The 105,468-nt window shown below is 44.7% G+C and carries 69 protein-coding genes, 1 other RNA gene and 1 riboswitch; of the genes, 50 read left to right on the forward strand and 20 right to left on the reverse strand.

Annotation, left to right across the window (positions count from 1 at the left end):
* The first annotated feature begins 343 nt into the window (after window positions 1-343).
* Window positions 344-435, forward strand: a riboswitch (TPP riboswitch).
* The 3 genes from thiM (at window position 424) to MAF46_RS05675 (ending at window position 5,420) form a co-directional block, all read left to right on the forward strand.
* A complete protein-coding gene (gene thiM / locus MAF46_RS05665) occupies window positions 424-1,941 on the forward strand; it encodes a hydroxyethylthiazole kinase (protein WP_060785707.1) in 1,518 nt (505 codons plus the stop codon). It overlaps the preceding riboswitch by 12 nt.
* A gap of 5 nt (window positions 1,942-1,946) precedes the next feature.
* Complete coding sequence (locus MAF46_RS05670) at window positions 1,947-3,650, forward strand: bifunctional hydroxymethylpyrimidine kinase/phosphomethylpyrimidine kinase (protein ID WP_081090807.1); 1,704 nt, start codon at window positions 1,947-1,949, stop codon at window positions 3,648-3,650.
* A 438-nt stretch (window positions 3,651-4,088) separates the two neighbouring features.
* Window positions 4,089-5,420, forward strand: a complete 1,332-nt coding sequence (locus MAF46_RS05675; RefSeq protein ID WP_230953882.1) for an ATP-binding protein — start codon at window positions 4,089-4,091, stop codon at window positions 5,418-5,420.
* A gap of 181 nt (window positions 5,421-5,601) precedes the next feature.
* Here MAF46_RS05675 and MAF46_RS05680 read toward each other — a convergent pair whose 3' ends face one another.
* From MAF46_RS05680 to MAF46_RS05695, 4 genes are all read right to left on the reverse strand, one after another.
* Window positions 5,602-5,970 carry a hypothetical protein gene (locus MAF46_RS05680; RefSeq protein WP_060785709.1) on the reverse strand — a complete coding sequence of 123 codons (369 nt, stop codon included), beginning with the start codon at window positions 5,968-5,970 and terminating at the stop codon, window positions 5,602-5,604.
* A gap of 161 nt (window positions 5,971-6,131) precedes the next feature.
* On the reverse strand, window positions 6,132-7,292 hold the full coding sequence (locus MAF46_RS05685) for a hypothetical protein (protein WP_060785710.1): 1,161 nt from the start codon (window positions 7,290-7,292) through the stop codon (window positions 6,132-6,134).
* On the reverse strand, window positions 7,289-7,960 hold the full coding sequence (locus tag MAF46_RS05690; protein ID WP_004131325.1) for a response regulator transcription factor: 672 nt from the start codon (window positions 7,958-7,960) through the stop codon (window positions 7,289-7,291). Before MAF46_RS05690 ends, MAF46_RS05685 begins: the two co-directional genes overlap by 4 nt.
* A 257-nt stretch (window positions 7,961-8,217) precedes the next feature.
* Window positions 8,218-9,480, reverse strand: coding sequence for an MFS transporter (locus tag MAF46_RS05695; protein WP_032815641.1), 1,263 nt, complete (start codon window positions 9,478-9,480; stop codon window positions 8,218-8,220).
* 290 nt (window positions 9,481-9,770) lie between these two features.
* On the opposite strand from MAF46_RS05695, the gene MAF46_RS05700 reads away from it, so the two are divergent.
* From MAF46_RS05700 to MAF46_RS05725, 6 genes are all read left to right on the forward strand, one after another.
* A complete protein-coding gene (locus MAF46_RS05700) occupies window positions 9,771-9,896 on the forward strand; it encodes a hypothetical protein (RefSeq protein ID WP_004131337.1) in 126 nt (41 codons plus the stop codon).
* A 207-nt stretch (window positions 9,897-10,103) separates the two neighbouring features.
* Complete coding sequence (locus MAF46_RS05705) at window positions 10,104-11,375, forward strand: ABC transporter substrate-binding protein (protein WP_004131339.1); 1,272 nt, start codon at window positions 10,104-10,106, stop codon at window positions 11,373-11,375.
* An 84-nt stretch (window positions 11,376-11,459) separates the two neighbouring features.
* Window positions 11,460-12,365 (forward strand): carbohydrate ABC transporter permease, encoded by a 906-nt coding sequence (locus tag MAF46_RS05710; protein WP_004118115.1) that lies wholly within the window; start codon window positions 11,460-11,462, stop codon window positions 12,363-12,365.
* On the forward strand, window positions 12,365-13,186 hold the full coding sequence (locus MAF46_RS05715) for a carbohydrate ABC transporter permease (protein ID WP_004112888.1): 822 nt from the start codon (window positions 12,365-12,367) through the stop codon (window positions 13,184-13,186). Before MAF46_RS05710 ends, MAF46_RS05715 begins: the two co-directional genes overlap by 1 nt.
* A gap of 32 nt (window positions 13,187-13,218) precedes the next feature.
* On the forward strand, window positions 13,219-14,598 hold the full coding sequence (locus MAF46_RS05720; RefSeq protein ID WP_060785711.1) for a glycoside hydrolase family 13 protein: 1,380 nt from the start codon (window positions 13,219-13,221) through the stop codon (window positions 14,596-14,598).
* A gap of 29 nt (window positions 14,599-14,627) precedes the next feature.
* Window positions 14,628-15,683 (forward strand): LacI family DNA-binding transcriptional regulator, encoded by a 1,056-nt coding sequence (locus MAF46_RS05725; RefSeq protein ID WP_004133320.1) that lies wholly within the window; start codon window positions 14,628-14,630, stop codon window positions 15,681-15,683.
* A gap of 145 nt (window positions 15,684-15,828) precedes the next feature.
* Here MAF46_RS05725 and MAF46_RS05730 read toward each other — a convergent pair whose 3' ends face one another.
* Window positions 15,829-17,358 carry an aminotransferase class I/II-fold pyridoxal phosphate-dependent enzyme gene (locus MAF46_RS05730; RefSeq protein ID WP_081090809.1) on the reverse strand — a complete coding sequence of 510 codons (1,530 nt, stop codon included), beginning with the start codon at window positions 17,356-17,358 and terminating at the stop codon, window positions 15,829-15,831.
* A 297-nt stretch (window positions 17,359-17,655) separates the two neighbouring features.
* Here MAF46_RS05730 and MAF46_RS05735 point away from each other — a divergent pair, with 297 nt between their 5' ends.
* The gene (locus tag MAF46_RS05735) at window positions 17,656-17,922 is read left to right on the forward strand and encodes a hypothetical protein (RefSeq protein WP_016839851.1); all 267 of its coding nucleotides are present in this window, start codon (window positions 17,656-17,658) and stop codon (window positions 17,920-17,922) included.
* 56 nt (window positions 17,923-17,978) lie between these two features.
* On the opposite strand, the gene MAF46_RS05740 is transcribed toward MAF46_RS05735, so the two are convergent.
* A complete protein-coding gene (locus MAF46_RS05740) occupies window positions 17,979-18,815 on the reverse strand; it encodes a nitroreductase family protein (RefSeq protein WP_004131346.1) in 837 nt (278 codons plus the stop codon).
* Window positions 18,816-18,985: 170 nt separating this feature from the next.
* Between MAF46_RS05740 and MAF46_RS05745 the strand changes: the two genes are divergently transcribed.
* Complete coding sequence (locus MAF46_RS05745; RefSeq protein WP_080573948.1) at window positions 18,986-19,771, forward strand: histidine phosphatase family protein; 786 nt, start codon at window positions 18,986-18,988, stop codon at window positions 19,769-19,771.
* A gap of 152 nt (window positions 19,772-19,923) precedes the next feature.
* Window positions 19,924-21,267, forward strand: a complete 1,344-nt coding sequence (locus tag MAF46_RS05750) for an ABC transporter substrate-binding protein (protein ID WP_004131351.1) — start codon at window positions 19,924-19,926, stop codon at window positions 21,265-21,267.
* 298 nt (window positions 21,268-21,565) lie between these two features.
* Here MAF46_RS05750 and MAF46_RS05755 read toward each other — a convergent pair whose 3' ends face one another.
* The gene (locus tag MAF46_RS05755) at window positions 21,566-22,585 is read right to left on the reverse strand and encodes a LacI family DNA-binding transcriptional regulator (protein WP_004133324.1); all 1,020 of its coding nucleotides are present in this window, start codon (window positions 22,583-22,585) and stop codon (window positions 21,566-21,568) included.
* Between the two features lie 344 nt (window positions 22,586-22,929).
* Between MAF46_RS05755 and MAF46_RS05760 the strand changes: the two genes are divergently transcribed.
* From MAF46_RS05760 to MAF46_RS05770, 3 genes are all read left to right on the forward strand, one after another.
* Window positions 22,930-23,784, forward strand: coding sequence for a carbohydrate ABC transporter permease (locus tag MAF46_RS05760; RefSeq protein WP_004131357.1), 855 nt, complete (start codon window positions 22,930-22,932; stop codon window positions 23,782-23,784).
* Window positions 23,781-24,614 carry a carbohydrate ABC transporter permease gene (locus MAF46_RS05765; RefSeq protein ID WP_004131359.1) on the forward strand — a complete coding sequence of 278 codons (834 nt, stop codon included), beginning with the start codon at window positions 23,781-23,783 and terminating at the stop codon, window positions 24,612-24,614. Before MAF46_RS05760 ends, MAF46_RS05765 begins: the two co-directional genes overlap by 4 nt.
* Window positions 24,615-24,775: 161 nt before the next feature.
* Window positions 24,776-25,390, forward strand: a complete 615-nt coding sequence (locus tag MAF46_RS05770; RefSeq protein ID WP_004131361.1) for a DUF624 domain-containing protein — start codon at window positions 24,776-24,778, stop codon at window positions 25,388-25,390.
* A 216-nt stretch (window positions 25,391-25,606) separates the two neighbouring features.
* Here the strand turns inward: MAF46_RS05770 and malQ are convergent, their stop codons facing one another.
* The 6 genes from malQ to MAF46_RS05800 form a co-directional block, all read right to left on the reverse strand.
* Window positions 25,607-27,871: a 4-alpha-glucanotransferase gene (gene malQ, locus MAF46_RS05775; protein ID WP_060785712.1), complete on the reverse strand. Its 2,265-nt coding sequence runs from the start codon at window positions 27,869-27,871 to the stop codon at window positions 25,607-25,609.
* A gap of 279 nt (window positions 27,872-28,150) precedes the next feature.
* Window positions 28,151-30,148 carry a hypothetical protein gene (locus tag MAF46_RS05780; protein WP_275883747.1) on the reverse strand — a complete coding sequence of 666 codons (1,998 nt, stop codon included), beginning with the start codon at window positions 30,146-30,148 and terminating at the stop codon, window positions 28,151-28,153.
* A 425-nt stretch (window positions 30,149-30,573) separates the two neighbouring features.
* Entirely contained in the window at window positions 30,574-32,571 is a 1,998-nt protein-coding gene (gene pulA, locus MAF46_RS05785) for a type I pullulanase (protein WP_060785714.1), read from the reverse strand.
* A 113-nt stretch (window positions 32,572-32,684) separates the two neighbouring features.
* A complete protein-coding gene (locus MAF46_RS05790; RefSeq protein ID WP_060785715.1) occupies window positions 32,685-33,620 on the reverse strand; it encodes a sugar ABC transporter permease in 936 nt (311 codons plus the stop codon).
* The gene (locus tag MAF46_RS05795) at window positions 33,617-35,014 is read right to left on the reverse strand and encodes a carbohydrate ABC transporter permease (RefSeq protein ID WP_060785716.1); all 1,398 of its coding nucleotides are present in this window, start codon (window positions 35,012-35,014) and stop codon (window positions 33,617-33,619) included. Before MAF46_RS05795 ends, MAF46_RS05790 begins: the two co-directional genes overlap by 4 nt.
* Before the next feature lie 149 nt (window positions 35,015-35,163).
* Entirely contained in the window at window positions 35,164-36,393 is a 1,230-nt protein-coding gene (locus MAF46_RS05800) for an extracellular solute-binding protein (RefSeq protein ID WP_060785717.1), read from the reverse strand.
* Window positions 36,394-37,024: 631 nt separating this feature from the next.
* Between MAF46_RS05800 and MAF46_RS05805 the strand changes: the two genes are divergently transcribed.
* The 9 genes from MAF46_RS05805 (at window position 37,025) to MAF46_RS05845 (ending at window position 57,400) form a co-directional block, all read left to right on the forward strand.
* Window positions 37,025-38,740 (forward strand): alpha-amylase family glycosyl hydrolase, encoded by a 1,716-nt coding sequence (locus tag MAF46_RS05805; protein WP_060785718.1) that lies wholly within the window; start codon window positions 37,025-37,027, stop codon window positions 38,738-38,740.
* 307 nt (window positions 38,741-39,047) lie between these two features.
* Window positions 39,048-39,821 (forward strand): TraX family protein, encoded by a 774-nt coding sequence (locus tag MAF46_RS05810; protein WP_060785719.1) that lies wholly within the window; start codon window positions 39,048-39,050, stop codon window positions 39,819-39,821.
* A 269-nt stretch (window positions 39,822-40,090) separates the two neighbouring features.
* The gene (locus MAF46_RS05815) at window positions 40,091-42,883 is read left to right on the forward strand and encodes a glycoside hydrolase family 31 protein (protein ID WP_060785721.1); all 2,793 of its coding nucleotides are present in this window, start codon (window positions 40,091-40,093) and stop codon (window positions 42,881-42,883) included.
* Between the two features lie 874 nt (window positions 42,884-43,757).
* Window positions 43,758-50,945, forward strand: coding sequence for an FIVAR domain-containing protein (locus MAF46_RS05820; protein ID WP_060785723.1), 7,188 nt, complete (start codon window positions 43,758-43,760; stop codon window positions 50,943-50,945).
* A gap of 774 nt (window positions 50,946-51,719) precedes the next feature.
* Complete coding sequence (gene dnaK, locus MAF46_RS05825) at window positions 51,720-53,618, forward strand: molecular chaperone DnaK (RefSeq protein ID WP_020757717.1); 1,899 nt, start codon at window positions 51,720-51,722, stop codon at window positions 53,616-53,618.
* A complete protein-coding gene (grpE, locus tag MAF46_RS05830; protein WP_060785724.1) occupies window positions 53,618-54,460 on the forward strand; it encodes a nucleotide exchange factor GrpE in 843 nt (280 codons plus the stop codon). The genes dnaK and grpE overlap by 1 nt, the downstream gene beginning before the upstream one ends.
* 224 nt (window positions 54,461-54,684) lie before the next feature.
* Complete coding sequence (locus MAF46_RS05835; protein ID WP_060785725.1) at window positions 54,685-55,728, forward strand: DnaJ C-terminal domain-containing protein; 1,044 nt, start codon at window positions 54,685-54,687, stop codon at window positions 55,726-55,728.
* Window positions 55,729-55,798: 70 nt separating this feature from the next.
* Entirely contained in the window at window positions 55,799-56,407 is a 609-nt protein-coding gene (locus tag MAF46_RS05840) for a heat shock protein transcriptional repressor HspR (RefSeq protein ID WP_004133347.1), read from the forward strand.
* A gap of 300 nt (window positions 56,408-56,707) precedes the next feature.
* A complete protein-coding gene (locus MAF46_RS05845) occupies window positions 56,708-57,400 on the forward strand; it encodes an HAD family hydrolase (RefSeq protein WP_032843127.1) in 693 nt (230 codons plus the stop codon).
* 76 nt (window positions 57,401-57,476) lie between these two features.
* Here MAF46_RS05845 and MAF46_RS05850 read toward each other — a convergent pair whose 3' ends face one another.
* Complete coding sequence (locus tag MAF46_RS05850; protein WP_060785726.1) at window positions 57,477-59,840, reverse strand: transglycosylase domain-containing protein; 2,364 nt, start codon at window positions 59,838-59,840, stop codon at window positions 57,477-57,479.
* 206 nt (window positions 59,841-60,046) lie between these two features.
* Between MAF46_RS05850 and MAF46_RS05855 the strand changes: the two genes are divergently transcribed.
* The 12 genes from MAF46_RS05855 to MAF46_RS05910 all read left to right on the forward strand — a co-directional run bounded on the left by MAF46_RS05855 (window position 60,047) and on the right by MAF46_RS05910 (window position 78,144).
* Complete coding sequence (locus tag MAF46_RS05855; RefSeq protein WP_060785727.1) at window positions 60,047-61,189, forward strand: inositol-3-phosphate synthase; 1,143 nt, start codon at window positions 60,047-60,049, stop codon at window positions 61,187-61,189.
* A 179-nt stretch (window positions 61,190-61,368) separates the two neighbouring features.
* Window positions 61,369-61,465, forward strand: an RNA gene (gene ffs, locus MAF46_RS05860) — signal recognition particle sRNA small type.
* Between the two features lie 759 nt (window positions 61,466-62,224).
* Window positions 62,225-63,397 carry a hypothetical protein gene (locus MAF46_RS05865; RefSeq protein ID WP_230953883.1) on the forward strand — a complete coding sequence of 391 codons (1,173 nt, stop codon included), beginning with the start codon at window positions 62,225-62,227 and terminating at the stop codon, window positions 63,395-63,397.
* Window positions 63,398-63,878: 481 nt separating this feature from the next.
* Window positions 63,879-65,600: a CAP domain-containing protein gene (locus tag MAF46_RS05870; RefSeq protein WP_060785728.1), complete on the forward strand. Its 1,722-nt coding sequence runs from the start codon at window positions 63,879-63,881 to the stop codon at window positions 65,598-65,600.
* A 182-nt stretch (window positions 65,601-65,782) separates the two neighbouring features.
* Window positions 65,783-67,549 (forward strand): hypothetical protein, encoded by a 1,767-nt coding sequence (locus MAF46_RS05875; RefSeq protein ID WP_060785729.1) that lies wholly within the window; start codon window positions 65,783-65,785, stop codon window positions 67,547-67,549.
* A gap of 247 nt (window positions 67,550-67,796) precedes the next feature.
* Window positions 67,797-68,909, forward strand: a complete 1,113-nt coding sequence (locus tag MAF46_RS05880; protein ID WP_032839596.1) for a phosphatase PAP2 family protein — start codon at window positions 67,797-67,799, stop codon at window positions 68,907-68,909.
* Window positions 68,910-69,123: 214 nt separating this feature from the next.
* On the forward strand, window positions 69,124-72,006 hold the full coding sequence (topA, locus tag MAF46_RS05885) for a type I DNA topoisomerase (protein WP_060785730.1): 2,883 nt from the start codon (window positions 69,124-69,126) through the stop codon (window positions 72,004-72,006).
* 21 nt (window positions 72,007-72,027) lie between these two features.
* Window positions 72,028-72,762 (forward strand): dTMP kinase, encoded by a 735-nt coding sequence (gene tmk / locus MAF46_RS05890; protein WP_060785731.1) that lies wholly within the window; start codon window positions 72,028-72,030, stop codon window positions 72,760-72,762.
* A gap of 18 nt (window positions 72,763-72,780) precedes the next feature.
* Window positions 72,781-73,971, forward strand: coding sequence for a DNA polymerase III subunit delta' (locus MAF46_RS05895; protein WP_060785732.1), 1,191 nt, complete (start codon window positions 72,781-72,783; stop codon window positions 73,969-73,971).
* A gap of 46 nt (window positions 73,972-74,017) precedes the next feature.
* Window positions 74,018-74,569 (forward strand): YbhB/YbcL family Raf kinase inhibitor-like protein, encoded by a 552-nt coding sequence (locus MAF46_RS05900; RefSeq protein ID WP_020757447.1) that lies wholly within the window; start codon window positions 74,018-74,020, stop codon window positions 74,567-74,569.
* 196 nt (window positions 74,570-74,765) lie between these two features.
* Complete coding sequence (locus MAF46_RS05905) at window positions 74,766-76,373, forward strand: C69 family dipeptidase (RefSeq protein ID WP_060785733.1); 1,608 nt, start codon at window positions 74,766-74,768, stop codon at window positions 76,371-76,373.
* A gap of 253 nt (window positions 76,374-76,626) precedes the next feature.
* Window positions 76,627-78,144 carry a formate--tetrahydrofolate ligase gene (locus tag MAF46_RS05910; protein ID WP_060785734.1) on the forward strand — a complete coding sequence of 506 codons (1,518 nt, stop codon included), beginning with the start codon at window positions 76,627-76,629 and terminating at the stop codon, window positions 78,142-78,144.
* Between the two features lie 161 nt (window positions 78,145-78,305).
* Here the strand turns inward: MAF46_RS05910 and MAF46_RS05915 are convergent, their stop codons facing one another.
* Window positions 78,306-79,148, reverse strand: coding sequence for an alpha/beta hydrolase (locus MAF46_RS05915; RefSeq protein ID WP_004574550.1), 843 nt, complete (start codon window positions 79,146-79,148; stop codon window positions 78,306-78,308).
* Window positions 79,149-79,333: 185 nt separating this feature from the next.
* On the opposite strand from MAF46_RS05915, the gene rsmI reads away from it, so the two are divergent.
* Complete coding sequence (gene rsmI / locus MAF46_RS05920) at window positions 79,334-80,239, forward strand: 16S rRNA (cytidine(1402)-2'-O)-methyltransferase (RefSeq protein WP_060785735.1); 906 nt, start codon at window positions 79,334-79,336, stop codon at window positions 80,237-80,239.
* 88 nt (window positions 80,240-80,327) lie between these two features.
* Here the strand turns inward: rsmI and MAF46_RS05925 are convergent, their stop codons facing one another.
* Together MAF46_RS05925 and MAF46_RS05930 are read right to left on the reverse strand one after the other, a co-directional pair.
* Window positions 80,328-80,606, reverse strand: a complete 279-nt coding sequence (locus MAF46_RS05925) for a variant leucine-rich repeat-containing protein (protein WP_060785736.1) — start codon at window positions 80,604-80,606, stop codon at window positions 80,328-80,330.
* Entirely contained in the window at window positions 80,596-81,357 is a 762-nt protein-coding gene (locus MAF46_RS05930; RefSeq protein WP_060785737.1) for a hypothetical protein, read from the reverse strand. Before MAF46_RS05930 ends, MAF46_RS05925 begins: the two co-directional genes overlap by 11 nt.
* A 423-nt stretch (window positions 81,358-81,780) precedes the next feature.
* Here MAF46_RS05930 and metG point away from each other — a divergent pair, with 423 nt between their 5' ends.
* Window positions 81,781-83,646: a methionine--tRNA ligase gene (metG, locus tag MAF46_RS05935; protein WP_060785738.1), complete on the forward strand. Its 1,866-nt coding sequence runs from the start codon at window positions 81,781-81,783 to the stop codon at window positions 83,644-83,646.
* 926 nt (window positions 83,647-84,572) lie between these two features.
* On the opposite strand, the gene MAF46_RS05940 is transcribed toward metG, so the two are convergent.
* Window positions 84,573-86,027: a C1 family peptidase gene (locus tag MAF46_RS05940; RefSeq protein WP_004132190.1), complete on the reverse strand. Its 1,455-nt coding sequence runs from the start codon at window positions 86,025-86,027 to the stop codon at window positions 84,573-84,575.
* A gap of 464 nt (window positions 86,028-86,491) precedes the next feature.
* Here MAF46_RS05940 and MAF46_RS05945 point away from each other — a divergent pair, with 464 nt between their 5' ends.
* The 9 genes from MAF46_RS05945 to MAF46_RS05985 all read left to right on the forward strand — a co-directional run bounded on the left by MAF46_RS05945 (window position 86,492) and on the right by MAF46_RS05985 (window position 101,183).
* Window positions 86,492-87,475, forward strand: a complete 984-nt coding sequence (locus tag MAF46_RS05945) for an ABC transporter permease (protein WP_032815600.1) — start codon at window positions 86,492-86,494, stop codon at window positions 87,473-87,475.
* Window positions 87,476-87,501: 26 nt separating this feature from the next.
* Window positions 87,502-88,449, forward strand: a complete 948-nt coding sequence (locus MAF46_RS05950) for an ABC transporter permease (RefSeq protein WP_004132192.1) — start codon at window positions 87,502-87,504, stop codon at window positions 88,447-88,449.
* Window positions 88,450-88,469: 20 nt separating this feature from the next.
* Window positions 88,470-90,365, forward strand: a complete 1,896-nt coding sequence (locus MAF46_RS05955; protein ID WP_004132193.1) for an ABC transporter ATP-binding protein — start codon at window positions 88,470-88,472, stop codon at window positions 90,363-90,365.
* Window positions 90,366-90,690: 325 nt separating this feature from the next.
* Window positions 90,691-92,439, forward strand: a complete 1,749-nt coding sequence (locus MAF46_RS05960) for an ABC transporter family substrate-binding protein (protein WP_060785488.1) — start codon at window positions 90,691-90,693, stop codon at window positions 92,437-92,439.
* A gap of 253 nt (window positions 92,440-92,692) precedes the next feature.
* Window positions 92,693-94,519, forward strand: a complete 1,827-nt coding sequence (locus tag MAF46_RS05965) for an ABC transporter ATP-binding protein (protein ID WP_060785489.1) — start codon at window positions 92,693-92,695, stop codon at window positions 94,517-94,519.
* A gap of 1 nt (window position 94,520) precedes the next feature.
* The gene (locus tag MAF46_RS05970) at window positions 94,521-96,317 is read left to right on the forward strand and encodes an ABC transporter ATP-binding protein (protein ID WP_060785490.1); all 1,797 of its coding nucleotides are present in this window, start codon (window positions 94,521-94,523) and stop codon (window positions 96,315-96,317) included.
* A 134-nt stretch (window positions 96,318-96,451) separates the two neighbouring features.
* Complete coding sequence (locus MAF46_RS05975) at window positions 96,452-97,432, forward strand: TatD family hydrolase (protein WP_060785491.1); 981 nt, start codon at window positions 96,452-96,454, stop codon at window positions 97,430-97,432.
* Window positions 97,433-97,629: 197 nt separating this feature from the next.
* The gene (locus MAF46_RS05980; RefSeq protein ID WP_060785492.1) at window positions 97,630-100,155 is read left to right on the forward strand and encodes a KUP/HAK/KT family potassium transporter; all 2,526 of its coding nucleotides are present in this window, start codon (window positions 97,630-97,632) and stop codon (window positions 100,153-100,155) included.
* Window positions 100,156-100,286: 131 nt separating this feature from the next.
* A complete protein-coding gene (locus tag MAF46_RS05985; RefSeq protein WP_060785493.1) occupies window positions 100,287-101,183 on the forward strand; it encodes an HD domain-containing protein in 897 nt (298 codons plus the stop codon).
* Between the two features lie 43 nt (window positions 101,184-101,226).
* On the opposite strand, the gene MAF46_RS05990 is transcribed toward MAF46_RS05985, so the two are convergent.
* Window positions 101,227-101,967 (reverse strand): FadR/GntR family transcriptional regulator, encoded by a 741-nt coding sequence (locus tag MAF46_RS05990; RefSeq protein WP_060785494.1) that lies wholly within the window; start codon window positions 101,965-101,967, stop codon window positions 101,227-101,229.
* Window positions 101,968-102,128: 161 nt separating this feature from the next.
* On the opposite strand from MAF46_RS05990, the gene MAF46_RS05995 reads away from it, so the two are divergent.
* The 3 genes from MAF46_RS05995 to gnd all read left to right on the forward strand — a co-directional run bounded on the left by MAF46_RS05995 (window position 102,129) and on the right by gnd (window position 105,151).
* The gene (locus tag MAF46_RS05995) at window positions 102,129-102,656 is read left to right on the forward strand and encodes a gluconokinase (RefSeq protein WP_004132207.1); all 528 of its coding nucleotides are present in this window, start codon (window positions 102,129-102,131) and stop codon (window positions 102,654-102,656) included.
* A 181-nt stretch (window positions 102,657-102,837) separates the two neighbouring features.
* Window positions 102,838-104,178 (forward strand): GntP family permease, encoded by a 1,341-nt coding sequence (locus tag MAF46_RS06000; RefSeq protein WP_060785495.1) that lies wholly within the window; start codon window positions 102,838-102,840, stop codon window positions 104,176-104,178.
* A 97-nt stretch (window positions 104,179-104,275) separates the two neighbouring features.
* Window positions 104,276-105,151, forward strand: coding sequence for a phosphogluconate dehydrogenase (NAD(+)-dependent, decarboxylating) (gnd, locus tag MAF46_RS06005; protein ID WP_020759227.1), 876 nt, complete (start codon window positions 104,276-104,278; stop codon window positions 105,149-105,151).
* Window positions 105,152-105,229: 78 nt separating this feature from the next.
* Here the strand turns inward: gnd and MAF46_RS06010 are convergent.
* A partial coding sequence (locus tag MAF46_RS06010) for a hypothetical protein (protein WP_275883748.1) occupies window positions 105,230-105,468 on the reverse strand: 239 nt, incomplete at its 5' end.

Below are 105,468 nucleotides of genomic sequence, written 5' to 3' on the forward strand. Positions count from 1 at the left end.
CTAGCGGGGAGTTTCAACTCCCCGCTTTTTTTTTAATGCTTAACACGCTCGTATTCTTGTAGTGCGATTGTACTTGATTTACGTCGTGTCGTTATACAAACGCACTACATGGAAGGTCCTCGTTCGCGCGTTACAGCGCGCTATTCCTCACGGCTATTAGTAGCCGCTCGGCTGATTTGGCATGTAAAGTCCACTGGACTTTACATGCCAAATCACGCTTTGAAGGAGCTTGAAATGCGTTATGCAATTTCAAGCTCAGTCAAAGCGCCTCTCGCGCTACGCTCTAAGCGAAAAGGTATGTCGTCGCGCGCGTAAATAACGTCATAACGAACATATATAGTCAAATATGGGTTCGGGGTGCGCGAAAGCGCTGAGATTATACCCGTTGAACCTGATCTAGTTAGTACTAGCGAAGGGAAAATCATGACTACTGTGTCGTGCTCTAAAAATAGTGAATTCTCAACTAATGCTCGTTGCAAGCAATTCGTTCAAGATGTACGTGAATGCATCGAAGCTTTACGCGCAAAAAATCCGCTAACACATTGCGTAACGAATAATGTTGTTCAAGAAATAACTGCAAACGTTCTGCTAGCTGCTGGAGCATCGCCAGCAATGGTCGTAGATGCAGAAGAAGCTGAAGTATTTGCTCAAATCGCATCTGGTGTATTAGTAAACATTGGAACCTACAGGCCAGTAGACAAAGAATCTATGGATGCTGCAATTCGCGGAGCTGTAAAATCACACACTCCATGGGTTCTTGACCCAGTTGCAGTTGGCGGTTTAGCTCCACGCACGCAATACGCGCGCGAAATCGTTAAAAGTCATCCTACTGTAATTCGTGCAAACGCTTCCGAAATCTTAGGCTTAGCTGGAGAAGAAAGCGGCGGTAAAGGCGTAGACGCTGGAGACTCCGTTGATTCAGCAGTTGCAGCTGCTAAGAAGCTAGTTAAACTTTATGGCTCGGTAGTGGCTATTTCTGGCGAAAAAGACGCTATTTATGGTCACGGATGCTCGGCACGAGTTTCTGGCGGCCACGAAATAATGACGAAAGTAGTCGGCACGGGCTGCTCTCTTGGCGCATTGGTGGCAGCATACGTTGGAGCAAATCGAAATCGACCTTTTGCAGCAACAGTTGCCGCTCACGTGCACGCTGCTGCAGCAGGAACTTGGGCAGCGCAACGCTCAACATCGCCAGGTACATTTAGAACATTATGGATGGATGCGCTTATGGATTTGAGCGCAGACGAGATGCTGAAACTAGCGAATATTGAATTTGAACTCGACCCTGTTGATTGGTCTTTATACTTTATAACAGACCCAAAGATGAGCAATCGAGCCGAAGAAGATATTGCAGTTGATTGCGTTAAAGGCGGAGCAAGCGTAGTTCAATTGCGCGATAAGTACGCAAATAGCGAAACTTTTAATAATAAAGCTCAAAGCTTGCGAGACAAAATGCTTGCTAATGGTTGCGGAGACGTGCCGATTTTTGTTGATGATCGTATAGATTGCGCTAAAAGCTTAGGATTCAACTTGCATGTTGGTCAAACAGATACGCCTTATATTGAAGCGCGTAAGTCTATTCCTGCAGAGTGGATGGTTGGGCTTTCTATAGAAAAGTTAGAACAGTTAGATTACGTTTATAACGAATGTGCTAAAGAAAATGTGGCATTGCCTGATGTTATTGGAATAGGTCCGATTTGGCCTACTGCCACTAAGCCAGACGCTGCTCCTGCTTTAGGTGTTGAAGGAGTAGAAAAGATTGCTAAACGCGCTAAAGAACTCGGCATTAGTACGCTCGGAATTGGCGGCGTTAACGAAAATACGGTATTCCCTATTAAAAGCACTTCAATAGATGGTTTATGCGTAGTATCTGCTCTAATGCTTGCGCAAGATCCTTGCGAAGAAGCACATAAATTACGCGATGCTATTACAAAGGAATAAAAATAATGAATAATCAATTTTCGCAAGAGACTTCGCAAGCGACTTCACAATCAATTTCGCAATTATATGATTCAAGTCTAAGGCCATCTTCTTTGCCATCTTTAGAAGACCCGATTATTCCACGCGTACTAAGCATTGCTGGAACTGATCCAACAGGCGGAGCTGGAATCCAAGCTGATCTAAAGTCAATTACAGCGTCTCATGGATTTGGAATGTGTGTAACAACTAATTTGGTTGCTCAAAACACTTGCGGTGTGCGCGAAGTTTATACTCCTCCAACCGACTTTTTGCAAGCGCAACTAGAAGCAGTATTTGATGACGTAACTGTTGATGCTGTAAAAATCGGCATGCTTGGAGACAAGTCATATATTAGTCTAGTTCAAAATTGGCTTAAAAATCATCCTGTTCCTGTTGTTGTGTTAGATCCAGTGATGGTAGCAACTTCGGGAGATAGGCTGCTTGAAAAGTCTGCAGAAGATGCGATGCGCGAGTTTGCGCCTCTTGCGGATGTTATTACGCCAAACATACCTGAACTCGCAGTATTATGCGATAAACAGCCTGCATCTAATTTTGAAGAAGCTTATGCTCAAGCAAGCGAGTGGAGTGCAAAAAACAATACTATTGTTATTGTTAAAGGCGGCCACTTAACAAGCGAAGATGCTGGAAATACTGTTGTGTTCCCAGATGGTCACAGAGTGCACGTTCCTTGCCCTAGAGTTGATACAACAACAACGCATGGCACTGGCTGCTCGTTATCTTCCTCGCTCGCTACGCGCATAGGATTGGCGTTGCGCGAAGGAAAGCAACTAAGCGATTACAGTACTGTAGCGAATGCTTTAGCATGGTCATCAAGATGGCTTAATGAGGCTATTGCTTGCGGTAAAGATTTGCATGTTGGCAAAGGTCATGGGCCTGTAAATCATGCGGCTCGTAATTATCGTTTGGAATTAGATTCTTCGTCAACTCCTTGGGAGCATATGCAAACTAATGGCTTAGACGGATTAACTCCACAAAGCGTAGTCGTAAAAGCTCATAGCAAGGCTAGAAAGCCAAATGTGGAGCCGTGTGGTCCTTGGACTCAAGCGTTATGGGATGCTAGCGCAGATGTTGATAACAACATTATGAAAATGCCATTTATTAAGGCTTTAGGCAATGGAACGCTTGACTCTGACTTGTTTGCTTTCTACATAAGTCAAGATTCCGAATACTTGAAGCGTTATTCGCGCGCGCTAGCTGCTGTTGGAGCTAAAACGCCAGATAATGAGGCTAGAGTGCATTGGGCTACGGGCGCAGCTATGTGCATAGAAGCGGAATCGCAGTTGCACAGAGATTGGCTTGGAAGCAGAAATATAAGCATTGATGCGTCTTGCTCGCCAGTAACATTAGCTTACGTAAATCACTTACTTGCTTCTACAATGGCAGAAGACTACGTGATTGGAGCTGCGTCCATATTGCCATGCTATTGGCTTTATGAAGAAGTGGGGCAGATTTTAGTCAAAAATAATACTCCTGGAAACCCATATCATGATTGGATTTCAATGTATTCTTCTCATGATTTTGAGTCAGGTGTAAGAATGGCAGTCAAATTTGTTGAGAGAGCTTTTGAAGAAGCTGGACCAAAGGCTAGAATTCTTGCTGCTCAAGCATATATGACTTCATGCATTTACGAGTATGAATTCTTTAATCAAGCTCATAGAGCATTGAGGTAGATGGTTTGATAGCTTGATAGCTTGATAACTTGATAGCGCTGATGCGTTGACTTTGTCTTTATTAACAAAATCTAGAAGATTTGAAGACGCGTCAAAGCATCAGCGCATTTTTGTAATACGCATGTCTATTACTGATCTATGTCTGTTATTGTTGATTTTCTGAGTAGCGCAAATGCACAGTCGACTTGCTTAAGACCTAAATTTGCTTAAAACTTAAATCGTGAGTAGTAAAAAGTTGCCTAAATTCGCTAGTCATATTTTCCTATCTGCATATTTTCTTATTTCTATCTCCCTATCTGCCTATCTTGCAAAACTCAAAGTACTTTGGAAAATATCAAATAGAATTGCCAAATATGCCATATTTTCACTAATTCTATCTTGCAAAACCCAAAGTACTTTGCTAAATTGAAGATAGAAGTGGATGGAAAGGGAATGCGAATGATTTTCAATCGTCAAAGGTACATAAAGAAACTTAACCAGCTTAGTTGGAATGGCCTGGTTAAAATCATTACTGGTGTGCGTCGCGCGGGAAAATCGTTCATTCTTAACGAGCTGTTCTATAATTCTCTTATTTCTCAAGGTGTTTTGCAGAATAATATTATTCGGTTTGCATTTGATGCAGACGAAGATATTGATCGTCTTGAGTCATTCGCAAATGGCGAGCCAGTAAAAATCGCAGATAAAAAACTTGGTTACATTATCAATGCTAAAGTGTTCCGTCGCTACATTGCGTCGCAAATAAATGATAGTGATAAGTTTTACATTTTCCTCGATGAAGTGCAATTGCTTGACAATTTTGTTGGCACACTTAACAGTTACTTAAGGCATGCAAATTTAGACATATATGTTACTGGATCTAACTCCCGTTTTCTTTCATCAGACATTGTTACTGAATTTAAGGGGAGAAGCACAGAAGTTCACGTGCAACCTCTTACTTTTGCCGAATACATGGAAAGTTCTAGCAAAACGGTTTCGGAATCTTGGGCAGATTACATTGTTACTGGCGGAATACCGCTTGTAGCTAGAATGCAAAATGTTGAGGAACAAATAAAATATCTTGAAAATCTTGTTAAAGAAACTTATTTGAAAGATGTAGTTCAACGAAACGGCGTGCGAAAAGAGCAGGCTCTTTCTGAAACCTTGCAAGTAATAGCTTCGTCAATAGGCGCTCCTGTTAACCCAAGAAAACTTTCTAACACGTTTATTAGCCACGGATATGGAGAAATTACTTCAGAAACTGTTAGTCGTTTCATAGACTACTACAGTGATGCTTTTCTTGTAAGCAAAGCTCAAAAGTACAATATTAAGGGCAAAAAATACATTGATTCCTTGTTCAAAATCTACTTTGAAGACATTGGTGTACGCAACGCTTTACTTAATTTTAGGCAAATCGAAGAGTCGCATATTATGGAAAATGTTATATACAACGAGTTAAGATATCGCGGATATAACGTGGATATTGGCGAAATGAATATTGCTGAAAATACTGGTCGAAAAGATAAAAATAACCATGATATTTATTCGCAAAAATCTTTGGAAATAGATTTTATTGCTACTTTGGGAAGTGAAAAATATTATATACAATCTGCGCTCGCTATGACGACGGAAGAAAAATCATTGCAAGAAAAGCGCTCGCTTTACTATATTGATAATTCTTTCAAAAAGATAGTAGTTACGAAAAATGGGTTGCATGTTACAAGAGATAATCGTGGAGTAATCACCATGGACCTATTTGATTTTTTGCTTAACGAAGATAGCCTTAAGCGGTGATTTAATGCAATGCGGCTGGGGCTATGCACAAGCAAGTTGCTCAGTAGTGTATAAACTCTATGCAAAACAAATCATTAACAGATAAATAATCAAAGGCCAAGTCGTAGGATACATGGCTACAACTTGACCTTTGAAAATTGCGATATGTTTTTAAGTTAAAATCGCAGTCTAATGCTTTTACTTATTTTTTGGCTATGCCAAGAGCTTTTGAACTTTCATCCTTGTCAAGGCCTATAAATAAAAGCACGATTATGCCAATAATCAGCGGAACATAACCGTATCCAGATCCGTGGATCATGCCGAATATTTCCATAAGTCCATTTGCTATTACAGCTAGTGAGGATACGATAAAATATAGTTGCGCGCACCACGGTTTTTTAATGAGAAATATGGTTGCAAGACCAAATAATCCAGCGATAATTTGAGGCACTCCCCATAGATAATCATTACGCATTACAATCAGCGCAATTCCGCTAGCAAGAAATACGCCATTGGCTATTGTCCAAAATACGGACGGAATTTGTGCTTTTGTATCTTCTAAATTACTCATATTCTTCTCCTTCTAATACAAGAAAATAATTGTGTATATAAAACCTTTACAATTTATAAATTAATGTCGCGCTAAAAGGTAAACAATATCTTGTATATGAAAACCTTTACAAATAATTACTAATTAAAACTACTCAAGATTCATTAATCTTTTAAACTGAATCAGTAAAGTATACTATTTATACGGTTATGTTCATTTTTGAAAGGGATAACTGCATTACATTCCCAATACTTGCCAAAGGCTCGAAAATAAAGTGAACCGCCTAAATGCTTTAGGGTATCGCGATGAAGCAGAAGCCCTTTTTGAGATACTGCGCGAATCACATCTTTACTTTTCTTGCCCAAAAATCGAACATTGAACTGTTTTATAACAATTTGTTTTTCGCGTATCGAAATTCTGATGTAATAAACTAAAGAAGCATATTTTCGAATGTTCAAATATAGTTCTTCGATTAATTCAATAACTTCACAGATGATTTCATCGCTAATGTCTTCAGGAATATCGTTACTAGATATATTGCATATGGATCTTCCTTTTAATCCACATGATTCATTGATTGAGTCGTTCATTTGTAGCGTATCTTCAATGCGCTGAATGAACTCGCTTCGAGCATCATGCTTAGCAGTATTTCCACGTAGAATGTCGATAATATTATGACCTTCTTCAAAAGCCTGATCTGCCAAATCATTTATTTCTTCAATAGCTTCTCGTTGCTTTTTAGAAATAGACTTGTCAAGTAATGCTATTTTACTTTGTAGTGCAATATCTGCAATCTTATTAGTTAATTTATCGTGCATTCGCACAGCCAAATTAAGATTATTAATTGTTTGCCTATCTTTTTCATAAAGAACCATTTTTTGGTGATAAATGCGCAAAATAATACCAGTGCAAACGCAAAATATATTTATTAAAAGGTAAGCAATAAGATACTTGAAAGACAAAGTTGATAGGTATCGGTATGCAACGTAGTGTAATGCATCTATTACTAAGAATAAAGGTAGTGTAAATTGAATCGGATATAAATATGAAATAAAAACAAATGATATGATGAGCCCGAAAGTTACTGGTGGGAGATTCAGACTAGGAATAACAAGAATGCTGAGGTGCACAAAAATATAGCACATGCTCATAAAATGCGGGAGCAAGCAAAGGAACAGATTCATAGCAGCAAGAATCATGTAAACTATAACAAGTTGTATTGTGCCATTGTCGCTATTTGAGTAAATATATGCATCCATTGCGCTCGACAAACATCCCAATAGTAAAAATGTTTTATTGTCAATAAGCTTTTCTCGCAAACGACGCATTAAGAAAATAATCATTGTGTATCATTTCCTAAATATTCATCATGCAGCCATGTGGTAATAAGTTGTGAACGATTCGTCACATTCAACTTTTTGAACACGCGACGAAGGATAGTTTCCACAGTACAAGTTTCAACAAATAAACGTTTAGCGATTTGCGCATTGGTCATGCCTTTACTGCACAACTTTACAATTTCAGTCTCATGATCCGTTAAAGCAAGGCGTCCCTTTTTTGGCTTATTTTGCAAACGTTGAAATGCTGTCATCGTGTCGTCAAAATGAAGATCGCCTATTATTTGCGGCTTGAACGCGCCTTGGATAATACTGCTAAGCATAGCGCAAATAGTTTCTGGGTGGTTTTTCCCAACAATGCCTTGCGCGCCTGCTGCCGATGCTTTTAATGCATAATCGTTGATAGGAAATGAAGTTATAGCAATTATTATTGGGAGCGAGTGTCTTCTTCGCAATTCGTATAATATTTTAATTCCCGAAACCCCAGACATATACATGTCAATTAGCAGCACGTCTGGGCATCGATTTTGACAAAACTGAATTGCTTGATCGGCACATGTTGACAACCAGCAAATATTGCAGGACGGAACAACCTGTTCAATATATGTTTTTAGGCCGTGTAGACAAAAACAATCATCATCAACAATGCCAACAGTAATATGCTTTGCTATCATATTGCTCCTTTAGAAAAGCATTATTTAAGTAATAATAATACTTGAATTTGTATGATGAATATCTTGTCTAGGAAAACCTTTACAAAGGGAATCTTATAAAGGCAGGCGCTGAGAGCTTACGGGGGTTACTCCGCAGCGAATAAGTTCGCTTAAAGCTTAGTGATTCAAAGCAATGTGGTTGAGGCTTGGCAATGGCTGAGTGAATAATGCCGTGTGCATTTGTATAGCTTTATTGCGCTTTCGCGCTAAATAGCTTGTTATATGCTTCTTTTTACCCATGTTGATGGTGTCCAATAATCTTTGGTAAGCATTGATGGGTATGTTTGTTTACGAGCTTGAATAATCCATAAGGCTATACCTGTTGAAACAAGTATTACGCCAGAAGCAATCATTATGAATAATGATGAATTTAGATTTCCCCATGCTAGTACGCTTGCATACCCTACGATAATGCCGCATTGCTCCATAATGGAAGTAAAAGTAGTAGTCGCGCCGAGAATGCGTGTTGGTATGCCGTCGAGAAGAGCTGTTTGCCCATAGACAATAGTGGCGTCAAAAATAATACCTGCAATGAAAGCAGAGCAAAGAAAAAGAGCAATCCAATTATTAAGCGCGAAAATAAGTAAAGGAATAGAAAGGAATCCAGGTAATAAAATAGAGTATAAAATCTCATAATGAAGCACAATATATTTGCATAATACTGAACCTACAATCATGCCAATGTTAAATATGCTGACTATTGATCCCCACGTGGATGCCGAATGAAAAAGTGTGAGACAATGGTGTGCTCCCATTAGTCTGAATGCGGCAAGCCATGATCCAGATTGTAATGCTGATACTACTCCTAAGACTATTAACCATGGTGTAGATTTCATATAGTGTAGAGAAGCTGCAAAACCAGCAGTTTTATTGCTTCCTGTCTTCGTATTGTTTGCGCTATTTTGTGCTTGCTGGTTTAGATTAACTAACAGCAGAGGTAGCGCCGCTAGTATCATCACAATAGCAATGCTCGTAAAGAAAATGAGCGGATTGCATATATCAACAAATATGCCAGTGATTGCAGGTGCAGCAAGCCTGCTGAGATTAATCCACATACGCATGCTTGCTAAAAATTTGGTTTTTTCGCCAGTCGGTACGCTATACGCCATCAATACTTTTTGATTAGGTGAAGAAAATGCAGTAAAGAATCCGAATATTATGCCGAGTAGCGTAACCGTAATAGCAATAAGATTATGCTGTGCTACTAAAGCGAAACCATATCCAGTACACAACAAGGCAAAGCAGAACGTTAGCGCTATAAACAATCTAGTTGGTGGATATTTATCTGCGATAATGCCGCCAAGCGGTGCTGCTATGCAGGTCATAAGTGCTACCGATACCGCGTTAAGTGCTGCGTGAGATAAGTCGACATGCATTAAAAGATATAGACTCACGCCAAATCTACAGCTTGTTAAAAGAAAAGCATTAAGCGATAAAACGGCAATAATAAGAGTTGTGCGAATTCGTGCCGAAGCGTTCATTTCCTTCTCTTTTTTCTTTCATGTTATGAATGTCTTTCATATTCTGAATAATATATGCCTTTTGATATACACCTTTTTCTGGACTGTGAGTGAAATGAGTGTTATAGGCAGGGGTTGCGGCTACTGGCGATAGTAGGAGAGGAAGTTAGAGAGTTTGCCCATTGCATCGCGAAGCGTTTGCAAGCGCGGCAAGTAGATAACGTGTAATTATTTTAAGGGATTGACGTTTGTTTAACAATGTAGTAAATTGATTTACAAGAGTTTAGCATTGCAGTTCAAAGGAGACTGAAATGGAAAGAATACCTAAAGGTAAAAAGTTCCAATTTAAGGCATTGCTTGATGACAAACAGTGGGTATTTAAAGATAATGTCTTCGGAGTTGGAGGGGAGGAGGTAGAAACAAGCGTGCATTTTTGATTTGGTGTCTTTGTGAACATGACATGTAGATTTATATGAGCCAGTGTTTGCGGCAATTAAAAAACTGTTTGCTTGTTATGTAGTCATACAACAAAGAATAAAAAAATTACTAGTTTGTTTTCTGATGCTTTAGAGAATAGTTCGTCACCCATTTTCTAAATGCAAAATGAGTGCAAGTTAACATATGCAGATAAAAAGAAGGTTACAATGAAGAAACTTACAAAAATATGTGCATTAATCGGTGCTGCTGCAATGATTATTAGCGCAGGTGCGTGTGGTAGTGCAAAATCATCCGACGCTAATGGCTCAACACAGCTTACCATTTGGCATTATTGGGATGGCGCTAATGCCGATACCTTTGATGCAATGGTGAAGGATTTTAATGCTTCGCATAAAAATATTAAGATTAAGACTGCGAGCGTTCCGAATTCTGATTTTATGACGAAGCTTCGTGCATCGGCTTCGTCGAAGAGTTTGCCAGATATTTCTATAAGTGATTTGGTATGGGTGCCACAGATTGCAAAAATGGGCAATTTGACTGATCTTTCTAAGGTTATCAGCTCGAAAACGCTCGATGATGTGACTCCTGCATTGATTGACTATGGTCATATTGACGGCAAACAAGTTTCTGTGCCAGTTACTGCCAATAATCTTGCGTACATGTACAACAAGGACGTTTATAAAGCAGCTGGGTTAGATCCTAACAAACCACCACAAACATGGGATGAGTTGAAGAAAGTTGCCGAGACAATCAAGGAAAAGACAGGCAAGCCAGGGTATGATTTGCTTACTCAAGCAGGAGATAACGGCGAAGGTTTAACTTGGAACTTCCAGGTCAACTTGTGGCAAGCTGGCGGCGAATTCTTGACGAAGGATAATTCTAAGGCTGCATTCAATACGCCAGAAGGCAAGAAGGCTATGAACTTCTGGATGGATCTTATAAAGAGCGGCGTGAGCCCATATGCTAAGTGGGGCGAATTTGAAAAGGGCAAGGGTGGTTCTGCTCAGGAAGGTAGCTGGATGGTTGGCATCTGGGCGCCAGATCCACCATTTGATTTCGGTGTAGCGAAAGCTCCTCATCCAAAGGATGGCAAGGAAGCGACTAATCTCGGTGGTGAACAAGCAATCGTCTTCCATAATTCTGACGCTCGTGCCAAGGCTGCTGGCGAATTCTTGAACTGGTTCTTGCAGCCAGAACAGGTGATCAAGTGGTCGCAAAAGACTGGCATGCTTCCTGTAACGAAGAGTGTTGCAAAGTCTGATAAGTATTTGGATTGGGTTAAGAAGGAACAGCCTCGTTTAATTCCGTTTGTGGAACAAATGGAGATTGCTCATACGCGTCCAAATACGCCATTGTATCCAAAGATTTCCTTTGAATTTGCAAAGGCTGTGGAGAAGGCTTTCGCTGGAGAGCAGAGTGTTGACGAAGCGCTTGCGAATGCTGAAAAGGCAGTAAACGACGTGATTGCCAAAGGCTGATTGCATAAATACTGTGCCGATAGCTGGGTCAAAGGAAATGAAGTTGACTCAGCTATCGGAGTTCTTTGCATCAAGGAGTATGTAATGAAAAAACGTCATTTTCTCAAGTCTGCGCACAGGCACTACCAGAAAGATCAAGTAATATGTGCTGCGGTATTCTTGTTGCCAGCAGTGCTTATTATTGGTGGTTTCGTGCTGTACCCTGTGTTGTCTGCTGTATATATTTCACTAACATCGTGGGATGGGTTCTCTCCAGAAAAGAAATTTATTGGCTTGGGAAACTATGTTCGTCTTTTCCAAGATCCTGAGTTTTTCAACAGCTTAATGGTAACGGTTATTTATGCTGCTGGTGTATGTGTATTAAGTGTGCTGACTGGATTGTTGCTCGCGCTTTTGCTTGATGCGCCTATACGAGGTAGGAGTATTTATCGTAGTATTTACTTCCTTCCAGTGGTTACATCTTCTGTGGCTGCAGCCATTGTGTGGAAATATATGCTCGATCCTTCTGGATTCGTGAACAGTGTGTTGATGAAATTCAATATACACGGACCAGATTGGTTACAAAATCGTTGGCTTGCGCTTATTGCATTAATTCTTTTGACCGTGTGGAAAAATATTGGTTTTAACGCTATTTTGTATTTAACTGCGTTACAAGCATTGCCAAAAAGCGTGTATGAAGCGGCTGCATTAGATGGAGCTACTGGGTGGCAAAAATTATGGAAGATTACTTTCCCATTGCTGTCTCCAATGACGTTTTTTGTAGTAGTTCAGGCATTAGTAACGAGCTTCCAATCCTTCGACCTTGCATACATGCTCACTGGTGGCGGTCCTCGCGGAGGTACGGAAGTGCTTGGCATGATGATGTATCGTGATGCGTTCAAGCTCGGTGATTTTGGTTATGGAACAGCAATAGCGTTCATTACGCTTGCGCTAGTGCTAGGCGTGACGATGATTCAATGGAAAGTTTCTGGAGCACAAGGAGAAGAATAATGAAATCATCATTATGGTCGCGTTTGGCGCGTCATGCGATTCTGATTTTAGGTTCAGCAACAGTAATCATTCCATTTTTGTGGATGTTCACTACTTCTTTGCAAATGCGTGCTGAAACATACACGAATACTTCAATTTTTCCTACATCATGGCATTGGGAAAACTATATTCATGCGTGGCAAGCGGCGCCGTTTGCGCAATATTATTGGAATACGCTATTGATGACGGTAGGAATTGTTGTAGGACATTTAATATTTGATGCCTTTGCCGCCTACGCTTTTGCGCGATTAGAATTTCCTTTGAAGAAAACAATATTCATTCTGCTGCTTTCTGCATTGATGATTCCTAATTTTGTGATTGTTATTCCGTCTTATGAGATAGTCGCTAATTTGGGATGGGTCGATACGCTGTATGCTTTGATTGTTCCTAGACTTGCAGATGTGTTTGGCATTATTTTACTTCGCCAATATTTTGCAACAATTCCTCGAGAGCTTGATGAGGCAGCGCGCATTGACGGTTGTGGCAGGTTTGGAATATTCTTCAAAGTAATCGTTCCATTGTCGTCTCCAGCGTTTGCGACGCTTGGTATTTTTAGTTTTCTCTTTGCGTGGAATGATTTCCTTTGGCCATTATTGGTTACGAATACGGATGAAACTCGTACAATTCAGATTGGTTTAGCATCCTTCGTAGGGCGTTACGGAACCTCTTGGAATTATTTGATGGCAGGAACTTTGACTGCAACAATACCAAGTATTATTGTGTTCCTTTTCTTCCAACGTGCGCTTGTTAGAGGAATTGCCAATACTGGTATGAAAGATTAGAAATTGTAGAAAAATTAAGGATGGGGTTTATTATGTCTATACCACAGTGGTTACCTGATGCAAGATTTTATCAGATTTTTCCTGATCGTTTCTATCGTTGTGAAGGCTACGGTATGCTAACTGAAGGTCATGTGCCGCTTGACTCATGGGATGCTGAGCCTACGCGTGAGAATTTCTTAGGTGGTAATATTGCTGGAATTACAGAAAAACTTGATTATATTCATGATTTAGGTTGCAATGCGCTCTATTTGAATCCAATTTTTTCTGCTGCAACAAATCATCGTTATGATGCAAACGATTATTTTAAAATCGATCCACTTTTAGGAACTCTTGAAGATTTCCATACATTGGTAGATGAAGCGCATAAGCGGAATATACGTATAGTACTAGATGCAGTTTTAAATCATTGTGGTAAAACTCATTGGATGTTTCAAGATGTTGTTAAAAATGAAGAGAATTCAGAATATGTTAATTATTTTTCAGTGAAAAACTTTCCAGTTAAGTCATTGCCTGTACCTAATTATAAAACCTGTTCTGGTTGTGAATATCTACCGAAGTGGAATGTGTTTAATCCAAAGGTGCGTGAGCATCATTTTAATGTTGCGAGATATTGGATTGATCAAGGTATCGACGGTTATCGTCTTGACGTTCCATATTTTATTTATCCAGAATTTTGGCAGGATTTTAGGCAAGTTGTTAAAGCAAAAAATTCAGAATTATGTTTGATAGCTGAAGAATGGAGAGACCCCGCTCAATGGCTGCAAGGAGACACTACCGATAGCACAATGAATTATACTCTGCGTGATTTAGTTTTAGGTTTTACTGCAACGAAGCGGTTCAATGCATACGATTTTGTTAACGGTATTAACCGTTTGCAGGAGCGCATACCGTATGGATATCACCATGGGATGATGAATTTGTTGGGTAGTCACGATACTGAGCGTGTTTTAACTGCGCATCAAAATAATACTAAGGATTGCATAGCTGCCTACTGTTGCATGTTTGCCTGCGAAGGTGCTCCGATGATTTATTACGGTGATGAACTTGGTATGGTTGGCGATAATGATCCTGGGTGCCGTTCTGGTATGCAGTGGGATAGTCTTGATACAAATGCTGAAATATTCCGTACAATTGTTCAATTAAATGCATTGCGGCGTGATCATATTGCGTTGCGAAGGGGTACGCAAAGTTGTTACGCTGTTGATGAAGATACTGTCATTATTTCGCGAGATCATAAGGAAGAATCTCTTTTGATGATTATTTCACGTAGTAATTTATTAGAGTATAATTCATCGAAGCTACCTCAACAATTGCAAAATCATAATTGGCGAATTATAAATGGTGTAACTGTTGGAGATAGTTGGCGCCCTAATAAAGATAATTCTATGATCGTATTGCAGGCTCAACAGTAAAAATAATGTAGAAGTAAGAAGTGTGAAGCATGGGAAAGAAAATTACAATGCAGGATATTGCTGATGCAGCGCGTGTCTCTAAATCTGCTGTCTCCTTTGCGTATAATACTCCTGATCGCTTATCGTCAGAAACTGTAGAACACATATTTTCAGTTGCAAAGGAACTAGGATATGTGCGTAATCCTGTTGCTTATATGCTGAGAACTCAAAAGACAAATAGTTTGGGATTGTTACTACCGCAGCAATTAGGGCGAGTGCTAGAAAATCCATACTATTCGGAATTTATTCAGGGTATTGGGCAAATCTGTGAGCGAGAGGGATTGACGCTTCTTTTAGTGCCTCCACTTCGTAATTCTATGTTAAAAGCAATTCCTTATGCTGCCGTTGACGGTTTTATAGTAACTGGTTTAGAAGAAGATCGTGGTGAAGTTGAAGCTCTTATGCAGCAAGGAAAGCCATTTGTGATTGTTGACAGTGAAGTACATAGCCAGGCTCCGAGTATCAATATTGATGAGTCGCGCGCTATGAAAGAATTAACTGGGCATCTTATTTCATTGGGTCATCGCAATTTTGTGGTGATTTCTCCAGAATCAGGCAATGATGATGGGTATCTTTCTTGGCATGGAACAATTCGTCGCCGTATTGATGGTGTGATTTCTGCTTTAGAAGAGAATGGAATAGCTCCACTGGTCGATAAGAAAAATGTTATTGAAGTGCCATGTACTCGTACTGGAGGAGAAGAAGCTTTTGCGCAAATAAAACAAAATAATTCTGTATTACCAACTGCATTCATTTGTTTTAGTGATGTTATTGCGTTTGGAGTAATGGACGCTGCTAGACAGTCTGGTTTGCAAATTCCACGCGATATTTCTGTTACAGGATTTGATGATATAGATGAGTCTGCATGTAGTAATCCACCGTTGACAACAGTTAAACAGCCTGTTACAGCTAAAGGACGTTTAGCTGCTGAATATATAGTAGAAACTTTGAATGCTGGGTATGAACGCGCATCATCCCGTCACGTATGTCTACCTATTACTGTGCTGCTGCGTGAGTCGATTGGCCCAGTAGCATCTATAAGATAACAGGTTGCTTAGTAAATACTTTGATTCCTTCCTCCTATGAAAAATATAGTGCTACGTTAAATTTTTTTAGCGTGGCACTATATTCATAATTTCTGGAATAGTGCCAGAAATAGTCATATTTTTTGTTTATGTAAAAATTATGATTCTACTGGCGATAGTAGGAGAGGAAGCTGGAGAGTTTACTCATTGCGTCGCGAAGCGTTTGCAAGCGCGGCAAGTAGACTACGCGGAAGTAGCCTGGAGTCTGCCAATTAAAGCCTTTTCCATGCACAATCAGCAACTTCTGATCGCGCAGCAAATCAAGCGCAAACTGCTCGTCGTCGTGAATGTTGTAGCGAGCAGGATCGAGCTTTACAAACATGTAGAAAGCAGCGTCTGGCCGCTCAACGCTTACGCCGTCCATCTCCTGAAGCGCGTTATAGCAGTACTCGCGCTGCTCGTACACGCGTCCGCCTGGCTCCAAATACTTTTCAACACTTTGGTATCCGCCCAAAGCAGTCTGAATAATTGACTGTGCAGGAACGTTCGAGCACAAGCGCATATTAGACAGCATGTTAAGACCCATAATGTAGTCGCGAGCCTTGGACTTATCTCCCGAAAGACTCATCCAACCAATACGGAAGCCAGCAATCATATGCGACTTAGAAAGTCCGCTAAAAGTTACGCAGAACACGTCTGGAGCAAGAGAAGCAATCGAAATATGCTTCTTGCCGTCCATAACAAGACGGTCGTAAATCTCGTCTGCAAAAATAATCAAATTAAACTCGCGCGCAACCTTAACAATCTCTTCCAAAACTTCGCGACTATACAGCACGCCCGTAGGATTATTCGGGTTAATAATCACGATTGCTTTAGTACGAGGCGTGATTTTAGAGCGAATATCGGCAATATCTGGGTACCAATGCGACTTTTCATCACACATGTAGTGCACAGGAGTGCCGCCAGCCAGGCTAGCGCACGCAGTCCACAGCGGATAGTCTGGGCTTGGTATAAGAATCTCGTCGCCGCAATCAAGCAACGCTTGCATAGAAAGATTAATCAGCTCGGAAACGCCGTTGCCAGTATAAATATCTTCCATTTGCACTCCTGGAATGCCCTTAAGCTGATCATATTGCATAATCGCTTTGCGTGCAGAGAAAAGTCCGCGGCTATCCGAGTAGCCTTCGCAGTCAATAAGCTGCTGTTGCATATCGTAAATCACTTCGTCTGGAGCGCGGAAGCCAAAAGGCGCAGGATTTCCAATGTTGAGCTTTAAAATATGCGTTCCATTTGCTTCCATACGGTTTGCTTCTTCTACAACAGGGCCGCGAACGTCGTAGAGCACGTGCTCAAGTTTGGTGGATTTGTTGAAGTTTCTATTTTTGAGTGCTTCAGAAAGCTCATCTTCTGTTAATGGGCGATTTTCCTCGTGCTGATCGCTGCAATCTGCTTGCGACTTTTGCGCGGTTTTTGCGCAGGAATGCCCACCTTTGATTCCGTCGTCGCTAATTCCAAGAATTTGTGCAAGCATATCTCGCACGTCTTTGCGAGGTTCAGTTTTGCCGCTTAAATATTGACTTAACTGGCTTTTGCCAAGTTTATGGCCGTTTTTTGCTGCAAGCTCGATTACATCAATCTGCTTGTATCCCTTGATTTTCATGGCCTTTTTAAGGTCGTTTGCAAAATTCTGTGCCATAATCCGTCTTCCTTTATGCCATCTTATAGAAGCTCATAAAATCAGCGTTCGTAAATTGAACAAATTTACAACAAAGTTCAAAATATAAGCTATAAATTGAACTTTGAGGCGATTAAAAGACAATTTTACGCGTCAAAACTCATTTCGCAAGCCTAAAATTGAATTTATTTTGAATTTTGACCAAATTCTGGCTGAGCAATAATTAAGAATTGAACTAAAAAGACATTAAATTGAACTTATTTTGATTTGCTGGAATATGATTGTTTGCGAATCAACGCAGTTTATTGCGGTGATACTATGGGTTACATGTATTTCTTTACTCCGCGCAGATGTGAATCTACTCAAAAAATAATGTATGCCAACAAAGGGCAGGCTCTTATGGCAGCGGATAAAAGTTTTACGGAACGCGGAGCAAAGCTGTGGGTTTATAAATGTGATTATTGTGGAAGTTGGCATTTAACGCATTCAAATCCTGCGATTCGTAAGTATTGTGATATGCGCTCGCGGTTTGAAACAACCAAACCTAAGTCTAGAAAACGCGGATATAAGCCGCGTCTTCGTTAAATAATTATTGCTTAGTAATTAATGCTTAAAAATCAATAAATCAGAAAGTCAATAAATCAGTACTTAAAAGTAAATCCTTGCGCATTAAGCTGCGATTCGCAACTATGGTTTTTAGCTCCAGAATCTACAGCAAGCTTTGTGATTTGTGCGCTGAATGCGTCCACTGGCCTATCTGCATTACGCAAATCGTAGTATTTATGCACTCTTTCGTCGAAGTCTGCAAGTTTTTCAATCACAACTTCATCGCTGCTAGGGTATTCATTTTCAAAGAATTGCATACTCGAGTCCATGCGCGGCTTTAATTCTGGCCCTTGGTCTGGCTTGCCAATTGCAAGCCCAAGAACTGGATACGTGTATTTTGGCAACTTCAAAAGTTCAATTAAATCTGGAATATTATTCAAAATTGAACCAAGGATTACGCAACCGAGTCCAAGCGATTCTGCGGCTGTTTCCATTGCGTGTAGTGCAAGAACGGCGTCGTTTTGCGATTGCGAGAATCTGTAGCCTGTTTTAAGAGTAAAATCGCTTCCGTCTGCATCAATGCCGTTTTTGCGCGCTATAGCGGCATTTCTGTGCTGGTCAATAATAAAAACATACAAAAGTGGCGCTGTTGCTATGTAAGTTTGATTTCCAAGTTTAGAAAGTTTTTGTTTAAGATCTTTGCTAGTGATTTTGATTGCAGACCAATCGTTCAAAAACTGGCTGCAAGCTGCGCGCTGTGCTGCTGCTTCCAATGTTTTTGCAACATCTTCGCTAATTGGCTCATTTTTGAAAGCTCGTATAGATCTGCGATTAAGAAGCGTTTGAATAGTTTGATTTGCGTATGCGTTCTGCGCATTATTTTGCTTGCTGTTTTGCTCGCTGTTCTGTGCGTTGCTTTTAGTTGACGTCATATTTTTATGTTAATGGTAACGAAATACCAATTAGAAATTGGCATGTAGAAGTGTTATAAAAGTGTTATAAATGTACGAGTGAACAAGTTGGCAGCGAAGCCGCTTGATAAATGCTTGCGTTAATGCACCAAGCGCAAGCTAAGAATGGTGGTGCTAAGGCGGCGTTGGATATGCTGAACGGTTTGAACAATATTGACATTAAAGTTAATGGCGATTTGTGCACAACGGATGCAACAGATACAACGGATTCGTACGCGATTCAAGATGTTCCAGCAACATGTTCGGGAGCGCCCGAAGGGCGACTAGTGCTTTTGCGCCACGGCCAAACTGCTTGGAGTGAATCTGGCCAGCATACAGGTAGAACCGATATTCCACTAACACAAGTTGGCCGCAATCAAGCTATAAGCGCAGGCGCCAGGATTCGTCAAGCTTTTCCAAACGGTTTTAGCGAGGATTGCCAGTTTGTAAGCCCGCTTATTCGTGCGCGTCTTACAGCTCAACTAGCAGGATTTTCGCATTGCACGCCGCTAGAATATGCTGCCGAGTGGGATTACGGCTGTGCAGAGGGGCGCACTCGAAAAGATGTGTCCGCTCTAAGCGGCGTTGAGTCATGGGATGTTTGGAAGGATGGCCCTAAAGCTCTTCCAGATTTTATGTCGGATTCTTGCCAAGAGATTCTTCCAAGTGGCGAAACAGTAAAAGTCGTGCGTTCTAATGGCGAATCTTTACAAGAAGTTTCTAATCGTACTCAAAAAATAATCGACTCTGTTTTGCCAAAACTTAAAAGCGGCAAGGATGTGATTATTGTAGCTCACGCGCACATTCTTAGGATTTTAGCAACCAGATGGCTTGGTGTAGATGCACAGCAGGCGCGCTTACTTAGACTAGACACCGCGCATTACAGCGCTCTTGGAACTTATAAGGGCGATCGTGTAATCGTTCGCTGGAATTGCTGATTTTTGCTTGCTTTAGATATACGACACGCCACCATATCAACGCTGCTATCGTTTGCAATATTTTTGCATTTGAGGCATAATAAAAAATGTCGAAAGGGCACCTAGGGGTGCGGCGGCCAAAAGGTAGGCCGACGGCATAGGAGAAAGGTTCGATGATGAATCGTACAATTAAGTCAACAATTGCGCTTGTAGCTTGCTCCGCAATGGCATTCGGTGCGCTCGCTGCATGCGGTTCTAGCTCTTCGGATTCTTCCGATAAGGGCAAGGTTTACTTCCTTAACTTTAAGCCAGAATCTGCTGATCAGTGGAAGGAAGTTGCTAAGGAATACACCAAGAAGACTGGTATTCCTGTAAAGGTTCAGAACGCTGCTTCTGGCACTTACGAGCAGTCCCTTAAGAGCGAAATCAGCAAGGGCAACGAAGCGCCTACACTGTTCCAGGTGAATGGCCCTGTTGGCTACGCAAGCTGGAAGGATTACACTGCAGATCTTAAGGATACCGAGCTTTACAAGCAGCTTCAAAACAAGGATATTGCTCTTAAGGATGGAGACAAGGTTGTTGGCGTTCCATACGCAATGGAAACTTACGGCTTGATTTACAACAAGGCTTTGTTAAAGAAGTACACGGAGCTTAAGGATGCTAAGGTAAAGTCTGCTGAAGAGATTAACTCCTTCGATAAGCTCAAGGCTGTTGCAGACGATATTCAGGCTCGTAAGGGTGAGCTTGGTGTTGATGGTGCATTCACTTCTGCTGGCTTCGATTCCAGCTCTGATTGGCGCTTTAAGACTCACCTTGCAAACATTCCTCTGTACTACGAGTTCAAGGCAGACAAGGTTACCAAGCAGCCAGCAAAGATTAAGGGCACGTTCCTTGATGGCTACAAGAAGATCTTTGATCTTTACATTACTGATTCCACAACTCCTGCAACTCAGCTCAGCTCTAAGACTGGCGAGGATGCAAACTCCGAGTTCTCTCTTGGTAAGGCTGTGTTCTATCAGAATGGTACTTGGGCTTGGACCGACTTGCAGAAGGCTGGCATGAAGGCCGAAGACCTTGGCATGCTCCCAATCTACATTGGTGCTAAGGGCGAAGAGAAGCAAGGCTTGGCTACTGGCTCCGAGAACTATTGGTGCATTAACGAGAAGACTTCGGATGCCAACAAGAAGGCAACCAAGGACTTCTTGAAGTGGGTTCTTACCTCTGATTACGGCAAGGAAGCTATGTCTAAGAAGATGGGCTTCACCACTCCGTTCAAGAGCTTTGCAGATATGAAGTCTGAGAATCCTTTGACTGCTGCTGCTGTTGAAGACGCTCAGTCTGGCAAGACTCCTGTAAGCTGGAACTTCACTATGATGCCATCTGACAACTGGAAGAACGATCTTGGCTCCGCTTTGCTTGAGTATGCTCAGGGCACTGGCAAGTGGGATAAGGTTAAGAGCGCTTTCGTTGACAATTGGGCTAAGGAAGTTGCTCAAGCTCACGAAGATCAGGATTAATCCGATTAATCCTAAGAATTGGGTTAAAACTGGATTATTAAATTCATAATTTAATATGTCATTTTTGTAATTGCATTAGCACAGTGCATTAGTGACAAGTAAAAGAGCTTCAAGCCTAATGGTTTGAGGCTCTTTTTATTTTAAGAATTATCTTTAGTAAGTTGTGGCTTTAGTGAGATGCGTCCTGAGTTAGGTGTGGCTTGAGTGAGATATAGCTTGAGTTAGGTATGGATCGAGTTAGATATAGCTTTATTGGAAGAATGACCTTAGTCTAATAGTCTTAAGTCTAAGAATGGTCTTAATTGTTTTCAAGCTGACTTGTGCTTGACCTAACTATAAGCTGTGCTGGAATGGTAATATATTTGCATTCTTCGCTTAAATAATCGCCATTAATCAAAGACAAAGTTATTTTTGCTGCGTCTACTGCCATTTCTGCAGGGTCTTGACGAATAGTCGTAAGCCCTGTTTCTCTAGCGTAAAAACTATCGTCAAAACCAATAATTGAAACGTCTCCAGGTGTGCTGTATCCGCTTCTAGAAAGCTGGAACATAAGCGGAATTGCTATTCCGTCTTCTTGGCATGCAATCGCCGTAGGAACATTTACGTTACTTAAAAGGGAAGAGACGATTGAGCTTATTCTATCTAATCCTTCGGGTGCAACGATTTCTGTAGGCGTAATGCCGTTGATTTTGCATTCGTCAATAAAAGAGTGGTAGCGCTGCAAAACGCTAAAATGCAGTGAGATATCGCGGTTTGTGCGAATGTAGGCAATGTTTTTGTGCCCTAGTCCAATAAGATGACGTGCCATAAGTCGCGCGCCTTGATCGTCGTCTATGTTAATCGTTGCGTCAAAATCGCAATCCATAGGATTTAAGCAGTTTATACCTAAGACTGGCACGCCAGTGGCCTTTAGAGAAGCTACTTCCGACTTGTTTACGTCGAAGGAGCAAACGATTACAGCGTCTGCGTTTCTGCGAGTTGGCAGCATGCTAAAGAACTCTGCGCGCTCTTGGCTGCTGGATATTTGGAAGATTGAAAGGTCGTAGCCTGCTGGGTGAAGAACTTGATTTAGGCCTTGTATAATCGACGCGCTAAACCATAGCCGAATGCTGTCGCTAAGAAGAAGTGCAACTCTTAGTGTTTTGCCAGATTTTAGTGCCGCTGCGGATCTAGATATTGAAAAGTTTAGTTTTTCGGCAATAGCTAATACTTTGTTGCGCGTTGCTGCGGAAACCAAGTCTGGGCGCGTAAAAGATCTAGAAACAGTGGATACAGATACATGCGCCTGGTTGGCAACGTCTTGAATATTAGCTGGCATTTGAACTCCTTTATTCGCACAGCAAAATGTTTACTCAATATCTTCATTAATATTGTTAAAACATATGCAACGCTAGTATATGAGCAGTGTTGCATATGAGAATTTTCACGTGCTTATTTGCGCTCATTACACAAACGTTTGCAATACGAACAATAATAGCAGGTTTTGCCGTAAAATCGCCAAAAATAGGGATTTTTTTCACATTTGATTTTTGCCTTCTTAAGTGGCGACATGCAAAAAATGACAACGTTTGACATTGTGGTTGCATGTAGTAAGATAAAAGTATTGGTTCGAGCGCGGCCGCTCGCACAGGCGCGTACTCAAGGAGGAGAAAGTGACGAATCATGATTAATATGAGTGGAAAAGCAATACGCAAATGGTGGGCGTTATTCGCTCTGCCAACGTTTGCTGCATTTGTAATTGGCTTCTTAGTGCCATTTGTAATGGGCGTGTATCTTAGCTTTACTAAGTTCCATACTGTTACTGACGGAAAGTTTGTTGGAATCCGCAATTATCGCAAGGCTTTGCGCGACCCACACTTCCTTCATTCGCTAGTATTTACAACAGCTTTTACGGTTGTAACAACAATTGTTATTAATGTTATTGCATTCGCAATCGCTTACATGCTTACAAAAAAGTTTAAAGGCTCCAACCTATTCCGTACGGTATTCTTTATGCCGAATTTGATTGGTGGCATTGTTCTGGGCTACGTTTGGCAGGTAGTGCTTAATGGCATCTTGGGCTACTTTGGCCGTGCTATTACGTATTCTGCAACGTACGGATTCTGGGGCATGGTTCTTTTGATATGCTGGCAGCAAATCGGCTACATGATGATTATTTACATTGCTGGCTTACAAGCGCTTCCAGGAGACGTTATTGAGGCAGCTGCCGTTGATGGTGCAAGCCCAACGCAGACGCTGTTTAAGATTACAATCCCGCTTATGATGCCGTCTATTACGGTTTGCACGTTCTTAACGGTTACAAACGGATTCAAGCTATTCGATCAGAACTTGGCGTTGACTAATGGTGCTCCTTCTAGAAAGTCGGAGATGCTTGCATTAAACATCTTCAACACATTCTATGGAAGACTCAATGGTGAAGGCGTCGGTCAGGCAAAGGCAGTTATATTCTTCATTATTGTTGCCGTTATTGCCTTGATTCAGAACAGGTTGACAACTTCTAAGGAGGTGGCAGCATGAACGAGAAGACTAAGCATCCTGCGCTTTGGACCACGCTTTTTGCTGTAGTGAGTTTGCTGTGGATTTTCCCAATCGCGTTAGTGTTTATGAACTCCTTTAAGTCAAAGGTGTATATTGCTAGCGAGCCATTTTCGCTTACTCCAAAGTCGTTTATTGGTTTTGATAACTACGTTCTTGGCATTAACCGCACGAATTTGTTGATGAGCTTCTGGTGGACAATTGTTGTAACGATTGGCGCTGTGGCTTTGATTCTGCTTTGCACTTCTATGTGTGCTTGGTGGATTGTGCGCGTAAACAATTGGGCTGCAAAGCTTCTTTACGTGTTGTTCTTGTTCAACATGATTGTGCCATTCCAGATGGTTATGTTCACGCTTTCCAACATCACTACAAAGCTTGGATTGAACACTCCTTGGGGCTTGTGGATAATCTACCTTGGATTCGGCGCAGGTTTGGCTGTGTTTATTTTCACAGGCGTTGTAAAGGGCATTCCTCAAGAGTTGGAAGAGTCTGCAATGATTGATGGCGCTTCTGTGCCACGCATATTCTTCCAGATTATTGTGCCGATTATGAGGCCTGCAATTATATCCGTTTCTATCTTGCAAACAATGTGGATTTGGAACGACTTCCTTCTTCCATACCTCACTTTGGATTTGAACAAGTACAAGACGGTTTCTATTGCAGTTCAATATTTGAAGGGCGGCTATGGCTCTGTTGAAATGGGTGCAATGATGGGCTGCCTGGTTATGGCAATTGTTCCAATAATAGTCTTCTACCTAATCTGCCAGAAGTACATAATTAAAGGTGTTATGGCAGGTGCGGTAAAGGGCTGAGGTTTTTTCTCCTTCGAATCTCGGCACGCATGATGGTGGTTGCAAGTGTTTGCAGCCACCATCATTTGTGTTTAAGCGTATCTTTGTGTTTAAGCGTATCTTATAGTGTATTGTTATTTTAGATTTGTTTAAGTTTGCTTAATTAGGCGGGAGTAGTTGTAATGATCTCTTTTGGAAGCCCTGATTCTAAGTTCGCTCAAGGAATGGAATCGTTTGCAGATGCGGTCTGGCTTACTGTTCTAATGATTATTACCAGCATTCCGCTTGTAACGGTTGGAGCGTCTATTACGGCCGCTCACGAGACAGCTAGACGTATTGAGCGTGGCGAGGCGCACACAACAGCAATCTACTTTAAGTCGTTTAAGAATAATTTTGTTAAGGCAACTATTATTTGGGCTATTTTAGGGCCACTTTTAGTTGTAATTATATGGTCTTGGATTTTTTTGCAACTTACTCCGCTTTTAATAATAAAGTTTGCGATTAGCATTTTGTGGATTCTTGTTGCGCAGTGGGTGTTTGCATTGCAAGCGCGCTTTGAAAACTCGATTGGCAGAACTCTTATTAATTCGCTGATTTTTGGCGTTAGCTACGCTAGCACAACGCTTATAATGTTTTTGCTTGATTGCGTATTCTTTGCGCTTTTGTACCTTTCGCTAAGGTATTTTTTGCAAGGATTACCGCTGTTGCTTTTGCTTGGGTGGGGGTCTTTAATTATGCTCCACACGCCGCTTTTGGAGCGCGTGTTTGCTAAGTACGTTGCGGCTAATACGCAGTGAGGCGAACATCGCCATAGATGCTCGCCTCACTTAGGACATCAAAAACATAGCGCGTAAGCCGTGTCTACAGGCGACCTACGCGCTATGCGAGAGAGAAAGAAGTTACTACATGAGTAACAATCAATATTTATTATACTCTTGATTCAAGTGTTTGCAAGTATTTTTAACCTTTCTTTTTACATTTTTTGGTGGTAATTTTACAGTTATTTGTGCTTGTTAGCTAATTTTTTCGCCTCGCATAATGGCGGCCATATTGAGTACGCGCTGAGACTTAAAAACGTCGTCTGTATGAACAACGTTTCCATCTTTATCTGCAAGAGGAATACGCCAATTTGGATACTCAGTACTGGTTCCAGGCTGATTTTGCGAACGCTTTTCGCCAACTGCGTCAACAAGCGCCACTTGCAAAAGCAAAGATGGGGAAGTGCGCATAATCGCGTGCATGGCCTCTACAATCTCTTGCACATGGTCTTCTACGTTTTCGGCAGCATCCTTGCTAATCCATCCGCCATCAAAAAGCATCTTCATCATGGCGTCTCGCTCCGCGCTAGCAGCCTTTTGGAAGCTTTCTACAGAATCGGTAAGCAAGTGAAGCTCTTCGCGAATCTTAACATGCTCGAATGCAAGATATCCTGCTGTAGGAGGCATGTCGTGAGTAGTAACAGATGCCAAAGCGTATTCGCGGTATGTAGAAGGATTTGCAAATATGATTTCCTTCTTTCCAGCCTTTTTAGCCGCTTTTTCGGCTTCGTCATTGTGTGTAAACCATTCAACAACAGTTCCAAGAATGCCGTGCGAAGCAAGCACCTTGGAAACGTACGCTGGAACAGTGCCAAGGTCTTCGCCAATCACCAATCCGCCTGCGCGAGTGGCCTCAATACTAAGAACTGCAAGCATTGCGTCCACATTGTAGTAAACGTAAGCGCCGTTCTTTGCGCCCTGGCCTTGCGGAATCCACCACAAGCGGAAAAGCCCAAGAACGTGGTCAATGCGAACTGCGCCAGCATGCAAGAACACGTTGTGAACCATGTCTCGGTAGGCAATATAGCCAGTCTCGTCTAAGTAATTAGGATCAAATGGCGGCTGACCCCAATCCTGGCCCTGCTGGTTGTAGAAGTCTGGAGGCGCGCCAACGCTAACTCCGTTAGCAAAGCGCTCTGGGCTCCACCACACGTCTGCGCCGTATCCGTGTACGCCAACAGCCATGTCTTGCATAAGTCCAATCGCCATTCCTGCAGCCTTAGCTTCGGCGTGAGCAGCAGCAACTTGTTCATCTGCAATCCATTGCAGCCAGCGGTGGAACTCAAGCAAATCAGCATGATCTCGTCTAAGCATGTCTATTTGAGGAGTGCCTTTGCCAGTTGTATCAAACCAAAGATTATCTCCCCAAGGAGCACCCCAAACTTCAAAAGCTACGCACCAAGTAGCAAAAGCGTCTAAGTCTTCTCCAGAGCGCGCCTTAAAGTCTGCAAAATCCTGCTCGCGCTCGGCGCTTCTAGGCTGCTTAAAAATAATCTTTAAGGCTGGAAGTTTTGCGTTCCACGCGGCATTAATGTCCATTGGATGTGGATTGTTATTAAGCGCTTCCACGCCCTCGTGCAAAATCTCCACCTCTTTGCGCTGGCTATCGCTAAGCTGCGCGTACTCTGGAATATCTTGCGGACGAATGTATGTAACGTTTAAGAACCTGCGCGATTCTGGCAAGTACGGCGAAGGCTCCAAAGGTGCCACTGGCGCGCACGCATGAATCGGGTTTATAAGCATAAAGTCGGCTTTTCCAATGTTTCCTGCGTCTTTAAGCAGTCTGCGCAAATCGCCATAATCGCCAACGCCCCAAGATTCCTTTGAGCGCACGGAATAAAGCTGAGTCATGTATCCCCAACGATGCCGTTCTTGAACGCTTTGCGGAAGTGGTATTTTTGCTGGTGCGCAAATCAAAGTTGATTGCGCGTGTGCAACAGTTTTGCCATTTTTATCTTCGACTTTTGCAAGAAGAGTGTGGTAGCCCATTGGCAAGTCTTGCGGAAGTTCAAGAGTTAATCCGTCTTCTTCGCTTGTTTCAAAGTTGTTAAGAGGCTCTTCGTATTCCGACCCATCTTCTAGCGTAAGCGTTATATGTATTTTTTCTGGGCTGCTTGTGGCTTCTTCAGCATGAATAGGAACAATCGTTTTTGCGCCAATAAAGCACACCACGGTTGGCGGCAGCAGCTCGCTATCGCGCTTTTCTTGAACGCGTTTTAGTGAGTTTTCAATGTTTTCGCTTGTGGTTGCAGGGTAGCCCAGCGCGTCTAGAACGCCTACAAGCGCTTCGTCTGTAATTTCCGTATAGTCGCCTAGTTGGTCTATGTAGAAAGTTGCAACTCCGCATGCTTTTGCAAGTTTAACTAGTGGGCGAGCAAGCCTTTCTGCGCTTTCTTCTACGGGCACAGTCGTGGCAGCCTTTGTTTTGCCATTAGTTGTGCCATTGTCTGTTGTGCTCATGATGCTCCTTTGTTAATCGTGGCACATGTACGAGCATCGAATTGATTGCAAACGATGCTAAAGGGTGCGATTCTCAACACATCACTGGATTGAGGCACGCTCTAGCTAACCATTATATTAAGTATTGATATCGTTTGCAATATTGGCGATTTTTGTGGTGACTTATGTGACTTTAGGGTAATTTGTGTGACTTGAGTATGCAAAAACCGCAGAAAGCTAAATGCCAACTGCGGTTTTGTTATTTGCGATTATTCGCGCATGTTTGCTGCTAGTTGCTACTTACTTGCGACGGATTCGCATAAAGTGCCAACCAGCGCCGATTGCTGCGATTCCAGCAGTGATGCTGCCAGCAACAGCTGCGATTAGCGTTGTGTTGTTGCCAGCGGCGTGCTCGCCGTTGTTTGCGCCAGATGCCTGAGCGCTCTTATCGCTGCTCTTTGCGTCTTCGCTCTTGGAGTCTTCGTTCTTGGAGTCTTCGTTCTTGGAGTCTTCGTTCTTGGAGTCTTCGTTCTTGGAGTCTTCGGATTCCTTCTGATTTTCATCTTTTGCGGAATCGTTAGATGTGTTCTTGGACTCTTCGCTCTTTGTTGCGCTTGCGGAGCTTGCTGTAGGAGCAGCGGCAGTAGCAGCAGATGCAGGTGCTGCAGGGGCTGCAGCACGAGGCGTGCGTGCAGGAGTTTCTGCGGTTGCTTGCGACTTATCGGTAGCGTTTTCTACGAGTTTTTCTGCAGCTTTTGCGGTATGCGCAGGCTCCGTTTGATTTGCTGGAGCAGCACTGTGCTTAGGGGCAGACTGTGGTGCTGGCTCTTGTGGCGCACTTGGTGCAGCGTTGTTCTGTGGCGCATTCTGCGGAGTGCTTGGAACTGGAGCAGAAGGAGATGCATCCATAGATCCTACACCTGGAACAACACTCAAATTGCCACCATTTTGCTTAGCGGTGCTTCCTGCAAAGCTTCCTTGAGAAGAGCTACTGCCATTTTGCACTTTGTTTTCTGGCTGCGCATCCTGTGGTTTTGAAGCCGCTGGAGGCACTGGAGCAGGAGCTGGAGCGTTCTGCTGGTTCTGCATTGGTGGAACTTGTTCTTGTGGAGCATTTGCATCAGGCTCGTCGGCAGATGGGAGACCAGAGCTAAGCGCTTCCTCTGCATTCTTAGCAGCTGCAGCAAGCAATTTTTTGCGCTTGTTAAGGTTGATAGTGGCAGTCCCTAAGTCTTGCAGATTTGCAGTGAGTCTTCCTTGTACTATTGTAAATGGAGTTTCTGAAGTTCCGTATTGGCCAAAATTATTTGGATACTTATTTCTAAGATCTGTAAGAATATCACTAACAGTATTACTCATTTCTGAGATTTTACCTGTTGCTTCATCAACCTTAGATTCTGCATTTTGGATTTTTTTCTGAGCTTCAGCAACTTTTTTAGATGCATTCATTATTCCATCCATAACGTTTGAAGCGTCTTTAGTTGCTCTTTCTAAATCTTGTCTTGATGCATCTAGCTCTTTTTGAGCTGCATTCTTATCTTCTGCATTCTCAAGATCTTTCGTTTTATCTAATACAGCTTGCTTAGCCTTTTCTATGTCCTTTACTGATTGAGGTTTCTTTTCTAATTCAGCATTTAAGTTTTTGATAGCTTCATCGGCTTCTGCGTTGGCTTTCGTTACTTCTTCATTTATTGAATCATATATATTTTGTGCTTCAATCATAGATTTGTTTGCTTCAGCAAGCTTATCTACTGCCTCTTTAGGCGGTGTTGTAGAAGCCTTGCCACCAGCTTGCGCACCAGTGTTGCCTTTGGAGCCCTTATTTTCTTTTTGCTGATCTTCTTTCTTCTCAGAAGAGTCGCCTTGTGCGCTTGCGCTAGGGTCGGAGTTTACTTGGACAGTGCCGTCTTGGCTGGCCTGAGGCTGATTAGCCTTAGAATCTTGATTAGGTACGGCGTTTTTGCCTTCTGCACCATCTGCTTGACCACCAGCAGCAGTCGCGCCAGTCGCAGCGCCAGCAGTACCAGCAGTACCAGCAACACCAGGAGCTTGATTCTTTCCAGAAGCATCAGCATCGCCAGCAGCGCCTTTCGGATCAATAGTAACAGGTTCACTCACGCGGCTAAAGTCTTCGCCAGCTTGTGCAACAGAAGAAACTGGAGCTGCTGTGGTTTGCACATCTTGCGTCAAGGTTGTAGTCGCGGGGGCTGCGTTGGCAGCGTTTGCAATGCTTATGCTTCCAATAAGAGCCAAAGAGCTAGCGCCTAAAGAGATGGCGGCTGCAATCTTAGCGTTCATATTTACCTCATTCTTCAAATCATTTAGGTTTGGGGGGTGGGGATATTTGTTTAATTATCAAGTTGTAAGATCAAAGCGCTAACTGTTTATTAAGTTTTGCGTCTCTGTCTTGTTACTGAACTTTCTCCTCTCCGCCATTGCGAACATACGCAAGGGGGGTATAAAGTCTAAAAATGATTCTAGCAGAACAGCAGGAATAATTCGCTCACTTTGGCAATTTATAAGGAACAATTAAGGAAATTACAAGGTTCTGCCTTGAAATATTAGTATTTGACTCAGTATTTGACTCAGTATTAAAAAATATAATATTCAACTATAATCCAAAAATAATAAAAAAATAATCCCGACTTTGTTTCCAAATCACAAGAATAAGGGAACAAAATCGGGATAAATTGCGATTTACGCGCGCTCAAGAACTCGAGCAATCAAGCGCGCTTGTTGCTTAACACAACAAAAGTACGCGGCGGAATATGAACGGCGCGCTGATCGCCATTATCATCGCAAAGCATTGCCGCGCGGCTGCCAGAAGCACTGCCGATCCACCTATCAAAGTACTCGCTGGAATCCAGCACGAATCTCCATTCGTTACCGCTTGCACAAGACGCAGGCAAGTCAACTGTTGCGCGAGCATCCTTCATAGGATTAGCGCACACAATCAAGTCGTTCCCGATTTGCTCCGCAAGAATGGCGTTATCGGATGCATTAAGACGAGTGTGCTGAGCATCGTAAAACTCAGCATTCTTAGCGCGAAGTTTTATAAGCGCGCTATACCAGTCTACAAGCGGCTGGAATCGCTTAGCTCTAGACCAATCAAGCTGGTTCATAGCAACTCCGCGATTATAGGAATTATCGCAACCGTGCTTAGTTCGGCCAAACTCTTCGCCGCCAAGCATAAATGGCATTCCAGCAGAGCACAAAATTATGCCAGCGCTAAGAATATTAGCGCTGAAGATGTCTGCAACGCTGTTTGGATCGCTTGCGTCAAAATCGCAGTTAGACGCGTTATCGCGCATAGAAATGCACAGCTTATCCCACAAAGTCAAATCGTCGTGAGCAGAAACGTACTGCACAATCTGACCAACACTCTTGCCAGCACAAGGCATACCACGCCAGCCATTAAACGCGTTACGAACAGGATCCGCCGTCCAGAACTCATTGCCGTTTACATAGCCGCGGTCGCGATGATCCATAACGTTGCCCTTAAGCGTGTCTCTAGACTCGTCGCTAAACCAGCCGATTCTAGAATCAAGGAAGCCGCGCCCAGCTTTATCTCCCATAGGGCAATCATCGGCTACAGCTGCAGCAGCCGCACCCCACGGCTCGCCATACATAAGAATATCTTTGCCGCCATCGAGCTTATCTAGTTCGGCACGAATCATGTTCAAAGTTTGCGCATCCGCTAAGCCCATAAGGTCAAACCTAAAACCATCCACATGGTAGCAGCGCGCCCAATGCAAAATAGACTCAATCATAAAACGCCTAAACATTGGATGATCGGAAGCCATTTCGTTGCCGCAGCCTGATCCGTTTGCAAATCCGCCATCTTCTTTACGCCTGCAAAAATAGCCAGGAGCAACGCTTTCAAACGCATTTGATGCTGCTTCAAACATGTGATTATAAACAACATCCATCACTACGCGCATGCCATTCTTGTGCAAAGCACCAATCATTGCCTTGCACTCGCGGATTCTTGCCGTTCCGTCGTACGGATTGCTGGAGTATGCGCCTTCTGGCACATTGTACGCGTGAGGGTCGTAGCCCCAATTGTAAAGCGAATCAACACTTTTGCCATCTTTGCGTGCAGACGAAATCGCAACCTCATCCACAGTTGCAAAATCGTAGATTGGCATTAGTTGAACGTGAGTTACGCCAAGTTTTTTAAGATAGTCGATTCCAGTAGGGAAGTTGATATCCGCATCTAAAGTCGTATGCGAATCTGTAAAAGCAAGATACTGACCGCGGTGTTCTGGCTTAAATCCGCCATTTTTATTGCTGCTAAAGTCTTCAACGTGCATCTCCCACACAACAGTTGCATGGCGCACAAATTCTGGCGATTTGTCTTTGTGCCACCCAGCAGGAGCCACGCGATCTTCGTCAATAACAAGGCTGCGCTCGCCATTTACACCGCTAGCAATGCCCCACGGGTCGCTTGTGCGATTCACTTTTCCATCTGCAAAAGTAACAAGAAAGTCGTAGTAAACGCCATCTAGCCTTTGCATTATTGACGTTCTCCATGCTCCGTCGCGCAGTGGCTTCAAATCGCGCGTTTTGAAAGGTTCACTGTTGTTTCCTGTTTCAAAAAGTCGCAGTGTTACGCACGATGCTGTTGGCGCCCAAAGCGTAAAAGTGGTCGATTTTTCGTTAAGCGAGAATCCGAGCTGCCCCGAATAAACTGGCCATTGTGTTGAAGGTGGGAACGTCATGAATATATCCTTTTGTATTTTATTAAATTATTTAGCATAAAATACGAAGGCCGAAACGCTTTTAACGCTCGGCCCCCATATTTCACCAAACTCTACAATTAATGCAGAGCTTACTATCCCTTAACAGAGCCAGACATCGACTCTTCGTAGAATCGTTGCATAACAATGAACAGGATTGCGATTGGAATGGAAACGCACACAGCTCCAGCGGAGAATCGTGCGAACCAGTGATTAATGTATTCCTTTTGTAGCATTTGCCACAATCCAACAGCAACAGTGTAGTTATCTGCAGTTCTAGCGATAGTCTTAACCAAAACGAAGTCAACCCATGGGCCCAAGAAGCTAGTAATAGCCTGGAACACAATCATAGGCTTGCATATTGGAAGAATAATCTTATAGAATACTTGCCAAGTCGTGCATCCATCCAAGTAGGCGGCCTCGTCCAAAGACTTTGGAATCGTATCCATGTAGCCCTTCATAACGTAGAAGCCCATGCCGCTACCAGCAGAGTAGACGATAATCAAGGAGATTAAAACCACTCCGCCGTTTGTTAAGCCGAATGCCTTCAAAATGAAGTAGATAGCGATAACGGCCATGATGGATGGGAACATACCGAGGATTAATGCAATATTCATGAATGTCTTGCGTCCGCGGAAGCGTAAGCGAGACATGCAGAACGCTACTACAAGCACGAAGAACAGAGAGATAATGCACACGAAAATAGACACAATCAAAGTGTTTAAGAACATTCGTGGGAAATCAAATGTTTCGCGCTGAGTGAACAACTGAATATAGTTATTAAACGAGTATTCGGTAGGGAAGAACGTAGTCTGATATGGAGCCGTGTTCTTGTTGAAACTTTCCAAGAATATCCATGCAATTGGGGTGAGCCAAACAATAGACATAAGAATCAAGAACACGTGTGCAGCAACGTCTCCGAATATGCGACGAACTCGTTGATCGCGCCAGAATGGAACGCTACGTACACTATGTACTACTTGCTCTTTTTTCTTAGAAGTAGATTGCATAACTTTATCTTTATTACTCACCGGAATCCCTCCTCATTCTTGTAGGAGCCAGAGTTGCGATATGTAAGCAGTGCTACAACAGCGAGCACGATGAATGTCATAATGCCAATCACGGCGCCCATGCTGTAATCGCTCTTATCAACAGTCAACTTGTACAGCCAGGTGATGAGCAAATCAGTCTTACCTGCCGAAGATGTGAGCGACGATGGGTCGCCGCCAGACAAGAGGTAAATAACGTTGAAGTTGTTAACATTGCCAGTGAACGTTGTAATCAAGTATGGCGTCATAACAAAGAAGATGTATGGCATAGTAACGTTCATAAAGCGCTGCCACCAGCTTGCACCGTCAAGTTCTGCAGCCTCATAAAGTTCTGCTGGAACGTTTTGCAAAATACCAGTGATTTGCATGATTGTGTAAGGAATACCAACCCAAAGGTTGATTATAATAACGGTAACCCTTGCCCAAGTAGCATCCTGGAAGAATGGTAGTGGGGAATGAATCCAGCCCGAAGCAATAAGAAGACGGTTAATGGCGCCTTCGCGCTGAAGCATGCTGTGCATAACAAGCAAAGATACGAACTGTGGAACGGCAACTGTCAACGAGAAGCAGGTACGCCACAAACCCTTAAATCGGGTTGTGCGCCTGTTAATAATCATTGCCATAAACATGCCGAAGAAGAAGTTCAAGAACGTAGCGAAGAAGGCCCAAACAAGGGTCCAAATCAAAACATCCACAAAGACCTTAGCGTTAATCAAGCTGTTTGAGTTGCCAATATCAAAGAAGTTCTGTAAACCAACCCAGCTGAACAGAGGAACGTGATTGCTGTCGTAGTTGGTAAATGCCATAGAAATCATAAAGAGTAATGGCAAAATCGTAAACAGAACAATGCCGATTGTTGGTAAAGTCATAAAACCAACATGCGCATTTTGATCGAGAAGAGACTTTAAATCTTCGTAGAAGTTAACAGGTTTTTTGCCTTTTGCAACGGCGCTTTGTGCCTTATACGAGCTACGCAAAGATAACGTAGCCAAGAAAATTAGTACGGCAATAGCAGCAAGAGACATAACGCAGTAAAGAAGAATCTCTACGGAGTTGTCGCCTTGGGTGTAGTGCCAGAAGCCGTTAATCTTAACCTTGCCAGCCTTATGAGTGCCTAAAGTTAGGATTTTTGGCAAGTATTCGACACCAGTGGTAGATAAGAAGGCGATTACAGCTATTTCAGTTACTAAGAAAATAACGCCTTTTGTAAACTGGCGGCGTACTAAATTACCGAAGCCGAAAATAATAAGAGAAACCCAAGAGAAGACATCAGCATTTTTTGCTGCTTCTTGCAATGAGTATGGAGACGGTGCAAAACGTTCGGAAGTCGGCGTGCTCCGACGCTTGAATCGTTTCATGGATGCTGTGCCAGTCATGACATGCCCTTCCTATAAACAATGAGTGTGTTTTGAGGAGGAATAAAACGCCCCGCCCCTATTCACATTAGTGTGGGGAGCGGGGCGTTTTACTTTTACGCAAGATTTGTATTACTTGCGTTTTTAGATATTTTTACTAGACGAGAAGCTTACTTCTTGAGGGCTTCGTCGAAGCTCTTCTGGAAGTCTGCAGTCTTTGCTGCAGCGTTGCTTTCGTTGATTTCCTTGTTAGCAAGAGCGGAACCGAAGTTCTTGGATGGATCCCAGTATGCGCTCATCTCAGGAATGTTTGGCTGAACAACAGAAGTCTTAGCAATGGTCTCCATCTGTGCGGTGGCGCCTGCATCATCCTTGACTACGTCAGCAAGGGACTTGTCGGAAGGAATTACGCTCTGAAGCTCGTAAGCCTTCTTCTGGGATTCCTTAGAACCAAGGAATGCAGCGAACTTAGCAGCCATCTCTGGAGCCTTGGAGTTAGGGTTGTAAGCAACAGCCTTGGAACCGACGAAGGACTTCATCTGAAGCTCGCCTGCTTCGGTTGTGAACTTAGGCAAAGCTGCAGCAGCGTAGTTGTCGCCCAAAGCCTTCTTAACGTCTGCTTCATCCCAAGAGCCAGAGAAGTAAGCGTCAACAGTGCCGTCCTTGATGCCAGCCAAGCCAGCGCCATTTCCATCCATTACGAAGTTCTTGTTCTGAATGAACTTGGTAATGTACTTGGTAACAGCAGCTGCCTTATCGCCAAGCTTGATTCCAGCCTTGGCATCCATGCCGCTATCGCCGAAGAACTTGAGGTTTCCATCCAGGTAGAAGCCAGCGAGGTACCAGCCGCCACCGATGTCGAATGCAACCTTGCCCTTTTCGAGCATCTTGTCGAGGGACTTAACGTCATCCTTAGAGAACTTGGACTTGTTGTAGTACATGAACCAAGTGTTGCTGGTGTATGGAACACCGTACATCTTGCCGTCTTGAGCAGTAACGGACTTAATCAAAGCGTCCTCGTTCTGCTCCTTAACCTGCTTTACAGCGTCATCGCTCAACTCGCCGATTGCGCCAGCCTTTACCAATTCACCAATCTGATCGTTAGGGAACAGATAAACATCGGCAGCGGCCTTAGCGTCCTGCTTTACTGTTGTTGCTGCATCTGGAGGGGCAACTACAGAATTCTTAAAAGTAACTTCTGGGTGATCCTTTTGGAAGGCTTTCTCCATTGTCTGAATCCAGCCGCCAGCTTTTTGATCTTCGGAAGCAGACCATACGGTGAGCTTTACTGGGTTTGACTTGCTGCTGGAGCCAGCGTTGGTGCTAGAACCGCATGCAGCAAATCCAAACATAGTGGCGATTGCGAGGCCTGCGCCCAGCACTTTCTTCATATTCGTCATCCTTGACCTCCTATATCATGCCAGCTTGGCATGTTCTTTGGTGGCATAGTAACAAATTTCATGTGGCGCAACTTCGACGTTTTTCTGCGTTTTTGCAGCGTCACATTTATTGTTGAAATCTGTTTATAAGCAATGTGTAGTATACACGTATATATTGTAGTTGGCAAATCATGTTGCGCGCTATTGGAAAAATTTCCACCAAAGTCGGTTATTCTTGATAAGAAGTTGTATTTTATTTTGTAAATCAGTAAATTTATCGGAATTTTATTATTGATTGTTTGACGCGAAGACAGGTCATGTCGCTCGCGCGGCGAAGACGTTCGCGCGCTTAGACCGCGTGCGAGTCGACGATTTCGAGCTGCATAATGCGCGAGAAATCACCTCGACTCGCTGAGCCGCTTAGCGTAGAAGCACGGTGTGCTTCTACGGCGGCGAAGACGTGAGCGCAGCTAATCTGCGCGAACGACAACCTGCCTTCGCGCTACGCTTTAAGCACTCAGGCAGGTCGTCGCGCCCGAGAATGTACGTGATTTAGGTCAAATCTGGTACAAAATGCGGAAACAAAAGCAAGAATGTTAATAGTAAAATAAAAGATAAGTCACGCCAACAAAACCAACAAAACGGGGGAAATATGCAAAACGAACATGCGCAATGGCTGCGCGACGCCGTATTCTACGAAATCTACCCACAAAGCTTCTACGATTCAAACGGCGACGGAATCGGCGACATTCCAGGCATAATCGAAAAACTCGACTACGTAAAATCGCTTGGTTGCAACGCAATCTGGCTAAATCCTTGCTACGATTCGCCATTTAAGGATGCAGGCTACGACGTGCGCGACTACAAAAAAGTGGCAGCGCGCTACGGCACAAACGAGGATTTGCAACGTCTTTTTAGCGAAGCGCACAATCGCGGAATGCACATTTTGCTAGACCTTGTTCCAGGGCACACAAGCGAAGAGCACGAGTGGTTTAAGCAAAGCTCGCGCGCGCAAGAAAACGAGTTTAGCAAGCGATATATTTGGACAGACAGCGCGTTTAGTGGCTATTCCATGCCGTTTATTGGCGGCGAAAGCGAGCGAGATGCCACGTATATTCTTAACTTCTTTAAATGCCAGCCAGCGCTAAATTACGGCTTTGCGCAAAGGGATCGCGCGTGGCAATCCGCGCCAGATTCCGCGGAGGCGGCTCAAACGCGCGCTGCGATGGTTGATGTTATGCGATTTTGGCTTGCGCTCGGCGCGGACGGATTCCGCGTAGACATGGCGGATTCGCTTGTAAAAAACGACGACAACAATGGCGAGGGAAGCCTTGGCAAAGACAACACGATTCGCGCATGGCAAGAGATGCTGGGCGCTGTAAAGGCCGAGTATCCGCAGGCTGCTTTTGTTTCGGAGTGGGGCAGGCCGCGTCAGGCGCTGGCTGCTGGATTCGACATGGACTTCTATTTGAATTGGCGCTGGGATGGGAATCCTAACGGTTACGCGCGCTTGGCTCGCGATGTGGATAATGCGCTAGATAGCAATCCCGAGCACGACCACAGCTACTTTAATGCGCGCGGCGGCGGCAGCATTTGCCCATTCTTAGACGATTATTGCCCGCAGTATGAGGCCACTTGCAACGAGGGCTACTTTAGCTTTATAACGTGCAATCACGATACTCCGCGCCTGGCTCCGCGATTAAGCGAGCGCGAAAGGCGGATTGCGTTTGGCATGATTCTTACAATGCCAGGCGTGCCGTTTGTGTATTACGGCGACGAAATCGGCATGAAATACCGCGATATTCCTACAAAAGAGGGCGGTTATGCGCGCACGGGCACGCGTACGCCAATGCAGTGGGATGATTCTAAGAATTTTGGATTCTCCACGGCCGCAAAGTCGAAGTTGTATTTGCCTGTTGAAGCGCACGCGGATGGAAGGACTTGCGCAAACTCGCGCAAGCAGGCCGTGCAAAGTGGCGAAATTACAACGGTTTTGAGGCAGGAGCAGGATGGCGATTCGCTGCTTAACTGGGTGCGTGCGTTGATTGCTTTGCGTCACGAGTGCGCGGCGCTGCACGCGGATGCCACTTGGCGAGTGTTGCACGCGCCTGTGGATGGTCGCAGTTTTGCGTACGAGCGATGCGCGGCTGGGTCGGATGGGTCGGCTGGGTCTAATGGCGAATCCTCTACAGAACGAATCATTGTTGTTATGAATCCTGGATTAAACGAGGAGACGATTGCGCTTAGTGCGCTTGCAGGGCTTACGCCAGAGGCGATTTTGCAGCCGCGGCTTTCGATTGGGGCGGTTGCTTGCGATTCTTCCGCGCTTAAACTCGGCGGGCAATCCTTTGCCCTGTTTGTTTTATAATCCGTTTCATCGTTTGTTGTTGTACAATCGCACTACATAAACACGCGAAACTGTAGTGTGTTTGTACCGAATTTCAGCGTTTTTTAATACAAACGCACTACATAAACGCACAAAACTGTAGTGTGTTTGTATTTGATTTTGGTGTTTTTTGATACAAACGCACTACATAGATTTCGTGCCACATAGATTTAAGTTAGGGTTTGATACAATTGCAATGATTATGCAATGATTATGCAATGATGGCAAAAGCTATACGCACTCAACGTTATACGCACTTAACGCAACGAGTGCGAGCAAGAGGTGAATTATGGACGCGCTAAAACCAAAGATCCGCGCAGACAAGAACATAAAAATGGGGATTACGCTCAAAAAGTTCAAGCTGCTCGGCGCTGTAATGATGATGCTCAGCGCGTTCGGTACAACCGTGATTCCGCACCTTTTTGGCGGTCTTTCCAACTCCAACATGTGGAGCCTCACGGCTGCCGTAGTGTGCGAAGTTGTAAGCTGGTCGGCTCTGCCGTGGTACGCGTGGCTGCTTGTTCGCGGATATCAAAACACGCATAACCTCAACCTTTACACGCTCCGACTTCTTGCGCTTGCGCTTATTTGCGAGGTTCCGTACGACTTTACAACCTTTGGCTGCGCTTTCGATATGCGCTCGCAAAACCCAGTGTTTGGGCTTGTTATTGCGCTTTTTGTGCTTTCGGGAATCGACATGGTTCGCGCGCGTTTTAAGGGCGCTCAAAAAGTGGCGTCAATCGCAGTGATCCTGGTTGCAGGAATATTGTGGAATCTTTTCGGCAAAGTCGGCTTTAGGCAGAATATTTTTTGGGGCGGAGCTTTACTTTTAGGATTTGTTCTTATCTTTAGGTTCCTAGAAAACCACGAGATTCGCATGGAGCTGATTGCTGGCGCTTTCGGTGCTATGTCGCTTTTGGCGCCAGGAGTTGGCGTGGCTGTGCTGCACTATCGCAGTCCGTACGGCGACGGCCCTAAGCAAACTAAGCAATTCCGCTGGCTTATGTATGCGTGGTATCCGCTTATGCTTGTAATCGCAAGCGTGTTCACGATTCTGCTTTAGGAGCTATCTTAAGCCTTTGGCTTTAAGTCTTTAGTTTTTAGTCCCTATATATATGTTTTAATTTTTTATTTAGTCTTTAGAAGAGTGGCGTAATTTTTACGGCGCGGAAGCTTCCGACTTTTGCGCGGCGCGTATCGTTTTGTAAATGCAAACGTTTGCTGTATGATTTTGGAAGATGCAACGCAGCAACGTAATTAATGCAGCAAAGCAACGTAACGCAAAATAGCAATGCAGCAAAGCAGTAACAAAGCAAAGCAAAGAGGCATAAGATGACTTTGAATCCACAAGACGCACATGGCGTTCAAGACGCGCACAATGTTCAAGACGCGCACATTTTTTACGATTACGCCAAAAATCCGCTGTCTAAAGCAAAAGAATCGCAGGTTATAAGCGGCAAAAATTGGCGAATCACGTTAATCACGGATTCGCTTGTGCGCCTTGAGTGGAGCGAAAACGGCGAATTCGTAGACGCGCCTACGCAAACAGTTGTAAGACGAAACTTCGAGGCTGGCACGCAGTTTGCCGCGGAAAAGTCGCAAGCAGCCGAAGATGAGGCATCGCGCGCTTTTAATCAAAAATCTTCTAATCCAAAATATAGTGTAAAAAACTTGGAAAATGGCTGGATAGAAGTCGAAACCGAAAAACTGTTGATTTCGTACAACCAGCAGCCGTTTAGCAAAGAGGGCTTGAGCATTGTTGTGCGCGGAGTGCCAGGCTCGCAATTCAACACATGGCATTACGGCGACAAATGCCACGGCAATTTGCTCGGCACAGCGCGAACAGTGGACGAGGCGGATGGTGCTGTAAAGCTTGGAATGGGCGTAATATCTCGCGATGGGTGGGCCGTGTTAGACGATTCGCGCTCGGCACAAATCGCGTACGCGGCTGCTGTTGATGGAAAAGAAAACCCATACGGGGCATGGGTGGATCCGCGCGCAAAGGCGAATGGCAGCAGGCTCGAATCAAACTCTAAAGACCTATACTTCTTTGGCTACGGTCACAACTATATAGGCGCAATTCGCGACTTTTACAAGCTTACGGGCGCGCAGCCGCTCCTTCCGCGATTCGCGCTAAGCAACTGGTGGAGCAGGTACTACAGGTATAGTCAAGACGAATATTTGCAGCTGATGAGCCGATTTAAGCGCGAAGGCATACCGTTCTCTACTGCCGTAATCGACATGGATTGGCACGTAACGGATGTGGACCCAAAGTACGGTTCGGGATGGACTGGCTACACGTGGAATCGTGATTTGTTCCCAGATCATCGCGCGTTTTTGCGCCGACTTGCCAGCGAAGGACTTACTGTAACGCTTAATTTGCATCCGCGAGACGGCGTGCGCGCGTTTGAAGAAGACTATGCGCAAGTTGCGCGCGATATGGGAATTGACCCTGCAGGCGGCAAGGCAGTTGAGTTTGACCTTACAAATCCGCGCTTTTTGCGAGCATACCTAAACATGCATCGGCGCATGGAGAACGAGGGCGTTGGTTTCTGGTGGATTGATTGGCAGCAGGGCGGAGTTACAAAGCAGGCTGGCTTGGATCCGCTTTGGATGCTTAACCACGTGCATTACCAGGATTCGGGGCGCGGCGGTGCGTGGCCGCTTACGTTCTCGCGCTACGCGGGACCTGGTTCGCACCGATACCCAGTGGGATTCTCGGGAGATAGCGTAACAACCTGGGATTCGCTGGCTTTCCAAACCTACTTTACGGCCACAGCTTCCAACATTGGATACGGTTGGTGGAGCCACGATATTGGCGGCCACATGCTTGGCGTGCGATGCGATGAGCTGGAGGCGCGCTGGTACGCTTTCGGCGCGTTTAGTCCGATTAATCGCCTTCACTCCAGCTGCTCGCCGTTTGCTGGCAAAGAGCCGTGGAATTTCCCTGCCGAGACGCGCAATGCGATGGTTAAAATGCTGCGACTTCGCGCGAAATTGCTGCCTTATTTATATACGATGAATTATCGCGCGGCGGTTGATGGCAGGCCAATCGTAGAGCCAATGTATTGGCAATCGCCAGAAACGCTTGCAGCATACGAGATGCCGAACGAGTACCGTTTTGGCAGCCAGCTCGTTGTTGCGCCAATCGTTAGCAAAGGGTGCGAGCAAGTTGAGCGCGGATGCGCTGCCGTTTGGCTTCCAGAAGGCGATTGGTACGATTTCTTTGACGGAAGGCGCTATGTTTCGCGCGGCGGTGCTGGCCGCAGATTTGAGGTTTGGCGAGGAATCGACCGCGTGCCAGCGTTTGCGCGCGCTGGGGCTATTGTGCCAATGCAAGTTTTGCCGAGTGAAGCGGATTGCGCAAGTAGCGAGCAGGCTGCGGCGCATGTTAATAGCGTTGAAAATCCGCGATCTTTGCGCATTCTTGCATTCCCAGGCGATTGCGGCGAGTTTGTTATGCGTGAAGATAATGGCCGCTTTGAAGACGCGTGCGCTGGGAAAACTGCCGATACGCGCATGGAGCTTATTTGGAGAGACGGCAATGCGTCTACACAATTTGTGATTGATGCAGCAAAAGGATGCGCTAGTGCCGTTTCTTCGCTGCCTTCTAAGCGCGATTGGAGCGTGGTGTTTAAGGGCGTTGCTTGCCCAGACTTTTCGCGCGTTCGCGTTTTTGTTGGGGAAAATCAGCTTGAATCTAAGGCTGTAGAAGTTTCATATAAAGGCGAAGAGGGCGACTTAAGTCTTACCGTTTCTGTGCGCAATGTGCCTGTTGGCGATTGCGTGCGCGTGATTGTTGATGGCGGGCTTTGCATTGCGCAAGACCCTAAGGTTGGCGATTGCTACAGGTTGCTTTTGCAAGCGCAAATGCCGTACCGCGGCAAGGAGATTGCTTTTGATGCGATTCGCCAAGCTGGTGGCAGCGCGAGTGTTATAAGTGAGCTTTGCGCACTTGAGTACACTAGCGAGAGCGAGTTTGAGCGATACCAGCAAAGCGTTGACTTGACTAATGCGCATGCGCCGCAGCACCCAGAGGTTGATAAGTGGGCGCAATGGAAGTGCACGCTGCCTGACTCGGTTAAGCGCGCGCTTGAGGAGATTTTACTTCGCAGCGCGCTTTGATTGATCTTGGTGTTGCGCGCTCCTTGTTTGGTGTTGCGCGAGGTTTGAGTATTTCTCTCCTCGCAAGTGACGCGCTCCTTTACGGGGGTCTTATGAACGTTGATATTCCAAGGCCTCAGTATGGCGCTATTTATTGCTCGTAGAGAAATACATCAAACCTTCTGGATATCTAGGACTTTTGCGTGTTTTTCATCGCCGAGATTCTCGATTTTTCTTGCTACTTCAGCGAATCACCATCAAAGATGCTGAGGTTCGCTTCATCCGCTGCGAAAAATCTCGAATCTCTACCTAGCTTGCGCGACGACCTGCCTTCGAGCTTAAAGTGTTGCACGCTCCTTACCTGGAGCTGCGAGAGGGCTGGGTGTTTTTGCGTTCGCGCGGATTAGCCGCGCTCACGTCTTCGCCGCGCAGAAGCAGTGCTTCTGCCTTGAGCGGCTCAGCGCTCCGAATTACCTTTTCGCGCTACGCTCTAAGCGAAAAGGTAGGTCGTCGCGCCGCAGAGGGTTAAAAGTGTGAGTTGTCTCATATTATACGTGAGTTGTCTTATATACAAATGTTTAGATAATTAAGCTAAAAATGGCGTCTGGCGTGTTAAAATCGCAAGTGTTTTCTAAAAAATTATCTCGCGAAAACCCTTGAAATAAAAGGCCTGGGGGGGGGGGGGTATGTATCCCCAAAAGCTATAAACATTTGTTTATGTAGTGTCAAAAATATTCTTTAAATGTTATAATGACTTGTTAAAGATTGCTGCTTCTTTATAGTTGCACGCTATTGAAAATTAAATAACTACTTTTAGAGCTTATGACTTTTTGTCACTCGTGGTTAGAGCGTTCAAAACTTTTTGACTATTTGTTCTAATAGAAAGAAGAGGAAAATGACTACAAAATCTGGTAAGCACGCAAACAAGATTGCAAAGAATGCATTGGATTCTGCAGCTAACAATGGTGTTACAAAGGCTGTTGATATGCGTAAGGTGGCTGCTCTTTCGGCTGGTGCTGCTGGCGTGATTGCTGGCGCGGCAATTGCTTTTGGAGCAACTCCTGCAATGGCTGCGGATGCTACTTCTGCGCCTGTTGATACTTCTACGTCTGCAAATGCGCAGGATTTAACTGCTAAGAAGGATGATTCTAAGAAGCAGGCTGGTGAGACTAATCAGAATAAGCAGACTGAGGTTAAGAAGCAGGATAATCAGACTGTAGTAAACGCTGATAATACTGAAGGTAAGACTGATAAGCAGGCTGCAGATAGCACTCCTGCAGAAGCTCCAGCTGGCTCAAATCTTGTCCAGGATCGCGCAGCTACACCTGCACCTGCAACAGTTAACGGTGAGATAACGATTTCAAAAGAAACAAAAGACACGCTCCCAAACATGTACGCATGGGGTTCTTCCGACAATGTGTACATTGAAAAGGGGCAAAACCAATCCGTAACCTTTAAATTTGCAAAACCAACAGATGGCAGCACCATTACCAAAGTAGCAATTTTCCCATCTGATGGTAATACTGTTGATAATACTAAAAGTAGAAAGTTCCTTGAATATTATTCCGATGCTGCTGCTGTAAACGAGCATCAGTCATATTCAGGTACATACGAATTTAAAGTAGACAATGATGGTACAGCTACGCTTACCATGACCAAGCTTTATAGAGATGGCAATCTTAAGAGTGGAGAAAGCTACTCTGCAAACCGCTGCATTTATGTGTACGGTACAGATAAAGACGGTAAAACAGTAGTGCTGTATAAGACGAATATTGTGCGTGCGGCAACACTTATTCCGCCTAAAACAGCTGGCTCAATTGTGCTGAAGTATAACGAAGAACTTACCGCACAACAAATTCAAGATAAGCTTAAGGCTGCCTTAGATGCTCCTACAGAAGCAACTGGTAAAAAATCAATTCGCGATCAGATTACAGCTGCAAGCACATCTAAAGGCGTTGGTGTGCGCAATGAAGCCGCCAAAACGTTCACCAACACGCCAGATACCGCTGAAAACAAGGTAATTATTAACGATCAGCGTGCATACACACCAACTGATATTACTAAATTTAATACAACAACATCTAAACAGGGTGCTACTGAAACAACTTATATAACTACGGTACGAATCCTTAAAACTCATCTCATAACCGACACGGGTTATACTTCTGATGATTTGCCGCTTACGGTTGCACGCTATGATGATCGCATCGACAAGCCAACTGTTGAAGATCTGTCAAGCGTGTCCGATGAGGTAAAAACGGAGATTAGGCGTAAGCTTGCGCACCTTAATCACGTTTCGGAAGACAAAGTCACCTTCAACGATAAGGGCGAAGCTGTAATCAACTTCGACGGAGTGGATGCTGCGGACGCTCCTAAGATTGCTTTGCGTGACCTTGTGTTGAAGAAGCTTGAAGAAAAGGATGTTACTGTTCCAACTGGCGATAAGGCAGTCTTTGTTGCTAATCCACTTGGGTACTCAAACGCTGAACTTGACCGCATTAAGACAGCTATTTTTGAAGCTAACAAAGACAATAAAGAGCTTGGTCTTACCAGCAAAGATCAGATTACGCTTGAGTATCTGAAGGGCGATCTTACTGCAACTGGTGACTCTAATAAGGGCATCTCGAACGGTCAGGCGGAAAACAAGATTACCGTTAAGATCAAGACTGACAAGTCAGTTGCTGAGTTTACATCTAATGTAAAAGAGAGCAAGCTCACCAAGCTTCCAAATATTCGTACGGATTACGACGTTACTTGGACTAAGACTAAGATTGATGGTCGCGATACCGACGAAGGTATTTCTTGGAGTAATGATCAGAAGACCACTATTATCTACCGTTACGATCCAACTAAAGCAGAAGAGTTTGATACAAATAAGATTCTTAATTTGCTGAAGGCTACGCCAAAGGACAAGCAAGCTGGTTTGCGCGACCTTACTGGCGGCGAGCAGCTTTCCTATGAAGGTACAGGGAATAACGGGCGCAAGTCGCATATGCACTATGTGCTGCAAGATAACGAGCCGACAACTGAACTTACGCTTGGCAATATGAACAGCGCTTATTGGCAGGGAGTTCAGAAAGTTTCTAATTCTGACGTAGACCTCGGTGATAATTTATCAGATGCTGGTTCGTATTCATGGGATACAGAGGCTGGCTCTGTAACGGTGGCTGCTAAAAAGGGCAAGATTTTCAAGGCGCGTCTGTTTGTTGAGCCGTATGCAATGACATACTATAAGCATGTTTATCTGGAGCAAGGCCGCAATCCAGGCAATACAGCAAAGGCAATTAACGTTATCTTTGTGCCGCAGACGAATCATAAGAAGGATGACCTTTCTAAGTCGATTGACGAGCACAAGCTTGCTGACGATAAGAAGACTCCAACCGAGGCTAAGTACTACAACGCGTCTGCTGATAAGAAAGAGGCGTATGATAAGGCATTAAAGACTGCAAAGGACTTGCTTGACACGGTAAAGGACAAGCAAGAAAAAGACCTTACCGAAGAGCAGAAGGCGCAAATCGATAACGCTACGATTAACCTTAATAAGGCACGCGCCGAGCTTGATGGTCCTGACACCAACAAGGACGGGCTGAAGGAGTCGATTGATGCTAATGGTAAGGCTGCAGAAGGTAGTACTGCCGCAACTGGTACGCAAGCAACGAACCAGTTCAAGAACGTAAGCGATCCTGACTTCAAGAAGGCCGACGGTTCTGATGACACTGAAAGAAATGAGGCAGCTAAAAAAGCCAAGGCAGATTACGACAAGGCTCTTGATGAAGCCAATAAGGTAAAGGACGACAAGAACGCCACGCAAAAGGCTGTCGACGATGCGAAGGCTAAGCTTGATGCTGCACGCAACAAGCTTAACGACTTCACCACCAACAAGGATGAGTTGAATAATGCCATCGCTCAGCATGGTAAGGTAAACACGGGTGATGCTGATAAGCAAGGCGAAGATAAGCTTAAGACTGCCGATCCAACCTACCAAAACTCGAGCAAGGAAGAGCGCGACGCATACGACAAGGCTGTTGCTGAAGCCCAAAAAGTAGTTGCTGACCCCAACGCTTCCCAGAAGGAAGTCAACGAGGCTATCAAGAAGCTTAAGGACGCTAAGGATGCGCTCGACAAGAACGCAACCGACAAGGCTCCCCTTGACGCTGCCGTTCAAAAAAGCTTCGATAATCCGAAGCCAGATGATGAGTCTAAGCAAAGCGTGTTCTACAAGAATGCGAAGGCTAAGGCTGATAATGATAATGATGGAGCTGCAAGAGACGCAATTAACAATTACGATCAGGCACTAGCAAAGGCTAAGCAGGTTCTTGCAGACGACAAGGCTACCAAGAAAGACGTTGAGGACGCTAAGAAGGCGCTTGAAGATGCTGAAAAGGCACTTCATGCCGATACTTATGCCACCGACAACAAGAGCCTCGGCGAAGCACTTGCCGACAACTTTAGTGGTTATTTGATGCCTGCGTATTTCAACGCGTTTGATAAAGCGCAAGCAGGCGACGAGCAGGCCAAGAAAGACTTCAAAGCCTATAACGACGCGTACCATGCTGCCAAAGACTTGATGGCTAAGACCAAGCAGCAGGGGAGTACTGTCACACAAGACAAGGTTGACAAGGTTAAGGCGCAACTTCTCGAAGCCCGTAAGGTCATCGATAAGTATGCAACCGACACCAGTAAGATTTCAGCGGCGTTGCTTCAGAGTTTGGCCATTACTAATAGCCCAGCATATAAAAATGCGTCTGCAAATACTGATCCAAATTCTGACGAAGCTAAGGCAAAGAAAGCGTACGATGATGCGCTTAAGGAGTTGCAAAAAGCCTTCAATGACCAAATGGATAAGGATAAGGGTGACGACGGTAACGAAATCCCAGAGTCCGTTATTCCAGATAAAGATATTGACATGACCAACAAAGATGCGCTTAAGAAGTTGCAAGCGCACGCTAAGGGTCAGCCTTTAAATAGGGATGTAACAAAGCTCCTCGCAAAGCTTAATGATGCCGTTAAAGGCTTGGATACGTTTAAGACTAAGACCGACGAGCTGATTAAGTCGATTAACGAGGACGACAATACCAAGCAGACCCCTGCGTATAAGAATACGGAAAATCCTGACTATAAGGGCGAAGATGGTACGACTGCTGACACTGATAAGAACGACAAAGCATCTGCCGCAAAGACTGCTTACGACGAAGCTTTGAAGGCCGCTAAGGAATTGCTCAAGAAGCCTGATGCAACGCAAAAGGAAATCAACGACGCCAAGGCCGACCTCGACAATGCTCGCAAAGCTCTCGATGCCTACAACACCGACACCACTAAGCTCAAAGAAAGCGTAAAGAAGCACGGCTCTACAGATGGTGCTGCGCCTACAGAAGGCACGCAAACTTCTGATGCGTATCGCAATGCGTCTGATCCTCACTTCTTAACTGCTGATGGCAAGCCGGATGAACAGAAGAACAAACAGGCCGCTGAAGATAAGAAGGCGTATGATGAAGCTTTGACAAAAGCTCAGGAGCTTTTGAAGAAGCATGATGATAAAGACACGCCACTAGACGCGCAGCCAACTCAAAAAGAAATCGACGACGCACTGAAGGCTCTCGATGCAGCTCGCAAGAAGCTTGAGGATAACTATAAGACTGTTACTACTGATCTTGAGACAGAAATTAATAAGTCTACTCCAGAGGGTGCTCCTGCTGTTACTGAAAACGACTTTGAGAATACGCCAGAGTTCAAGAACGCTAAAGCTAAGACAAGCGATGGTAATGAAAATGCAGACGTTACTGCTTATAAAGAAGCTCTCAAGAAGGCTCGCGAACTTGTAAAGGCTGCTAATCCTACAGATCCAGCTGCAGTGAACAGTTCGCATCCAACGCAGCAACAAATTAACGATGCGCTTGATGCTCTGAAAGCGGCTAAGAAACAGATTGAAGACAACTACAAGACCAATCTTGAGCCGTTGACTTCTGCTAAAGACTTTGCAGGTGGCGACTTCAAGAAGACGCCTGAGTATCAAAATGCTGTTGCTAAGAAGGCTGCTGGTGACCAAGGTGCTACAAATGACTTGGGTAAAGACGGTGAGCAAACTGGCTTCGATAATGTTCTGAAGAAAGTTACCGAAAAGCTTAATGACGAAGATTGGAAGAAAAAAGCAACCCAAAAAGATGTAAGCGCGCTGCTTAAACAGCTGAAAGACGCTCAAGACAATATTGCTAAGAAATATAAGACTGATGCAATTAAGCTTGAACGTGAAGTCGGTGATAAGGATCAAGACGGCAAGCCTGTAACTCCTCCGTTTGAGGCGTCTGTTCCATACAAGAACGCACTCGCAAAGTCGAATGATGGCGATAATGATGCGACTGCAAAGCTGAACGCTTACAACGAGAAGCTTAAGGCTGCACAGGACCTCATCAACAAGGTTAAGAACCCCGATCCAAATGCTGCTCCAGCAGATCGTCCAACACAACAGCAGGTTGATGATGCTCTTGCAGCTTTGAAGCAAGCTAAGAAGGACATTGACGACAAGTTCAAGACAAAAGTTGAAAAGCTCCAAAATGAAGTTGATGATAAAAACGAGGATGGCACTGCGCGTACTCCAAAGTTTGAAGAATCAACTGAATTTGCAAATCTTCAAGGCAAGACTAAGGATGGCAAGAAGCCTGATGACCTGGTAGCGTATGAACAAGCGTTAGCAAAGGCTAAGGAACTCATCGACAAGAACGATGGTAAGGTCACGAAGGATGGGCAGGAAGTTGACGTTCCAAAGGATCAGCTCCCAACTCAAGCCCAAGTTGACGAGGCTCAAAAGGCTCTTAAGGAAATCAAAGACAAGATTCTTGCTAACTACAAGACCAATCCGCACGACTTGCAAGAAGAAGTCGACATGTCTAAGGACGGCGACGACGACCAGCGCGATACCACGTTTGAGAATACGCCTGAGTTCAAGAACGCCGATTCTAAGAAGGGTGAAAACGGCAAAGACAATGACGATATGGCGGCCTACAAGACAGCTCTTGACGCAGCTAAGAAGCTCCTTGATAAGTTTGATCGTACTACTGGTAAGCCAAAGACTGATCTCCCAGCAGGCGAGAAGGCTCCAACTCAAAAGCAGCTTGATGATGCTCTAGACGCCTTGAAAGCCGCCAAGAAGAAGATTACTGACGACTACAAGACTGATCCTTCTAAGTTGAAGTCTGAAGCTGATAAAGATGGCGACTTCACCAAGACGCCTGAGTATGTAAACGCTCAAGCTAAGGGTGATGACGCATCTAAGAAGGATCTTGAGGCCTATAAGAAGGCGCTTGAGGATGCGAATAAGGTTCTTGGCGATAAGAATGCTACGCAGAAGCAGGTTGATGATGCTTTGAAGAAACTCCAGGATGCTAAGTCTAAGCTTACGGATGGCTACAAGACGGATAAGAACAAGCTCTACCAAGAGAAGGACAATGACCCTGAATTCCGCAAGTCTATTCCGTTCTTGATTGCAGATGGCAAGGATATAGCTGAGTACAACAAGGCGCTGAACGAAGCAAATGCTGTGCTCGCGGATTCGAATGCTACCCAGGCGCAGGTTGATGAAGCGCTCAGAAAGTTGCAAGCTATAAAGCAGAGGATACTTGACTTCTACAACTCGCTTGGTTCGGGTAGTGGCGACGATTCCGATGGCGGCAGCGCAGGCGCAAACAACGCGAATGCGAATGCGGTTGATAAGTCTATGTTGCATGCCGAAGTGAATGGCGCGCTTGCGGACGTTGCCAATGGCACAGCGAATGGCGCTAAGGGCACGAAGGGTGCACTTGTAGACGCAAGCGTGATTAAGGAGTTTAATGATGCTCTAGAAAACGCTCGTCGCGTGCTCGCTGACCCGAATGCTACACAGGAGCAGGTTGAAGCTGCGACTATGCGACTTCGTGCAGCTCGTGCGGCTCTTAATGCTGCAAAGGCAAACAAGGGCAGCAACTTGCGCGGAAACATGGGAGTGCAAACTGGCGTTGATTCCGCAACGTTAAGCGCGTTCGCTGCTGTGTTTGTTGGGCTGGCAGGACTTGGAGTGTCTGCTAAGCGCCGTAAGCACTCAAGTAGATAAAAGTTTGCGCTCTAGTAGCGTTCCTTAAAAAAGCGTTCACATTTTGTTTTATAGTGTGAATGCACAAAATGGCTTGCGCTCCGACCTGCCTTTTCGCTTAAAGCGTAGCGCGAAAAGGCAATTCGGAGCGCTGAGCCGCTTAAAGCAGAAGCACTGCTTCTGCGCGGCGAAGACGTGAGCGCGCTGTAACGCGCGAGCGACAGGACCTGCCTTTTCGCTTAGACCGCGCTCACGCCTTTACTTGGTATTGCGAGAGGTTTGAGTATTTCTCTCCTCGCAAGTCCCGTCGCTACGCTCCTCTTTTATTGCTCGTAGAGAAATACATCAAACCTTCTGGATATCTAGAACTTTTGCGTGATTTTCATCGCCTGAGATTCTCGATTTTTCTTGCTGCTTCAGCGAATCACCATCAAAGATGCTGAGGTTCGCTTCATCCGCTGCGAAAAATCTCGAATCTCTACCTCACTTAGCGTAATTTATATGAGTTTATGTAGTGCGATTGTACTGAATTTTGGCGTTTTTTGATACAAACGCACTACAAGAAAAATCTCGAATCTCTAGCGTGCTCGGCGTAATTTATATAAATAGGTTAAAAACTTGAGTGGGAGAGTGTTAAGTTTTTGCGAAACGCGCGCAAAAATGCTTGACTTTAATAACTTGAGTGTGTTAGACTCAAGTTTTGTAAAAAGAAAAAGCGGCTAGTCGCAAGGCTGGCTGCCAAGAATTTGAGTACATAGATTAAAAGGTACATAGATAAGATAGCTAGGAGATATTATGGGACGCGCAGTAGGTATTGATTTAGGAACAACGAACTCCTGCATTGCAACGCTTGAAGGCGGCAGCCCAACAGTTATTGTTAACGCAGAAGGTGCGCGTACAACACCGTCCGTGGTGGCTTTCAGCAAGTCGGGAGAAATCTTGGTTGGCGAAGTCGCTAAGCGTCAGGCTGTTACTAACGTTGACCGCACGATTAGCTCCGTAAAGCGCCATATGGGTATGGATTGGTCTGTTGAGATTGATGGCAAGAAGTGGACTCCTCAGGAGATTTCCGCTCAGGTTTTGATGAAGCTAAAGCGAGATGCAGAAGCCTACCTTGGCGAGCCAGTAACCGATGCCGTTATTACATGCCCAGCATACTTCAACGATGCTCAGCGTCAGGCAACTAAGGATGCAGGTAAGATTGCAGGCTTGAACGTGCTGCGTATTATTAACGAACCAACTGCTGCAGCATTGGCTTATGGCCTCGAAAAAGGCAAGGAAGACGAGCGCATTTTGGTGTTCGACTTGGGCGGCGGTACTTTCGATGTGTCGCTTCTTGAGATCGGTAAGGATGATGACGGCTTCTCCACAATCCAGGTGCAGGCCACTAATGGAGATAACCACTTGGGTGGCGATGACTGGGATCAGAAGATTATTGACTGGCTTGTTGGCGAAGTTAAGAACAAGTATGGCGTTGATTTGAGCAAGGATAAGATTGCTTTGCAGCGCTTGAAGGAGGCTGCTGAGCAGGCAAAGAAGGAGCTTAGCTCTTCAACATCTACCTCAATTTCTATGCAGTACTTGGCAATGACTCCTGACGGAACTCCAGTGCATTTGGATGAGACTTTGACTCGTGCTCACTTTGAGGAAATGACTTCCGACTTGCTCGGTCGTTGCCGTACGCCATTTAACAACGTGCTTTCCGACGCTGGCATCTCCGTAAGCCAGATTGATCACGTGGTGCTTGTTGGTGGTTCTACTCGTATGCCAGCCGTCAAGGAACTTGTAAAGGAGCTTACGGGCGGTAAGGAAGCTAACCAGTCCGTGAATCCAGATGAGGTTGTGGCTGTTGGTGCAGCTGTGCAGTCGGGTGTTATTAAGGGAGACCGCAAAGACGTTCTGCTTATTGATGTAACTCCACTTTCTTTGGGCATTGAAACCAAGGGTGGAATTATGACAAAGCTTATTGAGCGTAACACCGCAATCCCAACTAAGCGATCCGAAGTGTTCTCTACTGCAGAAGACAATCAGCCATCCGTTTTGATTCAGGTTTACCAGGGCGAACGTGAGTTTGCGCGCGATAACAAGCCTCTTGGCACTTTTGAGTTGACGGGTATTGCTCCAGCTCCTCGTGGCGTTCCACAAATCGAAGTGACTTTCGATATTGACGCTAACGGCATTGTGCACGTTTCCGCTAAAGATAAGGGAACGGGCAAGGAACAGTCCATGACGATTACGGGCGGTTCTGGCTTGCCAAAGGACGAGATTGATCGCATGGTTAAGGAAGCGGAAGCTCACGAAGCAGAAGATAAGAAGCGCAAGGAAGAAGCGGATACTCGCAACCAGGCAGAGTCCTTCGCTTACCAGACTGAAAAGCTTGTGAACGACAATAAGGATAAGCTCTCCGACGAAATCTCTAAGGAAGTTACCGAAAAGGTGAATGCTTTGAAGGCAGCTTTGAAGGGTGATGACCTTGAGAAGATTAAGAGCGCGCAAAGCGAGCTTATGACGTCTGCGCAAAAGATTGGTCAGCAGCTTTACGCTCAGCAGGGTGCGGCTGGCGCTGCAGGTGCTGCGGGAGCTCAGGCTGGTGCTGGTGCTGCATCTGATGCAAATGCAGGTGCCTCTAAAGATGACGACGTGGTTGACGCCGAAGTGGTGGACGACGACAAGGACGATAAGGATAACAAGTAATGTCCGAGTTTAACGCCAACGACTACTTGAGTGGTTTGGAAGACGTGCCTTCGGATTCTGGCGATTCGCGTGCGGCGTCTGCTAGCGCGGCCGATAATGCGGCCTATAGCGCTGCAGATGGCGCTGCGGCGCAGGGTGCAGCGCATGAGGAAGCTCATGAGGCAAAGCATGAAGCGAAGCACGCTGCAGCTGCTAGCGATGCGTCGGTGAATAACGCGGCGAGTGATGCGGCTAGTGATGCTGCGGCGGATTGTGCTGCGGATTGTGCAACGCAAGACGCGGCCGCTAGCGCAGACGCCGCAACTGAAAAATCGCAAGCAACCGCAGATGAATCTAACGCGCGTAAATCTAAAGAAAATAGCAATTCTGCAGATGCTCAAAGCAGCGAAGAAGACGATTCCTTAACACCTCTTGGCAAAGCCAAAAAAGAGGCGGCGGATTATTTGGAAGCGTTGCAACGCGAGCGAGCAGAGTTCATCAACTTCCGCAACCGCGCAGCCAAGGAGCAAGATCGGTTCAGGCAGCATGGAATAACAGACGTGCTTACGGCTTTATTGCCAGCTTTAGACGACATTGATAGGATTCGCGAACACGGCGCAATGGACGATTCGTTCAAAGCTGTGGCCGCAAAATTAGACAAGGCGTTTGAAAAGTTTGGCGTAGAAAAGTTTGGCGAAAAGGGCGAAGACTTTGACCCAACAAAGCACGATGCGATTCTACACAAGCCAGATGCGAATGCTACGAAGGAAACGGTTGACGTTGTTGTGGAGTCGGGCTACAGGATTGGCGATCGCGTTATACGCGCGGCGAGAGTCGTAGTGGCGTCTCCAAGCAATGCATAGCAGTGTGCGCAGAATGAAACATCGTGAAACAATGCGTGAAACATCTTTAGTGTCAGCACTAATGTCATCGCTTGTTTAGCTCACTCGCTGCAATCAAACGTTTACTTGCAAATCCCATGCCTACTCGTGTTGTCGGTTTAGATTCTAAACAGTCAGCGCGAGTAGGTTATTTAGATATAAGTTGTTTAGATAAATGCCAGTGGCTCAAAGAAAAAGGAGCTTAAATGGCTGAGAATGAATGGCTAGCCAAAGATTTTTACAAGGTTCTCGGAGTCTCCAAAGATGCCGACGAAGCCACAATTACAAAAGCGTACAGAAAACTCGCTAGAAAATATCACCCAGACTTAAACAAAACTAAAGAAGCAGAAGAAAAATTCAAAGACGTATCCGAAGCGTACGACGTTTTGAAAGATAAGCAGATGCGCGCTCGCTACGACGCGATTCGCCAGTTTGGCGCAGGCGGAGCAAGATTCGCTGGAGGAACGTGCGCAGGCGGATTCGACGCAAGCGGAGTTAATGACATTTTCTCATCGATGTTTGGCGGATCGCCAATGGGCGGCGGCTCACGCGTGCGATTTTCCACGGGCGGCGCGGGTCCAGACATTGGAAACATATTCTCCATGTTTACGGGCGGCGCTGGCGCGCAATCGGCAGCAGGATTTGGCGGTGCAGACTACGGGCAGTATGGTCAGTATGCTCAATCTGCCCAATCTGCTCCACAAAACACGCCTGAACGCGGCGAAGACATTACAACGGCTATAAAACTAACCTTTAAGCAGGCGTTCAAAGGCGCTACTGTTTCGCTTCGATCGGGCGGAGAATCGTTCAAAACACATATTCCTGCAGGCGTAAAAGATGGGCAAAAAATCCGCCTAAAGTCAAAGGGAAAGCCAGGAAAGTTTGGCGGCGCTTCTGGAGACATGTACTTGCAAGTGCAAGTGGAAAAGTCGGAGAAATTCTCGATTGAAGGATGCGATTTAGTAGCCACTTTGCCGCTCACCTTAAGCGAAGCTGTGCACGGAGCAAAAGTCACGCTTAAAAACGTAGACGGCGAACCGATTGTGTTTAAGGTGCCATCTGGAACTTCGAGCGGCAACAGAATACGCGTAGAGGGAGCAGGCGTGCCAGGCAAAAACGGCGCGTTTGTTGGAATTGCGCAAATACATGTTCCAAAAAAGTCAACAATGGCTGTAAAACATGCTGCAAAAGAGTTTGAAAAGGCGTGTGGCGAAGATTACGAGCAAGAAGTGAAGGATTTGCGCGCATAGCAACAAATCGCTTAGCGTTTGCGTTTTGTGTTTGCTCGTAGAATAGCGTTTGCGTGTAGAAAGGAAAGTAATGGCTAGGTTGGATCGCCAAATTAGGGCGCTGTATGAGATGTGTGCAGTGGCGCTAGTGCGCGGAAATGCAACGCTTGACGGCGCGGACGAAGTGGGCTTTAAAATCGACATGCCGATTTTTACAGTAAGCTACGTAGCCAACCTAACCGACACGCATCCGCAAACGCTTAGGCAATACGATAGATTGCGATTGATTATGCCGCAGCGCACAGAAGGCGGAGCCAGAAGATACTCGCTTAGAGACATAGATAGGCTTGTGCAAACGCAAAAGCTGAGCCAAGAAAACGGCGTGAATCTTGCTGGAATAATGCGGATTTTGGAGCTTCAAGAAGAAAATCGCCAGCTTAAAAGGCAAGTGAGGCGCTTGGTGGACGAGGCGGCGAGTGCGGAGCGAAACATTTTTGCAGCGAGTGCAGACGGGAATATTGTGGAAGTTCAGCGCTCGCAGCGCGCAAAGGATTGGCGCCGAGATATTCGTGTGCCTCAGCGCGAGTTGCCGTCTTCTTATTCAAGAGGCGCGAATGGCTATTCGCAATACAATGATTATGCAAGCAATGATTTAGAAGACGATAAGTCGATTGTTTTGTGGCGCGCGTTTGGGCTATAGCGCCTACGCTAACAAGCGCCTACGTAAACAAGCGCCTGCGCCTATATCAACAAGTGCATACGCCAACATTAGTTTAGATTTTTCTAAATACTAGTCAAATGCTTAAATAGATGGTGGATATGTGGATAATCGCAAAATCATATGCGCCAATAAGTGCATAAGTGGATAAGTGCGTAATCTAAGTAGCACTTAAGTGTATAAGTGCATAAGTGTATAAGAATATAAAGGGGATTAATGGTAACGAGCGCAACCGAGGAAAATGCATTGACAGAGTTAGCTGCAGAAAAATCGGCAATTGAGATGGCAGCTGCGGCAAATCGCAAGCTGGCAGCAGTTTTTTGGGATATGGACGGAACGCTAATCGACTCCGAGCCGTATTGGCATGAATCCGAGATTAAAATCGCAAAAGAACATGGCGGCGAGTGGAGCGAAGAGCTTGCGTGGCAATACTCGGGCGGCTCGTTAAAAGACGTTGCCGAAGCTATGATTGCGCGCGGAACAAAGATGGGCGTTGAAGAAATCGGCAATGCTATGGTGGACTACGTTGCAGAGCGCGAGAGCGTGGAAGTTCCATGGGTGCCAGACGTTCTAGATCTTTTGCAAAAGCTTGCCGACGCAAAAATCCCTTCGATTTTAGTGAGCAATTCGCCAAGGCGACTTGTTGAAAATATTGTGGATCATGCGCCTAAAGGTGCCTTCGCTGGTTTTATTTGCGGAGACGACGGATACCCTACAAAGCCAAGCCCAGAGCCGTATTTAGCGGCAGGCAGATTGCTTGGCATTAGCGCGCAAAACATGAAGTATTGCATTGCGATTGAGGATTCGTTTGCAGGGCTAAAGTCGGCTGCAGCTTCGGGAGCTACGACTCTTGCGCAAAGAGCGTACTCTAACTTAGACGTTAGCGACGGGCCTCAGTTTGCGGACTTAGACGGATATAAAGACCTTACGCCGCAAGCGCTTGAGCGCTACGTTATTGAGCGCATTGCGCAGTAATATACGTCAACTATTTCCGCTTTTTGTTGTTCGACACGCTGTGAATCGCTACAAAAAGCGGAAGTTTGTAGCGCGATTAATCGCTGCCGCTTTGCGTTTGTGTAGTTCCGCTTTCTCCAGAAGATGATGCCGCGCCAGACCCATCGCCTGCGCTTCCGCCACTAGTAGTGCCGCCGCCAGCCGAGCCGTTCCCGTTATTCGGCCCATTCTCGCCAGACCCATTCGACCCATTTGCGCCATTCGCACGATCTTCACTACTAGAACTATCTTCCTTATTAGCGCCACTTGCGCCACTTGCACTATCTGCTTTATCTTTATCTTTGCTATCTTCTTTATTTTCGCTGCTATCGTCGTCAGCAAAGTCGCGTTTGCTTCCGCCAAGCCCCCAAGTGCCGTCAACACCTCCAATTTTGCCGTTATCTTTAGCCTCTGGGAACTTTTCCGCAGCCGTTCCAGCCAGAGCCGCGCGCATGTATCGCGTAAACAAATGCGCCGAATATCCGATTCCTCCAGGGTATCCGCGGAAAGTTGGCACAGGCAAAGGATTTCCTTGCGCATCTGGATTCCAAATAGCAAACACGGTCAAAACGCTTGGCGTAAATCCAACAAAACTACACGCCGAAGCATCGTTAGCGGTTCCCGACTTTCCAGCAATCGGCTTTCCAACGCCTCTAACCTCTGGCGAAGTACCGTATTGTACAACGCCTTGCATGGCCTTAATAGCAAGCGCCATGTCTGCCGCCGCAAACACCTGTTTTCCAACGGTCGGCGCCCTATAAAACTCTTTGCCGTCTGGGTTCTTAACGCTAGAAACAATGTGCAAATCTGGCCTGCGACCCTGGTTTGCAATCGTCGAATACGCGCGCGCAATCTCACTAATATGCACGGGGTCGTTTCCAAGAACAGTAAACGGATTCTTGCCGTTAACGCGCTGCGCGTTTAGACCAGCCATAACAGCCGTATTTGCCACGCCTTTTTGCCCAAGCTTTTCTTGCAAAGCCATAAATGGCGTGTTCACAGAGTTTGCTGTTGCTTTATAAAGGTTGATCATTCCCCAATTTGTGTTTGCAAAGTTGTTTACAGGCTTTTCGATTCCCTTAAACTTTAGCCCTGTATTTCCATTAAACAGCGTGTTTAGGTTTGTTCCAGCCTGAATCGCGCCAATCAGCGCAAACGGCTTCATTGTACTTCCAGGCTCGTAAAGCGCTTGAGTGGCGTTATTTAGCGGCTTAGAAAGGTAGTCGTCGCCTGCATACACAGATATAATCGACCCATCTTTAGGATTTACGCTCATTGCGCCCGTTTGCACTCCTTGCGGCGTAATTCCGCGCGCGCCAGCAGTCGGGCTTGCAACGTTAAACATTAAATCCTGCTTAGCTTTGTCGATTGTTGTAATAATGCGGTATCCGCCTGTGTCTAGGTCTTCTTTTGTAAACGCGCCGCCGCTTGTAAGCTCGCTGCGAACCATTTGCAAAAGGTATCCTTGCGGCCCTGCGTACATGTTTTGCTTGGTTTGATTAATGGTTTGCGGCATTTTTGCGTTTTTGTATTCTTCGCTTGTAATGTACTTGTCTTTAAGCATGATTCTTAGCACGCGCTTGAATCGCATATTCGCCTCTTTAGGCATGATTGCAGGATCCCAGCTGCTTGGCGCAGGGATTATTCCAGCCAGCATTGCCGCTTGAGATAGCGTAAGATCCTTCGCTTCCACGCCAAAGTACGCTTTTGCTGCCGCCTGGATTCCGTACGCTCCGCGGCCCAGATAAATCGTGTTCATGTAATTGCACAGCACGGTGTTTTTGTCTTGTGTTTGCGCGATTTTTAGCGCAAGAATGGCCTCGTGCAGCTTGCCTAAATACGTTTTTGTTTCGCCAAGATAGTAGCGTTCCGCGTATTGTTGCGTAATCGTAGAGCCGCCCCATCTGCCTTTAGACGTTACGTTGTGGATTATTGCGCGCCCAATTCCCTTAAGATCAATTCCGCCGTCTTTGTAGAATGACCTGTTTTCGCTTGCGATTATTGCGTTTCCAACATATGGTTTTAGAACGGAGCAATTTATGATTTCGCGATTTTGCTCTGCAAAGCTGCCGATTTCCGTTTTTCCATCCGCGTAGTAAACCTTTGTTTTATCCGCCATTGCGATTTTGTCTGGCTGCGGAATGTCTGTTGTTACGTACATCCACGCAACCGTTAAAATTCCAAGGATTATTGGCGTAAAAATTACGATTAGCGCCCAAAAAATAATCGGATGTTTTGTTCTAAAGTTTTTTTGGATTCTTCTGTGGCTTCTGCGATTGTATTGTTGATTGTATGAGCGGTTGTGTGGTCGCCTTGTGCGCGCGCCAGCGCCAGCGCCAGCTCCAGTGCCATCGCCCGCGCTTCTTATAGTGCGCCTTTGGCTAGAAGAGTGCGAATTTCGTCCATTACTATTTGCAACCATACAATCCAAGTTAGCGCTTGGCGAGGAATTTTAACCATATGTAATCGTGCGTAATCATGCGTAATGAGGAATTTTAGCCATATGTAATCATATGTAATATCGTTTCAATCATATGCAATATCGTATGTAATATTTGTAAAAGCTAGTATTATAAAAGTGTATTAGTGCGGCGTTTTTGTGCCGATGATTTTTGTTAAGGAGTTTATATGAGTATCCGCGTTGCCATTGCCGGTGTTGGCAATTGTGCTTCGTCGTTAGTTCAGGGCGTTGAATACTACAAGAATGCCAATGATGGCGATAAAATTCCAGGATTAATGCATGCTGTTTTTGGGCAATATCGCGTGCGAGACATTGAGTTTGTAGCCGCTTTCGATGTTGACTCGTTAAAAGTTGGTCATGACTTAAGCGAGGCGATTTATGCTTCGCAAAACAACACGATTCGCTTTGCAGACGTGCCTAATCTTGGCGTTACAGTGCAGCGCGGCCCTACTTACGATGGCTTGGGCGACTACTACAAGCAAATGATTGACGAATCTAAAGAAGAGCCTGTAAATGTTGCCGAAGTTTTGCGCGATTTGCATGTAGACGTGCTTGTGTCTTACTTGCCAGTTGGCTCCGAGCAGGCAGACAAGGCGTATGCTACGGCAGCTATGGAAGCTGGATGCGCGTTTGTAAATTGCCTTCCTGTTTTTATTGCTTCCGACCCAGTTTGGGCGCAAAAATTCCGCGATGCAGGAGTTCCGATTATTGGCGACGATATTAAAAGCCAGGTTGGCGCTACGATTACGCACCGCGTTATGGCACGACTTTTTGAAGATAGAGGAGTGCGTTTAGACCGCACTTATCAGCTTAATGTTGGCGGAAATATGGACTTTATGAACATGTTGCAGCGCTCTAGGCTTGAGTCGAAGAAGATTTCTAAGACGCGCGCGGTTACTTCGATTGTTCCGCACGATATGGATGACCACAACGTGCACATTGGCCCTTCGGACTATGTTGCTTGGCTTGACGACCGCAAGTTTGCGTTTGTGCGCTTGGAGGGCACCACTTTTGGCGATGTTCCGCTTAGCTTGGAGTACAAGCTTGAGGTGTGGGATTCGCCTAATTCCGCAGGCATTGTTATAGATGCTGTGCGCGCGGCGAAGATTGCGTTGGATCGCAAGCTTTCGGGGCCGATTTTGGCTCCTAGCTCTTACTTTATGAAGTCGCCAGCTGTTCAGCATGAAGATGGCGAGGCGCGCGAACTTGTTGAGCGCTATATTAATGGAGATGTTGAGGCAGATGAGTCTCAGCTTAATGCAGATGTTGAGGATGCAAAGAAGAGCGGCAAAAGCGTGTGGCGCGCTTAGCGATGCGCCTAATGTTGCGGAAGCTTCCGACTTGTGATTGTGTCTAGTTATGCGTATTGTTGCGCGCTCCATCTTCGGCTGCTTGCGACTTGTGATTGACTTGCGTTAGGCATTCGCTTGGCTTTTCGTCGGTTGCTTGCGATTCGCGCTCGACTTTTATACAGAATCGTGTAATATAGGTAGAGCCTCCGCGTGGCACTACGTCACCCAATCCCCCCAGGGCAGGAATGCAGCAAGGGTAAGTGGCCTCTGGTGGGTGCGCGGGGGTTTTCTGTATTCTGCGCGACGACCTGCATTCGAGCTTAGAGCGTAGCGCGAATCGACGATTTCGAGCTGCATAATGCGTGAGAAATCACCTCGACTCGCTGAGCCGCTTAGCGTAGAAGCACGGTGTGCTTCTACGGCGGCGAAGACGTTCGCACGGCTGATCCGTGCGAACGACGACTTGCCTTGTAGTGCGTTTGTATCAAAAAACACCAAAATTCAGTACAATCGCACTACGGTTTTGTGTGTTTGTGTAGTGTGTTTGCGCAACGACCTGCCTGAGCGCTTAAAGCGTAGCGCGCGAAGGCAACTCGGAGCGCTGAGCCGCTCAAACGTAAAGCCCAGTGGACTTTACGTGCGGCGAAGACGTTCGCGCAGCTAATCTGCGCGAACGACAAAAACGCTGGAATTCAGTACAAACGCACTACAGTTTTTGTTCCGCGACACGCGCGGAATCCTTTCCTTAAAAAAAGCTGGGAAAATTCTTCAAAAACCTTGAAATGCGTATTTTTACGGTTTAAGTGTTGTTTATCCACAAATTTTACGGCAATGTGGCCTTTATTGTGGATTAGTTTGTGTATAACATCATTTTTTTCGGTTTAGCACGTGTGGCTGGGGCTTGACTTTTTCAAACGGGGGGGGGGTATGTTAATAGCAACATCACACGGTGGATAACCGTTGGTGGAATGCGTGAACGCGCGTTTTATATTTTCCTCGCCGCATTGCGAGTTGTTCGCTTTGCGAGTGGGGGAGAAGAAGAAAGGAAATAAAATGATGAATAAGAAGGCTATCGCCGCTTTCGCTGCTGGCGCAACTTTGCTTGCTGGCTTTGCAATGGCAACCCCAGCATTCGCTGCTGATAAGACTGAAGCTCCTAAGAAGGAAGCTGAAAAGGAACTTACTGGTCTTGAGAAGGCTCAGAAGGCTGTTAAGGACGCTCAGACTGCTAAGGACAATGCTGATAAGGCTGTGACGACCGCTGAAGAAGCTGCTAAGAAGGCTTCCGATGCTTGGGATACTGCTAAGAAGGATGCAGCTAAAGTTACTGGCGCTAAGGAAGATCAAACAACCCATGTATATGCTAAGGATGATTCTGTTGCTTTGACCACAGCTCAGCAAACTGCTCTTGACGATTTCTTGAAGAAGCAGTCTGACGTTAAGACTACAGCTGATGCCGTTACTGCTGCTAAGAAGACCGCTGAAGAAGCTGCTAAGACCTTGACTGCTGCTCAGACTGCTCTTACCAACTACAAGCCAGAAGAAAAAGTTGAAGTAGCTGTGTCCACTCTTAAGGCTGCTTTGGTAAAGACCAGCGCTGATTTCGACGACGCTAACGGCAAGCTCGAGAAGGCTTACGCCAAGTACGATGCTGCATACGCTGAAGTCAAGTCTGCTCAGGCCAAGCTTGATGGCGCAAATGCTGCTCTTGCAAGTTTCAAGACTGCTCATGACGAGCTTACCAAGGCTGATAAGGTTGAGCTTGCTCAGCTTGAGAAGGCTGTTAAGGACGCTAAGGAAGATTTGGCCGACGCTGTTAAGGCTTTCAACGATGCTAAGACCGAGTTTACTAAGGCCTTTACTGGTGCTAAGAAGGCTTGGGCTGCTTACAAGGGTGCATTCAAAGCTGCTAAGGCTAAGGACGCCTCATTGGTTGCTGGCTACGCTTTGCCAGATGACTTAGAGCCACTTGCTGCTAACTACCAGCCAGGCGTTTCTCACGTTACCCCAGGTTCTGTAAAGCCAGGCCAGGCTGGCAAGACTGGCGCTGGTAAGCAGGGTCAGACTGGTGCCAATGGTGCTGCTGGTGCTAAGACCACTGTGGTTGAGAAGAAGAAGGATGGCGGTAAGAAGTTGCCTGGTACTGGTGTTGGCGTAACTTTGACCGCTTTGGCTGCCACCATGCTCGCTGGCATGGGTGCTGCTGTTCGCAAGGCTCGTCACTAAGCTAAAAGCGTAAAAACTAAATTTGTCTAGCTGCGTAGTTTAAGCATTGCGATTGATGCGCTTAGTAGTAATTATTAATCGCATTGTTAATCGCGTTGCTAATTGCGCAGCTAGATAAATGCCCCGGCTCGAAATTTAAGAGCGTTTATACTTGCGCTCAACGGTTGGTAAGGGGTTTTGTAGGGAAGCGCCTTGCTGATATGCCAATTACATGCCTACTAATTGTTTAAGCTCTGATTTGCTATTAATTTTCTTTCTTCTTGGAGTTCTAACGTTAGATAGTGTGTTTTAGGTGTTGAGCGTGTTGCTTTCGGTTTTGTTTGCTACTAGGGGCATTCAAAGCCGAAAGCTTTTTTGTTATTTGTCTCTGCAGAAAAGGCCTGTAGCAAAATCCTATAGTAAAAGCCTATAGCGAAGGTCTCATAGCAAAGGTCTTATAGCAAAAGCCTATAGTAAACCCCTATAGTAAAAGAGAGAATCCATGAAAAAGCAAACTCCAAAATCTGCCGAAAAAATGGCTTTCAATTCATTTTCTAACAACTCTTTCAGTTCATTTTCTAAAAAATTCACCGCTGCAACCGTAGCCGCAATTTTGGCTGGTTCAGCGGTTTCTATGTTTGGAGCTACTGCAAACACCGCTTTTGCTAGCGATGTAACAGTATCTAGCTACGCTCACCCAGCAACCAGTTACGATAGCACTAGCGCAAAAAGCACTGCTAGCGGGCTTTTTGCAAGCGTAATGGATAATCAATCCCTTACGCAAGCTCAGCGCGATGATGCAGCTAAAGCTTTTGCCATATTGCATGGTTTTACAGAAAAGCCAGACTGGTACGATTCAAAAGTAAAGCTTAATAGCGGCGAAGACTCTCCAGATAACATTACTCGCTTGAATAATTCAATATCGTATATGCGCGCGATTAACGAGTATCGCAAGAGTCGTGGGCTTAATCCTCTTGGCGTAAGTCTTTATACGACGGCAGTAGCAATAAATGACGCGTTCTATTCTGCCAATATTTTTGACCACGCAAGACACTATAAGACTTTTGAGAATTTGGCTTGGGGTTCATATGGTGATGGAACCTACGACGGCGGAACCACCACGGATACCATGACTGGTGCAATGCAAATGTGGGTTACTAACGAAAAAGCCAAGTACGATGATTTTATAGCTAAGGGCGTGTCTGATAAAGAAATAAGATCGAAGCATTATCTTGAGGTTGGCCACTACCTAAACTTTATACATCCAACGCTTACGGCAATGGGTCTTACTAGCGGAAACATTAGCAACGAGTACGGCACTGTTATATCTTGGGAAGCTGTTCCAGCTAGCTACTTGGAAGGAAATAAGGCGCCATTTACGCTGGACGAGTACCAAAAGCTTATTAATGCATACATTAATGGGCAGCCTTATGATGTGACGCCAAGCGAGGAGACGCCAAGTGACGTGACGCCTGCGCCTGCGCCTGCGCCGTCTGAGGAGACTCCTTCTGATGTGCCAGGTGTTGAGCATGATGTTACGCCTTCATTCGACGTGACTCCTAGCGAGGATACTCCTTCTGATGTGACGCCAGATTTTGACTTCTCTCCTTCGTTCGACGTTACACCAAGTGAGGAGACTCCTTCTGATTTCGATTTCTCTCCAAGCTTTGACGTGACGCCGTCTGAGGATACTTATACTCCTTCTGATTTCGATTTCTCGCCAAGTTTTGATGTGACGCCGTCTGAGGATACTCCTTCTGATTTCGATTTCTCGCCAAGTTTTGATGTGACGCCGTCTGAGGATACTCCTTCGGACTTCGATTTCACGCCAAGCTTTGATGTGACGCCAAGTGAGGATACTCCTTCGGACTTTGACTTCACGCCTTCATTTGATGTGACGCCATCTGATGTGACTCCGTCTGATTTTGACTTCTCTCCTTCGTTTGATGTGACGCCTAGCGAGGATACTCCTTCGGACTTTGACTTCACGCCAAGCTTTGACGTAACGCCAAGTGAGGATGCTTATACTCCTTCTGACTTTGACTTCACTCCAAGTTTTGATGTGACGCCAAGTGAGGATACTCCTTCAGACTTCGATTTCACGCCAAGCTTTGACGAAGCGCCAGCTAGTGATTCTGATTCAAACGCTGATTCAAATGTAACGCCAAGTGACTTTACGTTTGATTACAACTTCGACGCTGTAGACGCTCGGCGCTTTGACTGAGCTTGAAATTGCATAACGCATTTCAAGCTCCTTCAAAGCGCTGAGCCGCTTAAGCGTAAAGTCCAGTGGACTTTACGCGCGGCGAAGACGTTAGCGCGCTTAGACCGCGCTAACGATTTTCCAATTCGGAGCGCAAAAGCGTTATCGTATCAAAAATCGTAGATAAGAAAAGAAAGAATATTATGAAAAATAAAACTTTAGTCGCAAAAAAGATTGCGTTAGTGGTAGCAGGCCTTTCGATGGCGGCTCCTTGCTTTATTGCGGGCGCGCCTGCGTTTGCTGACTCGTACGCAAGTGTTCAAAGAAGCACGAATGTTAACCTTGCAAAGCTTTATGGCACAACGGATGGCGTTGGTCTTATCTATAAGAATGGCAATGTGGATAAGAATCCAATGGGAGAGGAAGGGTTTGCATTCCAGCTGTACTACGACATGTTGATGGCATCTAACAATACGCGAATGGCAAGTAAAACTGGCAAGCTTGATGCTGCTAGCGAAAAGCTTCTTAATTCAATAAAAGAGGAAATTAGAAAGTGTGACTATCGTTATAGGCTTATTGGTAATTTTTCGAATTATGATTGGTATTTGCTTGAAAAGAACTGGAAGCATATTGATGCAGCTAAAAGCCCAGAAGAGTTGAAGAAAGCATACAAAAATCTTACAAAAGATATGCGTTCTTTTATTAGAACTACTATGCAGACATATATTGGAATTGCATATTCGAATCGTGTTCTTACGGATGGCATGCAAAATCCAAAGTCAAACAGTTTTGTGGATCCAACTCCTACAAAATCTAAGTTTGGCAATTATGATCTTTCGTACTTAAATGGCTTTGAGTCACGTTTTGATAATGTTGATGACTTTATTGTTCCAGCACCTGCGTCGTTGAGTGATGTTAATCCAGACTTAAAAGGCAACTTAGTCTTAGATAAAATCGTTGGTGCAGAAGCTGGAATGCCTAGCTTAGTTACGTTTAAAACAAGAAGAATAGTATTGTCGCATCCTATTCTTGCTTGCGCATACCTCTATAAGGGCAGTGTAGACGATTCTGAGGATGCATACGGCGAAAAACCAGTATTGTTGACTGACGGGGATTTTTCGAATAGCAGGAATATGCTTATAGGTAATAATCCAAGTTATTCTGATGATTCGACTGTTAGTGTTTCAATTCCAGAAGGCTGCCACGGCTTGTATACGCTTTTGCTTGTAGGCGATGACGGAAGGCAGCTTGGATGGACCACAATAAATGTTGATAAAGAGGGCGAGAGCGTTGGTGATATTTCGCGTGGCGCCGCGATTGCTGCGTCTGACGATGAGAGCACGCCTTCGGATGTTACGCCTGAGCCTGAGCCTGTTCCTTCGGATGTGACTCCTGATGTGACTCCTTCTGACTTTGACTTCACGCCAAGTTTTGATGTGACGCCTTCTGAGGATACTCCTTCTGATTTCGACTTCACTCCAAGCTTCGATGTGACGCCTAGCGAGGAGACTCCTTCTGATTTTGACTTTACGCCAAGCTTTGATGTGACGCCTTCTGAGGATGTGACGCCTTCTGACTTTGACTTCACTCCAAGCTTTGATGTGACTCCGTCTGAGGAGACTCCTTCTGATTTTGACTTCACGCCAAGTTTTGATGTTACGCCAAGCGAGGATACTCCGTCTGATTTCGATTTCACTCCTTCGTTTGACGTAACGCCAAGTGAGGATACTTATACTCCTTCTGATTTCGACTTCTCTCCTTCGTTTGATGTAACGCCAAGTGAGGATACTCCTTCGGACTTCGATTTCACGCCAAGCTTTGACGTGACTCCTTCGGAGGATACTGAGACTTCGTCTGATTTCGATTTCTCGCCAAGTTTTGATGAAGCGCCAGCTAGTGATTCTGATTCAAACGTGACGCCAAGTGACTTTACGTTTGATTACAACTTCGACGCTGTAGACGGTCAGTAGTCTGCTTTTTGTAGCTCTAACGGCAAAATCAGCAACGAAAAGCGGAGTTGTCTTCCGCTTTTTGTTGTTAGACACGCCGTTTAGAGCTAAAAAGCGCGGAAAATCGTTAGCGCGGTCTAAGCGCGCTAACGTCTTCGCAGCGCAGAAGCAGTGCTTCTGCTTTGAGCTGCTCAGCGCTTTGAAGGAGCTTGAAATGCGCTGTGCAATTTCAAGCTCGGTCAAAGCGCATGGAGTGTTGTTTGATAAAATGCTTGGTATGAGTCTATTAGAAGGCAGCCAGATTAGCGATATTAGCGAAAATATCCAAAATAGCCAAAACTCTCAAAGCAGCGCAGCTAATCAAGATATTTCTAAGCTCGATCCATTGATGAATCGCCCTAGAATATCAACAATCGTGTTATGCGCTATATTCGCATTGGTTTTTGCTGCATCTGCTGCTCTTGTGTGGCTTCTAGCCGTTAGAACGTCAATCGGCCAATCGTACGAAGAAATGGTAATCAGCACTTTTGGATATAGTGCCATTCCGCCAACGTTCGCCGCGATTTTAGCGCCGCTTAGAAGTTCCATAATCGTTATAGTTTTATCTGCGCTAATTTGCGTTGCGGCATTAATAATATCAATCATAAGAAAGCGATGGCTGCTGATTGCACAATGCTGCGCAATATTCGTGCTATCGCTTGCTGCAGAGCCATTAAAACGCATTCTTCCTAGACAAATGCTTGTAAACATTGCTACTCTTGCAAAAAATTCCGCACCTTCTGGCCACACTCTTTTAATGGCTGCTGCTTGCGCGATACTTGTTTGCGCATCGTCTCGAGCGTTTAGAGCGTGGGCTGCGGCTGGAGCTGCGCTAATAACGTTTTTGCTGGCTGTGGCACTTATGGGAGGCCACTGGCATAGGCCTGCAGACGTTGTAATGTCGGTACTAATAGTAGGCGCGATCTCTTGTATTGTAATGGCTTTTACGCGCGGTTCTGCAATGGATTTGCCTGGTCGCAGAAAGTCGTCTATAAGCGTGCAAATTGTTGGAACTGCAATGATTACAATGGGCGTTATTTGCATAGCGTATTTTGCATACATGTTTTATCAAATCATGCCAGGCATTGAGCTGGGCGCAAAATGGGCGATTGGCATTTCGCACGTTTTAACATATTGGGCTGTTGCAGGTGCGTGTAGCATAACGTTCGGCATTTTAATGGTTATTAAGCAATGCGCGGCTGCTCCTTTAAGTAGGCTCGGATTAGTCGGCGCGCCTCCAACGCCTCCTGCATCTTCAACGCTTCCTGCATCTTCAGCAAAAAGCGATGAGCAAATTAAGCCTGATGAAAGTGATTTGTTGAAGATTCTATCGTCTAATTAAATAAAAACTATCGTCTAATTAAATAAAAAAATAAGTAAAATTGAATAAAAAATAAGTAAAGTGGTATATATAGGAGTATATGCTGATATTTCGCAAAGTTTGATTTTGTTGATTTTGCAGAATTTGCAGCGCGTATTGCGTTAGAGTTGGCGTGGATTTTAGTAATAAAAGCGCGGAATTGCATATAGAATGCATCTGAATGAAAGGAGAGAGTATGACAGAGCAGAACAAGCTTGTCATTGTGGAGTCTCCCACTAAAGCGCGTAAAATAGGCGGATATCTTGGAAGCGGATACACGGTTATGGCGTCTGTAGGCCATATTCGCGATTTAGCACAGCCAAGCCAGGTGCCAGCCGCTAAAAAGGCGGATTTTGGCAAGTTTGGCGTAGATGTAAACAATGGTTTTGAGCCGTACTACGTTGTTGGCGCGGATAAAAAGAAAACGGTTTCGGACTTAAAAGCTGCGCTCGCAAAGTCGGGCGAATTATTCCTCGCAACTGATGAGGACCGCGAAGGAGAAGCGATTGCGTGGCATCTTGTGCAAGCACTTAAGCCAAAAGTGCCAGTAAAGCGCATGGTGTTTCACGAGATTACAAAAGATGCGATTCAAGCTTCTCTTGCTAACACGCGAGATGTTGATGACCACATGGTTGATGCGCAAGAAACGCGCCGCGTGTTGGATAGATTGTACGGCTACGAGCTTTCGCCAGTTTTGTGGCGTAAAGTTGGGCCAGGTCTTTCGGCTGGTCGAGTGCAATCTGTTGCAACGCGTTTGATTGTTGAGCGCGAGCGCGAGCGAATGGCGTTTAGAAAAGCAAGCTACTGGGATGTTTGCGCGGATTTGAGTGCAAACGGCGTTGATTTTACGGCGCGAATGACGGCTCTAAACGGAGCGCGTTTGGCTGGTTCTAAAGATTTTAACTCGCTTGGAGAGCTTCAAAAAGCCAAGGGCGAATCTGCTTTAGCGCACTATTTAAGCGAGGCAGACGCTTGCGCGATTGCACAAATCCTTGGCGCGGCCGATTTTGTTGTAAACTCAATGGACACTAAGCCGTATCGCCGCCGCCCGTTGCCTCCGTTTACAACGTCTACTCTTCAACAGACTGCTGGAAACCGCTTGTCTATGAGCTCTCGCCAAACTATGCGCGCGGCTCAATCTTTGTACGAAAACGGTTATATAACCTACATGCGTACGGATTCTGTAACGCTTTCTAAAGAGGCGATTTTTGCGGCTCGAGATTGCGTTAAGTCTAATTTTGGAGACGAGTATTTAGCGGATTCTCCAAAACAGTATGCTACGACTTCTGCAGGCGCTCAAGAAGCGCACGAGTGTATTCGTCCTGCTGGATCTACTTTTAGGAATCCTGCGGATTTGGCTGGCGTGCTGCCTGCCGATCAGCTTAAGCTTTACACGCTTATTTGGCAGCGCACGCTTGCATCTCAAATGGCGGACGCTACTGGTTTTACAGCTACAGTTAAGCTAGACGCTTTAGCTGGCAGTTTTGGAACGGCTAATTTCCAGGCTTCTGGAACCGTGATTGAGTTTGCTGGATTTATGAAGGTGTTTGGCGGATTTAGCGAAGACGAGCAGTCCAAGGCTTTGCCTGCTATGGCTAATGGCGATGTTCTTAAAGCTTTGCAAGTTAGCGCGGATGGTCACGAAACTCAGCCGCCAGCGCGCTATACGGAAGCGTCTTTAGTTAAAACGCTTGAAGCTAAAGAGATTGGTAGGCCGTCTACTTACGCTAGCATTATTTCTACGATTATTGATCGCGGATATGTGTATGAGCGTGGGCGCGCGTTGATTCCAAGTTGGCTTGCTTTTGCTGTTATTAAGCTTTTGGAATCTAATTTCCCAACTTACGTTGACTATGCGTTTACGGCAGACATGGAAAATGGTTTGGACCGCATTGCGCATGGTGAGGAAGCTGGTAAGGATTGGCTTTACAAGTTTTACTTTGGAGATGACGGGGCGGCTAACGATTCTGCGGTTGCTGGCGACTTTGCAATGCGTGAAGGCTTGCAAAAGCAAGTTGATCAGCTTGGAGAGATTGACGCTCGAGAAATCAACACGATTGATATTGGCGGCGGATTGCACGTGCGCGTAGGTAGATACGGCCCGTATTTGGAAGATACTAAGAATCTAGATGAAGAGGGCAATGCGCGCAGAGCTTCGATTCCAAGCACTTTGGCTCCAGACGAGTTGAGCGAGCAAGTTGCTAGAGATTTGATTGAAAACAACTCCGAAGGTCCGCGCGTTTTGGGTACGGATCCGCAAACTGGCGGAAGTGTAGAAGTTAGGAACGGGCGTTTTGGTGCGTACGTTGCGCTTGTGGAATCCTCGGATGAGGGCGAATCGCAAGCAGCCGATGATTCTGCTAAAACTGGCGCAAAGTCTTCTGCAAAGTCTAAAAAGTCTGCTCAAAACAAGCCAAAAATGGCGTCTTTGTTCAAAACTATGGACCCTGCAACAATAACTTTGCAAGATGCTTTGAAACTTTTGAATTTGCCGCGATTAGTTGGCGTTGTGGAAGAAGTTGACGAGCAAGGCGAGGTTAAGCGCGCAAGGATTGAGGCGAATAATGGTCGATATGGCCCTTATTTGACTAAGACTTACGAGCGCACGGATTCTGGCGAAACGTCTGCGGATTCTAAGCCAGATAATCGCTCGCTTGCAAGCGAAGACGCGATTTTTAGCGTGACTTTAGACGAAGCTAAGGAGCTGTTTGCGCAACCAAAGTACGGCAAGCGCACGCGTGGAGCTGCAAAACCGCCGCTTAGGGAGCTTGGAGAAGACCCAGAAAGCGGAAAGCCAGTGGTGATTAAAGACGGCTTCTACGGTGCTTATATTACGGATGGCGTTACGAATCGCACGCTGCCAAAGCAATACACGCCTGAGTCGATTGAGCCGCAAGTTGCGTTTGAACTTTTGGCGCAAAAACGCGCGGCTGGACCTGTAAAGCGCAAGAGAGCGGCCGCTAAGAAGACGGCAACAAAGAAGACTGCTGCTAAAAAGACTACAGCTAAAAAAACAGCAACTAAAAAAACAGCAGCTAAAAAGTCTACTGTAAAAAAGTCTACGACTAAATCCGAGTAAACCCGTAAGAGGTATGCGAAAATGGCTATATGTCTTAAAAAAAGCGGGCTTAGCGGCTTAAACAATGGTCTTAAGGGTGTTTTTATATCTTTTGAAGGTATAGACGGCGTTGGGAAAACCACGCAAGTCGAAGCTTTGCGCGATTTTTTGCAAGCGCGCGGGCTTGAGGTTGTTGTGACTAGAGAGCCTGGCGGCACGCAATTGGGAAAACAGTTGCGAGATATTCTTTTGCACGGAGATTCGATTTGTGCGCGCGCTGAAGCTCTGCTTTTTGCGGCGGATCGCGCTCAACACGCTGCACAAATCATTATTCCAGCATTGCAGCGCGGTGCGGTTGTTATAACGGATCGCTACATTGATTCTTCGCTAGCATACCAATCGGGTGGGCGCGAGCTCACTATGCAAGATGTGCGCGATTTAAGCGAGTGGGCGTCTAATTGCCTTTGGCCAAATCGTACGTATTTGTTAGATATGAGCGAGAAGGATGCTGCTGTGCGATTGCATGGGCAGGCGGATCGCATGGAAAGTGCAGGGCTTGATTTTGCGAAGCGCACGCGTGAAGCGTTTTTGGATCTTGCTGCAAAAAACGCGCAAAGATTTTGCGTTTTAGACGCCACTTTGCCAGCTTGCGACTTATCGAAGTTGATTGCTAAAGACGTGTGCGAGTTGATGGATAATGCTGGCGTGCGTTACTGTTGCGAAAAATCGCCAGAATCACCAGAATCGCCAGAAACCGCAGAAAATCAAGGACTTTAGGACTCTAGGATTTTAGCAATGGACGTTTGGGAATCGGTAGTTGGTCAATCGCAAGTTGTTGAGCGTCTTAAAAAAGTAGCGCAAGGCGATTCAAGCAAAATCGCGCAATCGTGGCTTATTTGCGGTGCCGCTGGATTTGGGTGCGCAAAAGTAGCAAGAGCGTTTGCAGCAGCATTGCAATCGCGCGGAAAAGTCGGAAGCTTCCGAGCCGACGAAAATTCCACCACTCAAATAAATACTCAAATAAATCCAGATAAAATCGCAAGTGAAGTATTGGCTGGAACAAGCCCAGACGTAAACATTTTAAGCACAGACAAAGTTACAGTAAGCATTGACGAAGTGCGCGAAATAGTGTCCATGTCGGAGCAAATGCCAAGTGTTGCGCCGTGGAGAATCATAATAATCGAAGATGTTGGGCGCATGCTTGAGCGCACAACAAACGTTTTGCTAAAAGAAATCGAAGAGCCAGCACCTCGCACAATCTGGATTCTTTGCGCTGCAAGTGCAGCAGATGTTTTGCCAACAATTAGGTCTAGGTCTCAAATAGTGAATTTGGCGCAACCAAGCGACCAAGATGTTCAAGAATACGTGCAAAAACGCTCGAATGTGGATGTAAAAACGGCGGAAAATGTGGCTCGTATAGCTCAAGGAAACGTTGATTTAGCAATGCTTTATGCAACAAGTGAGCGTGCTAGAAGCAGGCGAGAAGAGCTTGTGGCAGGTGTTTTGCGACTTGGCCGCGCAATAGATGCGATTATGCTTGCGCAAACGCTAATCGAAGACGCTAAAAGCCAGGCAGAAGACGAGGTTCAAAAATCTGTTGAAGATGAGCAAAGCGAGTTTTTGCGCATAAATGGCATTAAGCCAACAGATAAAATTCCGCCTAAAATTCGTAGCGCATACAATGCGATTGGCAAAAAAGACGATGTTAAGCGCAAAGTGACTCGCGTAAGCAGAGATGTTCTAAACCGCGCAATAGACGCGATTTGCAGCATTTATAGAGATGTGCTTGTTGTGCTAAACAACGCGCAATTGCAAACGCCGCTTGTGAATCAAGAATTTAAAGCAGAGATTATGCAGCTTTCTAAAAAAATTACAGCAGAGCGCGCGCTTAAATGCCTTGATGCGCTTGCTGTGGCTAAAAAGCGGCTTGCTGGGAATGGAAACGCAACGCTTGTTTTTGAAGCGCTTTTATGCTCGCTTTCTTAACGCATAGTCACGTTTTATAGTCACAGCGGTAGTAGATACTTAAATTATGAATATTTCTACAGATTTCACCACTATTCCAGACAACTTTGCAAAAGCTGCGCCGGAAGAAAACAAGATTAACGGCGTTCCAGTCGTGTCTTTTCCATTTTATGTAGACAAGTTGCCTGATTTTGTGCACTACTTGCATTGGCGATTTGTAGACGACGACGCTATACCAGTGTGCGGATTCCAGTGGATTCATTGGGTTGTAGCAAATGTTCCAGTGGAAGCGCTTATGTTTGACTTTAACGACTCGCGCGCTTTGCAAATTCCGCAAGACTTTTCGCGCACAATGCCAACCATGATTCCAGAAGTTGTGCAAGGGCGAAACTCGCAAGCTAGCCGATTTGTGGGATGCACGGACCCTTCTATTACTATGCGTTACAACGGTCCGCAGCCGCCAGACAAGGATCACGACTACATGCTAGAAGTGTTCGGCACGCAAAAGCCTCTTGCAAATCTTAAAGAGGGCTTTTACCTTAACGAAATGATGAATGAAATCAGGCATTATGATTCGTATGTAGACGTTAACGGATTATATTTGCGAGGAAAAGCTTAGAGCTTAAGATTTAGAGTTTAGAGTTTAGGTTTGGGATTTATATGACTTCGCGCGCTGGCAAGTCGCAAGCAGCTTACGACTAGATGCGCGTGTGTAAAATAGTCAAAACTAAGCAAAACTAATCTAAACAAACAAAATTATCTAAAATAATCAAATAACCAAAATAATCAAAAATTAGAAAAATGAGGATGCAAATATGGCATGCACAACAATTTTAGTAGGACGCAAAGCGAGCTACGACGGCTCCACGCTTATTGCGCGCAACGAAGACTCCGCAAACGGAGAGTTTAACCCAAAGCGCTTAGTGGTAGTAAAGCCACAAGACCAGCCACGTGTTTATAAGTCTGTGCTTAGCCACGTAACAGTAGAGCTTCCAGATAATCCAATGCAATACACAAGCGTGCCAAACGCAGACTTGCGCGAAGGAATTTGGGGAGAAGCTGGCGTTAACGAAGCAAACGTGGCAATGAGCGCAACCGAAACGCTTACATCCAACGAGCGCGTGCTGGGCGCCGACCCAATGGTGGAGCTTCAAAAAGCGCAAGGCAAAGATGGAGACGCAAACTACAAGCTAGAAGTGCCAGGCGGAATTGGCGAAGAAGACTTCTTAACGCTTGTTTTGCCTTATATTCGTAGCGCTCGCGAAGGCGTGGAGCGTTTGGGCGCGTTGCTAGAAAAGTACGGCACGTACGAGATGAACGGCGTTGCGTTCTCGGATGTAAACGAGATTTGGTGGATGGAAACTGTTGGCGGACACCACTGGATTGCTAAGCGTGTGCCAGACGAGGCGTATGTTGTTATGCCAAATCAGCTTGGAATTGACGAGTTTGATTTAGAAGACGCTTTGGCAGACCAAGAAGAGCACATGTGCTCGGCTGATTTGCTTGAGTTTATTGAAGAAAACCACTTGGATTTGGCGGTGGAAAACGCTTCGCCGTTTAATCCTCGAGATGCTTTTGGATCCCATTCAGATGCGGACCACGTGTACAACACGCCTCGTGCATGGTTTATGGAGCGTTTCTTGAATCCGTATGACGAAGTGTGGGATGGTAAAGACGCGGATCACAAACCAGATAGCAACGACATTCCGTGGGCGCGTCAGCCTGAGCGCAAAGTGACGGTTGAAGATATTAAGTACGTGCTTAGCTCGCACTATCAGGGCACTGAGTACGATCCTTACGGCAAGCTTGGCGATGAGCATACGCGTCATCTTTTCCGACCAATCGGCATTAATCGCCAAAGCCAGCTGGCTGTTATGCAAATCCGCCCTTACATGCCAGAGCCAATGCGCGCAATTCAGTGGATGGCGTATGGCTCTAACCCGTTTAATGCTTTAGTTCCGTTCTACGCAAATGTAAACGAAACTCCAAAGTATTTGGAAGATACGACTACTCGCGTAACAAGCGAAAACTTCTATTGGGAAAATCGCATTATTGCAGCTCTTGCGGATGCTGCATTTAACGACACTGCAAATGCGATTGAGCGTTACCAAGAAGTTGTTGGTTCTCTTGGTCACGCAATGGTTAAGTCTACGGATGTTGCTGTTGCAAAGATTCTTGGCGTTTCTTTGAAAGATTACGAGCCAGAGCGCGAAGGTGATGAAGGCGAAGATTACGATGATTTAGTTCGGAATGTGGATGCTATTATTGCGCAGCTTAGAAACGAAGACGTGCGCGCGGCTTTGGCTAAAGCGAACGAGGGTATGGCTGCAAAGTTGAAGAAAGAAACCGATTCTTTGCTCGATACAGTTCTGTACATAACTAGCATGCGTATGAAGAATGGCTTTAATCGCTCCGATCACTAATCGCAAGCTGCTATAGCGATTAAGTTGCTTAAGTTACTTAAGTCACTTAAGTTGTTTAAGTCACTAATCGCAAGCCGTTATAGACGTTACTAATAACGCGCATAGTTTTAATGTAATATTGCTATACCACGCCTATGCAATCGTATAGTATAAAAATTGTTCATTTACATTAGCTATGCGCGTTTATTATTGAACGTCTGTTATTGAACACTATCGGCATCAACTAGGCTTTTCGCTTATGAAAGTGGGGAATATGAGCATTCTTGATTCGTTTACTGCACAATTTGGACTGGTTAAAAAAATCGACGCTTTTGGATTTATGGATTATCTAAAGAGGAATCCAAGCGAGCCAAGAAAGCACGGTAAAGTGCTGCTCGTTACTGCAGATACTCCTCTTAAGGCTTCTAGAGGAGAAGGCAAAACAACCACCACTATTGCGCTTGTAGACGCTTTGCGCGAACGCGGAGTAGATGCGGCGGCTGTTTTAAGGCAGCCAAGCATGGGCATTACTGCGGCGGGTTCTAAAGGCGGCGCTAGTGGCGGCGGAAAGTCCTCGCTTTCGCACCCAGAGTTGATTGACTGGGGATTGTGCGGAGAAATGGCGGCTATTGAATGCGCGCAGAATTTGCTTGTTTCTTTTGCAGAAAAGGCGATTGACGACGGTATTTTAGACACGATTTTAGTGCCGCGTGTAAGCGAAGTGCCTTCAAGATCTTTGCGTAGTATTGCTGTTGATTTTGGCAAGAGCACGGTTGCAGAGCGCGTTGTATTAACGCCAACTTGCGAACTTATGCAAATCGTAGTGCTTTCTAGAAGCATGGAAGAAATCGCAAATCGCGTATCTTCTATGATTGCTGGAACAAAAGACGGGAATCCTGTTAAATTTGGCGATTTTGTTGACTTGTGGCGAATCACAAATATTCTTGCTGATGCTGTAAAGCCTGCAAAAACTGAGACGATTAATGGTTCTCCGATTTACGTTCATTGCGGGCCATTTGCCAACGTTTCGCTTGGAATTCCAAGCCTTGTAAGCGTTGAGATGGCTTGCGCATTGCACGATATTGTTGTTGTGGAAGCAGGCTATGGCACGGATGCTGGCGCGCAAAAGTGGTTGGATATTGCTGCTCGCGAGTTCGGCGCAAAGTGGCCTGCTGCTGCGGTTGTTGTTACTCGTGCCAGCACTTGGCGAGATGACGAAACGCTTGCGTGGCGCTACCCGTTCCACGTTTCGCGCCTTGAGTCGCTTGATATTCCTACTTTCCCTCTTGTTAATTTGTGGGATGGGGAAGATGGGCAGGTTCCAGATTTGCTTGAACAAGCTAAGGCTTTGGGATTCCGCAAGCCTATTGTTGGCAATCTTTTCCGAGATGGCGGAGATGGATTGGCAGATCAGCTAGACGATTTTGTGTCTGTGATTACAGATGATGCAGAAACGAAAGTTCCACAAAGCCGCCGTGGAAAGTCTCTTCGCGAGCGTATTAATCTGCTTTGCTCCGAGGCGTATGGTGTGCCTGTTGAGCGCGTAATCGACAAAGCAGGTTTTGCTGATTCGTTGAAGGAAGCGCAGGATTTGTGCAATAAGGCTGGTGTTGATTTTGATAGCTTGGCTCTTGTTGCTGTAAAGTCGCCAGCAACCATGACGGACGACGACCACGCGCCTGCTGATTCTCGCACTGTAACGCTTAAAAAGGTGGAAGTTCATTCTGGCGCAGGCGTTGTTCAAGTCAACCTTACAGCTTCACTAACAACCCCAATGCCAAAGATTGTGTGATTTTCCGCTGTGAAATCTTCCGCATTTTGTACGTGATTTAGGTCAAATATGGTACAAAGTGCGGAAGGTTTTTCCTGATTTTGTACGTGATTTGGGTAAAATTTGGTACAAAGTGCGGAAAAGTAAACAAACGCGGGCGAATCCTGGCGCACGAAGTTAAATTATGCAAAAGTGCGGCGCAGCCAATCGCAAGCAAGATCAATCCATTGTTGAACTTCTGGCTGCACAAACTCAGGAATCACTGCTCCATTTTCATCGCGCTTAGCGGTCTCCTTAACAGCCAAAGCCAAGCCGTGCGGACCCTTAGGGAACAAATGTGCTTCCACGCTTACGCCAGCTTTAACACACGCGTCTACAAACATAATCGAGTTTTGAACTGGAACCGTTTGGTCCGTAATCGTTTGCCAAACGAACACAGGTGGAGTCTTAGAATCAACGTGATTTTCCAGCGAAAGCTGCTCCACGAGTTGCGCGCGAGTGCTAGAATCTACGTCTCCAAAAAGACGGTCGAAAGTTGGCTTATGCGCGTATTTGCCAGCAGAAATCACAGGGTAAGCAAGCATAAGAGCGTTTGGGCGAACGCTATTTGCGTTATATCCATTTGCTTCTTCAACATCGTCGCTAACGCTAGTCGCAAGATTTGCGGCAACATGGCCGCCTGCAGAGAATCCAATAATCGCCACTTTTTGCGCATCTACATGCCATTCTTTTGCATTATTGCGAATCAATTGCATAGCTTGCGCGGCTTCCAAAAGCTGAGTAGGGTGTGCGCTAGGCACAAGCGAGTATCGCAAAACAAAAGCGTGGAATCCAGCGGAAGCAAACTTCATAGCAATAGGCTCTGCTTCTCGATTAGAAACGCGCAAGAATCCGCCGCCTGGCAAAATCAGCACTGCTGGTCTCGTTTGATCCCCTTCGCTATCTAAATTATCGTCTAAAACATATGCAGTTAGAAGCGCGTTACTGCCATCAATGCCTTTAATTTGGCGTTCTATAATCTTCATGGTATCTCTTTTCGTTTTGCGCGATTGCAATTTATGTTAAGCATAATTACTAAGCATAAACTTAAGCATTATTAAGCATAAACTTAAGCATAATTCTAATCAAATATCTTGTTTTTAGTGTGCATTATGTGCGTTATTTTATAAATTCGTGTAGAGTCTTAAGAGGTTTTATAAGGAGATTTAAGATGAGCAGTGAAGAAGATAATTTAGGAAAAGTTGTTCTTGCGGCCACTCCGATTGGGAATATGGGAGATGCTTCTGCGCGCTTAATTAATCTTCTAGAAACTGCGGATATTGTTGCAGCAGAAGATACGCGCAGGCTTTACGACCTTGCAAATCGCCTTGGCGTGCACGTTTCTGGGCAAGTTGTTGCGTATCACGATCACAATGAGCGCAATAAGGCAGATGGTTTACTAGACAAGGTTGAGCAAGGCGGCACTGTTCTTGTTGTTTCCGACGCTGGCATGCCTACAATTAACGACCCAGGGCTTGCGATTGTTCGCCGCGCAATAGAGCGCGATTTGCCTGTTACTTGCGCGCCTGGACCGAGTGCCGTGTTGGATGCTTTAGCACTTTCTGGCCTGCCAACAGATCGTTTTTGCTACGAAGGCTTTTTGCCGCGCAAGTCGGGGGAGCGCATGCAGCATTTGCGCTCGCTTCTTTTAGAGAGGCGAACAATCGTGTTTTACGAGGCGCCGCACAGGATTGCGGAGTCAATGGCAGCTCTTCTTGCAGTTTTTGGAGCAGATCGAAAAATGGCGTTGTGCCGCGAGCTTACTAAGGATTTTGAAGAAGTACGTCGTGGAACTATTGAGCAGATTGCAAAAAGCGTAGAAAATGATCCCCCTCGTGGCGAGATTGTGCTTGTACTTTCGGGCGCTAGCGAAAGTGATGTTGCGCAACAAAGCGTTGATTTAAGCGTGGATCAGTTTGCGCAAATGGCTTGCGATCTTTCACAAAACGAGGGCTTGCGAATCAAAGATGCTATAACTCGAGTTGTTTCACAAAATCCTCTTTCAGACGGCTCTTTTGCTAATCGTAAAGAAGTTTATGCAGCTTGCTTAAAAATCAAGGAAAATGTGGACAACTAAATAGGAAATTAAGCAAAAAATGTGCAAATGTGCAAAAGTCGCATCAATAAAAGCCAAAAATGTGCAAATGTGGAAAATTAAGCAGCAATTAATCCCCATTTTTTGCATATTCGTATGCTTCTAAAAGCACATCTAGACTTTGTTTAACGCCTGGCCCTCCTTGCTGAGATACGTATTCCAGCATTTTTGCATCCGCAATTGGGTTTGCAACAACCCATTTTCTTAATTCAGGCACGTTCTTAGCAATATGCCATAGCACGTCTTTGCTTGTATTTTCACAGCACGCGACTTGCGCAGTGAGCACAATTGGCGGTTTTGGCGGCATTGCGCTCGCTTTATAATTCTTAATATTTTCTTTAATAGTCATAAAGAACGTCATCCTTGTCTATTATGTATTTAATCCACTCTTTTGCCTTCGCAGCGCCTGGAAAATAAGGATTGCTGTCTATGATTTTTTCGCAATCCTTAAAACTTGTGTTGTATTTTTGAGCCAATTCGCACACAGTATCTACTCTTCTTATTTCTTCGTAAATGTTTTTTGATGGCGTTAGCGCAATGTCGCAAATAGTTCGCGCTGGAGAAGTTACGCACAAGTCTTTAATCACCCTTTGTTCTTTTTTCATTAGTTTTCTTCTAAACACTTGTAGTCGGTGATCGTACGGCTTTATTCGATAATGACTTTTGGATATTATCTCTAGTATGTTTGGGATTTTTCCGCCAAGCCAAATCCAAGATGCTGTAAATGCGCATGCCACTGTTCCGTTTGGCAGTAGATTTTTTAGCACGTTGCATCGTCCTTCTGGGGTTTTTGCGGTAGATTGCGTAAATCCAGTGCGTATTGAAACGTTGTTGAATGCTCCAAAATTGCATAGTTTCTTCATGCTTAGTGGCCCTGGTAGGTGTTTTGTGTCTATAAGAATAGGCAGCTCCTCGTTTTGTTTTTCCGAAAATAAAATCATCTCTTCGTTTTTGTAGTCTTTGTAGTCTTTATAGTTTTTGTAGTCTTTGTATTCTTCGCGAGTTTTGTATTCTTTGCGTCTTTTGTAGTCTTTTATTGCTTTTTTATTTTTTTCGTCATTGTGTATTGTGCGTTTTTTGTTCAACGTTGAAGTGCTCATGTTTCTCCTTTCTGCGTAATGTGCTTAATACGCCAACTTTTTAGTGCTGTAATGTTTTAGTGCCGTAATGTTTTAGTGCTGTAATTCTGTAATGTTCTGCTGTTCTAGGTTTTAATCTTCTAAGTTTTATACACAATATCGTGTTTTACTTTTTTGTCTACGCGATTTTTTGTAATTGTGGAAAAGTGGATTTTTAGTTTTTTACATCAAAAAATGTGATTATATGTGACTAAATCATATGTGACTAAATGTGGTTGTGTGCGATTGCGCTTGATTACACGTGATTATGCTTGATTACACGTGATTATGCTTGATTTATCTACTTTGCTATGCGATTTTATAGCGATTTTTATAGTGATTTTTTAGTGTGATTTTTCGGTGTGTTATTTAATGTGTCCTCGCTGAACAAGATAATATTTGGCTATGAGTCATATTTTGGTGAATGTTGCATGGCCTTACGCAAATGGCCCTCGTCATATTGGTCACGTTGCAGGATTTGGTGTACCTTCCGACGTGTACGCGCGTTACGAGCGCATGAAGGGAAACAGCGTGCTTATGGTTTCTGGAACAGACGAACACGGCACGCCGATTTTAGTTGAGGCAGATAAAGAAGGCGTGAGCGCGCAAGAGCTTGCAAACCGCTATAATCGCGTGATTACTAAAGATTTGTGCGATTTGGGTTTAAGCTACGATTTGTTTACGCGCACAACAACGGCAAATCATGAGCATGTTGTTCAAGAGATGTTCCGCCAGTGCCTTAAGAATGGTTATATTTACAAGGGAACTCAAAAGGTTGCGATTTCGCCTTCTACAGTCCGCACTCTTCCAGACCGCTATATTGAGGGCACATGCCCGATTTGCGGCGCGGACGGCGCCAGGGGCGACCAGTGCGATGCTTGCGGAAATGAGCTGGACCCAGACGAGCTTATTAATCCTGTTTCTAAGATTAACGGCGAAACTCCGCGATTTGAAGAAACAGAGCATTACTTCCTCGATTTGCCTGCTTTAGCAAACGCAAATTTGGAGTGGCTTAATTCCAGGGATGGCTGGCGTACAAATGTTATTAACTTCTCAATTGGTCTGTTTAAGGAAGTTAAGCCTCGAGCAATTACGCGAGACATTGATTGGGGCATTCCAGTTCCTGTAGAAGGCTGGATTGATAACCCAAATAAGCGCTTGTACGTGTGGTTTGACGCCGTTATTGGCTACTTGTCTGCATCCATTGAGTGGGCGCGTAGGCAGGGCAAGCCAGACGCTTGGCGCGATTGGTGGTGCGATCCTAAGTCTCCTGGCTACTACTTTATGGGCAAAGATAACATTACTTTCCATTCTCAAATTTGGCCTTCAGAGATGCTTGCGTATAACGGCGCTGGCTCTAAAGGTGGCGAGGCTGGCGTTTATGGCCAACTTAACATGCCAGAGCAGGTTGTTGCTTCCGAGTTTATGACCATGGAAGGCAAGAAGTTCAGCTCTTCGCGCGGAATCGTGATTTATGTTAAAGACATTTTGGCGCGCTACCCAGTGGATGCTGTGCGCTACTACATTTCCGTTGCGGGTCCAGAAAATTCTGACGCCGACTTTACTTGGGCAGAGTTCGTTCGTCACAATAACGAAGAGCTTGCAGCAAGTTGGGGCAATCTTGTTAATCGTGTTGCAAATTTGATTAATAAGAATTTTGGAGAGATTCCGCCGTTGGATGAAAATTCAATGACAGATATGGACCGTGCGCTTTTGGATCAAACTTCTAACGCTTTTGAGATTGTTGGCGGTTTGATTGAGCGTCATCATCAAAAGAATGCTCTTAATGAGGCTATGCGCGTTGTGTCGGATATCAACAAGTATATTTCTGCTACGGAGCCTTGGAAGATTAAGGATGACGAGTCTCGTCTTGGAACGGTTTTGCATGTTGCTGCACAAGCTGTTTCGGACGCTAATCATTTGCTTGCTCCATTCTTGCCTCATTCTGCGCAAAAAGTTTGGGAAGCTCTTGGTGGAACGGGAGTGTTCTCGCCGCTTCCAAGAATCGAAGAGGTGAGCGACTTAGATAATCCAGATTTTAAGTACCCGATTATTACTGGCGACTATGAGCTTGGAAAGACTGTTCATCCATGGGAAAGTGAGCCGTTGGTTACTGGTACTCCTGTTGCTAAGCCAACTCCGATTTTTGCCAAGATTCCTAAAGAGGCGATTGATGAGGAGCTTGAGCGTTTTGAGTCTGCTCTTGCTGCTCGTCGTAAAGCTGACGAAGAAAGATTGGCTGCAGCTAAAAAATCGTTGGAATCTGAGTGATTTTAGCGGAAAATTTTAAGGAAGAGTGACGTATATAACAAAAAATTGGCATACTGCCAGGAATACGAAAAAATTTTCAGGAAATTTTTAGTTTATATGCGTGTTTTGCGAGAAAAATGTGGTTATAATGAATATTGCTGATGGTTCTTCCATCAGTGAGGTTCGTTCGCGAACCCCATAACTGAAACCTTCTTCTCTCTTTCTCTCTGCCCCGGTGGGTTTTCTCTTTCCCACCGGGCTTCTTTTATCTTTTATCTTTTTCAAGTGTTCGCCGCTTACTCATGACTTCGATCTGCAAAATGTGTCATTTTTCTCTTTCTGTTGTGCATTTTGTAGTGCGTTTGTACCTAAAATACGGCGTGTCGCCATACAATCGCACTACAGTTTTGCTTGTTTGTGTAGTGCGTTTGTATTAAAAAACGCTGAAATTCGGTACAATCGCACTACATAAAATCGAGAATCTCGGCGATGAAAGCTACGCAATTGTTCAAGCATGCAAGAGGGCTGGGTGATTCTTGGTCGAACAGTATAAGAGCGGCAGCCGATACCAAACAATCCAATGGCTCACGCCTACAAACAAACTTCAACCAAAAATAAAATTAAAGCTAAATCGGAACAACCGCAACAACAAAAAACACGTAAGAGGCGGAGCGTTGTGCGAATCGACGACTTCGAGCTGCATAATGCGCGAGAAGTCACCTCGATTCGCTGAGCCGCTTAAATGTAAAGTCCAGTGGACTTTACATGCGGCGAAGGAGTGAGCGCGGCCAATCCGCGCGAGCGTAGAAACACCCAGCCCTCCTACACACCAAATAGGAATCGCGCAATACCAAGCGAGGCAAGCGCAATAAAATAAAAAACGCAGACTGCATTTGTAATTTGCGAATGCAATCTGCGTTTGTAAATCAGCTTGTGCTAAATCAAGTTTAGCGGCAGCGCTTTGTAAGCGGCACCCACGGATCAAGCATTACAGGCTCCTGATCCAATATTGCTCGCGTTGCTTCATCAAGATACTTCTTGTTAATAATGATTTCTGTAACGTAGCGGTCAAACCACTGCGCGGACCCAACGTAGTATCCATCTTCGCCGTTATCTTTACCCCAGCTGTTTTCAATCTTCCAGCGGTCTGGCTCGCCATCTTTGTTAAGATTTACGCCAGTAAAGGTCATTGCGTGGTTGCCTGGGCAATCCATGTATTCCAAACCCTTAGCTTTGTCGAATGTAAACTCTACATCAAATAGCTCGTCTACGCGCACAACTGCTGGGTCAAAGAAGCCCTCTTGCCTTAGCGAGAATTGCGTGCAATCGCAAGCGAACCAAATTGGGTGTCCGTCTTTTAGCTGATCAACAGCGGCTTTGCGGAACACTTCTAGCGCAACGTTTGCAAACTCCATTTCCTTAGTCTCGGCAACGTTTGTTGTGTACTTGAGTTGGTAGAGCTTGTTGAACGGAGTGCGTTCCATTGGGGAGTTGCACAAGCTTACAAAGTCGTTTACGTCTACTGGCACGTACTTCTTTGCAAACTCGAGTGGCGTAATGCCGTATTCGCAAATGATTGGGCGATCGTCTTTACCGCTCTTTGGCTTTTCGCTGCCTTTATCGTCCTTCTTTTCGCCGCCCTTAGATTCACTATTTTCGCCGCTCTTTTTATCGTCCTTCTTGTCGTCGTCATCTTTAGTGCGCGCAAAGAAGTCAAAACGCTCTGGTGGCTCGCCTAGTGCGATTGCAGTCATGCGGTATACGGTTTCCAAGTCGCGAATCTTCATTTTTCGCAACTCTTCCATAGAAGTGCCATTCTTGTGTGCCTCGCGCAATTCGCATGCAAACTCGCGAAGCTTGCTATTAATGTATTGCACGAATGCTTCGGAATCGGTAGCGTTTTGCGAATCTGGGTATGCGCTCTTTGGCATAAGTCCGTACTTGTTTACCAAGTTAACGAACATTTGCCACCATCCGCCGTCGTCAATCGGACCGTAGTTAATGCTCTCAAAAATTCGGCTATCTAATGTCTCATCTAAAGTCGCCAAAACGTTTTCCAAGTATGCGTTTGCTTTTTCAATCTTGTCCCAGAAGAACAAGTAGCTTTCGGAAAACTCAAAGTCTTCTAGATTCCACTTATGCATAAGCTCGTAGCGCAAAGTGTTAAGCGATGCAAACATCCAGCAACGTCCAGAATGCTGTTGGTTTGTTATTGTTCCTTGCTTTAGTTCTATAGAAAATTCGCGTGGAAGTGCTCGCTGACCCTGGTAGCTTGTTGCTGCTTTAAGAACGCCGCTCGATACCGAAGCGTTTGCTGCTACTCGATTTGCTCGCTGTTCGTTAAAATGCTTAGAATATTCGCGCACGTCGTTTAGCGTAACGGCTTTTACGTTTTCAGACATATATCTCCTTTATCTTGTTAAAAACAGTGAATAAGCGTTATTGTAGCTTGCTCAATGCACGAGTCGCGTTTTGCGCGGCTCAAATTGTTCGCGAGTGTTCGTGAGTTTTCGTGTTTCGTTTATGTAAAATATGTATTTTTATGCGTTTGCGGCGATTTGCGAAACTAATTTTCGTAAATTTTAAGTAATTTCGTTAAATATTTTGATATTTTGCCAATTTTATGTATTAATTTTGACTAAGATTACTATTTATTACGTGTTATTACATGTTTATTTTAGGTAATGTACATAGGTTAGCTAAAAATATACTAATTACACGTCCAAATTATTAGGGCTTGCTTAAGTGTGCCTTAAACGCTTATGATTTGCCTTTTTAATTAGTGATTAAATGATGGCAGTGTGCAAGCGTAAGTTTGCAGTTACCAGATGGAGGTAACAATGTTTAGACGTAGAAAAGAGTCACAATGATACGATACATCGTTAAACGATGCCTGAATTATGTTGTGATGCTGTTTGTATCCGTATCCATGACGTATTTCTTGGCAAGTGCATTTATGGATCCGAGATCGAACTATATGTCTAGGCATCCGCATCCGCCGATTCCTTCGATTAACCGTTCTTTGGATTTGGCAAATATTAACGACCAAACTCCAGTTATTACAAGGTATTTGCGTTGGATTACTGGCGTTCTTACTCGTTGGGATTGGGGATTAAGCCCAGAGCAAGCGCCTGTTGGTCCTGCGATTGCTGCGCGAATCGGCGCATCGGTGCAGCTGGTTACTTGCGCAACTGTTCTTGGCATTGTTTTAGGCGTTAGCGTTGGTGTTTATACTGCTATTCGCCAATATAAGTGGCAAGACAGGGTTCTTAACTCTATTGCTACGTTCTTGCTTGTTGTTCCAGCCGCCGTGTTTGGATTACTTATTGTTTTAGCTGCGATTAGCATTAACAACGCTGCTGGTTCTCGTTTGTTCTTTGTTACTGGATTACATTCCTACCAAGGTTCTAATCCTATTGCTTTTATTCTTGACTTCTTGCAGCATTTGATTTTGCCAACAATTGTTATGACCGTTCCTGGCATGGTTGGCTACCATCTTACGCAACGCACCTATTTGCTCGATACTATGAATGCTGATTATGTTCGTACTGCTCGCGCTAAGGGTTTGCCTCTAAATGTGGCTATTCGTCGTCACGCTTTGCGTACTTCTTTGATTCCTACTGCCGTAGACGTTGCCTTCTCTATTGCAGGCGTGTTTACGGGCGCTGTGATTACCGAAACCGTGTTTGCAATTAACGGTTTGGGTAGCTACTTCGTACAAACTATTTCTAATAACGACATTAATGGTTCTGTTGCTATTGCTGCGTTCGGAGCCGTGTGTACTTTGGCCGGAGCCTTGTTGGCAGATATCTTCTCCGCTTGGCTTGATCCTCGTATTCGTTTGAGCTAATTGCGCAATAGTGTAGGTGTATTGATATGAGTAAAAAAGATGTATCTTCAAAGGCTCAAGAGTCTGCTGCTGATAAGAAGGCAACTGCTAATTCTTGGGGTAATTTTAAGCGCACAGGCAAAATAACGCTTTATACGCGCCGCTTCTTTAGGCGTCCATCCGCTGTTGTTGGCTTAGTTTTACTTGTTCTCTTGATTCTTCTTGCTTTGTTTGGATCTAAGATTAGCAAGTGGGGCTACGACGAGCCTGATTTTACAGCTCTTGCAACTCCTCCTAGTGCTGAACATTGGCTTGGCACAACGCCTGGCGGATCAGACATGTACGCAATGGTCGTTCGCGGACTTGGTCGCTCGCTTTCTATTGGTATTGTAAGCTCCATTTCTATTACGATTATTGCCGCTTTGGTTGGTACTGCTATTTCTTACTTTGAAGGTTGGTTTGAGCAGGTTGGCATGTGGCTTCTAGACATGCTTTTAATTGTTCCATCCTTCTTGCTTATTGCTTTGATTGTTAGCTCTGCTACTGGCGGCAACGATTGGTTGTGGCTTGCGTTTGGCATGACTTCCTTTGGTTGGATTGGTTACGCTCGTACGCTTAGAACTTTGACTTTGAGCTTGCGCGAACGCGAATATGTGCGTGCTGCTAAGTTTGAAGGCGTTTCTTCGTTCCGCATTATTGTTCGCCACCTTGTTCCAAATCTTGGTTCCGTTTTGATTATTAACACGGTTCTTGGTGTTATCGGCGCAATTAACGGCGAAACAGCATTGAGCTTCTTGGGTCTTGGTATTAAGGCTCCAGATACTTCTTTGGGCACTCTTCTTAACGTTGGTCAAAGTAGCGTTATGACGTCTCCTTGGGTTCTTTTGGTTCCTTCTGCGGTTTTGGTTGTTTTGACTTTCTCCGTTCAGCTTATTGGAGATGGCTTGCGCGATGCGATTGATCCATATTCTAGGTCTGTTGGTAAGGCCGAGTAAGGCTTGTTGGAGGTGTAAACATGACTGATATGGGTAATAACGCAAATAAGGAAGACTTTGCAATGGAAAATCAGAACAACGAACCACTTCTTTCTGTACGCAACTTGCAAATTAGCTTTGCTTCGGAAGCTGGTACAGTTCACGCTGTTCGCAATATGAACTTTGATTTGTACCGCGGCAAAACCATTGGTATTGTTGGCGAATCTGGATCTGGTAAGTCTGTTACTTCTTTGGCTGTTATGGGCTTGCTAGATAAGAATGCTTCTGTTAAGGGTTCTGTTGTTTATAAGGGCGAAGAGCTTTTAACAAAGTCTGATGCAGAGATGAGTAAGATTCGCGGTAAGAACATTGCAATGGTGTTCCAGGATCCTCTTTCTGCTTTAACTCCAGTGTTCTCTATTGGAGATCAGCTTAAGGAAGCTTTGGTTATTCATAATCCAAATATGACCGAAGATCAGATTCGTGATCGCTCTATTGAGCTTCTTAACTTGGTTGGTATTACTAAGCCAGCTGAGCGCTTAAAGGCGTTCCCTCATGAGTTTTCTGGTGGCATGCGTCAGCGCGTTATGATTGCAATGGCAATCGCGAATAACCCAGATATTATTATTGCTGATGAGCCTACTACCGCTTTGGATGTTACGATTCAGGCTCAGGTTTTGGATGTTTTGAAGAAGGCTCAGAAAGAAACTGGCGCCGCAATGATCTTCATTACTCACGATTTGGGCGTTATTGCTGGCGTTGCAGACGAAGTTATTGTTATGTATGCGGGTCATTTGGTTGAGCATAATAGCGTTGAGGAGATTTTTGCTCACCCAACTCAGCCATACACAATCGGTTTGCTTGGCGCTGTTCCGCGCGTTGATCAAAAGCGTACTCGCCGCTTAACTCCAATCTCTAAGCCAACAATGGATATGTTGATTGCAGAAGAAAAGAGTGGAGATACCAGCGATATGATGGGCCTTGAGGCAGAAAGCGAAACTGTTCGCGCGCTGCTTCATGCGGAGACCGAAAAAACGATTAAGCCAATGTTTGAAGGCATTCCTCGCGAGGATCGCAAGGTTGTTTTGGATGTTAAGGGCTTAGTTAAAACATTCCCAATTACAGGTGGCGGTTTCTTGCGACGCAAGGTTGGCGAGGTTCGCGCTGTTGATGGCATTGACCTAGAGATTCGCGAAGGCGAAACTGTAGCTCTTGTTGGAGAATCTGGTTCTGGTAAGTCAACTACTTTGATGGAAATCATGAGCTTAAAGAAGCCAGAAGCTGGCTCTATTACCGTCTTTGGCACCGAGCTTAACGATAAGTTGACTAACGAGCAGCGTCGCGAGCTTCGTTCTAAGATTCAGTACGTGTTCCAAGACCCTATGAGCTCTCTTGATCCTCGTATGCTTGTTTACGATATTTTGGCAGAGCCTCTTCATGTTCAAAAGAAGTCGAAGGAAGAGATTCGTCAGCGCATTGCGGAGCTTATGCAGCTTGTTGAGCTGAATCCAGACCAGGTTGATCGCTTCCCAACGCAGTTCTCTGGTGGTCAGCGTCAGCGTATTGCTATTGCTCGCGCTTTGGCTGTAAATCCTAAGCTGCTTCTTCTTGATGAGCCTGTTTCGGCTTTGGATGTTTCTATTCAGGCTGGAATTATCAACTTGCTTGAAGATTTGCAAGATAAGCTGGGCGTTGCTTACTTGTTTGTTGCTCACAACATGGCGGTTGTTCGTCATATTTCTAGCCGAATTGCTGTTATGTACCACGGACGCATTGTTGAATCTGGCGAGACGGACGAGGTGTTCGATAATCCTAAGCACCCGTACACTAAGGCTTTGATTAGCGCTGTGCCAATTCCAGATCCTGTTATTGAGAAGAATCGTAAGCGTATTATTCTTAACGAAGAAGATTCGTTTGATGACGTTGCAAGCGTCTGATTCTAATCTTTTGTGAATACGCCTAAACTTTTGTTTAGGGCAAGTTTGATCGCGTGTGTTATGCAAGACACACGCGATTTTTTGTTACAAGCACATAAATTCTGAAAAAAGTAATATATTTTGTTTTTTAATCAAAATAAACTAAAAAATTTTCTGTTTTGCGGTTTTCTGTGTTTAATTTTCTTTTTTCTGCATTAAATCTTAAGTAACAAAAGTTTAAATTCAGCATTTGTTAAAAAAGTCGTAACACAAAATGTCAAAAGATTAGATATACTCTACACACATACCAGAAAGTGGACATCATTTCTGGGGAATGAGAGGAATCATGAAAAAAACTAATGCAGGTAAATTAACTGTATTCGCCGCAGCTGCACTTTCTGTTGCAATGCTGCTCGGCGCTTGCGGTGGCACAACTGCCACTACGGCAAGCAAAGCTAAGGGCGGTATGACCGAAGAGCCAGCCGCAGGTGTAGATACTTCCTACACTGGCGCTCTTCCAATGCCTAAGGTTGACAAGCGTTACGACAATCCACAGCCTCGTGACAATGTTAAGGATGGCGGTACTTACACGTTCTCGCTTTCCGACATGGGTCCAAACTGGAACTATGCTTCTAACGACGGTAACACCGCGTATATGAGCACTTTGTGGGGCTTCTACCAGCCATCGCTTCCTTATTACGATACCGTTAAGGGCGAGAAGGTTAAGTACAACCCTGATTACATTACTTCTGTTAAGAAGGTTAGCGACAAGCCACTCGTAGTTCAGTACGATTTGAACCCAAAGGCTAAGTGGAACGATGGTACAGACATCGATTACACTGCTTTCAAGGCTACTTGGGAAGTTATGAATGGCAAGAACGAAGCCTACTCTGTACCATCTCACGAGGGCTATGACTGCATTGAGTCCGTTGAGCAGGGCGCAAATCCTAAGCAAGTAATCGTTAAGTACAATAAGCCATGCGCAACTTGGGAATTGCTGTTCGCTCCATTGGTTCATCCAAAGGCAACCGATCCAGCGGTATTCAACCAGGGTTGGGTAAATAATCCTCACAACGAGTGGGGTGCAGGTCCATTCGAGATTCAGTCCGCAACCGAAGATCAGGTTGTTTTCGTGCGCAATCCAAAGTGGTGGGGCAAGAAGGCAAAGCTTGACAAGGTTGTTGTAAAGCGTATGGAAGATACCGCTGCAATGAACGCCTTCCAGAACGGCGAAATCGATTCCGTGGATTCCATCTCCACCAAGGATAAGGTTAAGGCTGCTCGTAGCGTTAAGGGCGCTCAGCTCCGTTACGGCTACAGCACCAAGATTCGTGTTATTAACTTAAATGCAAAGGCTGGCGCATTCAAAGACAAGGCCGTGCGTAAGGCCGTTGCTCAGGCATTCGACGTTGCCACCTACAACAAGATTCAGTTCCAGGGTATGAGCTGGAAGAGCGAGCAGCCAGGTTCGGAGCTTCTCTCCATGTTCCAGGCTGGCTACAAGAACAACCTCCCAGCTGATGGTAAGTTCAACGTAGAAAACGCTAAGAAGACTCTTGAGGCCGCTGGCTACAAGATGGGCAAAGACGGTTACTACGCTAAGAATGGTAAGACCGTTCAGTTCACATTCACCTTCTTCGGCGATGACTCTACTCAGGCAGCTCTTGCTAACGCATTCCAGGCCATGATGAAGAAGGCTGGCATGAAGTGCAAGACTGTAAACAAGCCTGCTTCTAAGTTCTCTAAGACTGTTGCTTCCTTCGACTTCCAGGTGCTTCCAATGGCTTGGGTTTCCCAATCCCCATTGAGCTTCGTGGGATCCGCTTCCCAGGTCTACGGTTCTAAGAGCGATTCCAACTTTACTGGCACTGGCAACAAGAAGATTGATGCCCTGCTCGCCAAGGTTGGTAAGACTTACGATTACAAGGAACAGACTGCATTGGCCAACAAGGCTGAGTCCATGGCTTTCGCCGAGTATGGTACGCTTCCAGTTTCTGCTCCTCCAACCTATCAGGCATACAAGAAGGGCTTCGCTAACGGCGGTCCTGCTGGATATGCTAACGTTTTTGTTGAAAACATTGGTTGGCAGAAGTGAGTAAATTTGTAGCGATAACTCGCGCAAGTTTACTAAGCTGATTGCTTAACTTATAGCATGTGGCGTGTGGTCTTTGGCTGCACGCCACATGCTTTTGCTGTAATCGCGTGCGTAGTTACGCAGAAAATAATCGCGTAAAAAATAGTCGCGCAAAAAATAGTCGCGCAAAAATAAACTCAGAAAAATAGTATAAACTTAATAAAACTTAATAAAAAATAAATCGCGAAGCCAAAAATAAGGGAGAATCTAGCGCATGTATGTAAATCCAAATAAACGCAAAGACGCAAGCAATGTGCGCTGGGTTTTGCAATATTGTAAGCCAGATATGTGGAGAGTAGGCGTATCGCTAGTTCTTTTTACTATAAACGACACAATGGCAATGACAATGCCGCTGCTTTCGGGCTTTATTGTAGACAAAGTCATTATTGGAAAACAGCATGATTTGCTTGCTTTTGTGTGCGTGCTAATGGTTGCAATGATGATTGTTCGCGTTGGATCAAGGTATATCTACCAGCTTCAAATGGAAAGATTCGGCCAAAACGCCGTGTATCGCCTTGTAAGCGACGAGTACGAGAAGCTGCATTCGCTTGATTTTACGTACTTTAATCACACGCGCACAGGCGACATTATGAGCCGCATGACTTCGGATACGGACGCGATTCGCCACATTTTAAGCTGGGTGTCTTATATGGCGCTGGATTGCCTAGTGATGTTTGTGTTTGCGCTAATTATAATGTTTTCAATCCAATGGCAGCTAGCTCTAGCGCTTATGGCAATTACACCATTTTTATTCTGGCTTGCAAAGCTTATGGGCAAGAACGCTAGGCCGAAGTTCCTTGCGATTCGCGAATCGTTTGCGCGCATGAATTCAATGGTGGAAGAAAACATTGAAGGTAATCGCGTTGTAAAAGCTTTTGTTCGCGAACCTTTTGAAACAAAGAAATTCGATAAATGCAACGAAGACTACTTTAACCGCAATATTACGCTTGCAAAAAACACGCAAAAATACATGCCATGGCTTGACGGCATGGGCTTTGCGCTAGAGCTTGTAACAGTAGGATTTGGCGGATGGCTTGTGCTTAACGGAAGCATGACTTTGGGCGCATTTGTAACGTTTAACAGCTTCCTTTGGATGCTCCACATGCCAGTAAGAATGGTTGGGTGGCTTATTAACGATTGGCAGCGATTCAACGCAGGATGCGTAAATATTCGTAAGCTTCTTACGCAAGAATCGCATATTGATTTGCCATCTGCCTCCGAGAAAAACGTTAAGGTAAAGGGCCATGTAACTTTTGAACACGTTGATTTTGCGTTCCCAGATGATCTTGATTCCCCAGTTTTAAGCGATATTGATTTAGATGTTCCAGCAGGAACAAAGCTTGGAATCTTAGGGGAAACGGGGTCTGGAAAGTCAACGCTTGTAAGTCTTATAGCGCGTTTTTATGACACTACGCGCGGCCGCGTTTTGATTGACGGAAAAGACGTGCGCGAATGGCCTCTAGAAACTGTTAGGAATCAAGTTAGCATAGTCGCGCAAGAAACATTCCTGTTTTCCGATACGATTGCAGGAAATATTAGCTTTGGATTGCCTCAAAACGAGGAAAATTGCAAAGAATTAGATAACACGATTAGGCGTATGGCAAGAATCGCAGATGCAGACGATTTTATTATGAGCATGCCAGAAGGCTACGAAACTGTTGTAGGCGAGCGAGGAGTCGGCCTTTCGGGCGGTCAAAAGCAGCGTTTAAGTCTTGCTCGCGCGCTAGCAAACAATCCTGCAATCTTGATTATGGACGATACAACTTCTGCAGTAGACATGGAAACTGAGGAGCATATTCAAAAAGAGCTAAAAAGGTTAGACGGCTTGCGCACAGTAATCACAATTGCGCATAGAATCTCGTCTGTTAAAGATGCAGACATGATTGTTGTGCTAGATCACGGCAAAATCGTAGAGCGCGGAACACATGAGCAGCTTGTTGCGTCGCATGGAAGATATTGGGAAATCTACAAAAAGCAGCTTGGTATGCAAACGGGCAAAGCTTTGGGATTTGAAGATTCACACGAGGCTAAGGGGGAGTAGAATGGCGCAGCGCAACACTTATAGAGAAGACGAAAGCCAAGAAGAGCACGTAAATTTGCACGAGCTTATGCGCGTTCGCAAATACATAAAGCCGTACGCATGGCAATTAGTCAAAATAGTTTTAGTTGTTATTAGCGGAAGCTGTATTATGACAGCAACGCCAATGATTACAAAAACACTTATAGACGTAGTTTTGCCTAATAAAAACGTTTCTTATTTGTACGTGCTTATTGCATTGTTTGGCGTGCTTATTGTGCTGTATGAGCTTGGGTTAGCCTACAGAACGCTTGCAATTACGCGACTCGGCCAAATGATAATTAAAGATATGCGGCGCGATATTTTTACGCATGTGCAATCGTTGTCGTTTGACTACTTTGATTCGCGTCCGCACGGCAAGATTTTGATTCGCATAGTAAACTACATAAACACGCTTTCCGACACGCTTTCTTCTGGTTTAATCAACGTGTTTTCCGATGTTTTTGTGCTAATCATTACACTAATCGCAATGTTTGCTATGGATTGGCGAATGGCGTTGTGGAGTCTTGTATTATTCCCAGTTTTTATAATCTGGACTCGCACTTTGCAAATTTTGCAACGAAAAGCGTCTAAAAAACTATCAAATAAGCAAAGCAATCTTAACGCATATTTGCACGAATCAATCGCAGGCGTAAAAACCACTCAGACTTTTGCGCGAGAATCGGAGCAATACGCTACATTCCAAGAGCAGCAGTCGGGAGTTAGAAAAGCGTGGATGCAAAACGTTAGAGTGCAAATGCTGCTTTGGCCTGGAGCTTCGATTATTGAAAGTGCAGCAATTTCGCTGCTCTACTATGTTGGCATAACAAACGCGAGCAGTATGAACATAAGCACTGGTACGCTTATAGCATTTGTGTGGTATTCGAGCACTTTCTGGGAGCCAGTTGTAAACATTGGTAACTTCTACACGCAACTTATAACATGCTCAGTGTATTTGGAGCGTATTTTTGAGACTTTAAGTATTAAGCCAAATATTGTAGATAAGCCAGATGCAAAAGAATTGCCGAAAATTAAAGGCAAGGTTGATGTAAACGATGTTGTTTTTCGCTACGAAGAGGGCGGAAAGCCGATTTTGAATTTAGTTGACTTGCATGTTGAGCCTGGAACTACGGTTGCTCTTGTTGGCCCTACTGGAGCGGGCAAAACAACGCTTGTAAGCCTGCTTTCTAGATTCTACGACGTTTCCGAAGGCTCAATCACAATTGACGGCTACGATGTGCGTTCAATAACGTTAGCATCTTTGCGAAAGCAAATGGGCGTTATGCTTCAAGACAGCTTTATATTTAGCGGAACTGTTAAAGAAAACATTCGATACGGTAAGCTTGACGCAACGGACGAAGAGATTGAGGCTGCAGCTCGAGTAGTTCACGCGCACGAGTTTATTGAAGAATTGCCTAATGGCTACAATACTAAGATTGAAGAGCGAGGAGCTACTCTTTCTGCAGGCCAAAGGCAGCTTATATCGTTTGCGCGCGTGCTTTTAGCAGACCCGCGAATTTTGATCCTAGACGAAGCAACAAGCAATATAGATACGCGTACAGAAGAAGCTTTGCAAGCAGGATTAGCTCAATTGCTTAAAAATCGCACTTCTTTTGTGATTGCACACAGGCTTTCTACAATCGAGAATGCGGATTTGATTTGCGTGATTGACCATGGGCAAATCGTGGAGCGCGGAAGCCATGAGCAACTTATGGCGCAAAAAGGTGCGTATTACAGACTTGTGGAATCGCAATACGCTGCGATTAGTGCGGCGATTGCGTAAGCGCAAAGTGGTGTTTAAGAGGCGAAATAGTCGCGTTTTAAGTCGCGTTTTATGTGTTGTATTAATCCGCGTTTTAAGTCACGTTTTAATCCGCGTTTTAAGTCACGTTAAATCTGCGACTACACTTGTAAATCATGAGTAAGCATCATCGTGAGCACAATTGGGCGCCTTCTTTAACAGAGCAGTCTGAAATATGGCAGAATCTAATTAAAGAAGGCGTAACAATCGCAGACGACCACACGCATATGCTAAGCGTAGTGGATTTTGCAAAAAATCTTAATCAAGAATTATCGCAAAAAGGTCGAGATTTAATAGCTGAGCCTAGCGCAAACGACTTAGTAAATAGTGCAAAAGCATCAGGCGTTTCTAAAATGATCGAAGTTGGATGTGAATACCCAGATTGGCAGCCAACAATAGACTTTGCGGCAGATCACGCGGATTGCGTACGTGCTGCAATAGCGATTCACCCAAACGAAGCGCCTTTACACGGCCATAGGGGAGCAGAAGGGCCAGACGGCTTGCCAGTAGTTTATAAGCCGTATCACGATATTCCATTTGACGAAGCGATGCAACACTTGCGCTCGCTGGTTGTAGATAACTCAAAAGAAGTAGTTGCGATTGGCGAAACGGGATTAGACTATTTTCGCACAGGCGAGAGCGCAAGAATTTACCAACGCGACTCATTCCGCGCGCATATAGCGCTTGCAAAAGAGCTTAATTTGCCGCTTCAAATTCACGATAGAGATGCGCATAGTGACGTTGTAGAAATTTTGCTAAAAGACGGAGCGCCAGAGCGCACAGTTTTCCACAGCTATTCTGGCGGAAAAGACTTAGCTCAAGTTCTAAAAGAAAACGGATGGTATGCAAGCTTTTCTGGAACGATTAGTTATAAGGGGAACGAGGATTTGCAAGAATCTGCGCGAATCATTGGAAAAGACCACATAACTGTTGAAACGGATGCTCCGTACCTTACTCCAATGCCTTACCGCGGACGGCCGAACGCACCTTATATGGTGCCTTACACTCTTGAATCGTTAGCAACCGCGCTTGATTGTTCTTTGATGGAGGTAGCAAAGTCAACCTTAAAAACAACGCATGAAGTTTATGGTTTTTAAAATTTAGGCGTTAATCACGCTTAAATTAGCCCTTATTTTTCAAGGATTCTGCGGCAATTTTGCGCTATATATCTGTTGTTGTATACAATATTTAGGTACAAATAAATAAAACTGTAAGTGGTAAGACCGTATGCGACTTCTTATTATGGCAGATTATTGCCAAGAAGAGGTTTTACTTTTTGGAGGAAAAATCAAGCATGACTAAGTCACGCGTTTCAGCGTTATCTGGTGATAACGCTAAAGATCTTCGTAACGTGGCGAAGGAGTCTGAGAAGGCCGCTAATAAGGGCGTAACAAACCCTAAAGAGGCGATTCTAAAGGCCGCTTCTTTTACAAAAGCGCCAAAGGTTTCTCAGAAAACCACCACTCGCGAAGAGCGAGAGGCGTTGGCGTATCAGCAAGCAAAAGAGGTTAAAGAGGCCGAAAAGCTTGCGGATAGTGCTGTTAGAGGCCCGCTTGGAAGATTGTGGGCAAAGATACAAACCAGCTCCGATAAATTCACTTTGGGCATGTCAATTGTGGCATTGGGCGTTGTTTATGGAGATATTGGAACGTCTCCTTTGTACACTGCTCAAACATTCTTGGCAGGTCAAGGCGGATTGCAAAACATTAGTCGCGAAGCGGTTTATGGCATGCTTTCCCTTGTGTTTTGGTCAATTACGCTAATCACAACAGTAAAATACGTGTTTGTTGCAATGCGAACAGACAACAAGGGCGAAGGCGGAATTTTTGCACTCTACTCGCTTATTAGGCGAAAAGGCGCATGGCTTGCGATTCCAGCAATGATTGGTGGTGCGGCGTTCCTTGCGGATTCTGTTCTAACTCCAGCAGTTTCAATATCTTCTGCAGTAGAAGGCTTGCGCACAATATCTGCATTTAGGCCTATCTTCTTAGAAAACGACAATCTTTCTTTAATGATCACGGTAATTATTATTGTGATTCTGTTTTCTGTTCAACAGCGCGGAACCGAAAGAATTGGAAAAGTTTTCGGCATAGTCGTTATGATTTGGTTCGGATTCCTAGCGCTTGTTGGAATCATGAATATTGGCGAAAATCTGGCGATTTTTGAGGCTTTGAACCCGATTTATGGCCTAAAGTTCTTGTTTAGTTCGCACAATATGCAAGGAATGGCCTTAATGGGCATTATATTCCTTTCTACAACTGGTGCAGAAGCGCTGTATTCTGATATGGGTCACGTTGGTCGTGGAAACGTTTATGTTACTTGGCCGTTTATTAAAGTGGCGCTTATTCTAAACTACTTTGGTCAAGGCAGCTGGATGCTTCAGCATCAAAACAACAAAGCATTGTGGTCTATAGAAGGCTTAAACCCGTTCTTCCAGATGCTAAGCCCGAATTTACGTTACGTTGCCGTTGTGCTTTCTGTAACAGCTGGCATTATTGCGTCCCAGGCTTTGATTACTGGTGCTTTTACTATGGTTTCGGAAGCTACCAGCCTTAACTGGATGCCTCATCTTCAAGTGCGATACCCTGCGCGAACTCGCGGTCAGCTTTATATTCCTGTTGTTAATTTTGTGCTCTGTCTTGCAACTCTTACAGTTTTGGCTGTGTTTAAGGATTCTGAGCATATATCTGGAGCGTACGGTCTTGCGCTTACGCTTACCATGATTGCAACAACAATACTTCTTACGGTTCACATGTGGTATCAAAATAAGAAGCTTGGCGCTTTAGTATTTGCTGTAGTCTTCCTGATTATTGAGATTTTGTTCTTTATAGCATCTATGGCAAAGTTTATGCACGGCGGCTGGTTTACCATGCTTCTTGGCGCTTCGATTTTGATTATTATGCTCACCTGGAAAGATGGCACTAAGATTGAGCGCTCGCAGCGATTGCACATGAAGCCTAAGGACTTTTTGCCTGTTCTAGATAAGTTGCACAGTGATTTTAGAATCCCTTATTTTGCAGACAATATTGTGTATTTGACTTCCGATAAGGAGATGAAGCGTCTAGATACTGGTATTTTCTTCTCGATTTTTGCGGATCATCCTAAGCGCGCTCGTGCGTGGTGGGCTGTTTCTGTAGAAACTGATGACGCTCCGTTTACTCGCGAATATTGCGTGGAGAATTTTGGCACGGATTATTTGTTCCGCGTTAAAATCAAGCTTGGATTTAAGGTTTCTCCTTCGATTCCTGCATATTTGCATCAAATTATGCACGATTTATCGCATACGGGCGAGCTGCCACAACAGCAGTCTGTGTACCCTAAGGTAGATGCGGATCCAGATATTGGCCCAATTCGTTACGTGCTTTTGCACAAGGCATTAATGCCTGAATCGAATATTTCTTTGCGTGGCGCATTGTCTCTAAAAATGAAGTATGCGATTCGTCATATTGCGGGAACGCCAGTTAAGTGGTTTGGCTTAGCTCCGTATAATCCTGTTGTAGAAGTTCAGCCGTTGTTTGTTTCTACTCGTAGACCTCCTCGATTAAAGCGAGAAGAGGTTGCTTCATCTAGAGCTGTTCAGTCTTTGCAAGGCAATGATGTTGCAGCGCAAGCTTCGGTTGATGCCGAGCAAACTGCGATTATGAACGCTAGAGATATTGCTGCAGCGAATGTTTCTGGAGAAGTCAAGTCTGAAAATAAGTCTGTAAGCAAGTCTGAAAATAAGTCTGAAAATAAGTCCGAAAATAAGGAGACTAAAATATCTAACACTGGCAAAATCGCTAGAATAGATACTGGTCAGATTAAAGCAGTTAAAAAATAACTAAAATCCATATTATTGCTTTACTGCAAATCGGCCGTTTGTGTTGGCTTGCGCATGTGCTTATGTTTACCTGTGCGCTTGCTTTCAATAACGGCCGTTTTGTGATTTAGGGTTTAAGGAGCGCGATTATTATGCTTGCAAATATTCCTGATTTTAATAGGATAGAAAAGTTGCATCGCGCTACTGCGCCAAGTGAAGCTGCGTACAATTTGATTCATTGTCATTGTGTTGTTATTGCTACGATTTCTTGGATGATTGCTAGACACCAAAATCAGCTGTTGGCTTTTAAGCAGCTTAATTTGAATAATGATTTTGCGGATTTTGCTGATTTTGATGATTTTGAGAATCTTGCGGATTTTGATAATCTTGCGGATTTTGCGGATAAGTCGCAAGCAGATGTTGAGCAAATTATGCTTCGCCAAATGTCTAAAATCAATGAAGATCTAAAAAACAGGTGTGATTTAGCAAAGTCGTGTCTTAAAAAGTTAATTGACACAAATCCACTAGAGCTTCCTAAAGTTAGTGGAGGAATCGCGCCGAAAGATTATGTAGACGAATATGCGGCTTTTGCTGGCGGATTGTTGCACGATATTGGAACGTATTTTGTTTTAGCTAAAGATGGTTCAAAAGCTGCGGATGGCAAGTTGGAGTTTGACGGACCGAATTATATTTTGCACGGCTTGCGCGGCTACAACTATTTGATTGATAATGGTTTTAGTGAAGATATTGCGCAATTTGCGCGTAACCATACGGGCGTTGGGCTAACTCGCGAGCAAGTTGTTGCGCAAAATTTGCCGCTTCCATCTGGCGATTATGTTCCGCGTACGGTTGAGCAAGAAATTGTGATGGTTGCAGATAAATACAACAGTAAGTCGATTCCGCCGCGATTTTTAACTGTAGATACGTATAGGCGTAAGGCTGCGCGCTTTGGCGAAGAGAACGCAAAGCGATGGATGTGCTTGGTTAATAAGTATGGCAGAGTGAGCGTTTGCAAGCTTGCAGATTTCTTTGGTCTTAAGGTTGATTAGGCAAAGTTGATTAGGTAAGATTGATTAAGCTTTGCTTTTATGGCTATAAAGCCGCTAATCCAAGTGCAGTGTTTACTTCGGCTACAATATCGTGCATAGCAGCGCTTGCTGCAGCTGCGTCACCTTCCATAATTGCCTGTGTTACCTTTTTATGGTTTAATATCGCTTCTTTGTTTGGTTTTTGTGGATAAAGATTAAGTTCAACTCTGCCTCGTAATACGCTTTCGACTATTGAACTAAGTTTTGCAAAAATCGGGTTACCGCTATTTGCAAGCAAAAGAGTATGGAACTGGATATCTAATTCATGAAAATCTGCCAGTCTATTTTCTTCTACCGCTTTTACCATATCGTGACCAATTACGCCCAATTTATAGCGTATTTCTACATCTCCGCGTAATGCACATCCAGCTGCTGCGGCAGGTTCTACAACAAGACGAAGTTCTGTTAATGCTCGTAGTTCATTTTCTCTGTATGGTGAATGTAGTTTCCATGTGATTACTCGTGTATTTAAATCGTCCCAATTTTCTGGGCTACAAGCTATTACGCCTGTTCCGCGTTGAAATTGTACACACCCCAAAGATGCTAATAGTCTTGTTGCTTCTCGAGCTACTGTTCTAGATATTCCATATTGTTTTTGAATATCTTCTAGTTTTCGATTAGTTTTTGGTTCCCATTTGTTATTTACTATTTCGTCTGCGAGAGCATCCGCTATAGATAGATGTAAAGGAGCGTTTTTGGTCACTAAGTCACTGGAAATTTGACTTTGTGTGGTATTAGACACCATATTTGCCTCGCAGTTTTATATATATCTATGTTTTCATCCTAGCAAATAGAAAATGAAAATATAGTTATACTCAAAAAATAACACATTAAAGACTCTTAATTCTTTGACAAAGAGTCTTTGTGTGGTATTCTTATAGTGTTGTCAATAACAAAGGAGCTATTATGGCGATTCACATTGTAGTGATGGGCGTTGCTGGTTGCGGCAAGTCTACTGTTTCTGAGGCAATTCGTGATCAACTTGGTTACACTCTGGCAGAAGGTGATGATTTTCATCCAAAAGCTAATATAGATAAAATGTCCGCAGGAATTGCGCTAACAGATGAAGATCGTTGGCCTTGGTTGGATCTTATTAACAAATGGATGGTTGCGCGTGAAAGTCTTGGAGAAAACACAGTTGTTTCAAGCTCTGCATTAAAACGGTCATATCGCGAAGTTCTTTCTAAAAATCTAAACGTGTACTTCTTGCATTTAAACGGAAGCCATGAGTTAATAGCGCAGAGGCTAAAAGATCGTAAAGGACACTTTATGCCACCATCTTTATTGCCAAGTCAGTTCGCAATTTTGGAGCCTCTAGGTAAAGAAGAAAACGGAACCGTTATATCGATTGAAGGTTCTGTTGAAGATATGGTTCATAGAGCTATCAAAGCAGTGAAAACATATGAACAATCGCAGCTGCAAAAACAATTGTAAATGTAAAAATAGTCGCAATTGTAAAGCATAACAATTGTAAAGCAGCACAAAAATATACATTCAAAAATTACTAACGCAAATAACAAAGTTGTTAGCGCATTGATCGTAAACAAAAGATCACAAGGAATTATAAATAAAGCATCACAATAATTAAAACAATTCACAAAATCATGGAGGATTTATGAGTGGGTTAATTCTTGCGGCAATATTAGGTATAGCGCTTATTGTCGTACTTATTGCAGTGGTAAAAGTACATCCTTTCCTATCGTTAATGATTGGTTCGATTGCAACTGCAATCATTGCAGGAGTTCCATATGATAAAAGTCTTACAAGCTTTACTAATGGGGTTGGTTCCACAGCATCAGGAGTTGGATTACTCATTGCTTTAGGCGGAATTATTGGAATTCTTCTTACGCGTTCTGGTGGAGCAGACGTGATTTGTGACACCATACTGAAGAAAGCTCCAGAACATAAGCTTCCATGGGCCATGGCTCTGAGCGCATTTATTGTTGGAATTCCACTGTTCTTTGAAGTTGGTGTAGTGATACTTATACCAATTATTCTTCTTGTTGCGCGTCGTACAAAAATGCCAGTAATTGCTCTCGGCATACCAGCGCTCGCAGGCTTATCGGCTTTGCATGCTTTTGTACCGCCACATCCTGGACCACTTGTTGCTATTGATGCTTTGCATGCAAACATTGGATTGACTTTGGCTTTTGGTTTGATTATCGCCATACCAACTGTAGCAATCGCAGGACCTCTAATGGTTCATTGGATGGTAAAAATGGTTCCTATTCAAACTAAGCAAGAAGAAGACAATAAGAAGGAAGATAAGCCACAAAATCGTCCTACATTCGCGGAAGCGTCTAGCGTAATTTTACTTCCAGTAATTCTTATGCTTGCAGCCAGTGTTGTTGATATTACGGGGCAATCAAAATCTACATTTGGTAGTGTAATCGCATGGATTGGAACACCACTTGAAGCTCTTACAATCACTACTATTTTTGCGATGATATTATTTGCTATTCGCGCAAAATGGAGTAGAGATACATTGAATTCTCTGGTAGGTCTTTCGTTCTCCTCAATTGCAAGTATCTTGTTGATAGTTGCTGCTGGGGGTGGATTCAAGCAAACCCTTGTAGATTCTGGAATTGGTAAAGTTATTGCTACTGGCATTGTTCAGGCAAATCTTAATCCTCTTCTGGCTGGATGGATTGTTGCTGTACTAATTAGATTAGCGACTGGATCTGCAACCGTTGCAACCGTAACAGCATCTGGAATTGTTGCACCTTTGGCTGCAAATCTAAATCAAGTACAATTAGCGTTACTCGTACTAGCTATTGGTGCTGGATCAATCTTCTTATCTCATGTAAATGATGCTGGATTCTGGTTGGTTAAAGAATATTTCGGTATGAGCGTAGGGCAAACGTTTAAAACATGGTCATTGATGGAAACAGTATTGTCTGTTGTTGGACTTGCAATTATTATGCTAGTTTCTGCTGTTGTTCCTGTGTTCATATGAAATTAAAAAGATTGTCTGAATAAGTTTTGTGACAGTTTTGCAAAAGTTATTAAAAGTTAGTAAAAGTTATTAAAAAATTTGAAAGAAGGAATTTATTATGCAATTAGGTGTTATCGGTTTAGGGCGCATGGGCGGAAACATGGTTAAGCGCTTGCGCGAAGGAGGTCATGAAGTTGTTGGATACGACGTTAGTGCTGAATCAAATCGAGATGTTGACTCTTTAGAAAAATTAGTACAAAGACTTTCTAGTCCGCGTATTGTATGGGTTATGGTTCCAGCTGGTTCTCCTACAGACACAACTATCAAAAAATTAAGCAATCTTCTTGAAGATAATGACCTAGTAATTGATGGAGGCAATACTAGGTATGTTGATGATCAGCGTCATTCTTCTGAATTAAAAACAAAGGGAATCCATTTTATGGATGTTGGAGTTTCAGGCGGAGTTTGGGGATCTACTCGTGGTTACGCATTGATGGCTGGCGGATCCGATGAAGATTATCAGAGAATGTTACCAATTTTCGAGACTTTGAAGCCTGAAGGTCCTGACGGACTAGTTCATGCTGGTGCTGTTGGTGGTGGTCATTTTGCCAAGATGGTTCACAATGGAATCGAATACGGCATGATGCAAGCTTTTGGTGAAGGCTTTGCAACAATGATGCGTTCAGAATTAATAGATGATCCAGCTAAGGTTATGTCTTCATGGCGTCAAGGTTCTGTTGTTCAGTCTTGGCTGCTTGACTTATTCGCACGCGCTGCAAAAGACGATCCTACATTAGAATCTATGCCTCCTGTTGCTAATGAATCTGGTGAAGCAAAGTGGATGGTTGAAGCTGCACTTGAACTTGGTGTTCCAACCCCAGTTACCGCATGCTCATTGTGGGCTCGCCAAGTATCTCGCGGAGGTGGAGATGACACTTTGCGAGTAGTTTCATCGTTGCGTGCGCAGTTTGGTGGCCATGTGACTAAAAAATAGTCAAAGTAAGTAGAAAATATCTAAGGTAAAAATAGGTAAAATAGGTAAAAAATAGATAAAGATTGTATAGATGGGCAGTTATGTGTTAATTGCCCATCTATTTTTGTTTGCGACACTCCCGTGTTTTGGTTTTTGGGGGTGTTTTTCTTGTTTTTTTGGATTATTTTTGTTGTGTTTTTGTTGGTGTGTGGTTGCGTGGCGTTTTTTGCGTGTTTTTATCGTGTTTGCGACACTCCGATGGATGCTAGTGTTTTCAATGGTTTTGTCTTGTTGGTTTGGGTGTGATTTGCTTTTGGGCTTGCTTTGGTGTAAGTTTA

The sequence above is a fragment of the Gardnerella pickettii genome, assembly GCF_029226345.1.
Classification (GTDB): domain Bacteria; phylum Actinomycetota; class Actinomycetes; order Actinomycetales; family Bifidobacteriaceae; genus Bifidobacterium; species Bifidobacterium piotii.

Excerpts from the sequence above, each read along its gene's own strand:
- MAF46_RS05680 (WP_060785709.1), bottom strand. The coding sequence starts at position 5,970 with ATGAGTAATTTAGAAGATACAAAAGCACAAATTCCGTCCGTATTTTGG.
- MAF46_RS05675 (WP_230953882.1), top strand. The coding sequence starts at position 4,089 with ATGATTTTCAATCGTCAAAGGTACATAAAGAAACTTAACCAGCTTAGT.
- MAF46_RS05915 (WP_004574550.1), bottom strand. The coding sequence starts at position 79,148 with ATGAAGATTATAGAACGCCAAATTAAAGGCATTGATGGCAGTAACGCG.
- MAF46_RS05905 (WP_060785733.1), top strand. The coding sequence starts at position 74,766 with ATGGCATGCACAACAATTTTAGTAGGACGCAAAGCGAGCTACGACGGC.
- malQ (WP_060785712.1), bottom strand. The coding sequence starts at position 27,871 with ATGAGCACAACAGACAATGGCACAACTAATGGCAAAACAAAGGCTGCC.
- MAF46_RS05810 (WP_060785719.1), top strand. The coding sequence starts at position 39,048 with ATGGACGCGCTAAAACCAAAGATCCGCGCAGACAAGAACATAAAAATG.
- MAF46_RS05710 (WP_004118115.1), top strand. The coding sequence starts at position 11,460 with ATGAAAAAACGTCATTTTCTCAAGTCTGCGCACAGGCACTACCAGAAA.
- tmk (WP_060785731.1), top strand. The coding sequence starts at position 72,028 with ATGGCTATATGTCTTAAAAAAAGCGGGCTTAGCGGCTTAAACAATGGT.
- MAF46_RS05745 (WP_080573948.1), top strand. The coding sequence starts at position 18,986 with ATGCTGAACGGTTTGAACAATATTGACATTAAAGTTAATGGCGATTTG.
- gnd (WP_020759227.1), top strand. The coding sequence starts at position 104,276 with ATGCAATTAGGTGTTATCGGTTTAGGGCGCATGGGCGGAAACATGGTT.
- MAF46_RS05805 (WP_060785718.1), top strand. The coding sequence starts at position 37,025 with ATGCAAAACGAACATGCGCAATGGCTGCGCGACGCCGTATTCTACGAA.
- MAF46_RS05980 (WP_060785492.1), top strand. The coding sequence starts at position 97,630 with ATGACTAAGTCACGCGTTTCAGCGTTATCTGGTGATAACGCTAAAGAT.
- MAF46_RS05705 (WP_004131339.1), top strand. The coding sequence starts at position 10,104 with ATGAAGAAACTTACAAAAATATGTGCATTAATCGGTGCTGCTGCAATG.
- MAF46_RS05845 (WP_032843127.1), top strand. The coding sequence starts at position 56,708 with ATGGCAGCTGCGGCAAATCGCAAGCTGGCAGCAGTTTTTTGGGATATG.
- MAF46_RS05925 (WP_060785736.1), bottom strand. The coding sequence starts at position 80,606 with ATGACTATTAAAGAAAATATTAAGAATTATAAAGCGAGCGCAATGCCG.
- MAF46_RS05815 (WP_060785721.1), top strand. The coding sequence starts at position 40,091 with ATGACTTTGAATCCACAAGACGCACATGGCGTTCAAGACGCGCACAAT.
- MAF46_RS05715 (WP_004112888.1), top strand. The coding sequence starts at position 12,365 with ATGAAATCATCATTATGGTCGCGTTTGGCGCGTCATGCGATTCTGATT.
- MAF46_RS05835 (WP_060785725.1), top strand. The coding sequence starts at position 54,685 with ATGGCTGAGAATGAATGGCTAGCCAAAGATTTTTACAAGGTTCTCGGA.
- MAF46_RS05960 (WP_060785488.1), top strand. The coding sequence starts at position 90,691 with ATGAAAAAAACTAATGCAGGTAAATTAACTGTATTCGCCGCAGCTGCA.
- MAF46_RS05765 (WP_004131359.1), top strand. The coding sequence starts at position 23,781 with ATGAACGAGAAGACTAAGCATCCTGCGCTTTGGACCACGCTTTTTGCT.
- MAF46_RS05950 (WP_004132192.1), top strand. The coding sequence starts at position 87,502 with ATGAGTAAAAAAGATGTATCTTCAAAGGCTCAAGAGTCTGCTGCTGAT.
- MAF46_RS05720 (WP_060785711.1), top strand. The coding sequence starts at position 13,219 with ATGTCTATACCACAGTGGTTACCTGATGCAAGATTTTATCAGATTTTT.
- topA (WP_060785730.1), top strand. The coding sequence starts at position 69,124 with ATGACAGAGCAGAACAAGCTTGTCATTGTGGAGTCTCCCACTAAAGCG.
- MAF46_RS05865 (WP_230953883.1), top strand. The coding sequence starts at position 62,225 with ATGATGAATAAGAAGGCTATCGCCGCTTTCGCTGCTGGCGCAACTTTG.
- MAF46_RS05840 (WP_004133347.1), top strand. The coding sequence starts at position 55,799 with ATGGCTAGGTTGGATCGCCAAATTAGGGCGCTGTATGAGATGTGTGCA.
- MAF46_RS05755 (WP_004133324.1), bottom strand. The coding sequence starts at position 22,585 with ATGCCAGCTAATATTCAAGACGTTGCCAACCAGGCGCATGTATCTGTA.
- MAF46_RS05685 (WP_060785710.1), bottom strand. The coding sequence starts at position 7,292 with ATGATTATTTTCTTAATGCGTCGTTTGCGAGAAAAGCTTATTGACAAT.
- MAF46_RS05800 (WP_060785717.1), bottom strand. The coding sequence starts at position 36,393 with ATGACGAATATGAAGAAAGTGCTGGGCGCAGGCCTCGCAATCGCCACT.
- MAF46_RS05760 (WP_004131357.1), top strand. The coding sequence starts at position 22,930 with ATGATTAATATGAGTGGAAAAGCAATACGCAAATGGTGGGCGTTATTC.
- MAF46_RS05855 (WP_060785727.1), top strand. The coding sequence starts at position 60,047 with ATGAGTATCCGCGTTGCCATTGCCGGTGTTGGCAATTGTGCTTCGTCG.
- MAF46_RS05670 (WP_081090807.1), top strand. The coding sequence starts at position 1,947 with ATGAATAATCAATTTTCGCAAGAGACTTCGCAAGCGACTTCACAATCA.
- dnaK (WP_020757717.1), top strand. The coding sequence starts at position 51,720 with ATGGGACGCGCAGTAGGTATTGATTTAGGAACAACGAACTCCTGCATT.
- MAF46_RS05870 (WP_060785728.1), top strand. The coding sequence starts at position 63,879 with ATGAAAAAGCAAACTCCAAAATCTGCCGAAAAAATGGCTTTCAATTCA.
- MAF46_RS05990 (WP_060785494.1), bottom strand. The coding sequence starts at position 101,967 with ATGGTGTCTAATACCACACAAAGTCAAATTTCCAGTGACTTAGTGACC.
- MAF46_RS05770 (WP_004131361.1), top strand. The coding sequence starts at position 24,776 with ATGATCTCTTTTGGAAGCCCTGATTCTAAGTTCGCTCAAGGAATGGAA.
- grpE (WP_060785724.1), top strand. The coding sequence starts at position 53,618 with ATGTCCGAGTTTAACGCCAACGACTACTTGAGTGGTTTGGAAGACGTG.
- MAF46_RS05955 (WP_004132193.1), top strand. The coding sequence starts at position 88,470 with ATGACTGATATGGGTAATAACGCAAATAAGGAAGACTTTGCAATGGAA.
- MAF46_RS05930 (WP_060785737.1), bottom strand. The coding sequence starts at position 81,357 with ATGAGCACTTCAACGTTGAACAAAAAACGCACAATACACAATGACGAA.
- MAF46_RS05970 (WP_060785490.1), top strand. The coding sequence starts at position 94,521 with ATGGCGCAGCGCAACACTTATAGAGAAGACGAAAGCCAAGAAGAGCAC.
- MAF46_RS05850 (WP_060785726.1), bottom strand. The coding sequence starts at position 59,840 with ATGGTTGCAAATAGTAATGGACGAAATTCGCACTCTTCTAGCCAAAGG.
- MAF46_RS05985 (WP_060785493.1), top strand. The coding sequence starts at position 100,287 with ATGCTTGCAAATATTCCTGATTTTAATAGGATAGAAAAGTTGCATCGC.
- MAF46_RS05750 (WP_004131351.1), top strand. The coding sequence starts at position 19,924 with ATGATGAATCGTACAATTAAGTCAACAATTGCGCTTGTAGCTTGCTCC.
- MAF46_RS05975 (WP_060785491.1), top strand. The coding sequence starts at position 96,452 with ATGAGTAAGCATCATCGTGAGCACAATTGGGCGCCTTCTTTAACAGAG.
- MAF46_RS05910 (WP_060785734.1), top strand. The coding sequence starts at position 76,627 with ATGAGCATTCTTGATTCGTTTACTGCACAATTTGGACTGGTTAAAAAA.
- pulA (WP_060785714.1), bottom strand. The coding sequence starts at position 32,571 with ATGACGTTCCCACCTTCAACACAATGGCCAGTTTATTCGGGGCAGCTC.
- MAF46_RS05780 (WP_275883747.1), bottom strand. The coding sequence starts at position 30,148 with ATGAACGCTAAGATTGCAGCCGCCATCTCTTTAGGCGCTAGCTCTTTG.
- MAF46_RS05895 (WP_060785732.1), top strand. The coding sequence starts at position 72,781 with ATGGACGTTTGGGAATCGGTAGTTGGTCAATCGCAAGTTGTTGAGCGT.
- MAF46_RS05880 (WP_032839596.1), top strand. The coding sequence starts at position 67,797 with ATGCTTGGTATGAGTCTATTAGAAGGCAGCCAGATTAGCGATATTAGC.
- MAF46_RS05965 (WP_060785489.1), top strand. The coding sequence starts at position 92,693 with ATGTATGTAAATCCAAATAAACGCAAAGACGCAAGCAATGTGCGCTGG.
- MAF46_RS05700 (WP_004131337.1), top strand. The coding sequence starts at position 9,771 with ATGGAAAGAATACCTAAAGGTAAAAAGTTCCAATTTAAGGCATTGCTT.
- MAF46_RS05875 (WP_060785729.1), top strand. The coding sequence starts at position 65,783 with ATGAAAAATAAAACTTTAGTCGCAAAAAAGATTGCGTTAGTGGTAGCA.
- MAF46_RS05725 (WP_004133320.1), top strand. The coding sequence starts at position 14,628 with ATGGGAAAGAAAATTACAATGCAGGATATTGCTGATGCAGCGCGTGTC.
- MAF46_RS05690 (WP_004131325.1), bottom strand. The coding sequence starts at position 7,960 with ATGATAGCAAAGCATATTACTGTTGGCATTGTTGATGATGATTGTTTT.
- MAF46_RS05795 (WP_060785716.1), bottom strand. The coding sequence starts at position 35,014 with ATGACTGGCACAGCATCCATGAAACGATTCAAGCGTCGGAGCACGCCG.
- MAF46_RS05695 (WP_032815641.1), bottom strand. The coding sequence starts at position 9,480 with ATGAACGCTTCGGCACGAATTCGCACAACTCTTATTATTGCCGTTTTA.
- MAF46_RS05900 (WP_020757447.1), top strand. The coding sequence starts at position 74,018 with ATGAATATTTCTACAGATTTCACCACTATTCCAGACAACTTTGCAAAA.
- MAF46_RS05945 (WP_032815600.1), top strand. The coding sequence starts at position 86,492 with ATGATACGATACATCGTTAAACGATGCCTGAATTATGTTGTGATGCTG.
- rsmI (WP_060785735.1), top strand. The coding sequence starts at position 79,334 with ATGAGCAGTGAAGAAGATAATTTAGGAAAAGTTGTTCTTGCGGCCACT.
- MAF46_RS05740 (WP_004131346.1), bottom strand. The coding sequence starts at position 18,815 with ATGACGTCAACTAAAAGCAACGCACAGAACAGCGAGCAAAACAGCAAG.
- MAF46_RS06000 (WP_060785495.1), top strand. The coding sequence starts at position 102,838 with ATGAGTGGGTTAATTCTTGCGGCAATATTAGGTATAGCGCTTATTGTC.
- MAF46_RS05735 (WP_016839851.1), top strand. The coding sequence starts at position 17,656 with ATGGGTTACATGTATTTCTTTACTCCGCGCAGATGTGAATCTACTCAA.
- MAF46_RS05995 (WP_004132207.1), top strand. The coding sequence starts at position 102,129 with ATGGCGATTCACATTGTAGTGATGGGCGTTGCTGGTTGCGGCAAGTCT.
- metG (WP_060785738.1), top strand. The coding sequence starts at position 81,781 with ATGAGTCATATTTTGGTGAATGTTGCATGGCCTTACGCAAATGGCCCT.
- MAF46_RS05730 (WP_081090809.1), bottom strand. The coding sequence starts at position 17,358 with ATGGCACAGAATTTTGCAAACGACCTTAAAAAGGCCATGAAAATCAAG.
- thiM (WP_060785707.1), top strand. The coding sequence starts at position 424 with ATGACTACTGTGTCGTGCTCTAAAAATAGTGAATTCTCAACTAATGCT.
- MAF46_RS05820 (WP_060785723.1), top strand. The coding sequence starts at position 43,758 with ATGACTACAAAATCTGGTAAGCACGCAAACAAGATTGCAAAGAATGCA.
- MAF46_RS05940 (WP_004132190.1), bottom strand. The coding sequence starts at position 86,027 with ATGTCTGAAAACGTAAAAGCCGTTACGCTAAACGACGTGCGCGAATAT.